This is a genomic window from Streptomyces sp. NPDC015220, from assembly GCF_043079345.1.
Taxonomy (GTDB): Bacteria; Actinomycetota; Actinomycetes; order Streptomycetales; family Streptomycetaceae; genus Streptomyces.
Genome location: NZ_JBIBUK010000007.1, coordinates 1 through 115,343, shown reverse-complemented (window position 1 = coordinate 115,343; position 115,343 = coordinate 1). Strand labels below are relative to the sequence as shown.

Sequence of the window (115,343 nt, the reverse complement as noted above, 5' to 3'; positions counted from 1 at the left end):
CCAGCTGATGTTCGCGATCATCACACCCGCCCTGATCAGCGGCGCGCTGGCCGACCGGGTGAAGTTCACCGCATGGTCGCTGTTCGTGGTCCTGTGGGCCACGATCGTGTACTTCCCGGTCGCCCACTGGGTCTGGGGCACCGGCGGCTGGGCCTACGAACTCGGCGTGATCGACTTCGCCGGCGGCACCGCGGTCCACATCAACGCCGGCGCGGCGGCACTCGGTGTGATCCTCGTCATCGGCAGGCGCGTCGGTTTCAGGAAGGACCCGATGCGCCCGCACAGCCTCCCGCTGGTCATGCTCGGCGCGGGCCTGCTGTGGTTCGGCTGGTTCGGCTTCAACGCCGGCTCCTGGCTCGGCAACGACGACGGCGTCGGCCCGCTGATGTTCGTCAACACCCAGATCGCCACCGCCGCGGCCATGCTCGCCTGGCTCGGCTACGAGAAGATCCGCCACGGCGCGTGCACCACCCTGGGCGCCGCCTCCGGCGCGGTCGCCGGCCTGGTCGCCATCACCCCGTCCGGCGGCGCGGTCTCCCCGCTCGGCGCCATCGCGGTCGGCGCCGTCGCCGGTGTCGTGTGCGCCATGGCGATCGGCCTGAAGTACCGGTTCGGCTACGACGACTCCCTCGACGTCGTCGGCGTCCACATGGTCGGCGGTGTGATCGGCTCCCTGCTGGTCGGCCTCTTCGCCAGCGGCGCCGGCCAGTCCGACGTCAAGGGCCTGTTCTACGGCGGCGGCCTGGACCAGCTCTGGAAGCAGTGCGCCGGTGTCTTCGCCGTCCTCGCCTACTCCCTCATCGCCTCGGCCGTCCTCGCCCTCCTGGTCGACAAGGCGATCGGCATGCGGGTCACCGAGGACGAGGAGATCTCCGGCATCGACCGGGCCGAGCACGCCGAGACCGCCTACGACTTCAGCGGCGCGGGCGGCGGCGTCGTCGGCGCGGCCCCCGCCCTGGCCACCGCCGTCACGCAGAGCAGGAAGGTGGACGCGTGAAGCTCATCACCGCGGTCGTGAAGCCTCACCGGCTGGACGAGATCAAGGAGGCCCTGCAGGCCTTCGGCGTCCACGGCCTCACGGTCACCGAGGCCAGCGGCTACGGCCGCCAGCGCGGACACACCGAGGTCTACCGCGGCGCCGAGTACACCGTCGACCTGGTGCCCAAGATCCGTATCGAGCTGCTGGCCGAGGACGACGACGCCGAACAGCTCATCGAAGTCGTCGTCAAGGCGGCCCGCACCGGCAAGATCGGAGACGGCAAGGTCTGGTCCCTGCCGGTCGACACCGCCGTCCGGGTCCGCACCGGCGAGCGCGGCCCGGACGCGCTCTGAACGGCACGAGGACGGGAGTCACCGGGTGACGGACACGAACGCGCGGAACGAAACCGAGGACTCGGGACCCAGCGGCTACGCGGCGGCCCGGCTGCGCCTCCTCACCGAGGGGACGCGGTCCGGGCCGCCGCGCCGGGCCGCCCTCGCCGAACTCACCGACGGCTGGCTGGCCGGCCTCTTCGACGCGGCGGCGTCCGCCCCCCGGGGCGCGTCCCTGGTCGCCGTCGGCGGCTACGGCCGCGGCGAACTCTCCCCGCGCAGCGATCTCGACCTGCTCCTGCTGCACGACGGCACCGCCCCGGATGCGGTCGCCGCCCTCGCCGACCGGATCTGGTACCCGGTGTGGGACCTCGGGATCGCCCTCGACCACTCGGTGCGCACACCGGCCGAGGCCAGCAGGACGGCGGCGGACGACCTCAAGGTCCAGCTCGGCCTGCTGGACGCCCGGCACCTGGCGGGCGACGCCGGCCTGACCGCCGCACTGCGCACCGCGGTCCTCGCCGACTGGCGCGACCGGGCTCCCAGACGCCTGCCCGAGCTGCGGGAACTGTGCGGCGAACGCGCCGAACGCCAGGGCGAGCTGCGGTTCCTGCTGGAGCCCGACCTGAAGGAGGCCCGCGGCGGACTCCGCGACGCCACCGCCCTGCGGGCCGTCGCCGCGTCCTGGCTGGCCGACGCCCCGCGCGAGGGCCTCGCCGACGCCCGCCGCCGGCTGCTCGACGTACGGGACGCCCTGCACCTGACGACCGGCCGCGCCACCGACCGGCTCGCCCTGCAGGAACAGGACCAGGTGGCCGCCGAACTGGGCGTCCTCGACGCCGACACCCTCCTGCGGCAGGTGTACGAGGCGGCCCGGGTCATCTCCTACGCCGGCGACGTCACCTGGCGCGAAGTGGGACGCGTACTGCGTTCGCGCGCCGTGCGGCCCGGGCTGCGCAGAAGGAGGGAGCGGAGCGACTTCCTGAGGAGGGTGGTGGCGGGGGGCGGCGGGAAGCCCGCCGCGGAGCGGTCCCCGCTGGCCGAGGGAGTGGTCGAGCAGGACGGCGAAGTGGTGCTCGCCCGCACCGCACGCCCCGAACACGACCCCGTCCTCCCGCTGCGCGCCGCGGCCGCCGCCGCCCAGGCCGGTCTGCCGCTCTCCCCGCACGCCGTACGGCGCCTGGCGGCCACCGCGCGCCCCCTGCCCTCGCCCTGGCCCGCCGAGGCCCGCGAACAGCTCGTCACCCTGCTCGGTTCCGGCCGGCCGACCGTCCAGGTCTGGGAGGCCCTGGAGGCGGAAGGACTGGTCACCCGGCTCCTGCCGGACTGGGAGCGGGTGCGCTGCCGCCCGCAGCGCAACGCCGTCCACGTCTGGACCGTCGACCGCCATCTGATCGAGACGGCCGTCCGCGCCTCCGGCTTCACCCGCCGCGTCGGCCGCCCCGACCTCCTCCTGGCCGCCGCGCTGCTGCACGACATCGGCAAGGGCTGGCCCGGCGACCACTCCGTGGCCGGCGAGACCATCGCCAGGGACATGGCGGCGCGCATCGGTTTCGACCGCGCCGACACGGCCGTGCTCGGCACCCTCGTACGCCACCACCTGCTGCTCGTGGAGACCGCCACCCGGCGCGACCTGGACGACCCCGCCACCGTTCGCGCGGTCGCCGGGGCGGTCGGCACGCAGAGCACCCTGGAACTGCTCCACGCCCTGACCGAGGCCGACGCGCTGGCCACCGGACCGGCCGCCTGGTCCTCCTGGCGCGGCACCCTGGTCGCCGACCTGGTCCGGCGGGTCTCCGCGCTCCTGGCCGGGGACGCCCCCGGTGAACCGGAGCCCGCCGCCCCCACCGCCGAACAGGAACGGCTGGCCGTCGAGGCCTTCCGCACCGGAGGGCCGGTCCTGGCGCTGCGCGCCCAGACCGGCCCTCCGGCCGACGGCCCCTCCGACGCCCCGGAGCCGGTCGGCGTGGAACTGGCCATCGCCGTCCCCGACCAGCCAGGGGTGCTCCCCGCGGTGGCCGGGGTCCTCGCCGTGCACCGGCTGACCGTCCGCACCGCCGAGCTGGGCACCCTGGAACTGCCCGACGGCGTCGACGACGGCTGCGTCCTGCTGCTGAACTGGCGGGTCGCCGCCGAGTACGGCTCGCTGCCCCAGGCCGCCCGGCTGCGCGCCGACCTCGTCCGGGCGCTGGACGGCTCCCTGGACATCGCGGGCCGGCTCGCCGAGCGCGACGCCGCCTACCCGCGCCGCCGGGGTGCCGTCGCGCCCCCGCCGCGCGTGACGGTCGCCCCGGCCGCCTCCCGGCACGCCACCGTGATCGAGGTCCGCGCCCAGGACGCCCCGGGGCTGCTGTTCCGGCTCGGGCGAGCCCTGGAGGACGCGAAGGTACGGGTGCGCAGCGCACACGTCAGCACGCTGGGGGCCAACGCGGTGGACGCCTTCTACGTCACCGCTCCCGGAGGTTTCCCGCTGCCCGAGGAGGAGGCCGCGTCCGTGGCGCGGCGGCTGGAGGAGGCGCTGCGGGAGTGACCCCGCGGCCGCGGCGCCCCTTCACGCGGTGTGTCCCCGCCGCGGGGACGGTCCCCGGTGCCTGTCGGAAGTAGGTACGGACGCCACCACCTGCTCCCCGCCGCCGCGGGGACGGCCCGACGGGTGCTCCCGCGGGCGCCGGGTGTGCGTCCGCAGGCCGGCGGGCGCCTCCCCGCTCACTGTCTTCCGTGGGCGGGGACGATTTGCTCGCCGGGCCGGATACTCTGGAGGACAGCTCAAAACGCCCCCGACTCCGAGGACCGACGCCGCCGTGTTCGATACTCTCTCCGATCGCCTCTCAGCGACTTTCAAGAACCTGCGCGGCAAGGGGCGGCTCTCCGAAGCGGACATCGACGCCACGGCGCGCGAGATCCGCATCGCGCTCCTCGAGGCGGACGTGGCCCTTCCGGTCGTCCGCACCTTCATCAAGAACGTCAAGGAGCGTGCGCTCGGCGCCGAGGTCTCCCGGGCGCTCAACCCCGCCCAGCAGGTCCTGAAGATCGTCAACGACGAACTCGTCACCATCCTCGGCGGCGAGACCCGGCGGCTGCGGTTCGCCAAGCAGCCGCCCACCGTGATCATGCTGGCCGGTCTGCAGGGCGCCGGCAAGACCACCCTCGCGGGCAAGCTCGGCCGGTGGCTCAAGGAGCAGGGCCACTCGCCCCTGCTGGTCGCCTGCGACCTCCAGCGCCCGAACGCCGTGAACCAGCTCAGCGTCGTCGCCGAGCGCGCCGGCGTCGCCGTCTACGCGCCCGAGCCGGGCAACGGCGTGGGCGACCCGGTCAAGGTCGCCGAGGACTCCATCGACTTCGCGAAGGCCAAGGTCCACGACATCGTGATCGTGGACACCGCCGGCCGCCTCGGCATCGACGCCGAGATGATGCAGCAGGCCGCGGACATCCGGGACGCGATCAGGCCCGACGAGATCCTGTTCGTCGTCGACGCCATGATCGGTCAGGACGCGGTGAACACCGCGGAGGCCTTCCGCGACGGCGTCGGCTTCGACGGCGTGGTGCTCTCCAAGCTCGACGGCGACGCCCGCGGTGGCGCGGCCCTGTCGATCCGGCAGGTCACCGGCAAGCCGATCATGTTCGCGTCCAACGGGGAGAAGCTCGACGAGTTCGACGCCTTCCACCCGGACCGGATGGCCTCCCGCATCCTCGACATGGGTGACCTGCTCACCCTGATCGAGCAGGCGGAGAAGACGTTCAGCCAGGAAGAGGCCGAGAAGATGGCCTCCAAGCTGGCGTCCAAGAAGGGCCAGGACTTCACCCTCGACGACTTCCTGTCCCAGATGGAACAGGTCCGCAAGATGGGCTCCATCTCCAAGCTGCTCGGGATGCTGCCGGGCATGGGCCAGATCAAGGACCAGATCAACAACATCGACGAGCGCGACGTCGACCGCACCGCCGCGATCATCAAGTCGATGACCCCGGGTGAGCGCCAGGACCCGACGATCATCAACGGCTCCCGCCGCGCCCGTATCGCCAAGGGCTCCGGCGTCGAGGTCAGCGCGGTGAAGAACCTCGTCGAGCGGTTCTTCGAGGCCCGCAAGATGATGTCCCGCATGGCCCAGGGCGGCGGCATGCCCGGCATGCCGGGGATCCCGGGCATGGGAGGCGGCCCCGGCCGGCAGAAGAAGCAGCAGAAGAAGACCAAGGGCAAGCAGCGCTCGGGCAACCCGATGAAGCGCAAGCAGCAGGAGCAGGAGGAGGCCGCGCGCCGCGCCGCCGCGGCCCAGGGCGGCGCCCTGGGGCTGCCGCAGCAGGGTGGACAGGACTTCGAGCTGCCGGACGAGTTCAAGAAGTTCATGGGCTGACCGGCCCGGCCCGCAGGGCGGTCGTCACGACATCGAGGGCGCCTCTCCACACGGAGGGGCGCCCTCAGCGCGTGCCGGGGTCCGGCATCTGCCGTAACGTCCAGATATGAGCAATGCCGCGCCACCACGCAAGGCACCCGACCAGCCGTGGCGCACCGAGGGCACTCCGGACGAGCCGCCCAGGCAGCCCGGCGGCAGGAGGGCGCGCGGCAGATGGTGGGGGCTGCTCGTCACCGCGGTGATCGTCTTCCTGCTCGCCTACGGCGGACTGAGCTACTACAACACCGGCAACGAGCCGACGATCTCGTACACCGAGTTCAGCAGACAGGTCGACGCCGGCAACGTCAGCAAGATCTACTCCAAGGGCGACGCCATCCAGGGCCAGCTGAAGAGCGCCCGGGCCAAGCCCGCCGGCCACGGCACGTACACCAAGTTCCGGACCCAGCGCCCGGCCTTCGCGGACGACAAACTCTGGCAGAGCCTGAGCAGCCACCGGGTCACCGTGACCGCGCAGCCCGTCGTGCAGGAGCGCGGTCTCCTGTCCAACCTGCTGCTGTCGCTGGCGCCGATCGTGGTCCTGGCCGCGCTGTGGGTCTTCTTCGCCCGGCGGATCGGTTCCGGCCTGGGCGGCCCGGGCGGCCTGCTGGGCCGCAAGACACCGCCCCGGCCGGTCGAGCTGCGGCCCGGCACCCAGCGCACCACCTTCGCCGACGTGGCCGGCATCGACGAGGTGAAGGGCGAGCTGGACGACGTCGTCGACTTCCTGAAGCACCCCGACGACTACCGCCGCATGGGCGCCAAGATGCCCCGCGGCGTGCTGCTCACCGGGCCGCCCGGCACCGGCAAGACCCTGCTCGCGCGGGCCGTCGCCGGCGAGGCGGGCGTGCCCTTCTTCTCCGCGTCCGCGTCCGAGTTCATCGAGATGATCGTCGGCGTCGGCGCCTCCCGGGTGCGCGAGCTGTTCGCGGAGGCCCGCAAGGTGGCCCCGTCCATCATCTTCATCGACGAGATCGACACCATCGGCCGGGCCCGGGGCGGCGGCGCGTCGATGGGCGGCCACGACGAGCGCGAGCAGACGCTCAACCAGATCCTGACCGAGATGGACGGCTTCTCCGGCTCCGAGGGCGTGATCGTCCTGGCCGCGACCAACCGCGCCGACGTCCTGGACCCGGCCCTGACCCGCCCGGGCCGCTTCGACCGGCTGGTCCAGGTGGCGCCGCCGGACCGGGGCGGACGCGAGGCGATCCTGAGGATCCACACCCGGGAGATCCCGCTCGCCCCCGACGTGGACCTCACCCGGGTGGCCCGCACGACCCCCGGCATGACCGGCGCCGAACTCGCCAACCTCGCCAACGAGGCCGCGCTGCTCGCCGTCAGGCGGCGCCAGCGGCAGGTGACGCAGACCGACTTCTCCCAGGCCCTGGAGAAGGTGCAGCTCGGCGCGGAACGCGCCCTGGTGATGCCGGAGGAGGAGCGCAGGCGCACCGCCTACCACGAGAGCGGCCACGCGCTGCTCGGCATGCTCCAGCCCGGCGCCGACCCGGTCCGCAAGATCACCATCGTGCCGCGCGGCAGGGCGCTCGGCGTCACCCTGTCCACACCCGAGTCCGACAAGTACGCGTACACCGAGGAGTACCTGCGCGGCCGGATCATCGGCGCGCTCGGCGGCATGGCGGCCGAACACGTGGTCTACGACGTCATCACCACCGGCTCCGAGAGCGACCTCGAACAGGTCACCAACATCGCGCGCGGGATGGTGGCCCGCTGGGGCATGAGCGAGCACCTGGGCCGTCTGTCGGCCCTGCCGAACGACGCCCAGCAGGCCTACGGACTCGCCGCCGCCCCGCAGACCCTCGACGCCATCGACACCGAGATGCGGCGCATCGTCGACGAGTGCTACGAGGAGGCGTGCCGCAAGCTGCGCGACCACCGGGGGCAACTGGACGCGCTGGCCGCGGCGCTGCTGGAGAACGAGACCCTGGAGGAGGCCGACGCCTACCGGGTCGCCGGGATCACGCGGCTGAGGAAGGACCTGGAGACCGAGCCGGGCACGGACGTCCAGGGAACGGCCCCGGGCGTCCGGGGGCCGGGCGCCGACGGTCGCGGGCCGGGCACGGACGGAAACGGGCCGGGCACGGACCGGGGCCCGGGCGGGGCCGGCTAGGGCGTCCGCGCGATCAGGTAGCGGAAGACGTTCGGCATCCACACCGTGCCGTCGGGCCGCTGGTGCGCGTGCAGGGCCTCCGTCAGCTCCTTGTCGACCTGGCTCCGGTCGCCCGCCTCGATCGCCGCGTCGAACAGCCCCGTGGAGAGCATGCCGCGGACCGCGCTGTCCAGGTCGGCGTATCCGAACGGGCAGGCGACCCGCCCGGAGCCGTCCGGCCGCAGGCCGGCCCGCCGGGCCACCTCCTCCAGGCCGTCGCGCGGGGCGGGGCGGGGCCGGTCCGGGCCGGCGGCCACCCGCAGCACGGAGGACGTGGCGCAGCGCTCGGGCGGACCCCAGCCGGTCAGCACCACGGGAGCCCCGCGCCGGGCGAGCGGTACCGCCGCGGACAGCTGTCCGCCCAGCCGCTCACGGTCGCCCGCGAGGCACCCGACCGGCTCGAACGCGGTCACCAGGGTGTACGGGCGGGTCCGGGCGCCGGCCGCGTCCTCGGCGTCGTCGAGCAGGTCCGTGAGCGGTCCGTCGACGACGCGGGCCCGCGCACGCGCGCCCGTGCCCCACGGTCCCTGCCGCATGCGCTGCCGCGCCAGGGCCAGCCGTTCCGGACAGGAGGGCCCGACGCCCGTGACCGCGGCCCCTCTGGCCGCCGCCATGACGAGGGCGAGCCCGGACCCGCAGCCCAGTGCCAGCAGCCGGGTGCCGGAGCCCACGTCCAGCCGCTCGTACACGGCCTCGTAGAGCGGCGCCAGCATCCGCTCCTGGATCTCGGACCAGTCACGCGCGCGTGCACGCCGGTCCACCCGGGGAGCCGGCCCCGCGCAGGACACGTGCTGACGCACGAGCGTAGGTGTCATGGATAAGCGCCCCAATCCGCCGAGAGTTGCCGCCGTACCGGTTCCGTGGCCCCCGTGCCGTGCGCTCGCACTTCCCGTATGCCAGGTAACTCCCCGCTCCCCATCGCGTCCAGGGGTGTGGCGCCCCGCTTGTGGCGTTCCGGGCGCCCGGGACGAGATTTCACACACCGGTAACCGGTGCATCGACGAGTGTTTTCGGCCGCCGGGGCGGGGCGGTTCGCGGCCTGTGGAACGCGCCCGGTAACGTCACCGACATCGAGCACGCTCACCCGGTGACGGTCTCGCGCCCCGGAACGCGGCCGAAACGCCCCTTGCCCGTCCCGGCACCCCGAGAGCACCGGCGTACGCGTCCGGGTCCGCGCACCGGCGCCCCGCGCGACCGCGGGGGCGACCCGGCGGGCCGTCGGCACGGATGACGGCCCAGGACGGTGTACGTACGCGGGACTACGCACCGGCTTGTGACGAGCTGTGAGGCTTCTCCGCAGATCAGCGCACCCGCCCTCGTCAGGACACATCAGCGGCAACTGACGGGTACGTGCAAATTATTTGGGATGCCCCGGAATAGGAACACAGGGGCACCTCCGCTCGTTGTCATTACGTGAGCACGACACAGACACCACCTGTTCTCGCCGCGGAGCTGGCGCAGGCGTGGGCCGACATTCAGCGGTACCACCCCGAGCTGCCGGACCTGGCCGCGCCCGAATCACTGATCGGGGAGTCCTCGTCCGCGTGCGGGCACGAACTCTCCTTCGAGCGACTGCTTCACGAAGCAGTCCACGGCATCGCCGCGGCGCGCGGGGTGCGCGACACCTCCCGCGCCGGCCGGTACCACAACCGCCGGTTCCTCGCCATCGCCGAGGAGCTGGGCCTGGACCACCCCGAGGAGCCGCACCCGAGCAGCGGTTTCTCCCTGGTCACGCTCAGTCCCGAGGCCAAGCGGCGCTACCGCGCCACGATGGAGCGCCTCCAGCGCGCCCTGAAGGCGCACACGGCCGCCACCTCCTCCGACACCGGCCGCACCTTCCGCGGCCCGGCCGCCCGCCACGGTTCCTCCGGCGGCGGGGTCCGGGTCAAGGCGGTGTGCGACTGCGGCCGCAACGTACGGGTCGTCCCCTCCGTCCTGGCCCAGGCGCCGATCGTGTGCGGGGGGTGCGGCAAACCGTTCCGGATCCCGGAGGTGATGGGCGCGGCGGCGGGCTGACGGTGTCCGGCATCTCGTGGGTGCCGGACCCGCGACGACCGCGTGGGACGACGGACGCGGCAGGCGCCGGGTCCCGCTCAGGCGTGCCTGAGCAGGGCCCGCCCACCCTCCGCCGAGTTCACTCCGTAGGGTGTGGCAGAATGGTTGGCTGTACTCGACAGCCGCACAGGACCCCTCTCTCCTCCGGCTGACGCGTCCGTCGGGCACTCGGGTACCGCAACCCCACGCGGCGTCTCCGCCGTGCCCAACCACGTCAATCCAGGAGAATCCACTCCCGTGGCAGTCAAGATCAAGCTGAAGCGTCTGGGCAAGATCCGTTCGCCTCACTACCGCATCGTCGTCGCCGACTCCCGCACCCGCCGTGACGGCCGGGCGATCGAGGAGATCGGTCTGTACCACCCGGTGCAGAACCCCTCGCGCATCGAGGTCGACGCCGAGCGTGCGGCGTACTGGCTCTCCGTCGGCGCCCAGCCGACCGAGCCCGTGCTCGCCATCCTCAAGAAGACCGGCGACTGGCAGAAGTTCAAGGGCGAGCCCGCCCCCGCGCCGCTGCTGCAGCCGGCGGAGAAGGCGGCGCGTCCGTCGTTCGAGGCCCTCGGCGGCGACGACGAGGGCAAGGGTGAGGCGATCACCCAGAAGAAGAAGGCTGAGAAGAAGGACGAGGCCGCTGCCGAGTCCGAGTCGACCGAGGCCTGAGAAGCATGCTCGAAGAGGCGCTTGAGCACCTCGTGAAGGGCATCGTCGACAACCCTGACGATGTGCAGGTCGCCTCGCGCAACCTGCGTCGCGGACGCGTGCTCGAGGTCCGGGTGCACCCCGACGATCTCGGCAAGGTGATCGGTCGCAACGGCCGTACCGCACGCGCCCTGCGCACCGTCGTGGGCGCCATCGGCGGCCGCGGTGTCCGCGTCGACCTCGTCGACGTGGACCACGTCCGCTGACGCTTATCGCAACCGGCTCGGGCCGGGGAGGGCCACTGAGCCGTCCCCGGCCCGTAGTCGTATGACAGGAGATTTGGACACGTGCAGCTGGTAGTCGCACGGATCGGCCGCGCCCACGGCATCAAGGGCGAGGTCACCGTCGAGGTACGTACCGACGAGCCGGAACTCAGGCTCGCGCCCGGCGCCGTACTCGCCACCGATCCCGCCTCCGCGGGCCCGCTCACCATCGAGACGGGCCGCGTCCACAGCGGTCGCCTCCTCCTGCGGTTCGAGGGCGTCGGCGACCGCAACGCGGCCGAGGCCCTCCGCAACACCCTGCTCATCGCCGAAATCGATCCCGACGAGCTGCCCGAGGACGAGGACGAGTACTACGACCACCAGCTGATCGACCTCGACGTGGTCACCGAGGACGGCACGGAGGTCGGGCGGATCACCGAGATCTCGCACCTGCCCACCCAGGACCTGTTCATCGTCGAACGCCCCGACGGCAGCGAGGTGATGATCCCGTTCGTCGAGGAGATCGTCACCGGGATCGACCTGGAGGAGCAGCGGGCCGTCATCGCGCCGCCGCCGGGCCTGATCGACGACCGCGCGGAGATCGCGTCCTCGCGCGAGGCCGGGGCAGAGTCCTGATGCGCCTCGACGTCGTCACGATCTTCCCCGAGTACCTGGAACCGCTGAACGTCTCCCTGGTGGGCAAGGCACGCGCGCGCGGACAGCTCGACGTGCGGGTGCACGACCTGCGTGCCTGGACGTACGACCGGCACAACACCGTCGACGACACGCCCTACGGCGGCGGCCCCGGCATGGTGATGAAGACCGAGCCCTGGGGCGACGCCCTGGACACCGTCCTCGCCGACGGCTACGAGACGGGCTCGCACGCTCCCGCGCTGATCGTCCCCACCCCCAGCGGCCGGCCGTTCACCCAGGAACTCGCCGTCGAACTCTCCGAACGCCCCTGGCTGATCTTCACACCGGCCCGCTACGAGGGCATCGACCGCCGTGTCGTGGACGAGTACGCCACCCGCGTGCCCGTCTACGAGGTCTCCATCGGCGACTACGTCCTCGCCGGCGGCGAGGCGGCCGTCCTGGTCGTGACCGAGGCCGTGGCCAGGCTGCTGCCCGGGGTGCTCGGCAACGCCGAGTCCCACCGGGACGACTCCTTCGCCCCCGGCGCCATGGCCGGCCTGCTGGAGGGCCCCGTCTACACCAAGCCGCCCCGGTGGCGCGAGCGCCCGATCCCCGACGTGCTGCTCAGCGGCCACCACGGGAAGATCGCCCGCTGGCGCCGCGACGAGGCCCTGCGGCGCACCGCGGCCAACCGGCCCGACCTCATCGAACGGTGCGAACCCGAGGCGTTCGACAAGAAGGACCGGGAGACGCTGTCCATCCTGGGCTGGGCCCCGGACCCGGAGGGCGCGCCGTACGGCCGATTTTGGCGCCGGGCCGACGACGTGGAAGAATAGGCCGCTGTTGTGCGCCGTCCGGCCTGGCGCCCCTGCCACAGGGGGACAGGACGCCCGCCCCGATCCGCGCAGCGATCATCCCGAACCTCTAGTTCCCGTTGATGACCTGTGGCATCAGCGAAGAAAGCAGACGAAATGTCTCACCTGCTCGACACTGTCGACGCCGCGTCGCTCCGCGAGGACGTTCCCGCCTTCCGTCCGGGCGACACGGTCAACGTGCACGTCCGCGTCATCGAGGGCAACCGCTCCCGTGTGCAGCAGTTCAAGGGCGTCGTGATCCGCCGCCAGGGTTCCGGCGTGCGCGAGACCTTCACGGTCCGCAAGGTCTCCTTCTCCGTCGGCGTCGAGCGCACCTTCCCGGTGCACACCCCGATCGTGGAGAAGATCGAGCTCGTCACCCGTGGTGACGTGCGCCGCGCCAAGCTGTACTACCTCCGTGAGCTGCGCGGCAAGGCCGCGAAGATCAAGGAGAAGCGCGAGAACTGAGCGCCCTCCGGGAGCGAACCGCAGGAGCGCGCCGGCGGTGAGGGGGCGAACGCGTGAAGGCCCGAGGGGCCGCACGCGATCGCCCTCCCCACCCGCCGGCTTCGGCGTTCTGGCGGTGAGCGACCGGAAAAGCGGGTTCATGGCGGGGCGGGATAGCATTCCGCCCCGATGGACACCGAAGCACAGCCGACGGAGCGCGACCGCTCCTCCCGCCCCCACGGCACCGGATCCGAGGAGACTCCGGACCCGCGGGGGCCGGAGGACCGGTCGCGTTCGTCGTTGACGGCACGGATCGTCGACTGGCTGCCCGGCGGGCGGATCACCCTGACCGCGCTGATCTGCCTGGTCCTGCTGCTCCTCGTCAACACGTTCGTGGCACAGCCGTTCCAGATCCCGAGCGGATCCATGGAGCCGGGACTGAGGATCGGGGACCGCGTCCTCGTGAACAAGCTGGCGTACCGTTTCGGACCGGGGCCGCGACGCGGCGACGTGGTCGTGTTCGACGGCACGGGGTACTTCGGGGACGCCGACTACATCAAACGCGTTGTGGGTGTGGGGGGCGACCACGTGGTCTGCTGTGACAAGGAGGGCAGGATCCAGGTGAACGGCCGGTCGGTCGACGAGTCGTCCTTCCTCCAGCCCGGCGACCGCCCCTCCACGGTGCCCTTCGACGTCGTGGTGCCCGACGGCACCCTGTTCGTCCTCGGCGACCACCGCGGCGACTCCAGCGACTCCCGTGACCACCTGGGCTCACCGGGCGGCGGCATGATCCCGGTCGGCGACGTGATCGGCCGGGCCGACTGGATCGCGTGGCCCTTCGGCCACCGGGCCCGTCTCACCCGCCCGGGCGCCTATGCGGGCGTGCCCGCGGCCGGCCGTTCGGACGGCGCCCATGGGTAACCGGGGCAAACCGCGCGGCGCGTCGCAGCAGGGCGCCGTCGGCGGCCCGCCGCCCATCGGGACGCGGCGTGCCGCCTCCCCGGCCGGCGGGCGCACCCGCGCGGAGCGGCGCAAGCTGCAGCGCAAGGTCAAGCGCAAGCGCCGGAGCTCCGCGGTCCGGGAGATCCCGCTCCTGGTCGGCGTCGCCGTGCTCATCGCCCTGGTGCTGAAGACCTTCCTCGTGCAGGCCTTCGTGATCCCGTCGGGCTCCATGGAGCAGACCATCCGCATCGGCGACCGGGTGCTGGTCGACAAGCTGACCCCGTGGTTCGGCTCCAAGCCGCACCGCGGGGACGTCGTCGTCTTCCACGACCCGGGCGGCTGGCTGGCGGGCGAGCAGACGGAGAAGCAGAACGACCCGGTCGGCGTCAAGCAGATCAAGGAAGGCCTCACCTTCATCGGCCTGCTGCCCTCCGACGACGAGAAGGACCTCATCAAGCGGGTGGTGGGGGTCGGCGGGGACCACGTCAAGTGCTGCGACGCGCAGGGACGGATCACCGTCAACGGCGTTCCCCTGAACGAGGGCGACTACCTCTACCCGGGCAACGATCCGTCCGACATCCCGTTCGACATCACCGTCCCCAAGGGCCGCCTGTGGGTGATGGGCGACCACCGGGGCAACTCCGCGGACTCGCGGTACCACCTGAACACGCCGTACAAGGGGACCGTCTCGCAGGACTCGGTGGTCGGCCGGGCCATGTGGATCGGGTGGCCCGTCGGTCACTGGACCCGACTGGCGGAACCCAAAACCTTCGCCTCGGTGACCGACTCGGCGGCCGGGTCGGACACCGCGGCCCGGTCGTCGCATAGGGTTGCGTCCTACGATCCCAACAGATCGGTTCAACTCCCGAGCCCTGCGGAACTCCCGCTCGTTATGGGAGTGGTGGGCCTGCGCCGTGCACGGCGCAGGCGGCGGCGCGGCGTAAGGAGTTGGCGTGGGGGATGTGGCGGTTGGTGCACGGTCCGGAGGCGACGGCGAGGAGCACCGCGGTCGCCACGGGGACGCGGCGGCCCCCGTCGCGGACAGCGCCGTGACCTCCGGGAATGAGAGTGGAGCGGCCGAGGACGGCATGGTGACGGAGCACAGCCAGACCGACGATCAGGGGACCGGCGGCACCTCCCCGGACCAGCACAAGCCGCGCTCCTTCTGGAAGGAGCTGCCGATCCTGGTCGGCATCGCGCTGGTGCTGGCACTGTTGATCAAGACCTTCCTGGTACAGGCGTTCTCGATTCCCAGCGACTCGATGCAGAACACCCTGCAGCGGGGCGACCGGGTCCTGGTCGACAAGCTGACCCCGTGGTTCGGCTCCGAGCCCGACCGCGGCGAGGTCATCGTCTTCCACGACCCGGACGACTGGCTGGAGGGCGAGCCCACGGCCAGCCCGAACGCCCTGCAGACGGTGCTCAGCTGGATCGGCCTGATGCCGTCGGCGGAGGAGAAGGACCTGATCAAGCGCGTCATCGGCGTCGGTGGCGACACCGTCGAGTGCAGGGGCTCCGGCCCGGTGCTGGTCAACGGCAAGGCGCTGGACGAGCGGTCGTACGTCTACGAGGGCAACACCCCGTGCAGCGTCGACGACCAGGGCGGCCAGTTCAAGGTGAAGGTGCCCGAGGGTTACGTCTGGGTCATGGGCGACCACCGGCAGAACTCCCGCGACTCGCGCTACAACCAGACCGACAAGCACCACGGCATGGTCCCGGTCGACGAGGTCGTGGGCCGCGCCATCGTACGGGCCTGGCCGGTCGGCCGCTGGGGCACCCTGCCGGTTCCGGACACCTTCGACCAGCCCAACCTCGACCAGCAGTCCTCGGCCGCGGGCGCGCTGACGGTCGCGCCGGGCGGCGTGGCCCTCAGCGCGGTCGTGCCGGTGGTGGTGTGGCGCCGCAGGCGCTCCGCGCAGGCCGCGCCCGGCACGGGCACCGCGACCACCGCCGCCGGAAGCCGCTGAGCCCCCGGGGCGGCCCGGGCCGGCTCCGGCCGGACGAATGGGGCGGTAGGGAGCGTTCCGTTCCCGCCGCCCGGCCGCTGTGAAGCCTCGGTGGAGCTGTGGAGCGGGGCGTGGACGAGGGGCTGACCGGTTTCGGTACCGCCGGGTAGGGTGCGGGTCCATGGGTGGCGAGAGCACGACGCGTACGGCCCCGCGCAGCGGCGGCACAGGCAGGGGCCCGGTGGGTGGCGGAACGGGACAGCGGCTGTCCGGAGTGGCCGTGGCGCTGGGTCTGGCGCTGTTCCTCGGCGGGTTCGCGTGGGCGGCGGTCGTCTACCGCCCGTACACCGTGCCCACCAGTTCGATGACGCCCACCATCGGCATGGGCGACCGGGTGCTGGCCCAGCGCGTCGACGGGGGCGAGGTGCGCCGTGGCGACGTCGTCGTCTTCCGTGACAAGAGCTGGGTGGCGGACGCGCCGGTGGTCAAGCGTGTGGTGGCCGTCGGCGGGGACACCGTCTCCTGCTGCACGAAGGGCAGGCTGACCGTCAACGGCAAGGAGATCGACGAGCCGTACCTGAAGGGCGGCCCCGCCGAGATCACGAACTTCCCCACGGTGAAGGTGCCCGAGGGCCGCCTTTTCCTGCTCGGCGACGAACGCCAGGGTTCCCTGGACTCCACCGCCCACCTCACCGACGCCGCCCGGGGCACCGTCTCCCGCAGCGATGTGAGCGCCCGGGTGGACGCCGTGATCTGGCCCGCGAAGGGGATGCTGGAGCGGCCCACCGGCTTTGAGGCGCTCGGCCCGCTCTCCCGGCCCGGTCCGCTGCGCACCATCGTCGTCCTGATCGTCGCCGGCGCGGTTCTCGTCCTCGCCGGCGGCGCCTACGGCCCGATCGCCACGCGGGCGGGCCGGTCCCGCGCCCGCACGCGGACGGAGCCGGCCGGTGTCCGCTGAGGCGACGGCTCCCGGCGGGGACGCGTACACCGGAGGGCTGCGCAAGGTGGCCCGGGTGGTGTTGCTCGACCCCGAGGACCGCATCCTGCTGCTGCACGGCCACGAGCCGGATGATCCGGCCGACGACTGGTGGTTCACCCCCGGCGGCGGCCTGGAGGGCGACGAGACCCGTGAGGAGGCCGCCCGCCGGGAACTCGCGGAGGAGACCGGCATCACCGAGGTCGACCTCGGCCCGGTGCTGTGGCGGCGCAGGTGCTCCTTCCCGTTCGCCGGCCGCCGGTGGGACCAGGACGAGTGGTACTACCTCGCCCGGACGACCCGGACGGCGACCGCGGCCACGGCCCTGACCGAACTGGAGCGGCGCAGCGTCGTGGGCGCACGCTGGTGGACGTGTCAGGAACTGGCCCGGTCCCATGAGACCGTGTATCCGACCAGACTCGCCGAGCTGCTGCGCACACTGCTCGACGAAGGTCCGCCTGCCGCGCCCGTGACCCTCGACACCGAAATCGTCTAGGGGCGTACGGGCCTGGCGCACAATGGGGGGACCGTACGGCTGAAGGGGAACATGCCATGAGCGCCGAGGACCTCGAGAAGTACGAGACCGAGATGGAGCTGAAGCTCTACCGGGAGTACCGCGATGTCGTCGGTCTGTTCAAATACGTGATCGAGACCGAGCGGCGTTTCTACCTCACCAACGACTACGAGATGCAGGTGCACTCGGTCCAGGGCGAGGTGTTCTTCGAGGTGTCGATGGCCGATGCCTGGGTGTGGGACATGTACCGGCCGGCCCGGTTCGTCAAGCAGGTACGTGTGCTCACGTTCAAGGACGTGAACATTGAGGAGTTGAGCAAGAGCGAGCTGGAGCTGCCCGGCGGCTGAGGGCCGCGCTGAGCGGCCCCGCGCCCGAGGAAGGTCACTCGTGTGGGTGGCAAGGTTGTCCACAACCGGTGAGTAGCCCACCAAGATCCACACGGTCGGCACGGATGCGTGACGGTTGGCGCCGGAGGTGGTGCCGACATGAACACCCATCAGGCGCGCAGCGCGCTCGGCAGGTACGGGGAGGGCCTGGCCGCGCGCCGGCTGGCCCAGGCCGGTCTCACGGTCCTGGAGCGCAACTGGCGCGGCGGCAGGGCCGGCGAGATCGACATCGTGGCGCGGGACGGTGACGTCCTGGTCGTCTGCGAGGTCAAGACCCGCAGGGCCACGGGCTTCCAGCACCCGATGGCCGCGATCACCCGGGAGAAGGCCGAACGGCTGCGCGGCCTCGCGCAACGCTGGATCCAGACCCACGGCGGAGCACCCCCGGGAGGCGTCCGCATCGACCTCGTCGGCGTCCTGCTGCCCCGGCGCGGCGCGCCCGTCGTCGAGCATGTTCGGGGGGCCGCCTGATGGGCTTCGCCCGTACGTGCTCCGTGGCCCTCGTCGGCGTGGAGGGCGTGGTGGTGGAGGTGCAGGCCGACCTCGAACCGGGCGTCGCCGCCTTCACCCTGGTGGGGCTCCCGGACAAGAGCCTGACCGAGAGCCGGGACCGGGTCCGGGCCGCCGTGGTCAACTCCGGAGGCGAATGGCCGCAGCGGAAACTCACGGTCGGGCTCAGCCCCGCCTCGGTCCCCAAGGCCGGCAGCGGCTTCGACCTGGCCGTCGCCTGCGCGGTACTCGGCGCGGCCGAGCGGATCGACCCCCGGGTGCTCGCCGACATCGTCATGATCGGCGAACTCGGCCTGGACGGCCGGGTGCGCCCCGTGCGCGGCATCCTCCCGGCGGTGCTGGCCGCCGCCGGGGCCGGCTACGAACAGGTGGTCGTGCCGGAGTGCGCCGCCGCAGAGGCCTCGCTGGTGCCCGGTGTCTCGGTGCTCGGCATCCGCAGCCTGCGGCAGCTGATCGCCGTGCTGACCGACGAACCCGTACCCGAGGAGGAACCGGACGAACAGGGCCGCCCGGACCCGCTCCTGGCCGGACTGCGCGTGCCCGGCGCCGGCCCGGCCACCGGCGTGCACGGCATCGGCGCCGCCCAGCAGGAGCGGTGCCCCGACCTCGCCGACGTGGTCGGCCAGACCTCCGCGCGCACGGCACTGGAGGTCGCCGCGGCCGGCGGCCACCACCTGTTCCTGGAGGGACCGCCCGGCGCGGGCAAGACCATGCTCGCCGAGCGGTTGCCCGCCGTCCTGCCACCGCTCGGCCGCCAGGAGTCGCTGGAGGTCACGGCGGTGCACTCGGTGGCCGGGCTGCTGCCACCGGGCAAGCCGCTGATCGACCTGGCCCCCTACTGCGCCCCGCACCACTCGGCCACCATGCAGGCGCTCGTCGGAGGCGGCCACGGAGTGGCCCGGCCCGGCGCCGTCTCCCTCGCTCATCGTGGCGTGCTCTTCCTGGACGAGACCCCCGAATTCAGCGGCCACGCCCTCGACGCCCTGCGCCAGCCCCTGGAGTCCGGGCACGTGGTGATCGCCCGCAGCGCCGGAGTGGTGCGGTTCCCGGCGAAGTTCCTGATGGTCCTCGCGGCCAACCCGTGCCCCTGCGGCCGTTTCTCGCGACGGGAGAACCTGTGCGAATGCCCGCCCTCGGCGATCCGCCGCTACCAGGCCCGGCTCTCCGGCCCGCTGCTGGACCGGGTGGACCTGCGGGTCGAGGCGGAGCCGGTCACCCGGGGCGAACTGGCGCGGCGCGACGCCCGCGGCGAGTCCACCGCGACCGTGGCCGGACGGGTGCGGGCCGCACGGGCACGTGCCGCCGCGCGCCTCGCGGACACCCCGTGGCGGGCCAACGGCGAGGTGCCCGGACATGAACTGCGCACCCGCTGGCACGCGGCGCCCGGTGCGATGGACGCCGCCGAACGCAGCCTGGAACGGGGCGTGCTCACCGCCCGGGGACTCGATCGTGTGCTCCGGGTCGCCTGGACGGTGGCGGACCTCGCCGGCCACGACCGGCCCCACGCGTGCGACGTCGCCCTCGCCCTCCAACTGCGCACCGGAGTACCGCGCGGCGTGCCCATGACCATCGGGGCACCGGCATGAGCCCCCGGGACACCCGCGATCACGCGGAGGACCCGAACCTCTCCGGCCCCGACGGCTCCCATGGCCCGGACGGCTCCGACGGCGCGAACCGCCCTGGCGGCTCCCGCGGCCCCGGCGGCCCGGACTGCCCCGAAGGCCCGAACCGCCGGGACCGGGCGGTGGACAGCCCGGACGGCCCCGGCTCCGGCCGCTCCGGTCACCCGGATCACCTCGCCTGCCGGGACCACTCGGGTCACCCGGATCCGACGGACCCACCGGACCACTCGGATCATCCGGATCATCCGGATCACCCGGGCGGGGGCGGCGGCTCCGGCCGGCCGGACACCGAACTGCTCGCCCGGGTCTTCCTCAGCCGCGTCGTGGAACCCGGGGACGCGACCGGCGGACGTTGGCTGCGGCTACTGGGGGCCGTGGAGGTGGCCCGGCGGCTGCGGGACGGCGGCCCGAGGCTTCCCGGCGTGTCGCACGAACGGTGGGCCGGACTGTGCGCACGGGCCGCGCGGGCCGACCCCGAGCGGGACCTCGCCGCGGCCCGGGACGCCGGCGTGCGGTTCGTACGTCCGGGCACCGCCGAGTGGCCCGCCCAGCTCGACGACCTGGGGGACGCCCGCCCCACCGGACTGTGGGTGCGCGGCGGGCCCAGCCTGCGGATGTGGGCACTGCGTTCGGTCGCCCTGGTCGGCGCCCGGGCCTGCACCGAGTACGGGGCGCACGTCGCCGCGGACCTCGCCGCCGGCCTCGCCGAACGCGGCTGGGTGGTGGTGTCGGGCGGCGCCTACGGAGTCGACGGCGCGGCCCACCGGGGCACGCTCCACAGCGGCGGCGCCACCGTCGCCGTCCTGGCCTGCGGCGTCGACCGCCCCTATCCGCGCGGCCACACCACGCTGATCAACAGGATCGCCGAGCAGGGCCTGGTGATCGGCGAGCTGCCGCCCGGTGACCATCCGACCCCGAGCAGGTTCATCGTCCGCAACAGGGTCATCGCGGCGCTCACCCGCGGCACGGTGGTCGTGGAGGCCGCCCACCGCAGCGGATCGCTGGTCACCGCACGGGCGGCGCAGCGGCTGGGCCGGCACACCATGGGCGTTCCGGGCCCCGTCACCAGCGCGCTCTCCGCCGGCGTCCACGAACTGCTGCGCGACGGGGCGACACTCGTCACCGACGCCGCGGAGGTCGTCGAACTGGTCGGCGACATGGGCGAGCTGGCACCCGACCGGCACGGCCCCGTGCTCCCGCGCGACCTGCTCGAACCCGACGCCCGGCAGGTTCTGGCGGCGCTGCCGGCGCACGGCACGGTGACCGCGGCCGCCGTCGCCCGGGAGGCCCGGACGACGGCGGACGACGCGATCGCGCGACTGTACGAACTCCGAGCGCTTGGCTACGTCGAGCGACACGGCGAGGGATGGAAGTTGACACGCCAGGCGGTGATCTCCGCCCGAGCGGGCCGCCACGGGTGTTGACCGAGAGTGTTCGGCCGTCCGGGGGAACGCCGACACCCGTGGAAATTCACGCGGTTGAGCGTTCCCCTTGTCACCCTCAGTGACAGGGGTGACCCGGGGGGACGCCGTGCGGAACGTATCTGCGCACGCTCCGCACCCCGCCGTTCGCGCACCGCGACACTCCAGTCACGCTACGCTCACGTGGTTCCGACGCTGATACCCCGACCACCGAACCGCAACCGACCGAGACCGACAGCTCATCCAGACACCCCAGACGCCCGCACTCCACGGCAGAACGGCACAAGGCGACGAATGCCCCAGCACACCTCCGGGTCAGACCGGGCGGCGCTCCCTCCAGCCGCCCGCGACGGTGGCAGCGCGCGGCCGCCCGCTCCCTCGACTCTCGACGAGCTGTGGCGGTCGTACAAGGCGACGGGGGACGACCGGCTGCGGGAGCAGCTCATCCTGCACTACTCGCCGCTGGTGAAGTACGTGGCGGGACGGGTGAGCGTCGGTCTGCCGCCCAACGTGGAACAGGCCGACTTCGTGTCCTCCGGCGTGTTCGGGCTCATCGACGCGATCGAGAAGTTCGACATCGACCGGGAGATCAAGTTCGAGACGTACGCGATCACCCGCATCCGGGGCGCGATGATCGACGAACTGCGCGCGCTGGACTGGATTCCCCGCTCGGTGCGGCAGAAGGCCCGGAACGTCGAGCGGGCCTACGCGACGCTGGAGGCCCGGCTGCGGCGCACCCCGACCGAGACCGAGGTGGCCGCCGAGATGGGCATCGCGGTGGACGAACTCCACGCGGTGTTCAGCCAGTTGTCGCTGGCCAACGTGGTCGCCCTGGAGGAACTGCTGCACGTCGGCGGTGAGGACGGGGACGGGCTGAGCTTCATGGACACCCTGGAGGACACCGCCGCCGACAACCCGGTGGAGGTGGCCGAGGACCGCGAGCTGCGGCGGTTCCTGGCCCGGGCGATCAACACGCTTCCCGAGCGGGAGAAGACCGTGGTCACGCTGTACTACTACGAGGGCCTGACGCTGGCCGAGATCGGCAACGTGCTCGGTGTGACCGAGAGCCGGGTCAGCCAGATCCACACCAAGTCCGTGCTCCAGCTGCGCGCCAAACTGGCGAGCTTCGGGCGCTGATCCGGCCGTGGTCGCTCCCGCCCCGGGTGACGCGTCCGTAAAGTGTTTGACGTGCCAAGGATTCGAGCGGCCTCCGTGGCCGAGCACCGGTCGATGCAGCGAGCCGCCCTGCTGGACGCGGCCCGGACCCTGCTGTCCGAGGGCGGGACGGAAGCCCTGACGTTCCCGGCCCTGGCCGAACGGACGGGGCTGGCGCGGTCGTCGGTGTACGAGTACTTCCGGTCGCGGGCCGCCGTGGTCGAGGAGCTGTGCGCCGTCGACTTCCCGGTCTGGGCGGCGGAGGTCTCGGTGGCGATGGCGGCCGCCGACGGGCCGGAGGCCAAGGTCGAGGCGTACGTCCGCAAACAGCTCGAACTGGTCGGGGACCGGCGGCACCGGGCGGTGGTGGCGATCTCGGCGAGCGAGCTGGACGCGGGGGCGAGGGAGAAGATCCGGGCCGCGCACGGCCAGCTCGTCGCCATGGTCGTCGAATCCCTGACGGAGTTGGGCAACGGCCGGCCCAGGTTGGCGGCGATGCTGCTCCAGGGCGTGGTGGACGCGGCCGTGCGGAGGATCGAGATGGGCGCCGAGGAGCCCTCGGACGTCGCCCGGGAAGCCGTGCGGATGGCGCTCCGCGGAGTCCGCGGCTGAGACCGGCCGAGACCGCCGGGCGGCGGCCGGGACCGGCCGCCGCCCGGCGGATGGTGTTCGCGGTGCGTGCGCCCCGCGTCGCCGGCCCCGTCCGTGGCGCCAGGTCGGGCCACCAGGGCCGGTGCCGTCAGGTCCGTGCAGCCCCGTCCGGGCCGTCAGCTCCGTGCCTCCGGCCGTGCGCCCCTGCCCACGCGCCCCCTCCGGGTCGGCCGCCCGCCTCACCCGGGCTCTACGAGCCGGAGGGCCCGGGGCAAGGGCGCCCCGGGGACCGGCAACAGTCTCGACGGGGCCGGGTTCAGCAGCCGGGGCGGCAGGAGCAGCAGCGGGTCCAGGTAGGTCCCGCCGCGCAGCAGGCCCCAGTGCAGGCATCCGCTCCCGCAGTGGGAGCCGGACGCCTCCACCGTTCCGATCACCTCGCCGGCGGTCACCTCCTCGCCCTGACGCACCGTCGCCCGCACCGGCTCGTAGGTCGTCCGCAGGGGAGGGGCGCCCGTCCCCGCCAGCTCCACGGACACCACGCCCCGCCCCGCCACGAGTCCCGCGAAGGACACCCGGCCCGCCGCCGCCGTCCGTACGGGGGCACCCGGCGGCACCCCCAGGTCCACACCGCGGTGACCGGGCCCGTACGGCGTCGCCGGCGGTTCCCAGCCGCGCAGCACCGGTGGGCGTGTCCCCACCGGCCACACGCGGCCCACGGCCGGCACCGCCCCGTCGGCCGCCTCCCGCCCTGCCGGAGCGCCCGGGGCGCCGGGATCGCCCGGATCGGCCGGAGCCGCCGCCCACGCCGTCCGGGCCACCGGAGCCGCCGGCTGGGCCGGGACGCCGCCGCCCGCCCACGCCACCGGGGCCAGGACGGCCGCAGTAAGGCCCAGCGGCGGCCCGAGCCGCCTGCTCACACATCGTTTCCCGCGCATCCGGAACATGCGTCCACGGTGCCGCGACCCCGCCGTCCGCGGTCCGGTCCTGTGGACAACCCGCCGGTTGTGGAGAGCGGCGTCACCCGGCGCCTTCCGGGTCCCGTACACTTCTCGTGGCGACCCGGGTCACCGGGTCGACTTCGCACGCCCCGACACACAGGCCGGCAACGGTCGGTGTCAGCGCCCCTCGGTCCTTCGTGGCACGGCGCACCGCGGGCGTCAGGCGCGGGAGCCGTCCGGCATCCGCGGCACAACCGAGAAACTCAAGGAGTACGGCCATGGCCGTCGTCACGATGCGGGAGCTGCTGGAGAGCGGCGTCCACTTCGGTCACCAGACCCGTCGTTGGAACCCGAAGATGAAGCGCTTCATCTTCACCGAGCGCAACGGCATCTACATCATCGACCTGCTCCAGTCGCTGTCGTACATCGACCGCGCCTACGAGTTCGTCAAGGAGACCGTGGCCCACGGCGGCACGGTCATGTTCGTCGGCACGAAGAAGCAGGCGCAGGAGGCCATCGCCGAGCAGGCCACCCGCGTCGGCATGCCCTACGTCAACCAGCGCTGGCTGGGCGGCATGCTCACCAACTTCTCGACCGTCTACAAGCGCCTGCAGCGCCTGAAGGAGCTCGAGCAGATCGACTTCGAGGACGTGGCCGCCTCCGGCCTCACCAAGAAGGAGCTGCTGGTCCTCTCCCGCGAGAAGGCCAAGCTGGAGAAGACCCTCGGCGGTATCCGCGAGATGCAGAAGGTGCCCAGCGCCGTCTGGATCGTGGACACCAAGAAGGAGCACATCGCGGTCGGCGAGGCCCGGAAGCTCAACATCCCGGTCGTCGCCATCCTCGACACCAACTGCGACCCCGACGAGGTCGACTACAAGATCCCGGGCAACGACGACGCGATCCGCTCCGTCACCCTGCTCACCCGTGTGATCGCCGACGCCGTCGCCGAGGGCCTCATCTCCCGCTCGCGCGTCGCCACCGGTGACAAGGGCGAGAAGGCCGCCGGCGAGCCGCTCGCCGAGTGGGAGCGCGACCTCCTCGAGGGCGAGAAGAAGGCCGACGAGGCCGCCCCCGCCGAGGCCGAGAAGCCGGCCGAGGCTCCGGCCGCCGAGGCTCCCGCCGCCGAGGCCCCGGCTGCCGAGGCTCCGGCCGCCGAGGGCGAGCAGCAGGCCTGACCCGTCAGCGCCAGCGTTGACGGCGGGAGCGGTGCATGAAGACCGCTCCCGCCGTTCACCCGTAGCTCAGCGGCGCGTCAGCGGGCCCCCGCTTCATGGGCGGTGGGGACCGCAGGCCCCCTGATCTTCGATCTTCCAGACTTCGAGAAAGATTCACAGACTCATGGCGAACTACACCGCCGCCGACGTCAAGAAGCTCCGTGAGCTCACGGGCGCCGGCATGATGGACTGCAAGAAGGCGCTGGACGAGGCCGAGGGCAACGTCGAGAAGGCCGTCGAGGCGCTGCGCATCAAGGGCCAGAAGGGCGTCGCCAAGCGCGAGGGCCGCTCCGCCGAGAACGGCGCCGTGGTGTCGATCCTCGCCGACGACAACTCCTCCGGTGTCCTCGTCGAGCTGAAGTGCGAGACGGACTTCGTCGCCAAGGGCGACAAGTTCCAGGCCGTCGCCAAGGCCATCGCCGAGCACGTCGCCAAGTCCTCCCCGGCCGACCTCGAGGCCCTGCTCGCCTCCGAGATCGAGGCCGGCAAGACCGTCCAGGCGTTCGTGGACGAGGCCAACGCCAACCTCGGCGAGAAGATCGTCCTGGACCGCTTCGCGCAGTTCTCCGACGGTTTCGTGGCCGCGTACATGCACCGCACGATGCCCGACCTGCCCCCGCAGATCGGTGTCCTCGTCGAGCTCGACAAGCCCAACGCCGAGGTCGCCAAGGGCATCGCCCAGCACATCGCCGCGTTCGCGCCGAAGTACCTCTCCAAGGAGGACGTGCCGGCCGACGTCGTCGAGTCCGAGCGTCGCATCGCCGAGGAGACCACCCGCGCCGAGGGCAAGCCCGAGGCCGCGATCGCCAAGATCGTCGAGGGTCGTCTGAACGGGTTCTTCAAGGACGCCACGCTGCTCGGCCAGCCCTACGCGCTGGACAACAAGAAGTCGGTCCAGAAGGTTCTGGACGAGGCCGGTGTCACCCTGAAGCGCTTCACGCGCATCAAGGTCGGCATCTGAGACCGTAGTCCGTACCGCGACGGACGCCCGACCCCGATAGGGTCGACAGCAGTCGTCCACGACGCCCGCGTATGCCGCCGCGCACACGCGTGTGACGGACGACAGCAGATCTGACGAGGAGGCCATTGCCGAGCATGGGATGCGAAACACGCCCCACCGGCAATGGCCTTCTTCGCATGTGCACCACGTAACAGAGGCGGGATCTCAATGACCACCAAGGCCCAGAAGAGCGACGACGGCAAAGTGACCGGCCGGTTTCTGCTGAAGCTGTCCGGAGAGGCATTCTCCGGCGGCGGGGGCCTGGGCGTCGACCCGGACGTGGTGCACGCCATCGCCCGCGAGATCGCGGCCGTCGTGCAGGACGGCGCCCAGATCGCGGTCGTGATCGGCGGCGGCAACTTCTTCCGCGGCGCCGAACTCCAGCAGCGCGGCATGGACCGCGCCCGCTCGGACTACATGGGCATGCTGGGCACCGTGATGAACTGCCTCGCCCTCCAGGACTTCCTGGAGAAGGAAGGCATCGACAGCCGGGTCCAGACCGCCATCACCATGGGCCAGGTCGCCGAGCCGTACATCCCGCTGCGCGCCGTGCGCCACATGGAGAAGGGCCGTGTGGTCATCTTCGGCGCCGGTATGGGCATGCCGTACTTCTCCACCGACACCACCGCCGCCCAGCGCGCCCTGGAGATCGACGCCGAGGCGCTGCTCATGGGCAAGAACGGCGTGGACGGGGTGTACGACTCCGACCCGAAGGCCAACCCGGACGCGGTGAAGTTCGACGCCCTCGGCTACGGCGAGGTCATCACGCGCGACCTGAAGGTCGCCGACGCCACGGCGATCACGCTCTGCCGCGACAACCGGCTCCCCATCGTCGTCTTCGAACTCCTGACGGAGGGCAATATCGCCCGCGCCGTCAAGGGTGAGAAGATCGGCACGCTTGTGGGTGACCAGGCCGACCGGGACTGACCCGGGACCGACCGCCCCGGCCCGGTCCGGGACCGGACGGGACCATCGGTGCCGGACCGGGGCCGGCCGGCCGGGTCACCCGTTCAAGGCACGACACCGTCCGGGACGCGGCACCTGTCCGGGGGACGGGCGGGGCGGACCTGGGCCGGGGGATGGACAATGTCCTGCCGGTCGGGAACCGTGCAGGAAGAAGACGCGACGCAGCCGGCCGTCGGCCCCGACAAGGAACCGCGGCCGGGCCTACTCAAGACACGCAGGAGCAAGTGGTGATCGAAGAGACCCTCCTCGAGGCCGAGGAGAAGATGGAGAAGGCCGTCGTGGTCGCCAAGGAGGACTTCGCCGCGATCCGCACCGGCCGTGCGCACCCGGCGATGTTCAACAAGATCGTGGCCGACTACTACGGCGCGCCGACGCCGATCAACCAGCTGGCTTCGTTCTCCGTGCCGGAGCCGCGGATGGCGGTCGTTACCCCGTTCGACAAGAGCGCGCTGCGCAACATCGAGCAGGCGATCCGGGACTCGGACCTGGGCGTCAACCCGAGCAACGACGGCAACATCATCCGGGTGGTGTTCCCCGAGCTGACCGAGGAGCGCCGCCGCGACTACATCAAGGTGGCCAAGGGCAAGGCCGAGGACGCCAAGGTGTCCATCCGCTCGGTGCGCCGCAAGGCCAAGGACGCCATCGACAAGCTGATCAAGGACGGCGAGGTCGGCGAGGACGAGGGCCGGCGTGCGGAGAAGGAGCTCGACGACACCACCGCGAAGTACGTCGCGCAGGTGGACGAGCTCCTGAAGCACAAGGAGTCGGAGCTGCTCGAGGTCTGATGAACGACTCTTCCTGGGGAGCGCCGCAGCAAGTCGGGTACTGGGGACCCGTGGACGGGCCGTCCGGCCAGGGCCCCGTCCCGGGGGCCGCCCCCGCGGGTCCCGCGTACGATGCGCAGGGCGCCCAGCAGACTCGCCCCATGCCCATCGTGCCCGAGGTGCCCGCACACGGCGGAAACCAGGATGACGACCGGGGGGCCGTCCGGACGGGCGGCCCCTTGTTCCGCGACGAGACCGCACAGCCCCACGGCACACCGCATCCGCAGTCCTACGCACAGCACGCGCAGCCGCACCCGCAGTCGTACGAGGCGCCGCAGCAGTACGACGCGCAGCACGCGCGGCCGCAACCGCCGTCGTACGGCATACCGCCGCAGCCGCAGCAGTACGACGCGCCGCAGCCGCGGCCCTACGACACGCCGCAGACGTCGCCCGCCCACGGTGCGGCGTCGCAGAATCCGGAGCCCATGCCCGACGCCCCGCAGCCGGCGCCCGCCCCGCAGAAGAAGAGCGCGGGCCGGGACCTGGGCGCTGCCATAGGAGTCGGTCTGGGCCTCGGCGTGGTGATCATCGCCTCGCTGTTCATCGTCAAGGCCGTCTTCGTCGGCGTGATCGCGGTCGCCGTCGTGGTCGGTCTGTGGGAGCTGACCGCGCGGCTCCAGGAGCGCAAGGACATCAAGGCGCCGCTCGTTCCGCTGGCGGTCGGCGGCGCCGCGATGGTGGTCGCCGGATATGTCCGGGACGCCGAGGGCGCCTGGGTGGCGATGGCGCTGACCACGCTCGCGGTGCTGGTCTGGCGGATGACACAGCCGCCGGAGGGCTACCTCAAGGACGTCACGGCCGGTGTCTTCGCCGCCTTCTACGTGCCGTTCCTGGCCACGTTCGTGGCGATGATGCTCACCGCGGACGACGGCCCGTTCCGCGTCCTGACCTTCCTGCTGCTGACGGTGGTCAGCGACACGGGCGCGTACGCCGTCGGCTGGCGCTTGGGCAAGCACAAGCTCGCCCCGCGCATCAGCCCGGGCAAGACCCGGGAGGGCCTGTTCGGCGCCATCGCCTTCGCCATGGTGGCCGGTGCGCTGTGCATGCAGTTCCTGATCGACGACGGCGCCTGGTGGCAGGGCCTGGTCCTCGGCCTCGCGGTCGCGGCCAGCGCCACCCTCGGCGACCTCGGCGAGTCCATGATCAAACGGGACCTGGGCATCAAGGACATGGGCACCCTGCTTCCGGGCCACGGCGGCATCATGGACCGCCTGGACTCCCTGCTGCCCACCGCTCCGGTGGTGTGGCTGCTGCTGGTGGTCTTCGTCGGCTCGGCCTGAGTCCCGACCGAACGGCGGCGAGCCCCCCACCCGACGGGTGGCGGGCTCGCCGCCGTTCAGGGCGCCGGGCGTGGCTCCGTCCGGTGGCGCACCGGGTCAGTAGCCGGCGCGGTCGCCGCGCCCGCGCTTGCGGCGCTGGTGGTACGGGGTGGCGCAGACACCGGTGGCCGTGGCGAACACGCCGGCCAGTCCGACGTAGACGCCGGCGAGCGCGAAGGGGACCGTGAGCTGCCAGACGGTGAGGCCGAGGGAGGCCAGGAAGCCGGCGGTCAGCACACAGCAGACGATCTTCAGGGAGAGGAGCTGCCGGCGCCTGCGGCGGTCGGCGAGGAGCTCCAGGAACCTACGGTCGACCGCCGCGTCGCCGTCGCTCCGGGTTGTCGAGGCCATGGGAGCGGCGGCCTGTTCATGGCGTCACCTGGCCAGAGCCGTGCCGTTCGGTCCGTCGGCGACTCTCGCGGCGGAGAGTGGCCGAACTGCCTGGGAAAGGGCTGACGCCGAACAGGGGGCACGGCCTGCTCGCGCCGTGCCTCCGGAGAGCCGGCCGGTGCCGCGCAAGACGTAAGTGGCGGTCTCGACGGACGCTGCGGGACCCGGCAGCCGTGGGCGATCCCCGGCTCGGCGAGGCAGCGGCCGGGCCGTCCGTGGACCGCCCGGGGGTGGCCGGCGACGACGGGCTACGACCGGTGACGACCACCACCCGGGACTTCAGCCGCAGGCCACAAGATTTGATCTGCGACACTGGTAGCACCATGCCCAAGCCCGGAGAACTCACTTTCGTCGCCCCGCGCGGAGCCAAGAAGCCGCCGCGGCACCTTGCCGATCTTTCGCCTGCCGAGCGCAAGGAGGCCGTCGCCGCGATCGGCGAGAAGCCGTTCCGTGCCAAGCAGCTCTCGCAGCACTACTTCGCGCGGTACGCGCACGACCCGGAGCAGTGGACCGACATCCCGGCCGCCTCGCGGACCAAGCTGCGCGAGGCGCTGCTCCCCGATCTGATGACGGTCGTACGGCACCTGTCCACCGACGAGGGCACCACGCGCAAGACGCTGTGGCGGCTGTTCGACGGGACGCTCGTGGAGTCGGTGCTCATGCGCTACCCGGACCGGGTGACCATGTGCATCAGCTCGCAGGCGGGCTGCGGGATGAACTGCCCCTTCTGCGCCACCGGGCAGGCCGGGCTCGACCGGAACCTGTCCACCGCGGAGATCGTGCACCAGATCGTGGACGGCATGCGGGCCCTGCGCGACGGCGAGGTGCCGGGCGGACCGGCGCGGCTGTCCAACATCGTGTTCATGGGCATGGGCGAGCCGCTCGCCAACTACAACCGGGTCGTCGGCGCCATCCGTGCCCTGACCGACCCGGAGCCGGACGGGCTCGGCCTGTCCCAGCGCGGGATCACCGTCTCCACGGTGGGTCTGGTCCCGGCGATCCACCGGTTCGCCGACGAGGGCTTCAAGTGCCGGCTCGCGATCTCCCTGCACGCACCCGACGACGAGCTGCGCGACACCCTCGTCCCGGTCAACACGCGGTGGAAGGTGCGCGAGGTGCTGGACGCCGGGTTCGAGTACACCGCGAGGTCCGGGCGTCGGCTGTCCATCGAGTACGCGCTGATCCGGGACATCAACGACCAGGCCTGGCGCGGCGACCGGCTCGGCCGGCTCCTCAAGGGCAGGCCGGTGCACGTGAACCTCATCCCGCTCAACCCGACCCCCGGCTCCAAGTGGACCGCCTCGCGCCCCGAGGACGAGAAGGCGTTCGTCGAGGCGATCGCCGCGCACGGGGTGCCGGTGACCATCCGGGACACCCGCGGGCAGGAGATCGACGGCGCGTGCGGTCAGCTCGCCGCCACCGAGAGGTAGCCGGACCATCGCCGTCCGGTGGCCGGGCGGTAGTCTGAGCGCGTACACATCTTCATATTCCGACAGGGGAGCGCCACAGCGCTGAGAGTGCGGCACCGGCCGCAGACCCTCTGAACCTCGCCCAGGTCATTCTGGGTAGGAAGTTCGGTCATCACTCGAGCTGTTGCGCCCTGCCCGGGCATCCCGTGGGATCCCGGGCGGGGCCGCGTCTCTTCCTGGCCAACCCCCAGGAGGAAAATCCAGTGCACACCAAGACGTTCGTCGCCGTGGCGGTCGGACTGGGGCTGGTCACGCTGTCCGCGTGCGGGTCTTCGTCGAACGACGGGAGCGGCGCGGACTCCAGGACCGTGACCCTGGTCAGCCACGACTCGTGGGCCGCCTCCAAGAGCGTCATCGCGGACTTCGAGAAGAGCTCCGGCTACAAGGTCAGGTTCCTCAAGGACGGCGACGCGGGCCAGGCCGTCAACAAGGCCATCCTCACCAGGGACAACCCGCAGGGCGACGTCTTCTTCGGCGTCGACAACACACTGCTCTCCCGCGCCCTGGACAACGGCCTGTTCCAGCCGTACCGGCCGAAGGGCTCCGACCTGGTCAAGCCCGAGTACCGGGTGGACCAGGCCAAGCACCGGGTCACGCCGATCGACACCGGCGACGTCTGCGTCAACTACGACAAGAAGTACTTCGCCGACCACGAACTGTCCCCGCCGTCCTCCTTCGACGACCTGGTCAAGCCGCAGTACAAGAACCTCCTCGTCACCGAGAACGCCGCGACCTCCTCGCCCGGCCTCGGCTTCCTGCTCGGAACCGCCGCCCGGTACGGCGACGGTGGCTGGCAGGACTACTGGAAGAAGCTCAAGGCCAACGGCGTCAAGGTCGTCGACGGTTGGGAACAGGCATACGACCAGGAGTTCTCCGGTTCCGCCGGCGGCAGGAAGGCCAAGGGCGACCGGCCGCTGGTCGTCTCCTACGCCTCCTCGCCGCCCGCCGAGGTCATCTACGCCAAGCCGCAGCCGAAGACCGCGCCGACCGGGGTCGCGGCCGGCACCTGCTTCCGGCAGACCGAGTACGCGGGGCTGCTGAGCAACGCGAAGAACGCCAAGGGCGGCAAGGCGTTCCTCGACTTCCTGCTCACCAAGGAGTTCCAGGACGACATGCCGCTGAACATGTTCGTCTACCCCGTGCGCGAAGCGGCCCAGGTCCCGCCGGAGTTCACCAAGTACGGCCCCCAGGCCGAGAACCCGCAGACCATGGCGCCGGAGAAGATCGCCGCCGACCGCGACCAGTGGGTCAAGTCGTGGACCTCACTCGTACTCAAGTAGGCCGGGGCCGCCGTTCGGGGAACGCGGCGCGGCTCGGCCTCATGGCCCTGCCCGTCGCGTTCTTCGCGGTGTTCTTCGCCTACCCGGTGGCCGCGATCGTCCAGCGGGGACTGAAGGCCGACGGCGGCTGGCGGTTCGGGCGGATCGCGGAGGTGCTCGGGCAGTCCGACATCCGGCACGTGCTGTGGTTCACCACCTGGCAGGCGCTCGCCTCCACCGCGCTCACCCTGCTGATCGCGCTGCCCGGCGCCTACGTCCTCGCCCGCTTCGACTTCCCGGGCCGTCAGGTGCTGCGGGCCGTCGTCACCGTCCCGTTCGTGCTGCCCACGGTCGTCGTCGGCACCGCGTTCCTCGCGCTCGTCGGGCACGGCGGCCTCCTCGACGAGCTGTGGGGCGTGCGCCTGGACACCACCGTGTGGGCGATCCTGCTCGCCCACGTCTTCTTCAACTACGCCGTCGTCGTACGGACCGTGGGCGGGCTGTGGTCCCAGCTGGACCCGCGGCAGGAGGAGGCCGCGCGGATGCTCGGCGCCTCACCACTGGCCGCCTGGCGCAGGGTCACCCTGCCCGCGCTGGCCCCCGCGGTCGCCGCGGCCGCGCTCATGGTCTTCCTCTTCACCTTCACCTCCTTCGGCGTGGTGCAGATCCTCGGCGGCCCCACCTTCTCCACCCTGGAGGTGGAGATCTACCGGCAGACCTCCGAGATCTTCGACCTGTCCACCGCCGCGGTCCTGACGATGGTGCAGTTCCTGGCGGTGGGCGCGATCCTCGCCGTGCACGCCTGGACCGTACGGCGCCGGGAGAGCACGCTGAGACTGGTGGACGCCTCGCTGACCGCCCGCCGTCCGCGCGGCGCGGGACAGTGGGCGCTGCTGGCCGGAGTGCTCCTCACCATCGTCCTGCTGCTCCTGCTGCCGCTCGCCGTGCTCGTGCAGCGGTCGTTCACCGCGCCCGGCCTCGGCTACTACCGGGCGCTGACCGACGCCGACGGCGGAACCTTCCTGGTCGCGCCGATCAGCGCCATCGGCACCTCCCTGTCCTACGCGGCCGCGGCCACCGCCATCGCCGTGGTGGTCGGCTCCCTCGCCGCCGCCGCGCTCACCCGCGGGGACGCCGGCCGGCTCGTACGCGGCTTCGACGCCCTGCTGATGCTGCCGCTCGGCGTGTCCGCGGTGACCGTCGGCTTCGGTTTCCTGATCGCCCTGGACGAGCCGCCGCTGGACCTCAGGCAGTCCTGGATCCTCGTCCCGCTCGCCCAGGCCCTGGTCGGCGTCCCCTTCGTCGTACGGACGATGCTGCCGGTGCTGCGGGCGGTGGACGTACGGCTGCGGGAGGCGGCGGCGGTGCTCGGGGCGTCGCCGTGGCGGGTGTGGCGGGAGGTCGACCTGCCGATGGTGCGGCGCGCCCTGCTGGTCGCCGCCGGGTTCGCCTTCGCGGTGTCGCTGGGGGAGTTCGGGGCCACCGTGTTCATCGCGCGGCCCGACAATCCGACGCTGCCGGTCGCCGTGGCGCGGTTGCTGAGCCGGCCCGGCGATCTCAACTACGGCCAGGCGATGGCCCTGTCGACGATTCTGATGGTGGTGTGCGCGGTGGCCCTGCTGGTCCTGGAGCGGCTGCGCACCGACCGGAGCGGGGAGTTCTGATGCTGCTGAGTCTTCGGGACGCGACCGTCCGTCTCGGCGGGCGGTCCGTCCTGGACGCCGTCGGCCTGGCGGTCGCCGAGCACGAGATCGTGTGCGTGCTCGGCCCCAGCGGCAGCGGAAAGTCGACGCTGCTGCGGGCGGTGGCCGGGCTGCAGCCGCTGGACTCCGGGCAGGTGCTGCTCGACGGCCGGGACCAGGCCGCGGTGCCCGTGCACCGGCGCGAGGTCGGGCTGATGTTCCAGGACCACCAGCTCTTCCCCCAGCGTGACGTGGCCGGCAACGTGGGCTTCGGGCTGCGCGTGCGCGGCACGGCGAAGGGCGAACGCGCCGCGCGGGTCGACGAGTTGCTGGAGCTGGTCGGACTCCCCGGGGCCGGCCGGCGGGCGGTGGCAGCCCTCTCCGGCGGCGAGCAGCAGCGGGTGGCCCTCGCCCGCGCGCTCGCTCCGCGGCCGCGGCTGCTGATGCTGGACGAGCCGCTCGGCCAGCTCGACCGCACGCTGCGGGAACGGCTCGTGGTCGAACTGCGCGAACTGTTCGGCCGACTGGGGACCACGGTGCTCGCCGTCACGCACGACCAGGGCGAGGCCTTCGCGCTCGCCGACCGGGTCGTGGTGATGCGGGACGGCCGGATCGCCCAGTCCGGCACCCCGCTCGAGGTGTGGCAGCGGCCCGCCGACGCCTTCGTGGCACGGTTCCTCGGCTTCGAGAACGTCGTCGAGGCGAGCGTCGACGACGGGACCGCGAGCACGCCCTGGGGCAGGGTGCCGGTCCCGCGGGGCACGCCCCGGGGCACCCGCGCCCTCCTGGTCCGGCCCGCCGGCGTGCGGCTCGTCCCCGTCGGCGAGGGCCTGCGCTGCACGGTCGCCGCCCGCACCTTCAAGGGCACCCACGTCGCCGTGCGCCTCCAGCCCGAGGACGCGCCGAGCCTGGAGGCGGCCTGCCCGCTGCGGTCGGCTCCGGCCACCGGCGAGGAGGTCGGGGTCGTGTTCGACGCGGCCGAGGTCGTCGTCCTCGGGGAGGCGTCCGTGCGGGCGGCGGCGGTGTGAAGGGGGCTGCCGGAGCGCCGGCGGAAGGGGCTGGGCCACGGTAGAGGCCGGCCCCGTCCTCCGGGCGAGCGCCGAAGGGGGAGGAGACGATGACCGGAGCTGCACACGGCACCACGGCGGTAGATGCACGCGTTCGTCGAGAACCGCCGGAGCGTCAGCCGTGCGCCGACCGACGAGGCCCCGCCGCCACGCCGGCGGCGCTGCCGGCGGCGGTCCGGTCCGCAGTGCCGGCGTGCGCGAGGGGCCGGAGCGCACGGTGGCCCCCTGGGCGGTGTCGGACCACCGTGCGCTCGCGACCCGGCCGGGGCGTCAGCCGGTGAACGCCCGCACGCTCCGACGCCCCGGGCCCCCGGCGCGGTGACCCCGGGGGCCGTGGCACGGCCCGGGAGGCCGGTGCCGTCAGCCCTGCACCGCCGCCGGGTCCATCCACATGACCTCCCAGGTGTGTCCGTCGAGGTCGTCGAAGGCGCGGCCGTACATGTGGCCGTAGTCCTGGGTCCGGCCGGTCACGGTGCCCCCGGCCGCGACCGCCCGCTCGACGAGTTCGTCGACCTTCTCGCGGCTCTCGGCGCTCAGACAGATCAGCACCTCGCTGCTCTTCCTGGAGTCCGCGATCTCCTTCTCGGTGAAGTCGGCGTAGCGCTGCTTGCCGAGGAGCATGGCGATGATCGTGTCGCTGATCACGACGCAGGCGCAGTCGTCGGTCGAGAACTGCGGGTTGATCGCGTAGCCGAGCTCGGTGAAGAACTTCCTCGACGCGGCCACGTCGTCGGTCGCCAGGTTCACGAAGATCATCTGCTGGTACATGGGGTCCTCTTCCGTCGTCGTGCGTGCCGTGCGTGCCGTTCGGTGGGGTAGACGGCGGGCCCGCGTGGAACTCATCGGTGTCCCGGGATTTTTTCCGGGACCCTCCCGCGTGTACCGCTCAGCGCGCCAGCGGAAGCGCGGCGAGCGCGGCGATCGCGAGGGTCAGCGGGACGAACAGGGCCAGCAGGGCGCCGGCGCGGAGGGCGGCGGCGGAGCGGAGCAGGGTGGCGGGCGCGCCGAGCCGCAGCAGCGCGGCGATGGTGCGGGTCCGGGACTGCCGGGCCTCGACGGCGGCGGTGAGCAGGGTGGCCACCGCGCAGCCGGCCACGAGCAGCGCGCCCAGGACGGTGAGCGGGCCGAGGGCCGGCGCGGCGCCGCCGTACAGCGCGGTCACCGCGTACGCCGCCGACGCCACCGCGCACACGACGCCCAGCGGGCGGCCGACGCGGCCCGCCTCCTCCATCAGGACCCGGCCGGCCAGGAGGCGTACGGCGCCGGGACGCACCGACTGGAGCAGACGCCCGCACAGGTGGGTGAGACCGGGGCCGGCCAGGGCGAGACCGACGGCGGTGAGCAGCCACCCGACGAGCACGGGCACCGAGCCGGCGGTCGGACCGCCGGGGAGGGGGACGCCGGAGGCGCTGCCGGCGGTGCTGCCGGAGTAGGTCTCCACGGTGAGCCCGACGGCGAGTACGGCGATGCCCCAGGGCAGGCCGGAGGGCGGCCGGCGGGGCGGGAGCGGGCGGTGCGGATCGTCCGCCAAGGCGTCCTGCCCAAACGTCTCTTCGCGGGCGGCACAGGCGGTGTCCCGGCCGGCGGAGGCGCCCGGGACGCCGTAGCCGTCGGCCGTCGCCGGGGGCTCGGTCCCCGTGCCCTCCTGCGTCGCGGCGGCTCCCGAGGCCGCGGGCCGGGCGGTGGTCCTCCGCTCCCGGGACTCCCGGGGCCGCAGGGCCGCGGCGACCACCGCGGAGGCGAGCGCGGGGACGATCGTCAGCAGGGTCAGGGCGCCCGGCACGGGCAGCCGTTCGCGCGCGGCGAGCGGGCCGGCCGCCGCGCCGTGGAAGGGCAGTGCAGGGCCCGGGAGGTCGCCGCGCAGCAGGAGGAAGAGCAGCAGCGCCAGCAGTGAGCCGAAGGCGCAGGACAGCGCGGTCGTGGCGGCCGAGACGGCCATCATCCGGGCGGGCCCGAGGCCGAGGGCGGACAGGGCGGAGCGGGGCCGGGTGCCGGGGTCGGTGCGGGCGACGGCGACCGCGAGATGGACCGTGGCGATCAGCGGCACCACGCACCAGGACAGGCCCAGCAGGGCGGCGGACGGGTCGGCCGGGCTCCGCAGGGCGTGACCGAGACTGCACAGCAGCAGGAAGCCCGTGCCCGCCGAGGCCGCCACGACGGTCAGGCGGCGAAGCTGGACGGCCGGGTGGGCGACGCGGATCAGACGGAGAGCGAGCACGCCGCCCGGCCTTCCGTGGTGTCGTCGGCCGGCGGCAGGTGCACGGTCTTCACGCACCGCCCGTCGAGCAGGGGCACCGTGCGGTCGGCGAGGGCGGCGGTCTCCGGTTCGTGGGTGGCCAGCACGACCGTGATGCCGTGCGAGCGGGCCGCCGTGGTGAGCGTGCGCAGCACGTGCGCGCGGTCGGCGCGGTGCAGCGGGGCCGTCGGCTCGTCGGCGAACAGCACCGTCGGCGCGGGGGCGAGCGCGCGGGCGATGCAGACGCGCTGCCGCTCGGCCTGGCGGAGCTGGTGCGGACGCCTGCGGGCCAGGTCGCCGATGTCCAGGCGTTCCAGCCACTCCAGGGCGGTTCCCCTGGCCCGCCGCCGGCCGGTGCCGCGCAGCATCAGGGGCAGGGCGGTGTTCTCCCAGACGTTGAGCTCCGGCACCAGCTCGGGGGCGGGGTCGATCCAGCCGAACCGGTCGCGGCGCAGCCGTTCCCGGGCCAGCGTGCCGAGGGTGTGCACGGGGGAGCTGTTGAACCAGACCTCGCCGCTGCGGACGCGGACCATGCCGGACAGGCACCGTAGCAGCGTGGTCTTGCCGCTGCCGCTCGGCCCGGAGACGGCGAGGATCTCTCCCTGCCCCACACCGAGCGACACGCCGCCGAGCGCGGGCGAGCCGTCCTTGTGGGTGTAGTGCAGGGCGCGTGCCCAGAGTACGTCGTTGTCCGGCGGGGCCACCATGGCGTACACCTCGGTTCGGATCGGAAATGCCGCGCGGGTTGCCGTGCGGGTCCGTGGGATCCCTTCGTACGAATCCCCCGTACGGGGGAACGAAGGCGGAGCCGATCGGTCACTGAACGCTAGGCAGCCGAGGCCGGGAGGCCGGACAGCACACGGCCCCGGGCCGCCGTTTCCCACTCGAACGGACGGCTCCGGGGCCGGTGATGATCATCTGATCGGAGGTACGCGCCTCAGGCGCTCGCTCACCTCGGCGTGCCCGCGGGAGGCACCCGGGGTCACAGCTTGGTCCACGCCTCCGTCAGCGTCGCGCGCAGGATCTGCTCGATCTCGTCGAAGGTCTCCTGGTTGGAGATCAGCGGCGGGGCGAGCTGGACGACCGGGTCGCCGCGGTCGTCGGCACGGCAGTACAGGCCGTTGTCGTACAGCGCCTTGGACAGGAAGCCGTACAGGACGCGCTCGGTCTCCTCCTCGTTGAAGGACTCCTTGGTGTTCTTGTCCTTCACCAGCTCGATGCCGTAGAAGAAGCCGTTGCCGCGGACGTCGCCGACGATCGGCAGGTCGTGCAGCTTCTGCAGGGTGGAGAGGAACGCGGACTCGTTGTCCAGCACGTGCTGGTTCAGGCCCTCGCGCTCGAACAGGTCGAGGTTGGCCAGGCCCACCGCGGCGGAGACCGGATGGCCGCCGAAGGTGTAGCCGTGCAGGAAGGTGTTGTCGCCCTTGTAGAACGGCTCGGCGAGGCGGTCGGAGATGATGCAGGCGCCGATCGGGGAGTAGCCCGAGGTCATGCCCTTGGCGCAGGTGATCATGTCCGGGACGTAGCCGAACTTGTCGCAGGCGAACATCGTGCCGAGGCGGCCGAAGGCGCAGATGACCTCGTCGGAGACGAGCAGTACGTCGTACTGGTCACAGATCTCGCGCACCCGCTGGAAGTAGCCGGGCGGCGGCGGGAAGCAGCCGCCGGCGTTCTGCACCGGCTCGAGGAAGACGGCCGCCACCGTCTCCGGGCCCTCGAAGAGGATCTGCTGCTCGATCTGGTCGGCGGCCCAGCGGCCGAAGGCCTCCGGGTCGTCGCCGAAGATCGGGGCGCGGTAGATGTTGGTGTTCGGGACCTTGTGCGCGCCCGGGACGAGGGGCTCGAACGGCGCCTTCAGGCCGGGCAGACCCGTGATGGACAGGGCGCCCTGCGGGGTGCCGTGGTAGGCGACCGCGCGGGATATGACCTTGTGCTTGGTGGGCTTGCCGACCAGCTTGAAGTACTGCTTGGCGAGCTTCCAGGCGGTTTCCACCGCCTCACCGCCGCCGGTGGTGAAGAAGACCTTGTTCAGGTCGCCCGGCGCGTAGTCGGCGAGCCGCTCCGCCAGCTCCACGGCCTTGGGGTGGGCGTACGACCACACCGGGAAGAACGCCAGTTCCTGGGCCTGCTTGAAGGCGGTCTCGGCGAGCTCGGTGCGGCCGTGGCCCGCCTGGACCACGAACAGACCCGCGAGGCCGTCGAGGTAGCGCTTGCCCTTGTCGTCGTAGATGTAGGTGCCCTCGCCGCGCACGATCGTCGGCACGGGGGAGTTCTCGTACGAGGACATGCGGGTGAAGTGCATCCACAGGTGGTCGTACGCGGTTCGGCTGAGGTCCTTGCTCACGGTTATCGGGTTCCCCACATGTAGGTCTGCTTCTTGAGCTTGAGGTAGACGAAGCTCTCGGTGGAGCGCACGCCGGGCAGGGCCCGGATGCGTTTGTTGATGACGTCCAGCAGGTGGTCGTCGTCCTCGCAGACGATCTCGGCGAGGATGTCGAACGAGCCCGCGGTCATCACCACGTACTCGACTTCCGACATGTCAGTCAGCGCGTCGGCTATGGCCTCGACATCGCCCTCGACGTTGATGCCGACCATCGCCTGCCGGCGGAAGCCCACGGTGAGCGGGTCCGTGACGGCGACGATCTGCATGACGCCCTGGTCCAGCAGCTTCTGGACGCGCTGGCGCACGGCCGCCTCGGAGAGGCCGACGGCCTTGCCGATCGCGGCGTAGGGCCGGCGGCCGTCTTCCTGGAGCTGCTGGATGATGGCGAGGGAGACGGCGTCCAGCTGGGGGGTGCCGTTCCCGTTGCGGGACTCGCGGGACGAGTCCTTCTGGTCTGCGCTTCGACTGGCCACGACCTCACTCTGCACGACGTCTCGACAGTTGCGCAAGGCCGCAGCGATGAAATTCGTTGTTTGAGAGCCTGCTCTCTGCGGATTTCGCAGAAGTGATGCCAGTGGGGGTGTTGAAAACGTGGCATCGCCGACTAGGGTGGGTGTCTCAGCGATTGGACACCTGAACCACACCAGGAGGGCCGGCAGTGAGCACCGAGCTGCGTCGTCTGCGCAACTACATCGACGGTGAGTTCCGGGACGCCGCCGACGGACGGACCACAGAGGTGGTCAACCCCGCGACCGGCGAGGCGTACGCGACCGCGCCGCTGTCCGGCCGGGCGGACGTCGACGCCGCCATGGCGGCCGCCGCCGCGGCCTTCCCCGGCTGGCGCGACACCACCCCGGCAGAGCGCCAGAAGGCCCTGCTGAAGATCGCGGACGCCTTCGAGGAGCGCGCCGAGGAACTGATCGCGGCGGAGGTGGAGAACACGGGCAAGCCGATCGGGCTGACCCGCTCCGAGGAGATCCCGCCGATGGTCGACCAGATCCGCTTCTTCGCGGGTGCCGCGCGGCTGCTCGAGGGCCGCTCGGCCGGCGAGTACATGGAGGGGATGACCTCGATCGTCCGCCGCGAGCCGATCGGCGTCTGCGCCCAGGTCGCGCCGTGGAACTACCCGATGATGATGGCCGTGTGGAAGTTCGCCCCGGCCCTCGCCGCGGGCAACACCGTCGTCCTCAAGCCGTCGGACACCACCCCGGCCTCCACGGTCCTGATCGCCGACATCATCGGCTCGGTCCTGCCCAAGGGCGTCTTCAACGTCGTCTGCGGCGACCGCGACACCGGCCGCCTGATGGTCGAGCACCCGACCCCCGCCATGGCCTCCATCACCGGCTCGGTGCGTGCGGGCATGTCGGTGGCCGAGTCCGCCTCCAAGGACGTCAAGCGCGTCCACCTGGAGCTGGGCGGCAAGGCCCCGGTCGTCGTCTTCGAGGACACCGACATCGACAAGGCCGTCGAGGACATCTCGGTCGCCGGCTTCTTCAACGCCGGCCAGGACTGCACGGCCGCCACCCGCGTCCTCGTCCACGAGTCCATCCACGACGAGTTCGTCGCCGCGCTCGCCAAGGCCGCCGAGGAGGCGAAGACCGGGCAGCCGGACGACGAGGACGTCCTCTTCGGCCCGCTGAACAACCCCAACCAGCTGAAGCAGGTCGCCGGCTTCATCGAGCGGCTGCCCGCCCACGCCAAGGTCGAGGCCGGCGGCCACCAGGTCGGCGACAAGGGCTACTTCTACGCCGCGACCGTCGTCTCGGGCCTCAAGCAGGATGACGAGATCGTCCAGAAGGAGGTCTTCGGCCCGGTCATCACCGTCCAGTCCTTCACGGACGAGGACCAGGCCGTCGAGTGGGCCAACGGCGTCGAGTACGCGCTGGCGTCCTCGGTGTGGACCAAGGACCACGGCCGCGCCATGCGCATGTCCAAGAAGCTCGACTTCGGCTGTGTGTGGATCAACACCCACATCCCGCTGGTCGCCGAGATGCCGCACGGCGGCTTCAAGAAGTCCGGCTACGGCAAGGACCTGTCGGCGTACGGCTTCGAGGACTACACGCGGATCAAGCACGTGATGACGTCGCTGGACGCCTGAGGCGACCGGCGGGCGCACCGCCCGCCTCGCCCGGACCGTGAGCACTCAACCGGTTGAGTGCTCACGGTCGCGACAAGGGGACCCGTGGCCCCGGACGGAGGACGGACCGTCCGGGGCCACGCCCGTTCCACCGGGCCGCCGGGAGCTCTGGGCACTGACGGAAGAGCCCGACCGCTGAGCGCCGGGAGCTCTGCGCCCTCACGGAAGAGCCCGACGGCTGAGCGCCGGGAGCTCTGGGCCCTGACGGAAGAGCCCGACCGCTGAGCGCCGGCCGATCGACAAGGTGTCCGGTAGGCCCGGGGCCGCTCGACGGAGCGTCGATTGTCCCGCCGCCGACCCGGGCGGCATGCTGCGGCAATGCCTCCGACACCCAAGACGCCGGCGATCCCGCACCCGCACTCCCGCCGTTCCCTGCTGCGCGCCCTCGGCTCCACCGCCGTGCTCGGCGCGCTCGCCGGGTGCGGGGTCCCCGCCGCGTACGTCCGGCCCGGTGACCGTTCCGGGCCGGACTCATCCGCCACGGACAAGCGTCTGGCCTGGTCGAACTGGCCGCTCTACATCGACACCGACGACAAGCACCCCAGCCGGCGGCCCACCCTGGAGGCCTTCGAGAAGCGCACCGGGATCTCCGTGGACTACTCCGAGGAGATCAACGACAACGACGAGTTCTTCGGCAAGATCAGCCCCGCCCTGATGAACCACCAGAAGCCGGGCCGCGACCTCATCGTCATCAGCGACTGGATGTGCGCGCGGTTCGTGCGCCTGGGCTGGGTGCAGGAGATGGACCGCGCGCACCAGCCCCACGTGGCGCGGAATCTCGACCCGCTGCTGCGCTCGCCCGCCTTCGACCCGGGGCGCCGGTTCACGGTGCCGTACCAGTCGGGCATCACCGGCATCGCCTACAACCGCCGCCGGCTCGGCCGTGAGATCCATCAGGTCTCCGACCTGTGGGCGGGCGACCTGAAGGGCAGGGTGACGCTGCTCTCCGGGCTGGACGAGGCCTTCGCGCTGCTCATGCAGGCCGACGGTGTCGACATCCGCAGGTGGACGGCGGACGACTTCCACCGGGTGTGCGACCAGGTGGAGCGGCAGGTCCGACGCGGCCAGATCCGCCGCTTCACCGGCAACGACTACACCAAGGACCTGGTCAGCGGCGACGTCCTGGCCTGCCAGGCATACTCAGGCGACGTGATCCAGCTCCAGGCGGACAACCCCGACATCCGCTTCGTGGTGCCCGAGGAGGGCGCCGAGCTGTGGTCCGACTCCCTGATGATCCCCAACCGGGCCGGTCACAAGGCCAACGCCGAGCGGCTGATCGACTACTACTACGAGCCCGAGGCCGCCGCCGAACTGGCCACCTGGGTGAACTACGTCTGCCCGGTCCCGGCGGCCCAGGAGGTGCTGGCGGCCGCCAAGGACGAGGACACCGCGGCCCTGGCCGGCAATCCGCTGATCTTCCCCGACGCCACCATGCGCGAGCGCCTGGCCGTCGCCCGCGACATCACCTCCACCGAGCGGCTGGAGTTCGCCCGACGGTGGAACAGGATCGTGGGCCTGTAGCCCGTGGGACGGCCGCCGGACCGGCGGCGGCGTGCCGCCCCGCCCGGCGCGAGGGGCGGCCGTCGCTCACCGCCCGGGGGGCCGGCGCTCACCGCCCGGCGGTCGGGGGCCCGGCGCGGACGGGGGAGTGGCCGGGCCCCCGCCCGCGCGGAACTCAGGACCCGTTCGCGTTCGACGGTCCGAAGAACTCGATCTCGGCGATGGACACCTGCTTCTTGGCGGAGGTCTGGTAGGCGGACTCGATGACGAACCGCACGGCCGTGACCTCGCCGACCCGGAACGCGCGACGCTGGCCGCCCGCGCCCTGGTCGAGGGTGAGCTCGCGGGTCGTGGTCTTGCCGTCGGCCAGAGTGATGCGGGCCTCGACGCGGTGCGGGAGCGCCGACTGGGAGAGCTGGTCGGGACGCTTCGACACCCCAGGGGTGATGATCAGATCCAGCAGCCTGGTCGGCTCGGAGAACCGCGCCTCGATCCACTGGCCCTGCCCGGACTCGGCCACCCCGGGCCCCCACCAGGTGTTGTTCAGCTTGTCGAAGGCCAGTTCGGGCTTGTGCCCCGGGTAGGAGCGGGACGCGGTGACGCGGTCGGGAGCCACCGGAGCACGCTTGGCGAAGTGGTCGCGGGTCGCCTGGACGCCCTGCGGGATGTGCACCGCCAGCACGATCAGCAGGGTCAGGACGACGAGCGCCCCCACCCAGGTCAGCACGCGGTCGAAGGTCCGGCGCAGCCGGGGGCGGTCACCGGCCCACGGGGTCTCGCGGTTGCCGGAGCCCACCAGCCGTCGCCACCAGGGCAGCCGCCCGGACGCCTGCTCGCTGCGGGTCATCGGCATCGCGCACCGCGCGCAGTAGTGCCGGTCGGGCCGGTTGAGCGTCGAGCACCAGGGGCAGGGCGTCCCGCCGGCGGCGCCGGCCTCCTCGCCCGGAGCCCGTACGACCTGCGGGCGCTGGGGGGCGGGACGGCCCGGCAGCACCGGGGCCACGGAGGGGTCCGCGGTGGGCCGGGCCTGCGGGTCGGCGACCGGGATGAGCAGCTGCCGCGCCCGGTCGGTCATGCCCTCGGCGTCGGCGGGAGCCGTCGCGCCGGGCAGCGGAGCGGTGGGCGCGGTCTCGTCCGCGGCCGGGGCGGCGGTGGCCGGGACCGGGGCGGTGGTCTCCAGGTCCGGGTCGGAGGCCGGGACCGGAGCGCTTCCGGGTGCGCTCTCCGAACCGGGGGCCATGTGGCCGGGGGCCGCGTGGACGGGAGCCGTGGGGGCCGGTGCGGCCGGGGCCGCGCCGGACGCGCCCCCGGCGGGGGACGCACCGTCGCCGGATCGCGGCCCGGACGAACCGGGTGCTCCGGACGCCGTGGCGCCACCGGGCACACCGGTGGGCCCTCCGGTGGCCCCGGCCTCCGGGGCGGGCGCCCCGGACCGCTCCGGTGCGCCCGTCGCCGGCGTACCGGCCGTCGCCGCTCCGGCCGCGGCCGGTGTCCGGGTGGCCGCCCGGTCGGTCCAGCTCAGTACCGCGCCGCAGGCGTCGCAGAACGACTGTCCCGGTTCCGCGCGGGTGCCGCAGTCGGCGCAGTTCTGGGTGGTCGTCATCTCTCGGTGGTCCTTTCGGCGGGTACAGCGGGTTCCGTGGCGGTCACCCGGACCGTGTACGGCATGTGGGCGGGGCGGGCGGCGGCCACCAGGGTGTCCAGGCGGTGCCGGTCCGCGGAGGTGGGGTGGGGCAGCCGCAGATGTACGTGCAGGCGCGGACGGGACTCGCCCGGCACCGGGCCGAGCGGACGGGCGCTCCAGGCGGCGGCGCCGCTCTCGCTGATCTCCGGCTCCACGCCGAAGGCCAGCCGCACCGTCTCCGACAGCCCGCGCCGGGTCCCACGGATGCGGTGCAGGTACGCCGCGGCGGCCACGGCCGCCCGCAGCAGCGGCTCGGGTTCGCTGCCGTCGGTCTCCGCGCCGACCCAGCCGCCCAGCCACCGGGCGAAGTCCGGCGGGGCCAGGGACGGCCGGAAGTACGTGTCCAGGCAGTCCAGGACGCTCAGGATCGGCGCGATCACCTCGTCGAGACCGGCGACGAACCGCTGCGCGAGGTCGTCGTCGGCGAACACCGCCGGCAGCATCATGCCGATCGGCGCAGAGGAGCCGAGGCCGTCGATGGAGCCCCGCATCAGGCACCGTCCCCGATCACGCGCACCCGGTGGTCGAAGGAGAACACCAGGGAGGGCCGGGACAGGTCGATGCGGTCCGTGGCGTCGCCGCGCTTGCCGGTCAGCGGGTCGGCGGGGTGCAGGACCACCTCGTCGACCAGTTCCACGCCCGGCACCCGCTGCAGCACCGCGAAGACCTCGCCGGACTGGACGGGACGGCCGAACGGCCAGCCGGCGCCGTCCGCGCCGCCGGTCAGCGGGTCGAGGTGCCGGTAGAGCGCGTCGTGCACCTGCCGGCGCACCCGGTCGGTGTCCACACCCCGGAAGGCGTGCACCGTGGCCACCACCGTGACGCCCTGGTAGTACGGCGGCCCGACCGCCAGCCTCGTCCCGATCAGACGGCGTTCGTCCAGGTGCCGGGTGATCCGGTCCAGCAGAGCGTCGCCGGGCACCAGTTGCTCGAAACGGAGCCGGCCGCCCGGGTCCGGCACTGCCTGCGGCACCACCAGCACCCGCACCGCGTACGCCCCGTGCTCGCCCTCCTCGCCCTCCAGGCAGGTGATGCGCGCCGTCTCCGGCGCGGCCCGGCGGGCCAGCTCCTCGTAGTCCCGCAGGGTCACCGCCCGTTCCTGGGCGCGCAGGGTGATCGGCGCCCGGACCTTCGCCTCGTCCACCGTCTCCCCGTCCACCCCGCCGCGGGCCGCCTCGCGGTTGACCACCTCCGAGACGTAGGGGATGGAGGTGCGCAGGATCTGCACCGCGCCCCGGGCCACGTTGCCGGCCCGGCCGCCGCCGGTGCGGTAGCGGCGGGCCCGGACCGGCGCGCCCTTGGGGGCGACCGCCCCGAACTGCCGCAACGAGCCGTCGGGTTCGCGCACCGCGGGCCCGAAGGCGATCTCACCGGTCGTGGCGTCGAGGGTGATGTGCCGGTCGTCCGGTCCGGAGGCCGCGAAGTTCGGGACCACCTGCCAGTCCGCCCAGCCGTCGTGCTCGGCGGTCTGCAGCAGCACCGGCGGGTCGTCGCCGACCACGGGCGCGTGCGCCAGGCGCAGCCGCTGCCCGGGCAGCCCGGTGGACTCGCCGAGCGCCTCGTCGTTCACGGTCTCGGCGTGCACGGCGGCGGTGGTGCCGCCGATGGTGAAGGCCTCGGCGGCGCGGACCGTCGGGGAGGTGGTGTAGAACGGCTGGCCGGACAGGGGCTCGGTGACCCGGCAGCGCACCCAGCCCGCCTCCTGCCCGGCGTTGCGGGACAGCACGTGCCCGCCGGGGATGTGCAGGACCACCTCGCCGGGGCGGTTGAGGCCGCCCGTGCCGTCCCGGTCGACCTCGCAGGGCCGCCAGCCGTCCGCCGTCCACGCCTCCCACACCAGGGGCGGCTGTCGCGGGTCCACGCCGACGCCGTCCACCCGGCTGTCCAGGTCCAGGGCGAGCGCACAGTGCGGCACGGCCGCGGACAGGCCGAGCAGCATGCAGTCGCCCGGATCGGGCGACTCCGCGAAGCACAGCAGGTCCTTGCCGTCCTCCGCCAGGTCGTGCGTGCGGTCGACGGCCGCCTGGCCCCGGTGCTGCACCAGCAGATGACGCAACTCGCACGGCACCACGGTCAGATGGCGCTCGGTGGCGAAGACGACGGCCTCCTCGCTCTCGGTGCGCATGGTGGCGACCTCGGTGCCGACCGGCACCGCCACCGGCTCCTCCTGCGGCGCCGACAGCCAGAACGTGACGTCGGTGCGCGCGGCCGACGGCGGGAACAGGGTGATCCCGACCAGGTCCAGGAAGGCCAGGTGGTTCTTCTCGGGCACCCGGTTGAGCCGGTACACGATCTGGTCGGCCATGTGGGCGACCGTCTCGACCAGGGTGACGCCGGGGTCGGAGACGTTGTGGTCGGTCCACTCCGGGGCCCGCTGCTGGATGTAGCGCTTGGCGTCGTCGACGAACTGCTGGAAGCGGCGGTCGTCGAGGTTGGGGGAGGGCAGGGCCATCAGCGGTCGCTTTCCGGAGCCGGGCCGGCCGCACCGGGGCCGTCCGGCTCGTCGTGGGACGGAATGACGTAGAAGGGGAAGACGAGGCTGCGCGGGTTGTTGGTGCCGCGGATCGAGTAGCGCACGTCGATGTAGAGGACGCTCCGGTCGTCGCCCGCCGTCACCTCGACGTCGTCGACCTCGATGCGCGGCTCCCAGCGGTCCAGGCTGGCGTACACCTCGTGCTGGATGCGGCCCGCGGTCTGCTCGTTGACCGGGGCGAAGACCAGGTCGTGGATCGCGCAGCCGAAGTCGGGACGCATCGGGCGCTCGCCCGGCGCTGTGGACAGCACCAGCCGGATCGCCTCCTCGATCTCCCGCTCCCCGCTGACCAGCGCGATCCCGCCGGTCGGTCCGATCCGCAACGGGAACGACCACCCGGACCCGACGAACTGCTCGGCCATCAGAAACCCACCCCGCCTTCCACGGAAACGCTCACGGGATCACCATCGGCACGGGAATGGTGGTGACCCCGAACACGGCGGAACCGACCAGGGTGGTCGGCGACTTGATCGTCGTGTTGACGGCCGACGTGATCTGCACGGTGGCCCCGCCGGTGAGGTTGGCGGCGCCCAGGGCGCTCATGTTCAGGGCGCCCGCCGCGACCACCCCGATCTCGCCCGCGGCCTTCACGTTGACCAGCCCGGCCCCCTCGATGCTGAGCGCGCCGCCGCTCTTGATGGTCAGCCTGCGTCGTGCGCTGAGCGTGAGATCGGTGCCCGCCTCGACCGACACCGCCCGGCTGCCCTTGATCGTGACCTCGCCCTTGCTGTCCACGACGATCTCGGTGTTCGTCCGGTCCAGGCTGATGGTCAGCCGGTTGTCCCCGGACGCCAGCCGGACCCCCTGCTTGCGGCCGCCGGTCTTCTGGCTGAGCAGGTCCAGCCGGTTGCCGTCCCGGTCGGAGAGGGTGTGCCGGCTCGCCTTCTTCCGCACGGCGTCGTGCAGCGGCACGTCGCCGACGGTCGTCGGCCGGTCCTTGCCGTTGTAGAGCCCGCCGATCACGAACGGATGGTCGAGGGCGCCCCGGTCGAAGGCGACCAGCACCTCGTCGTTGACGTCCATCGGGAACACCCCGCCGCCGTCGAGACCGCCCAGTTGCACGGTCCGGGTCCAGTCGCTGACGTAGGTGTCGTCCAGCCACGGGAACTGCAACCGGACCCGCCCCTGCTTGAGCGGGTCGTTCACGTCGGTGACCAGGGCGTTGGCCACACTGGGCAGCCGGAGCGCGCCTTCCGTGCCGCCGGACGCCAGCCCGTACAGCGAGCGCCACTGCCGGCCGCTGACCGTCACCCACGCCTCGTAGTGCTTGCCGTCGCCGAAGACGTGCCGCACGGAGGTGACGGTGTACTTGCCCTCGAAGGGCCGGCCGACGTCGGCCAGCGCCACCGCGACCCCCGGCCGCAGCTTGGGGTTGCCGCGCGCCACGACCTCCAGCTCGGCGAAGGAGGACGTCACGTCGTCGGCGAGGGCGTCGGCCGCGGACTTCACCTCGTTCTGCTTGTCGTACGGCGTGCCCGTCTCCACCAGGGTGGCCGGCTTGAACTTCCCCGCCGCCGCGCCCGGGGTGGTGCCGATGCCGATGCCCGGGTTGTCGGTGGCGGGCGCGGTGGCGGTCAGCTTCTTCTTGGTGGTGACGTCCCAGCCCCGCGCCTCGACCTTGCCGACCTGGTCGGCGGCGGTGACCGCGGCCCGCAGCCGCAGGATGTCGTGCCCGGCCTGGAGCACGAACGGGCTCTTGTCCCCGTCGGTCTCGGGCGAGGGCGCCCCGGAGGACGGCTTCGGGCGGACGAACTGGAACTTCCCGTCCGCGTCCACCGACATCACCATCTCGTTCTCGTCGGCGAGCCGGGCGAGGAAGTCCCAGTCGGAGACGTTGGACTGGCTGATGAACTCGTACACCGTCCGGGTCGACTCGATCCGCCCGACCGGCACCCCGTCCTGGGCGGCCAGCTTCCGGGCGATGTCGGACGCGCTCTGGTTGCGGTAGGCGGCCACCCGGCGCTGACGCAGCAGCCGGTGCCCGAGGTCGTAGCCGCGGACCACGGCGAAGCTGCCCGTGCCGTCGTAGTCGGCCTCCAGGCCGGTGACCTCGCCGGTCAGCAGCGGATCGCCGGCGCCCTGCCCGTCGGACACCGGAGTGAGGATCACCTTCGTGCCGAAGGTGATGCCCAGCCGGCCGAGGATCTTCCGGTACGGGTCGCGGAAGGTGAGCCGGAACGCGGCCGGCACGCCGACGCCCTGGTCGACCCAGCTGTCGACGAGCGCCCGGGCGTACTCGGGCGGCAGCTTGGCGCCGCCGATCCGCACGTCGATGATGTTGGAGAACGCGGACCGCACCATCAGGCGCGCACCTCCTCCGCGGCCGGCAGCACCAGTTCGACGCCGGTCGGCAGGTGCGCCGGGTCGTCGATCCCGTTGGCCTCCGCGATCGAGCGCCAGGCCGCGGCGCTGCCGTACTCACGCCAGGCCAGCGACTGCAACGAGTCGCCGGCCACCACCCGGTGCACGCGCTGCGCGGTGAGCGCGCCCGAGGTCGGGTTCTGCCCCATGGTCGCGCTGGGGATCTCGTGCAGCTGCAGCCGGACGGTGGCGCGGATCGGCACGCCGGTCGTCCCGAAGAGGGTGTAACTGGCCTCCACCGAGCTGACGTAGGCGACGAACCGGGCGGTGGAGAAGGAGCCCCACTGGAGCACCACCCACGGCGGCGATGGCTGCTTGGCGGCGATGCTCCTGGAGGTCACCTCGCAGCACTTGAGCAGCGACTCCACCTTCTTCAGCACGGTGTTGCCGGCCGGCTCGTCGGAGGAGTCGAGGAAGATCTCCACACTCATCTGCCGAGGCTCGGACCCCATGAACTCCGGCAGCGGGCCGTCCCGTTCGATCTGCGCGGGGGTGGACTTCCACTGGGCCCGCCGCGACAGCGAGAGCTGTGACGGGTTGAAGTCGAAGCCGAACGTCCTGATGAGCCCGCCGGGAGTGGTGCTGTCGCCGGCGGGCGGTTCGTGGATCGCGAGTGTGGCGCGCACCAGACTCTTGCCGGCACCGCCCCTGCTGCCCTTCGCCATTGTCCGCGGCCCCCTCTCAGTCCGTGAACCCGTGGTGGGTGATCTCCAGCACCTCGGTCGCCACCGCCGGGCCGGCCGGGTCCAGGGTGGGACCGGTCCAGCTCACCGGCAGCACGTCGATCAGCCCCCAGCGGGCGACCTCCGACCCGTCCGCGCGCAGCGCCGCGATCTGCGCGGTGGGCCGCTTGATGCCCGTCTGCACCGACGAGATCCACTTGGCGACCTTGGCGGTGTCGGGCGTGAGCGGGCGGGTCAGCCGGATGGTGGAGAACGTGACACGCGTGGGCAGTTGCCAGACGAAGCCGTTGTTGCCGCCCTCCTGGCGTTGCTCGACCTCCACCTGGGACGCCAGCCCCTCGCAGCCGTTGAAGTAGCCGAGGCTCTCGCCGTCGATGCTGAGGCTGAACCAGATGGTGGAGCCCGGGTCCTGGCGGGACATCGCAGGTGGGCCTTTCTGTCGTTCCTGGCGGGTGGTTCCTGGGTGCTGCCGGTCGGTGGTGCCGGTCGGTGCTGCCGGTCGGTGGTGCCGGGCCGGCCGGTGGAGTGCCGGCCGGGGGTGCGGTGGCGCGCCGGTCAGTGGCGGGGATCGCGGAGTCTGCCGATCCGTTCGCGGTCCATTCGCAGCTCGGTGCGGATCAGCCGGGTGACGCGGCCGATGATCCGGTGCACGAGCTCGTCGAGCTGGAAGTCGGTGAGTTCCCTGGGGTCGAACGCGCCCGGCGGGATCTCCGCGTGCTCCGACGGCGGAGCGCCGGGGGGCGGGCCGCCGGCACGGGAGGTGTGCGCGGGCGCCGGCGGTGGCGGCGGTGCGGTGGAGGGAGCGGCGGGTACCGCCCTGGCCTGCACGGTGGTCGGGACGGCGGCCGGCGCGGCGGGTGCGACGGGTGTGGCGGGTCCGACGGCGCCCGCGCCCCGGTTTCCCGGCGGCGTCGGCTCGCTGTTCTTCCGGAACCGCTGGACGACGGGCAACGGCGCGGCCGGAGCCGCGGGCGCCGAGGGCGGCGTGAGCGCCGCCGCGGGCGCCGACGCCACGGAGAACGGGGTCGGGGGGCGCGGGGAGTCCGGGTGCCCGTGGTCCGGCCCGGCGGGGGCCGTCGAGGCCGCCCGCTGGAGCGCGACCGGACCGGACGGCGACAACGGCGGTCGCGTCACCGCGGGCGTCGCGGCGAGGGCGTCGGGTGCGGTCGGGGCCGCCGGGGCGAGCAGCGGAGCGAAGCCGGTGGGAGCCGTGGGCAGGGGCGCCCCGAGGGGCGGGCGACGCCGGGCCGGACCGGCGGCCCCGTCGGCGCGCTGGACGACGGGCGGGGGAGTCCCACCGGGGGCGGGAGCGGACGCCGACTCCGGCCCGCTCGACGGACCGCGCCGGACGAACGGGTCACGCGGCGGCGAGGCCGCGGCATCGGCGGACGGGCTCGCTTCGGCCGAGGAAACGCGCTGGACCACCGGGGCGGGCGGAGCCGCCGGACCGAGCCGGGTGCTCGGGACAGGTTGGTGAGTCGGTACCGGTCGGTGCGAGGGGCCGGGCCCGGTCGAGGGAACGGACCGGTGCGCGGTGTTCGGCCGGAGCAGTGGGCCGGAAGGGGCAGGCGGGCCCGCGACGGTGGGTGCGGTCGGCCGGACGGCTGCCGCGGGAAGGACGGCCGGGGCGCTGGGCCCGGCTGATGGCCGCGGGGCGGCCGCGGGGTTCGGCTGGGCCGCCGCCTCCGGGGAGGCGGCGGCGCCGGTTCCGGCTGCCGTGTCGGGACCGGCCGGGGCGGTCGGCCGGGCAGCGGGGCTGGACAGCGGTGTGCGCCCCGGGCGGGACGAAGAGCTGCGCTGGACCGGCGGAGTCGGCGGGGCCGACTGGGCGGGCGGGGCCGGAGGGGCGGGCGGAGCGGACGGGGTCGGCGGGGTCGGCTGAGCGGACGGGGCCGGCTGGGCGGGCGGGTCGAGCGGTACCGAGGCGTGGGGGCGGGCGGGAGCGGTCGGCCGCGTCGAGGAGTGGGGCCGTGCCGTCGGATCGGGGGAGGCGGCGGGGGCCGGTTCGACGCGCGGGGCGGGCCGGGCGGACGCCTGCGGGCCGACCGGAGGGGTCGGCCCGGATCGCGGGGTCGCCGGGACGTCGGGCCGCGCGGAGAGGGGGGCGCCGAGACCGACGCGGGGAGAGCGACGGCCGGTGCTTCGCTGGACGGCCGGTGAGGCGGTCGGCGAGCCGCCGACCGAAGTGGTGGTCGCACGCGGGGAGGACGCGGCGGAACCGGGGGCGGTGGAGCCGGTCTCCGGCCGGTCCGCCTTCTCGCCCGGTACGGGAGCGCCGACGCCCGGCGTGTGCACGGGTCGCGCGGAGCCGGCCGGGCGTGCCCCGCCGGTCGTGGTGGCCGGAGTGGACGGTGCGGTGCTGGGAAGGCCGGCCGCGGAGCGGTCCGGGTCAGCGGGACCCGGAGCGGGGGCCGACGGAGTCGTACGGGCGCCCGCGGCCGATGACCGGCGCTGGACGGCGGGCCGTACCGCCTCGCCGGCGGATCCGCCGGGGGCGGCGCCGGGCGCCGGGGCGGTGCCGGGTCCCGAGGCGGCGCCTGGCCGCGGGGCGGCACTCGGCCTCGGAGCGGCACTCGGCCTCGGGGCGGTGCCCGGCCCAGGCACGCCACCCGGGCCCGAAGCGGTGTCCGGCCTCGGAGCGGCGCTCGGCTCCGAGGCGGCGTCGGAACCCGCGGCAGTGTGACGCTGAAGTGCGGGGGCGACCGGGTTCCCGGGCACGCCGGTGCGCCGCGTCGTCTCCGTCGCGGGGACCGGAGCGGCAGCCGAGCGGCCTACCGTGCTCCGCGTGGGGCCACTCGCGGTCTCACCGGAGGCGGGCGCCGCGGCCGCGGGCGGGTGGGGGGCCTCGGTGGAGCCGGAGCCATGGGACGTGCGGCCGCTCTCCGTGGCCACGGATCTCTGCACCGGCGGCTCGGAACGCACCGACGCCGACGGCGTGGCAGGCGTCGGCCGTGCCGAACCGGTGCCGATTCCGGCACGGGGAGCCGTGTCCGTGGGCGTCGTGGTCCGGGGCGCGCCCCGCGTTCCGGCGCTCGCCCGCTCCGAGGCCGCCGCCGAGCCGTGGCCGCCGGCCACCGGGGCGTCGCCGCCCGGCGGGACCGCGGCGGGGCGCCCGGGCGCGGTGCTCGGGCTGCCCCCCGAGGCCCGCGTGGTGCCCCGGCTGCCTTCCGCGGCCGGGGCCGGCGTCCCGTCCGCGGTACCGCTGCCGGCCGGTGCGGCCTCCGTTCCGGAGGTCCGGCCGGCCGGCGGCACGGTCGTCCGCCGGGACACCGGAAGCGTCCGGTGCCGTGTCGTCGAGGCGTCCCGCCGCGCCTGCGTGAGGGATCCCGGACGGGACGACGAGCCGGCCGGAACCGGGCTCAGCCGCGGTCCGGAGGCGGGAAGCGGCAGTTGAGCCGCAGGAGCGGAGGACGGCTGCGGTGTCACCACGGGGACGGCCGTCGCAGACGTCGCAGACGTCGTGGATGTCGCGGCACCCTCGGCCGCACCGGCCCGTTGCACCGTGGGCGTGGGCGTGGGCGTGGGCGTGGGCGTGGGCGTGACGGCGGACGAGGCCGACGGGCCGGGGACGGTTGGGCCGTTCGCCGTGCCGGCGGCGGTGTACCGGCCCGAGCCGCCCTCCGCGCGGACGACCTGAGCACGCCCCGAACCACCGGGTGCTCCGGTTGCTCCAGGCGCAGCAGGGGCGTGGGACGTCCCAGGCACCCCGGACGCCCCGGGCACGCCGGATACTCCCGGCGCAGTCGGCGCAGTCGGCGCGCCCGGCACTCGCGGGGCGACCCACCGCAGTGGTACCGCGGGCTTCCGTTGCACCGTCGGTCCGGGACCCGCCGACGGCAGGGCCGCCGCGGGTTGCTCCAGGCCCGCGACCGGGCGGGCCGACGACGGGTGCGCCGTGCCGCCGAGGACCGCGCTCGAACGCCCGTCCAGGACGGCGTGGGACGCCGTGCCCATGAACGACGGGTTCTGCCAGGTGGGCAGCCGTCCGCCGAACCCGGAGTCGGCGACCCCGGCCGGGTCCGGCGCCAGTGCCCGCTGGATGGGCGGCAGCGCCGGCCAGGACGCGGGCATCGCCGTACGACCGCGGTCCCAGGACTCCGAGGCACCGCCGGACGGCGTACCCGACGGCACCCCGGCGTCGGCGGCCACGCCCGTGGCCGCCCTGTCGTCCCCGTCTTCCGTCCGCCCGCGGAACCGGTCCAGGAAACCCACCGCTCAGCCCTCCGCCCCGGCGCGCGTCACCAAGGACACGATCTCGCCCGTGTAGCGGCGGCGGTCGTGGTGTTCCAGGTCCAGGATCTCCTCCAGGCTCCAGTGGAAGTGGTAGGCCACGTACGCGATCTCCTCGTGCAGCCGGTCGGTCGCGTACGTCACGATTCCCCCAGGCGGCTCCCGCCGAGTTCCACCTCGAAGGGCTCCGAGCAGTGCGGGCACCGCACGGCGGCGCGGGTGTGGCCCTCGGCGTTGATCTGACGGTAGAAGTCCTGGAGGAACGCCAGGTCGGAGGCGAACATGTTCTCCACGATCCCGTCGTGCACCATGGGCAGCGTGCCGAGGCGGGTGATGACCCGGCCGAGCAGGACGACAGACAGGTACGCCGGATTCTCCTGGACCCGCACGTCCCGCAGGGGGACGAGTTCGTCCCGCGCCGTGGAGAGCCGCATCGTCCCGTCCCGGTGGACGGCGCCCGACTCGTCGACGTAACCGCGGGGCAGCTGGAAGGCGAACTCGGTGCGCAGAGCCTCCTGCTGAACCGGGTGCTGCCCGCCCGGCGGGGGGACGGCGGCCGCGGGAGCCGGCCCCGGGCCCGGGGCCGGTACAGCCCCTTGGCCCGGTCCCGGAACCTCCGTGCCCGTCTCCGTCGCCGCCTGCGCCGCGTCCGGGCCGGCGTAGGAGACGGAGCTGCCGGCCCTGGCAGCCGAACGCCGCATTATTCGATGACCAGTTCTTCGAACGTGATGGTCACGGTCTCGGTGAGGGCGGCCGCCTCGCCCGCCTTCACCGTGCTGGCGTCGATCTTGCTGCACCAGGCGTTGCGCAGGTGGTAGCGCTTCACCGGGTTGTTCTGGAAGTCCATCATGATGATGGAGGCGTTCTTGCGGGCGGTGGTCATCTGCCCGGTGATGGACTGGTTGATCCATTCGGTGAACGAGGCCGACTGGGTCATGCCGCGTACGACCGTGCAGGTGCCGTTCTTCTTCACACCCGGCAGGTTCTTGACCACGTTCTGGCCGTTGGGGGTGTTCTGCTGGTAGGTGATGACGTCCTGCTCGATGCTGAGGCCGCTGACCTCGGCCAGGTACTCGACCATCACGCCGTCGATCTGGAGGCCGAAGTTGTGTGAGGTGAGGGCGTCACCCGGCTGGAGACTCATGAGTTCGCTGTCCTTCTAGGGGTGTTGAAGACGACCGGGGCGGGCGGGAGGTGGGCTACTCCTCCAACTCGCCGTTGCCGCTCGAGAACTGGGCCAGCCGGAAGATCACGAACTCGGCCGGCTTGACCGGCGCGATGCCGATCTCGCAGATCACCCGGCCGACGTCGACCGACTCCGGCGGGTTGGTCTCCTCGTCGCACTTGACGTAGAAGGCCTCCTCCGGGCGCTGCCCGAACAGGGCTCCGCTGCGCCACTCGTTGACCAGGAACGCCGAGATGTTGCGCCGGATACGGGCCCACAGCGCGTGGTCGTTCGGCTCGAACACCACCCACTGGGTGCCGATCAGGATCGACTCCTCCAGGTAGTTGAAGTACCGGCGGACGTTCAGGTAGCGCCACGCCGGGTCGGAGGACAGCGTGCGCGCGCCCCAGATCCGGATGCCCCGCCCCGGGAAGGCGCGGATGCAGTTGACGCCGATCGGGTTGAGCAGGTCCTGCTCCCCGCGGGTGATCTGGATCTCGAGGTCCACCGCGCCGCGTACGACCTCGTTGGCGGGCGCCTTGTGCACGCCGCGCTCGGAGTCGTTGCGGGCCCAGACGCCGGCGACGTGGCCGCTCGGCGGGATCAGCCGGGACTGGCCGCTGCTGGGGTCGAACGCCTTGATCCACGGGTAGTACAGGGCGGCGTACTTGGAGTCGTAGCCGGCCGTCTCCTGCCGCCAGACCCGGATCTGACGGGCGTTCAGGCCGGGCGGCGGGTCGATGACGGCGACCCGGTCGCCCATCAGCTCGCAGTGCGCGATCAGCCCGAGCTGGACGGCCTTGACCGCCTCCAGGTCGATCGCGCCCCGCTGGTAGGCGGCCATCAGGTCGGGCACCGCGACCATGGAGACCTCGTCGACGGCCTCCAGACCGCCGAAACCGGTGCGGTCCGCCGAGTCGCCGAGGTACTGGGCCGGGCCCGGGTGGGACTCCGGTGCCGCGTCGGCGGCCGGGCCGGCGGGGGCCGGCACGGGCGCGGGCGCGGCGAGGGCCACCGTCTGGTTGTCGGGGCGGACCAGCTGCGCGGCCGGCGCGGCCTCGGTCACGGTGATGAGCTTGGAGCGCTCCTTGACCTGCGTGACGACGTAGTTGCGGCCGCCCTTCTTGGCGGTCACGTCGAACGTCTCGACGGCCTTGTCGCCGTCCTTGACGATCAGCCGGAACCGCTCGGCCGGGCCCTCGCCCTCCGGGTCGGCGACCTCGACGCTCAGCGAGCCGCTGTCGCCGGAGGCGATGGCGGTCACGGTGAAGGTGCCGAGTTGCCGCGGCTCGCCGGACGGCAGCGCGGCCGGGGCGGCGGCGGAGCCCACCGCGGCGGGCGCCGCACCGTTGCGGCCGGCCGGGGCGCCGCCGTCCAGGGACGCGCCCTCGGCGGAGCCGCCCACGCGCACGACGTAGGCCGCCGTGCCGCCGTTCTGGAAGAACCCGTAGACCGAGTGGGCGAGGTAGTACCCGTCGGTGAACTCACCGAAGGCCGCGACGTACTGGCTCCAGTTGGTCACCAGAGTCGGCTCGTTGAGCGGGCCGGCCGGGGCGAGCCCCACGAAGGCCGCCACCGAGGTGCCCACACCCTCGATCGGGCGCGAGCCGCTGGCCACCTCCTCGACGTAGACGCCGGGCGACAGGTAGGACGGCATGCTTCGCTCTCCTCGGGGTACGAGTCAGGAACGGGTCCACCCTCACGCGCGAAGCGCGGCGGCCGAAACGTCCTGCGGTGCCGGGGTCGGGGCACTTTCCTTGCCCACAAGGGCAGGGCGCCGGGCCACTCGCGGCCTTGTGCAAGCGCTCTCCGGCGTGCGGCACGGCCCGGTGAGGCGCCGCTCCACCGCCTTCCCCGGCGGCAGGACGCGGACCGCGTTCTCGCGGGTCAGGGCCCCTGAACCGGTCTTGATGATCTTTCGGGCACCTGCTGTGCGCGGGAGACTCCTGACCGGGACACCGCGGATTCGTAACGTCGTCGCGTGAGCCTTTGGACTTCTCTGGAGCCGGCGTCGGCGACTGTCGATCCTGGCGGTAGCGCGCGTGTGCGGTTGCGGTTGCGTAATACCGGTGACGTGGTGGATGAGTACCGGTTCGAGCCGGTGGGTGATGTGGCTCCGTGGACGTCGGTGGAGCCGCGGACTCTGCGGTTGTTCCCGGGGACGACGGGGACGGTGGAGTTGACGTTCGCGCCGCCGCGTACTCCGGATGCGGTGGCGGGTCCGAATCCGTATGCGGTGCGGATCGTGCCGACGGAGCATCCGGAGGCGGTGACGGTTCCGGAGGGGAACCTGACGATCACTCCGTTCACCGAGGTGCGGGCGGAGTTGGTGCCGTCGACGGTGAAGGGGCGTTTCCGGGGGCGGCCGCGTCTGGCGGTGGACAACCTCGGCAACACGAAGGTCACGGCGTCGGTCAGCGGCAGTGACAACGGTGATCAGTTGTCGTACGAGATCCGTCCGGGGAATGTGCAGATCGAGCCGGGGCGGGCCGCTTTCGTGAAGGCGACGTTGCGGCCGCGGAAGATCATCTGGTTCGGGTCGAAGGAGCAGCGGCCGTACACCCTGGCCGTGCAGCGCTCGGGTGTGACTCCGTTGCCGGTGGAGGGCACGTTCGTCCAGCGCGGGTTCCTGCCCCGCTGGCTCGCCACGTTCCTCGGCTTCGCCCTGGCCCTCACCCTCGCGTTCGTCATGTTCTGGATCGCCTACAAGCCCGACGTGCGCAGTCTCGCCGGGGAGCAGGTGGCGGACATCGCCGTCACCGAGCTGCCGACCGCCATGCCGTCGGTCGGCCCGCTGCCGTCCGGAGCGGGGTCCCGGGGCGCCGGGATCGACCTGGCGGACGGCGGGAGCGACGGGGCGGGCGACAACGCCGCCACCGGCGGTGACGCCGCGACCGGCGGTGACGACGGATCGAGCACGGGCGGCGGAGCCACCGGCTCCGGCTCCGGCGGTGAGCCGGCCGCGGGTACCTCCGGCGGGTCTTCGGGGGGCTCCGAGGAGGAGGGGCCGGGCAGTCCGCTGCCCTTCCGGCCGGGCGACGGGCCCAATCTGTTCGTGCAGTTCGCGCAGGTCAGAATGGCCACGTTCCCGGAGACCTCCCCGTGCCGGCTCACCGAGGACCACACCGTGGGGGTCATGGACACCGCGACGGTCAACGCCTTGAAGTGCTGGCAGCAGCAGGTCGACGGCATCTACGACGGCGTCATGGCGCAGACCGACGGGCTCGGCAACCTCGGCCGCTCCACCATGACGGCCCTGCTGATGGCCCATCTGGGCAAGAAGACGGCCGATCTCCAGCCCGGCAACGACAACGCCAACGTGGTCTGGTTCAACAGCGTGCTGCTGTGGGCCACCTACGACCGGTTCACCGACGACGTGGTCTCCACACAGAGCCTGTTCATCCGGTCGAACATGCAGTACCTGCAGGGTGTCAAGCCGCGTGCGCACAGCCCCGTCAACGACGCCCTGAGCGACAGGATCGCGCTCTACCAGCGGGAGATGGGCATCCCGGTCACCGGGAAGGCGGACGACACGACCTTCCGGATGCTGCACGGGGGAAGGGTCGTCAGCCAGGACCAGCCCGGTGAGGTGACCGCGGGCAACTACCCGCCCCTCCCGGCGACGGACCAGTAGGAGTCCACGACGGAGCCGGACGGCCCGGACGGCCCGGACGGCCCGGACAGTGCGGACAGGACGGACGACTCGGACAGTGTGCGCGGCGCGCAGGGCGCGTGGCCCGGGCCGCGACCCCGGTCGCTGTCCGGGCTCCGGGGGTGGGGCCTGCCTCCCCTTCGGGCAGCGATCGTGCCCCCACGCCTGCTGACGGGCGAAGGGGGCCGGCCATAGCGTCGACCCAGTGAGCCTTTGGACTTCTCTGGAGCCGGCGTCGGCGACTGTCGATCCTGGCGGTAGTGCGCGTGTGCGGTTGCGGTTGCGTAATACCGGTGACGTGGTGGATGAGTACCGGTTCGAGCCGGTGGGTGATGTGGCTCCGTGGACGTCGGTGGAGCCGCGGACTCTGCGGTTGTTCCCGGGGACGACGGGGACGGTGGAGTTGACGTTCGCGCCGCCGCGTACTCCGGATGCGGTGGCGGGTCCGAATCCGTATGCGGTGCGGATCGTGCCGACGGAGCATCCGGAGGCGGTGACGGTTCCGGAGGGGAACCTGACGATCACGCCGTTCACGGAGGTGCGGGCGGAGTTGGTGCCGCCGACGGTGAAGGGGCGTTTCCGGGGGCGGCCGCGTCTGGCGGTGGACAACCTCGGCAACACGAAGGTCACGGCGTCGGTCAGCGGCAGTGACAACGGTGATCAGTTGTCGTACGAGATCCGTCCGGGGAATGTGCAGATCGAGCCGGGGCGGGCCGCTTTCGTGAAGGCGACGTTGCGGCCGCGGAAGATCATCTGGTTCGGGTCGAAGGAGCAGCGGCCGTACACGCTGGCCGTGCAGCGTTCGGGTGTGAGCCCGTTGCCGGTGGAGGGCACGTACGTCCAGCGTGGGTTCCTGCCCCGCTGGCTCGCCACGTTCTTCGGTGTCCTCCTGGCGCTGTCGGTGACCTTCGTCATGCTCTGGATCGCCTACAAGCCGAACGTCGCCTCCGGCGCCACCGAGAAGATCGCCGAGGCCGGGAGCACGCTGGCGCCGTCCCCGACACCCGCCCCGGTCCAGCCCGCGCCCGCGTCCCAGCCCGCGCCGGCGCAGACGCCGGAGGCACCGGCCGGCACCGGCGGGGACACCGGCGGCGACGGCGGCGACGGTGACGGCTCGGGAGGAGGCAGCGGCGGTTCGGGCGGCGGCGCGCCGACCAAGGAGCAGCCCAAGCCGGTGGTGCCCGCCCAGAACGTCGTACTGCGCAACACCACCACCAAGAAGTGCGCGGACATCCCGGGCTACGAACAGGGCCAGAAGGACGGCCCCGTGCGCGAGTACACCTGTGACGGGACCGCGCACGACAACCAGCTGTGGGACCTGGAGGTGAGGTACCCGAAGGACGGACCCGGCGGCCGGCCCCTCTTCCAGATCCGCAACGTCAAGGACCAGCTCTGCATGGACCTGCCCTACAACGGCGCCGCCCCCGTCCAGTCCCCGATCACCGAGTTCACCTGCGACGGCACCACCGGCGACAACCAGCTCTGGTGGGTGGACAAGCAGGAGAGCGGCGCCTACTGGATCCGCAACTTCGCCAGCGACAACAAGTGCCTGGACGTCGCGGGCACCAGCGACGGCGGCGACGACACACCGCTCACGCTCTACGACTGCACCAACACCGACGACCAGGAATGGCTGATCATCCCCCAGACGGGCGGCTGACATGAGCGGTCTGTGGACTTCTCTGGAGCCGGCGTCGGCGACTGTCGATCCTGGCGGTAGTGCGCGTGTGCGGTTGCGGTTGCGTAATACCGGTGACGTGGTGGATGAGTACCGGTTCGAGCCGGTGGGTGATGTGGCTCCGTGGACGTCGGTGGAGCCGCGGACTCTGCGGTTGTTCCCGGGGACGACGGGGACGGTGGAGTTGACGTTCGCGCCGCCGCGTACTCCGGATGCGGTGGCGGGTCCGAATCCGTATGCGGTGCGGATCGTGCCGACGGAGCATCCGGAGGCGGTGACGGTTCCGGAGGGGAACCTGACGATCACGCCGTTCACGGAGGTGCGGGCGGAGTTGGTGCCGCCGACGGTGAAGGGGCGTTTTCGGGGGCGGCCGCGTCTGGCGGTGGACAACCTCGGCAACACGAAGGTCACGGCGTCGGTCAGTGGCAGTGACAACGGTGATCAGTTGTCGTACGAGATCCGTCCGGGGAATGTGCAGATCGAGCCGGGGCGGGCCGCTTTCGTGAAGGCGACGTTGCGGCCGCGGAAGATCATCTGGTTCGGGTCGAAGGAGCAGCGGCCGTACACCCTGGCCGTGCAGCGCTCGGGTGTGACTCCGTTGCCGGTGGAGGGCACGTTCGTCCAGCGCGGGTTCCTGCCCCGCTGGCTCGCCACGTTCCTCGGCTTCGCCCTGGCCCTCACCCTCGCGTTCGTCATGTTCTGGATCGCCTACAAGCCGAACGTCACCACCGGCGCCACCGAGAAGATCGCCCAGGCCGGGAGCACGCTCGCCCCCGCACCGGAGCAGAGCCGGCCACTGGAGCACGTCTCCCCGCCGGCGCCCGAGGCGGCCGATCCGCCGCGGGCCGGCGGGGGAGAGACCGAGCAGCCGAGCGGGTCGGACGGCTCCGGAAGCTCGCACGCGCCGGACTCCTCCGGCTCGTCGGGCGGGTCCGGCTCCTCCGGCGGGTCGGGTGGCTCGGGCGCCGACAAGCAGGACGGCGGCTCGAACACCCAGCCGAAGAAGCCCGTGGAGGCCGAGGGCCAGCTGATCATCGGGCAGGGGTCGAACCGCTGCGTCGACGTCACCGACTCGCAGGACGGCAAGGGCCGGGACGGCACCCGCCTCCAGCTCTGGGGCTGCGCGCGGACCCCCAACCAGAAGTGGAACTTCCTCGGCGACGGGACCGTCCGCTCGCTCGGCATGTGCATGGACGTGGCCTGGGGCTCCAGGGACGACGGAGCGGCGATCCAACTGGCCCGGTGCAGCGGCAACCCGGCCCAGCAGTTCGTGCTGAGCACCGAGGGCGACCTGGTGAACCCCCAGGCGAACAAGTGCGTGGACGCGGTCGACAACGGCACCGGCGACGGAACGAAGCTGCAGCTGTGGTCGTGCTCGGGAACACCCAACCAGAAGTGGCGGGTCCAGGACTGACCTCCCGGCCCGGGACGGACCTCCTGGCCCGGGACCGACCTCTCGGCCCGGGGCCGGACTGCCGGCCCCCGACCGGCCTCCCGGCCCGGGACTCGCGTCCCGGGCCGTGGCGGTGACCGGCTCCGCTACCAGGAGCCGTCGCCCGGGAGCAGCCGGCCCGCCTTGCGGTACTCGCGGCGGGCCCCCTCCAGCAGATCGGCGGCGGTGACCGGGCCGCCGTGGCCGGTGGCGAGGTACGCGGCGGTCACCACGGCGCTGCGGATCGAACCGCCGGCCAGCTCGAAGTCCTTCGCCACGACACCGAGTTCGACGTTCTCCTCGCAGGGCACGTGGGACAGGCTGTGCCGCCACAGGGCCAGGCGCTGCTGGACGTCGGGGAACGGGAAGTCGACGACCAGGTCGAGACGCCGGGTGAAGGCCTCGTCGATGTTGGCGCGCAGATTCGTGGTGAGCAGGGCGATGCCGTCGAAGGACTCCAGGCGCTGGAGCAGATAGGCGCTCTCCATGTTGGCGTACCGGTCGTGCGAGTCCTTCACCTCCGAGCGCTTGCCGAACACGGCGTCGGCCTCGTCGAAGAGGAGCACGGCGTCGGTGCGGTCGGCTTCGGTGAAGATCCGCTCCAGGTTCTTCTCGGTCTCGCCGACGTACTTGTCGACCACGGACGAGAGCTGGACGACGTAGAGGTCGAGGCCCAGTTCCGCCGCGACGACCTCCGCCGAGAGCGTCTTGCCGGTGCCGGACTCGCCGGCGAACAGGCCGAGGACGCCGCGTCCCCGGCCGCCGCCGGCGCTGAGCCGCCAGTCGCCGAGGACCCGGTCGCGGTGGCGGGCGCGCAGGGCCAGCTCGCGCAGTTGGGTCAGGGGCGCCTCGGGCAGGACCAGGTCGGTCCAGTCGACGGCGGGGCGGATCCGGCGGGCGTGCCGTTCCAGGCCCGAGGCGGACTGCCGGCGGGCGGCGGCGCGCAGATGGGCCGGGGAGAGCGGGGCGCCTTCGAAGCCGGCCAGGTCCTGGGCGGCGCGGGCGGCGCGGACCGCCCGGTCGTCGGCCAGGTGGTACGGCGCGACGGTGGCGGCCAGGTCGAAGCCGGGCTCCGCACCGAGGACGGTGGCCCAGGCGAGCACGGCCCCGGCGGCGCGCCGGGGCACCTCCAGCACGAGCGGGTCGGGAGCGCCGTGGTCGCACCACTGGGGGTCGTACGGGCGCGGACCGGTGATCAGCACGGGCAGGCCCGCCGCGGCCAGTTCCCGGACCAGCCGGTCCGGCTGCTCCGGCAGTCCGGACACGACGACCGCGCCGCCGCTCAGCCGTGCCTCGCGCAGCAGGTCGGGCACCTGGTCCTCGGGACCGGCGAAGTGCAGGGCGGCCAGCCCCGCGGTGCGCAGTGCGGTGGCGGCGCAGGTCAGGGCGTCGCCCTCGCGGCTCTCGCGGAGGTAGGCGGTGAGCGGGGGAGCGGCGGCGAGCCGGTCGGCCAGCCGGTCGGCGAAGCGGGTGAACTCCTCGTCCGCGCCGGGTTCCAGCACCGGCGCGGGCAACGGGCGCAGGTGCCCGGCGAGCGCGGGATCGGGGGTGTCGTCACCGATCAGGTGGGCCACGAGCCGGTCGGGCGCCCGCAGCGAACGGCTGAGGAAGGGGCGTTCGTGCTCCTCCACGACGAGCAGCCCCAGCGCGCACAGCGGGGCCGTGGGATGCAGCCGGGCCCGTGCGGTCGTCGAGTGGACGGGGATGCCGCACAGGTCCAGGGCGAGGGCGACGGTGGCCCGCCGCCTGCTGACGTCGTCGTTCAGGTAGCCGTACAGCGGTTCGAAGGTGCGGTCCAGATCGGGGGCGAGGGCGATGACCAGGAGGGCCGCGTCCAGCTCGGTCAGGCCGAGTCGCGCGCACAGTCCGGCCAGGCGGTCCCCGGGCGGGGCGGCGGGGCCGGGAAGGGTGCCGGGCGGGTCGCAGAGCACGGCCCAGGGCAGGGCGCCGGGCCCGGCCTCCGGATCGGGTACCGGCACGGCCCCGGGCATCGGATCCGCCGGGCGCAGCAACCGCCTTACGGCCTCCTCCGACAGGTACAGGCCGCGCAGCGGGTCCGCGGCCGTGGGGTCGCCGGCGGAGCGGTGCTCGACCAGCGGCGCGACCCGCTCGCGCAGCGCGGCCAGGCGGGCGAGCAGCGCGTCGGCGGGGTCGTAGGGCGGCGCGCCGTGGGCGGCGGGGCGCGGCACGGACGCGCGGGGCCCGGGGGCCGGCGCGACGGTGTCGCGGTCGCCGGGCGGGCCGGGTGTGGCGGACGGTCCCGTCGGGTCGGCCGTGAAGTCCCGCGGGTCCGGGTCCGGGTCCGGGTTCGGGGCGGTGGCGCCGTGCGCCGGGCCGCTCGGCGCGGTCACGTGGTGCCGTCCGTCCCGCGGGCGCGCCGGGCCGCCGTCCGGGCGTCCCGGGCCGCCGCCACCTGCCGGGGCCGGTGGGCGCGCTCCTCCGGCTCGGCCGGGGTGCCGTCCAGGGTGCGCATCCGGACCAGCGCGCCCTCGGTGACCGGCGGGCCGGCGTCGTACTCGGGGTAGGCCGGGAAGGGCACCGTGACCACCAGGTCCAGGGACGGCTTGAGTTCGCCGCCGAGCGCGGACCAGATCTCCGCCAGGGACCGGGACTCCGTCTGGAGACCGGCCACCGACAGCGGCACGACCATGCCCAACGCCGCGAGCGGCTCGGGAAGTTCGGAGGGCGGTATCAGCTCGCGCGGCAGCAGGGTGGCCAGCGCGGCGGACAGCAGCCGGTGTTCGTCCTGCGGCTGCCTGGTCCAGGCCGTGATCAGGTAGGACAGCCGGAACCAGCGCGGCGGCAGGCGCCGCTTGACGACCACGTCCCGTTCGTCGACCACGGGGAGGTGGCCGCGCTGGCGGCGGCTCGCGTCCTCCCGGATGTCGTACAGATAGGCGTTGATCGTGGGGGCGTTGCGGCGGGCGGCCCAGTCCCGGGTGGGTGCGTCGAAGGCGACGTCGATGCCGGAACCGGCCAGCGCACCACCGCCGAGCAGGGTTTTGAGGACCTCGTCCACTTCGTGGATCACCGTCGTGCTCCCGCCCTGCCGTGCTCTGCTCGCCGCTCAACTCAAGACCGTCGGACGGCCCTTCCCGGTACGCCGTCCTGGCCGGCCCGGCCGCCACCGCGGCCCGTCCCCGCCCGGGGCGCCGCACCGGCCCCCTCACAGGGACCGTCCGTCGCCCGTCACGGTCGTACGGTCGGACCTCCGCCGCCGTCCCGACCGATCCTGCCCCGCGCCCGGCCCGTCCCCGAGGCGCGGCGGGGACGGCCGCGGTGCACACCGCGCTGCCCGACGGGCCGGTGTCCGCTGCCCGTTCGGTCAGATGTAGCCTTCCCGCAGGGCATGTGCCACGGCGTGCGCGCGGTTACGCAGGTGCAGACGGGTGGTCAGCCCGTGGATGACGTTCTTGACGGTGCGTTCGGAGTAGGACAACTTGCCGGCGATCTCCCCGGTGTCGAGCCCCTCGGCGACCAGTCGCAGTACGTCCACCTCGCGCGCGGTCAGGCCCGAGGAGGGCACACCCGTGCGGCCGGCCGCGTTGCGGTGCAGCGTTCCCACCTGGTCGATGAGCCTGCCGAGCAGATCGGCGGGCAGGTCGCCGTCGCCGCGGGCGGCCGCGAGCACGGCCTGCACCAGGCGGTGCGCGGTGGCCTCGTGGCGCCACACGATGGCACCCACCCCGCACTCGATCACGTCGAGCAGTCCGGCCTCCCGCAGGGAACTCACGACGAGCACCGCTCGGGCGCCCTCGCCGCGCACCAGCCGGCGCAGCCGGGCCAGCGCGGCCTCGTCGAGTGCGTCGTCGACCAGCAGCGCCACCGTGCCGGGGCCCGCGCCGGCCTCCTCCCGCAGGTCGACCTCGGGGTACCGGCGCAGCTGGCTCAGCACCCCTTCGCGCAGGATCGGGTCCGTGGCGTGCACCGCCACCGGCACCCGGTCGGCGGGACCGGCCGTACCGGACTGCGTGATCCGCGATGAGCTGAGCAACCGTCTCCCCCAAGTCCACTTGCCCGTCGCCTCGGTGGGGCCGGTGGCGGGCTTACGCCCCTCACCCTTCCGGGACGGGAGGGACCCGCACAATCGTGGAGCACCACGAGAGGCACCACGAGAACAGGCGTAGGGACACCACGAGGGTGACCGTCGGTCCGGTTCCATCGGCCCGGCAGTCCGCCCCAGTGGCCCTTGTCACGTCACCGAGCAGCAGCGACGGACGTCCTCGAAGGCGGAGGACGTCACGGCCGACCGAGGAGGCAAGGGTGCCCGGACCGCAGCGGAGACAGCCGAGCGGACCACCGCGACAGTCCGCGCGGGCGGCAGTGTGCGACCCGGTGTGCGAGCCGGAGAGTGGGCAGGTGGGTGGGCAGGTGGGTTACGGCAGGCAGTGCGAACCGCCGCGGGAGCACCGGGAGGCCGTCGCGCTGCTCGCGGCCGGCGCCGCACGCGCCCGGGCCGGCGTCGGCGGCCTCGTGGTGCTGCGCGGGGCGACCGGTACCGGCCGGACCGCCGTCCTGGAGGCCGCCGGGCGGACCGCCGCCGAACACGGCATGCGGGTGCTGCGCGCCCGCTGCTCGCCCCGCGCCGCCCGCGTCCCCTTCGCCGTGGTGCGGCAACTCCTCGAAAGCGGAGGGGGGTTATACCGGCCCGGCGAGGAGCGGGAGCTGGCCGAGACGCTGTGGCGTACGTTGCGGGCGTACGCCGCCGAGGCCCCGCTGCTGGTGGCCGTGGACGACGTCCACCTCGCCGACGCCCCCTCGCACCGCTGGCTGGTGGAGACCGCCCGGCACGTGGACCGGCTCCCTCTGCCGGTCCTGCTGGCCGTCACCGAACGCAGCCAGTACGACGTGGACCCGCCCCGCCCGGGCTTCACGCACACCCTGTCGCACGCGCTCGTGCACACCCGCACCCTCGCCCCCCTCACCCCGGACTCGGCGGCCGGACTGGTGCGTGCCCGGTTCCCGGCCGCGCCGCCGGCCTGGACCGACGCATGCGTGCGGGCCGGCGCGGGCAGCCCGCTGCTCCTGCGTGCCCTCCTGGACGACCTCGGCGCCCCGGGCGGGCACCCCCGTGTGCCCGAGACGACGGCCGCGCTCTACCCGGGCGCCTACCCGGCGGCCGTGTCGTGGTGGCTGGACAGCGCCGGCCCCGCCACGGCGGAGGTCGCCCGGTCACTCGCCGTCCTGGACGAGGGATGGGACCGCGTGGGGCCGGGGGCCCGGACCGTGACAGCGCTCGCGGACCACACGGGGCGCGGGCCGGGTGACGGTTCCTTCGCCGCCGGCCGGCCCGCCGGGGCGTGGGGGCCGCCCGGCGGTGCTCTCACGGAGGGAGGAGGCAGCCCGCTGTGGGCGGTGGCCGGTGACGGGTTCGCCGTCGGCTGGGACGGCCCGGGGCACGGGCCGACGTCCGGTGACCCCGCCACCGGGTGGGAGCACACCGCTGGGGACCCGGACCGGTTCGGCGGTGCCGCCGCCGGCGGGCGGGCGCGCACCTGGCCCGGCGCGGCCCGCGGTACCTCCGCCGGGGGACCGGAGCACGGCGGGCGACGGCCGGCCGCCGACCCCGTCGGCGGACTGGCCGCGCTGCTCGCCGGACTGGCCGGGGCCGATCCGGCCAGGGTGGCCGGCTGGCTCACCGCCATGGCCGGACTGGGACTGCTGCGGCACGACCCGGACGGCCGCCCCCGCTACGCCCATCCCCTGCTGCGGGACGCGGTGCTCACCGGCGTGTCCGAGGCCCGGCGGCGCGCGGTGCACCGGACGGCCGCCGAGGCGACGCTGCACCGCGGCGCCCCCGCCGGGGCGGTGGCCCGGCAGCTCCTGCTGACCGGCCCGGTCGGCGCTCCCTGGGCACCGGAGGTGCTCCTGGAAGCCGCGCACCAGGCCCTGCGCGAGGAACGCCCCGACGACGCCGTGGCCTTCCTGCGCAGGACCCTGGACGAACACCTGCCCGACGAACGACGGCAACGGCTGCTGACCGAACTGGGGTCCCTGGAGTGCGCCGGCGGGGACCCCGCCGCCGGGATACCCCGGTTCACCGAGGCGCTGCGACTGCCCGGCACCCCGCAGGACCGGGTGCGGGCGGCCGTCGCGCTGGGCACCGCGCTGGCCGGCCGCGGCCGGGCCCGCACCGCCGTCGAGGTGCTGCGCTCGGTGGACGGACAGCTCACCGGGCACCCCGAGCTGGTGGGCGCCCTGCGCAGCGCCTCCGCGCTGTTGTCCGACCGCGACCAGACGGTGCGGCGCGACGTCTACCGGCTGCTGCGCGACACCGCCGACCGCTCGCCCGAGCTGGTCGGCCCGTCCGCCCGGGCACTGCTGGTGCGGTACGCGGCCACCGCCGGGCTCACCTCGGCAGGGGACGCCATGCGGCAGGTACGCGAGCTGCTCGCCGAGCCGGCCGACCCGCTGACCGAGCCGTTCCTGCTGGGCACCGCCGCCGCGATCGCCCAGTGGGCCGACGAACTCGACGAGGCGGAGCGGCTGGTGGACCGCGGCCTGGCCGGTCAGCGGCCCGGGCTGCTGCACCCCATGCACGAGGCGCTGCTCAACACACGGGCCGACATCGCGGCGGCGCGCGGCCTGTTCGGGGTGCTGCCGGCCGAACCGCCCGTCGCCTTCGCCGCGGGACCCGCCAACACCCACGCCCACACCCTGCTCGCGCTCGTGGAACAGAACCGCACGGCGGAGGCGCGACGGCTCGCGGACGACTTCGACCTGACGGCGGCACCCGACTCCTGGGAGCTGAACCGGTTCCTGTACGCGCGGGGGGTGCAGCGCGCCGCCTCGGGGGACCACGCGGGGGCACTGCACGAGTTCCTGGAGTGCGGGCGGCGCCAGGCGGCCCGCGAGGTGATCAGCCCGGTCGTCACCCCTTGGCGCACGGCCGCCGCCGAGTGCCGGCTCGCGCTCGGCAGCCCGCGCGAGGCGCTGGCGCTGGCCGAGGAGGAGCTGCGGCTGGCCCGGATCTGGGGCACGCCCCGCACGGTGGGCCGCGCCCTGCGGGTGCTGGGTGCCGCCACGGGCGGGCGGCGCGGCCTGGAGCTGGCCGCCGACGCCGTACGGCTGCTGCGCGACGCGCCGCCGGGCGCCGAACCGGAGCTGGTGGCCGCGCTGCTCGCCCAGGGCCGGCAGCTGACCGCCGCCGGGGAGCGTGCGCGGGCCCGCCAGTGCCTGCGGGAGGCGGCCGAACGCGCCGAACGCCTGGGCGCGCTGCGGCTGCGGACCCTTGCGGAGGAGGCGTTGCGCGAGGGCGGCGCGCGCCGGACCGCCGGCGCCCGCACCGGCTCCGGTTCCCTCACGGGCAGCGAGCTGCGCATCGCCCGGCTGGCGGCCGAGGGCCGTACGAACACGGAGATCGCGGAGCTGCTGCACCTGGCCCGCCGCACCGTGGAGACCCATCTCACCAGCACCTACCGGAAGCTGGGCATCCGGCGACGCGGCGAACTGCGCGACGCGCTGGTGCCGTGACCGGAAGGGTTCGCCGCGAGCCGTGGACCCTCCCGGTCGCGGTACCGGGCGCGGTCCCAGGGCCGGCTCGGTCCGTCGGCGTCGGCCGTGGGCGGTCCACTGTCGTCCGTGGGCCGTCCGTGGGCCGTCCGTGTGGGGCCTGGTCCGCCTCCGTCGGCTTCGGGCCGTCCGCTTCGGCTTCGGTCCGTCCGCTGTCGGCTTCGGTCCGTCCGCTGTCGGCCCTGGGCCGTCTTCCTCTTCGTCGGCCGGTCGCCGCAGGCCCCGGCCCGACTCCCCCGGCCGGTCGGGCCGTTCGCCGGCCGCTGCCGCCGGGCGGGCGAGGGCATCCGGCGGGCGCGTCCGGACCAGGGGGGCCGGTAACTCGACGACCCCCGCTTTTGAACACGTTCAATAACGGCGTACGCTCCTGCCCATGAGCGACAGAGCCGCCCTGCTCAAGGGCATCCGCGTCTGGCTGGTTCTCTTCGTCGTCTGCCTGGTGCTCAGCGGGGCCACCGCCTTCCCGCTGGTCCACGAACTGCGCTGGGCCGAGAGTCTGTTGCGGTACCTGTCCGTGCCCGAGCACCTTCCCGCGCTCATGGACTGGATCGAACGGGTCCGCCGCGGGCTCGACACCGCCGACGCCGAGTACCCGTTCCTGCTGTACGGCACGGACTGGTTGGCCTTCGCCCATCTCGTCATCGCGGTCGCGTTCTACGGTCCGTACCGCGACCCGGTCCGCAACATCTGGGTCGTGGAGTTCGGGATGATCGCCTGTGTGGGCATCGTCCCGCTCGCCCTGATCTGCGGGCCGGTCCGCGGCATCCCCCTCTGGTGGTCGGTGATCGACATGTCGTTCGGGGTGTTCGGGATCGTGCCGCTGTACGTCGTGCGACAGCGGATCAAACGGCTGGCGGCGCTGACCGAGGCCACCGCCGATGTCGCCGGCCGTGCGGACACCACGCGGGCCACGGCTACTTGAGGGCCGCCAGTGCGATCCGCTCGGCCACCGGGTTCATCTCCTCGCCCTTGGCGTCGGTGGAGCCGACCGAGTAGACGAGGGTGCGGCCGAGGTCCCGGGTGGCGGCGATCACCGAGCTGTAGCCGTAGCGGGCACCGGTCTTCAGCCAGTACACCCGGCCTGCGTACTCGAAGCGCTGGAGGCCCGCGCTGTAGGTGGCGCCCTTGATGTGCTTCGGGACGGTGAACATCTCGCGCAACTGCGGCCGCGGCACGAGGCGGCCCCGGAACAGCGCCTGCAGCAGCCGCTCCAGGTCGGCAGAGGTGGAGATCATGTCGCCGGCCGCCCACCGGTCCGCCTGGTTCCAGTCGGTGACGTCCACGAACTCCACCGTCCCGTCGGCCTTCCGCACCGCCTGGTACCCGTGGTTGTGCGGGCCGGTGATGCGGGGGTCGGTGCCGGGGAAGTACGTGTCCCGCATTCCGGCGGGGCGCAGCACCAGCCGGGTGGCCTCACAGGCGTACGACCGTCCCGTCACCTTCTCGACGAGCAGCCCGAGGATCGTGTAGTTGATGTTCAGGTAGTCCTGCCGGCTGCCCGGCGCGAACTCCGGTCCCTTCGCCACCGCCGACGCCACCACCTGCCGCGGCGTCAGCGTGTCGAAGCGGTGCGCGTACTGGTCCTCGAAGGAGTCGCCGAAGCCGTCGCCGGACTGGATGCCGCTGGTGTGGTTGAGCAACTGCCGTACGGTGATGGGCCGGAACCGCTTCGTGAGCAGGCCCGGCAGGTAGTGCTGGACCGGTGTGTCCAGATCGATCCTGCCCTGCGCGGCGAGCCGCAGCACGACCGCCGCGGTCACCACCTTCGTGGTCGAACCGGCCCGGAAGCGGGCGTCCGGGTCGGCCGCCCGCCCGCTCTCCAGATCGTGCACGCCCGCGCTGCCACGCCAGGCGCCGTCGGTGCCGCCGACCCGGACCAGGGCGACGGTGGCGTCCTGGTCCGGCAGCCCGGCGAGCGCGGCGGAGAGGGCCTCGGCGTCGGGGCCGGACGCGGCCGGCGCGGCCGTGGAGGACGGGGCGGCCGGTGCGGTGAACGCCTCCGCCGCCGTCAACGGCCCGCAGGCAAGGGCGAGGACGAGGCATCCGGCGGTGAGGACGGTGGTACGGGCACGCATCTGCTGCTCCTGGGGATCCATGAGTCCGAAAGGCTCTTGGCGAGCATCCTCAGGGCGTGCGGATCCCGGCGGATCGTCGGTGAGGAGGGCGCCCACCCCCGATATCCCCCGGAGCAAGTGCCATGCGGGACACGTCGGTTGTCGGGGCAGGCCCCCTAGGGGTGGGGCAGGCGCCCGGCACCGGCCGGGACGGAGGCGTTCCGGTCGGTGCCGGCCGACCCGGGCGTGCCGAGTGCCCGTGCCGGACGGAGCGCGTCACCGGCCGCGCAGCGCGCAGAGCACGTCGACCCGGTTCGTCGTGATCGAGTCGACGCCGAGGGCGAGCAGCCGGCGCAGTGAGCGGCGGGTGTCCGGGGTCCAGACGGACAGCAGCAGGCCGTCGTGGTGGACCCGGGCCGCGAGGTCCCGGTCCACCAGGCCGAAACGGTAGTTCAGCCACCGGGGCCGCACCGCGTCCAGCAGCCCCGCGCGCGGCGGCGCGAGCGAGGTCCAGGTCAGGGCGATCTCGGCGGACGGGTCGGCCGCGCGCACCGCGAGCATCGCCGCGGCGCCCGCGCAGTAGTACACACGGTCCTGTGCGCCGCACTCGCGGATCACCCCGACGATCCGCCGCACCGCCCGCGGATCGCCCGCGCCGGGCAGGTCGACCATCACGCGGCTGCCCTCCGTCGCGGCGAGCGCGTCCACGAGCGTGGGCACCCGGCCGTCCGTCAGCCCGCGCACCTCCTCGGCCGACAGCGAGCGCAGCGGCCGGTCGTGCGCCCACAACCGCTTCAGCGACTCGTCGTGCAGCAGCACGGGAACGCCGTCCCGGGTCAGCCGTACGTCGATCTCCACCGCGTCCGCGCCCCGCTCCAGCGCGGAGCGCAGCGATGCGACGGTGTTCTCGCGGAAGCGGTAGGGGTCGCCGCGGTGGGCCACGGCGGTCACGGTCTGCATGGCCCCCATTGTGTCCCGGCTCAGGAGGTGAGCCACCGCTCGGTGTAGGCGTCGATCTCGTCGGCGATGCGCGCCTTGCCGGCCTCGTCGAGGAAGGAGGCGCGGACCGCGTTCTTCGCCAGCTCGGCGGTGCCCCGCTCGTCGAGGCCGAGGAGGCGGGCGGCCACGGCGTACTCGCTGTTGAGGTCGGTGCCGAACATCGGCGGGTCGTCGGAGTTGACGGTGACGAGGACACCGGCCTCGACGAACTCCTTGATGGGGTGCTCGTCGAGGGCGCGGACGGCGCGGGTGGCGATGTTGGAGGTCGGGCAGACCTCCAGCGGGATGCGGTGCTCGGCCAGGTGCGCGAGCAGCTTGGGGTCCTGGGCGGAGCTGGTGCCGTGGCCGATCCGCTCGGCGCGCAGCTCGGTCAGGGCGTCCCACACCGTCTCGGGGCCGGTGGTCTCACCGGCGTGCGGAACGGAGTGCAGCCCGGCGGCGATCGCCCGGTCGAAGTACGGCTTGAACTGGGGCCGCGGCACCCCGATCTCGGGCCCGCCGAGCCCGAACGACACCAGCCCCTCGGGCCGCAGCCGGTCGTCGGTGGCGAGCCGGACGGTCTCCTCGGCCGACAGGAGACCGGCCTCGCCGGGTATGTCGAAGCACCAGCGCAGCACGGTCCCGAAGTCGGCCTCGGCCGCCTTGCGGGCGTCCTCGATCGCGTCCATGAAGGCGCGCTCGTCGATGCCGCGCCGGGTGGAGGAGAACGGGGTGACGGTCAGCTCCGCGTAGCGCACCTGCTGGCGGGCCATGTCCCGGGCGACCTCGTACGTCAGCAGCCGGACGTCCTCCGGGGTGCGGATCAGGTCGACCACGGAGAGGTACACCTCGATGAAGTGGGCGAAGTCCGTGAACGTGAAGTAGTCGACCAGGGCCTCGGGGTCGGTGGGCACCTTGGAGTCGGGGTGGCGTGCGGCCAGTTCGGAGACGATCCGCGGGGAGGCCGAGCCGACGTGGTGCACGTGCAGTTCGGCCTTGGGCAGTCCGGCGATGAAGGCGTGCGGGTCGCGAGGCGCGCGCTGGTCGGTCAAGGGGTCCCTCCCCGGCGATGGCACCGCGGCCCGGCGGGCGCGGTGCGGGTGATCGGCTGATCGATGAGCACGACCATGGTAGGCGCCCGGGTCGCCGCGGGAGGGCGCCCCTGGCACGTGTGGGGAGGGCGCGGCACCGGCCGGGCCGCCCGGCCGTCGGGGGAGGGCCGACCAGGCTTTAGCATGGCGGGACGTTCGATCGAGGGGGACACGACAACATGACGGACGGAACGCGGGCGGGCGGCGACGCCGGAGCCGGCGACAACCCGTGGGCGCCGCCCGAGGGCGACTCCGCGGCACGGAAGCGGCCGGAGGGCCCGCCGGCGTTTCCGCCGCCCGCGGCGCGGCACCCGCAACAGCCGCAGGACCGGCCGCCCGTGCCGCCGACGCCTCCGTCGTCGGTGCACGACCAGGCCACCATGGCCTCGATGCCGTCCGGTGACTTCCCGCCACCCGTGCCCGGTACCCGGGCGGACGCCCCGGCCGGTGAGTCCGCCGTGCCCCCGCCGCCCATCGCCCCCACCGGCCCCGGCGCTCCCGCGGCCCCCGGCGGCTACGGCTACCCCGGCCACACCGGCCCCTACGGATATCCCGGCCAGCCCGGCTACCCCGCGCAGCCCGGCTACCCGGCCTACGGCTGGCCCGGTGTGCCGGTGGCCCCGAAGAACGGCCTGGGCACCGCGGCCATGGTGCTCGGCATCCTCTCCTGCTGCCTGTTCTGCCTGTACGGCGTGGTCTCGCTCGTCCTCGGCATCCTCGCCGTGGTCTTCGGCATCAAGGGCCGCCGCAAGGCGGAGCGGGGGGAGGCCGACAACCACGGCCAGGCCCAGGCCGGTTTCGTCACGGGCATCGTCGGTATCGTCCTCGGCGTCGCCGTGATCATCATCTGGATCGTCGTGATCACGACCGCCGTCCACGAGGCACGGAACTCGGACGAGTACCCGTACGACGCCCTGCGCCCCACCGCGACGGTCCTCGCCCACCGCTGAGACGAGGCCCCGAGAACGCCCCGCCGGCGGCACCGCTCCGGACCTCGCGGGTCCGGCACCGGACTCGCACCGCACCGGGGCCGAACCGCGCCGGCGCGGCCCCGGCACCGGGCCCGCGTCCGTCCTGGACCGGTCCCGTACCCGTCGGCCGCGTCCGTCCTGAACCGGTCCCGTGCCCGTCGCCCGCGTCCGCTCCGAAACTGCCCCCGCTCACGCGGTCCTGGGTGTCGGACGTGGCCATTACGATGCCTTGACATCAACGGAGGGGAGAACCACACCATGTCCGACACCCAGCCCGCGCCCGAAGGATTCGGGCCACCGCCCCAGCCACCGCAGCCCCCGCAGCAGCCGGCGCCGGGGTACGGACAGCCGCAGTCCGCTCCGGGTTACGGCTATCCGCAGCAGCCGGGCTCCGGCTACCAGCAGCCGGGTGCGGGCTACCAGCAGCCGGACGCCGGTTACCAGCAGCCGGGCTACCCGACCGCGCCGCCCCTGGGCTACCCGCAGACCCCCGGCTACGGCATGGGCATGCAGCCCAGCAACGGCATGGGCACCACGGGACTGGTCCTCGGCATCATCGGTGTCGTCTGCAGCCTGACCTTCTTCCTGTGGTTCTTCGGCATCATCCTGGGCATCCTCGGCATCATCTTCGGCGCCATCGGACGAGGGAAGGCCAACCGGGGGGAGGCCACCAACAAGGGTGCCGCGACGGGCGGTCTGGTCTGCGGCATCATCGCCACCGTGGTGCTGCCGCTGCTGGGCGTCCTGATCTTCGCGAGCATCATGAGCAGCGCGAGCACTTTCTGACGCCGTCCGCCGCACCGCAGGGGCCGACGCCGAGCGGCCCCTGCCGCATCCATCAGTCCCCGGCCCGGGGAGCCCGCCCCGGGCCGCGGAATCCCCCGGGCCGTGGGACCACCCGCACCGAGGAATCCAGCCGGACCTGAGTCTGGGCGGTCACGGATCCGCCGTCCAGTCCACGGCCCCGGCGCCCGCGGCCGGTCGATCCGGCCCCCGGCCCCCGGCCCACGGATTCCGCCCGGCCCAGTCCACGGCCCCGGCATCCGCGGCCGGTCGATCCGGCCCCCGGCCCACCGGCATCCCGTCCCCGCTCCACGCGCTCGCGCGTGCGTCTCCCGCCAGGGGTGACCCGTGCCGGGTCAGGGGCGTCTCGCCGCCCCGGAGGGGTCCGCCCGCTCCGGCCGCACCCCGTCCCGCAGCCGCTCCCGCGCCTCCATCAGCGCGAAGCCCAGCAGGTTCGGGCCCCGCCAGCGCTCCGGGTCCGCCGCCGCCTCGTCGTCCGCCGCCAGGCCGATGCCCCAGACGCGGTCCACCGGACTGGCCTCCACCAGCAGGCGCTCGCCCGTGTTCGACAGGAACTCCCGCAACTCGGGATGGGCGGCGAACTTGTGGACGCTGCCCTCCACCACGATCCGGAAGCGCTCCCGCGCCCACACGTCCTCGTCGAAACCGCGCACCAGCCGCCCCGCCTTCTTCGCCTGGGACGGGTGCCCAGCGGTCACGGCCCGCCGTTCCGCCTCCGCGTCCCCGAACAGCCGGGCCTTGCCGGCCATCATCCAGTGCTCGGCGGTCGCGTACGTGACGCCGTCCACCGTGAACGGCGACGGCCACCACTGGCTCAGGCAGCTCGCGCCGACCCGGCCGTCCGGCCGCGGCCGGTGTCCCCAGAAGTACAGGTACCTGACCCTCGTCCCCGCGCGGACCTCTCTGATCAGGGCTTCCCAGGATTCGATCTTCCCCATGCACGCGAGTGTGGCAGGCACCACTGACACTCCGTCCTGCCTTTTCCGTGGCGACTCGACACCTGGTCGACAGATTCCGTCGCGTAACCAAAAGGCAACAACGGAATCACTTGTTGGCGTCCATTGGCTCTGTCAGGATCGGCACTCAAATCGAGCTGGAGCTACGCCACCCGCCCCCGTGGACAGCGGGGCGACGGCGGAGGAGAGCGACATGCACAACCCGGGCACCGCCACCCCGGAACGATTCCCCGCGCAGGACCGTTTCGCCGAAGGCGCGCAGTACATCGCAGGACGTCTGACCAAGGGCACGTCCGGCCGCACCCACACCGTGATCGACCCGGCCACCGGCGAGGAGGTCCTCACCTACGAACTGGCCGGAACCGAGGACGTGGACGCCGCGGTCGCCGCCGCGCGCGAGGCGTTCCCCGGCTGGGCGGGCGCGACGCCCGGCGAACGCTCGGACGCGCTGCACCGCTTCGCCGCCGTGCTCGCCGAGCGCGCCGAGGACTTCGCCCGCGCCGAGTCGCTGCAGTGCGGCAAGCCGCTGAAGCTGACCCGTGAGTTCGACGTGCCGGGCACGGTCGACAACACCGCCTTCTTCGCGGGCGCCGCCCGGCACCTCCAGGGCCAGTCCGCCGGCGAGTACTCCGGCGACCACACCTCCTACGTGCGCCGCGAGCCGATCGGCGTCGTCGGTTCCATCGCGCCGTGGAACTACCCGCTGCAGATGGCCGCCTGGAAGATCCTCCCGGCGATCGCGGCGGGCAACACCATCGTGCTGAAGCCGGCCGAGCTGACCCCGTTGACCTCGCTGATGTTCGCGCAGGCCGCCACCGAGGCGGGCCTCCCCGACGGCGTGATCAACATCGTCACCGGCACCGGCCGGGAGGCCGGCGAGCACCTGGTCGGCCACCCCGACGTGGCCATGACCTCCTTCACCGGCTCCACGGCCGTCGGCAAGCGGGTCGCCGAGGTCGCCACCGCCACCGTCAAGCGCCTGCACCTGGAGCTCGGCGGCAAGGCGCCGTTCGTGGTCTTCGACGACGCCGACCTGGCGGCCGCCGTCAACGGCGCGGTCGCCGGCGCGCTCATCAACACCGGCCAGGACTGCACGGCCGCCACGCGCGCCTATGTGCAGCGCCCCCTCTACGAGGAGTTCGTCGAGCGGACCGCCGCCCTGATGGAGACCGTCCGGCTCGGCGACCCGTTCGCCCCCGGCACCGACCTCGGCCCGCTGATCTCGCACGCGCAGCGGGACCGCGTCGCCGGCTTCGTCGACCGGGCGCGCGCCTACGCGCGCGTGGTCACCGGCGGCCAGGCCCCCGGGGGCGAGCTGGCGGACGGCGCCTACTACCGCCCCACCCTGATCGCGGACGCCGGGCAGGACAGCGAGGTCGTCCAGTCGGAGATCTTCGGCCCGGTGCTGGTCGTGCTGCCCTTCGACGCCGACGACGAGGGGATCCGGCTGGCCAACGACACCCCCTACGGCCTGGCCGCCTCCGCCTGGAGCCGTGACGTCTACCGGGCGAACCGCGCCACCCGCGAGATCAAGGCGGGCTGCGTGTGGGTGAACGACCACATCCCGATCATCAGCGAGATGCCGCACGGCGGTCACCGGCAGTCCGGCTTCGGCAAGGACATGTCCGTGTACTCCTTCGAGGAGTACACACAGGTCAAGCACGTCATGTTCGACAACACCGCGGTGGCCCGGAAGGACTGGCACCGCACCGTCTTCGGGGACCGATAGCAGATCCCGGCCGGTGACCAGGCCGACCCCTCCCGAAAGGGCACCACGCGCATGGAGCAGTACGAGCCCGACCGCCCCTCCCCGGACCAGCCGGCCGCGCCGCGGCGCGCCCCGCGGGGCGGCAGCGCCGCCCTCACCCGCCGTTCGCTGCTGCGCGCCGGCACGGGCGGCGCGCTCGCCGTCGGCGGACTCGGGGCGCTGAGCGCCTGCGGGATCCCCGCGGCCGGCAAGACGCAGGGCGGCACCGCGACCGAGGACCACTCGGCCCGGGAGAAGACCGTCGCCTTCTCCAACTGGCCCGAGTACATCGACGTCGACAAGAGCGGCAAGCACCATCCGACGCTCGACGCCTTCGCCCGGCGCACCGGCATCCGGGTCAAGTACACCGAGGACATCAACGACAACAACGAGTTCTTCGGCAAGATCAAGCCGCAGCTCGCGGCCGGCCAGGACACCGGCCGGGACATCATCGTCCTCACCGACTGGCTCGCCGCGCGGGTGATCCGGCTGGGCTGGGTGCAGAAACTGGACCCGGCCAACCTGCCCCACGCGTTCGCCAACCTGGCCGGGCAGTTCCGCAGCCCGGACTGGGACCCCGGGCACGCCTACTCCTATCCCTGGCAGGGCGTCTCCACCGTCATCGCCTTCAACAGGAAGGCACTTGACGGCATCGAGGTGAAGTCGGTCTCCGATCTGCTCGACAACCCCAGGCTCAAGGGGCGGGTCGGCTTCCTGTCCGAGATGCGCGACAGCGTCGGCATGACCCTGCTCGACATGGGCAGGGACCCGGCCAAGGTCACCGCCGACGACTACGACGCGGCGCTCGCCCGTCTGCAGAGGGCCGTCGACAAGGGGCAGATACGCCGCTTCACCGGCAACGACTACACCTCCGACCTCAGCAAGGGCGACCTGGCGGCGTGCGTCGCCTGGGGCGGCGACGTCGTCCAGCTCAAGGCGGACAACCCGGACATCGGCTATGTCATCCCGGACAGCGGCTACATGACGTCGACCGACGTGATGATGGTCCCCAACAAGGCGCGGCACAAGGCGAACGCCGAGCGGCTCATCGACGCCTACTACCAGCCGGAGCAGGCCGCCGCGCTCGCCGCCTACGTCAACTACGTGTCTCCCGTCGACGGCGTGAAGCCCTACCTTGCGAAGATCGACGAGTCGGCGGCCGAGAACCCGCTGATCGTCCCCACCAAGGAGACGGCGGCCAGAACCCATTCCTTCCGCGCCCTCGGCGAGAAGGAAGAGGCGGCCTACGAAGAGAAGTTCGCGAAGCTCACAGGGGCGTGACGACCATGAAGACGACGACAGACAACAGCGGCGACGTCCGCCTCTCGCAGATCAGCAAGAGCTACGGCGCCTTCACCGCCGTGCACCCGCTGGACCTGACCGTGCCCCAGGGCTCCTTCTTCGCCCTGCTCGGCGCCTCCGGCTGCGGCAAGACCACCACCCTGCGCATGATCGCCGGCCTGGAGGAGCCCACCGGGGGCACCGTCCACCTCGGCGACCAGGACGTGACCCACCTGCCGCCGTACAAGCGCCCGGTGAACACCGTCTTCCAGTCCTACGCCCTCTTCCCGCACCTCGACATCTTCGAGAACGTCGCCTTCGGTCTGCGCCGGCGCGGCATCAAGAGCGTGAAGAAGCAGGTCGAGGAGATGCTCGACCTGGTGCAGCTCGGCGAGCAGGCGCGCAAGAAGCCGCACCAGCTCTCCGGCGGCCAGCAGCAGCGCGTCGCCGTGGCCCGCGCGCTGATCAACCACCCCAAGGTGCTGCTGCTCGACGAACCGCTCGGCGCCCTCGACCTGAAGCTGCGCCGCCAGATGCAGCTCGAGCTCAAGCGCATCCAGACCGAGGTCGGCATCACCTTCGTGCACGTCACCCACGACCAGGAGGAGGCCATGACCATGGCCGACACGGTCGCCGTGATGAACGCGGGCCGGGTCGAGCAGCTCGGCTCGCCCGCCGACCTCTACGAGAACCCGCGGACCACGTTCGTCGCCAACTTCCTCGGCACCTCCAACTTCGTCGAGGCCGAGGTCGACGCGAGGAGCGGTGACGAGGTGGTCGTGAAGGCGGGCGGCGGCAAACTCCGTCTGCCGGCCGCGCGATGTTCCGCCCCGGCGACGGCCGGCGGCAAGGTGCTGGTGGGCGTCCGCCCGGAGAAGATATCCCTCAGCCACGCCGACGACGCCGGCACGATCCCCGAGGGCCGCAACCGCATCACCGGCCGGATCGCCGAGTCCAGCTTCATCGGCGTCTCCACCCAGTACGTCGTCGACAGCCCGGTCTGCTCCGACTTCGAGGTCTACGTGCAGAACGTCGACCGCGACCCCCGCCTGGTCCCCGGCGCCGAGGTCGTCCTGCACTGGAGCACGGCGCACACCTTCGGCCTGGACGCCGCCCAGTCCCCGCTCGCCGGGACGACGGGCGTCGCCGGAGCCGACAGCGTCGAGGAGGAGGCCGCCTGATGGCCGCACTCACCGAGGCGCCGCCCCCGCTCGCGCCCACCGCCACCGAGGCCAGGGCCCCGCGCAGGCGCGGCCGCCTCACGCCGTACTGGCTGCTGCTGCCCGGCATCCTCTGGCTGGTCGTCTTCTTCGCCCTGCCGATGATCTACCAGGCGTCCACGTCGGTGCAGACCGGCTCCCTGGAGCAGGGCTACAAGGTCACCTGGCACTTCGCGACCTACTGGGACGCGCTGTCGGAGTACTGGCCGCAGTTCGTCCGCTCGGTCCTGTACGCGGCCTCCGCGACCGTCCTGTGCCTGCTGCTCGGCTACCCGCTCGCGTACCTGATCGCCTTCCGCGCCGGCCGCTGGCGCAACCTGATCATGATCCTGGTGATCGCGCCGTTCTTCACCAGCTTCCTGATCCGCACCCTGGCCTGGAAGACGATCCTCGCGGACGGCGGCCCGGTCGTCGGCGCCCTCAACACGCTGCACGTCCTGGACGTCACCAACTGGCTCGGCTGGACCGCGGGCGACCGGGTCCTCGCCACCCCGCTCGCGGTGGTGTGCGGTCTGACGTACAACTTCCTGCCGTTCATGATCCTGCCGCTCTACACCTCGCTGGAGCGCATCGACGGGCGGCTGCACGAGGCGGCCGGCGACCTGTACGCCAGGCCCGTCACCACCTTCCGCAAGGTCACCTTCCCGCTGTCGATGCCGGGCGTGGTCTCCGGCACCCTGCTGACCTTCATCCCGGCGGCCGGCGACTACGTCAACGCCGACCTGCTCGGTTCCACGGACACCCGCATGGTCGGCAACGTCATCCAGTCGCAGTTCCTTCGGGTCCTCGACTATCCGACGGCCGCGGCCCTCTCCTTCATCCTCATGGCCGCGATCCTCGTCATGGTCACCGTCTACATCCGCCGGTCCGGGACGGAGGACCTGGTCTAAATGCCCTTCGCCAACTGGCTCAAGCGCCGTCTCGTCGTCATCGCCGGACTGTTCACGCTCGGTTATCTGCTGCTGCCGAACATCATCGTCACCGTGTTCTCCTTCAACAGACCGAAGGGCCGCTTCAACTACGAGTGGCAGCGTTTCTCCACCGACGCCTGGAAGGACCCGTGCGGCGTCGCCGGAATGTGCGGCTCGCTCTCCCTCAGCCTTCAGATAGCCGTGTGGGCGACCCTCGGCGCCACCGTCCTCGGCACGATGATCGCGTTCGCACTGGTCCGCTACCGCTTCCGCGCCCGCGGCGCCGTGAGCTCGCTGATCTTCCTGCCGATGGCGATGCCCGAGGTTGTCATGGCCGCCTCGCTGCTCACCCTGTTCCTCAACATGGGTGCTCAGCTGGGCTTCTGGACCATCCTGATCGCCCACATCATGTTCTGCCTCAGCTTCGTCGTCACCGCCGTCAAGGCGCGTGTGATGTCGATGGACCCGAGGCTGGAGCAGGCCGCGCAGGACCTCTACGCCGGCCCGCTGCAGACGTTCCTCAGGGTCACCCTGCCGATCGCGGCACCCGGAATCGCCGCGGGCGCGCTGCTCGCCTTCGCGCTCTCCTTCGACGATTTCATCATCACCAATTTCAACGCGGGCTCCACCGTCACCTTCCCCATGTTCGTCTGGGGCTCGGCGCAGCGTGGCACACCCGTTCAGATCAATGTCATCGGCACCGCGATGTTCGCGGTCGCCGTACTGTTCGTGCTGACTTCCATGGTCATCGGAAATCGCCGCAACAAGCAGAAGGCATGACTGCCAAAACCCTGTAGGGAGTTGAAATCATGGCCCCTGGTGCCATGACCCGTTGGACCAAGTCGCTTTCCGAAGCCCAGCCGGTCGCGTACTGGCTCGACGACCCCGGCAGGCCCCGCCCCGAGCCGGCCCTGACCGGCGCCGAAACCTGTGACCTGCTGGTCGTCGGCGGCGGCTACAGCGGGCTGTGGACCGCGCTGATCGCCAAGGAGCGCGACCCGGGGACGGACGTGGTGCTGCTGGAGGGCCGCGAGGCGGGCTGGGCCGCCTCCGGCCGCAACGGGGGCTTCTGCGCCGCCTCCCTGACCCATGGCCTGGCCAACGGCCTCACCCGCTGGCCCGACGAGATCCACAAGCTGGAGGAGCTGGGCGCCCGCAACCTCGACGCCATCGAGGAGACGGTCGCCCGCCACTCGATCGACTGCGAGTTCGAACGCACCGGTGAGATCGACGTCGCCACCGAGCCGTACCAGGCGTGGGAACTGAGGGACTGGCACGCGGAGCTGGAGCACAAGGGCCTGGCCGAGGGCATCGAGTTCCTGGACCGGGACGCCGTGCGCGAACAGGTCGCCTCACCCACCTTCGAGGCCGGCCTCTGGGACCGCCGGGGCGTCGCCATGATCCACCCGGCCAAGCTCGCCTGGGGCCTGAAGCAGGCGTGCCTGCGTCTGGGCGTACGCGTCTACGAGCACACCCCCGCGCTCACCCTGAAGCCGTACGGCGCCGGGATGGCGGTGCGCACCCCGTACGGACGGGTCCGGGCCCGCCAGGTCGCCCTGGGCACCAACATCTTCCCGAACCTGGTCAAGCGGGTCCGCTCCTACACGGTCCCGGTCTACGACTACGCCATGATGACCGAGCCGCTGACGGCGGAGCAGCTGGCCTCCATCGGGTGGAAGAACCGCCAGGGCCTCGGGGACTCGGCGAACCAGTTCCACTACTTCCGGCTCTCCGCCGACAACCGGATCCTGTGGGGCGGCTACGACGCGGTCTACCCCTACGGCGGCCGGGTGCGCGCCGAGTACGACGACCGCCCGGAGACCTACGCCAAGCTCGCCGGGCACTTCTTCACCTGCTTCCCGCAGCTGGAGGGCGTCCGCTTCACGCACACCTGGGGCGGCGCGATCGACACCTGCTCGCGCTTCTCGGCGTTCTTCGGCACCGCCCACCAGGGCAAGGTGGCGTACGCGGCCGGGTACACGGGCCTGGGCGTCGGCGCGACCCGCTTCGGCGCCGAGGTGATGCTGGACCTGCTGTCCGGCGAGCGCACCGAGCGCACCGAGCTGGAGATGGTCCGCCGCAAGCCGCTGCCCTTCCCGCCCGAGCCGCTGGCCTGGACCGGCATCGCGCTCACCAAGTGGTCGCTGGCGCGCGCCGACGCGCACGGCGGCCGGCGCAACCTGTGGCTGCGGACGATGGACAAGCTGGGCCTGGGCTTCGACAGCTGAACCGGACGGCGTGAACGGACCTCCCCGCCGGCCCGGCGCGACCGGCGTCCGTGCCGGGCGGGGAGGTCCCCCCATGTCCGGGTGAAGCGGGCGGGCGCTGCCACAGGTCTTGACAACCGAATTGGTCTGGACCAAATTGTGCCGCGCCCCACCCTCCAATTCCCCCCTGCCCGGAGGCACTTGTGGTTCGCGACAGACACAGACCAGCTCGGCGCCGACTGCTCGCCGCGTTCACGGCCACGCTCCTGGCCGCACCCGGCATCACCGCGCTCTCCTCGGCCGCCCAGGCGGCCGACGCGGAACTCGCGCGCAACGGCGGCTTCGAGTCCGGCCTCGACGGCTGGACCTGCACGGCCACCGGAAAGACCGTGACCAGCCCCGTCCACGCCGGCACGGCCGCGCTGCAGGCCACCCCGGCCGGCAGCGACAACGCCCAGTGCGCGCAGACGGTGTCCGTCCAGCCCAACTCGCAGTACACGCTCTCGGGCTACGTCCGCGGCTCCTACGTCTACCTCGGCGCCAGCGGCACCGGCACCACCGACGTCTACAACTGGACCCAGTCCGCCGCCGACTGGCAGCAGCTCTCCACCACCTTCCGCACCGGCGCGAGCACCACCAAGGTCACCATCTACACCCACGGCTGGTACGGCACGGGCGCCTACTACGCCGACGACATCTCGCTCGTCGGCCCGGGCGGCGGCACCACCCAGCAGCCGCCCGCCGCGCCCGCCGGTCTGAAGACCGGCACGGTCACCGCCACCAGCGTGGCCCTGTCCTGGTCGCCCGTGGCGGACGCGACGGGCTACGCGGTCTACCGCGACGGCGCGAAGGTCCAGACGGTGACGGGCACCTCGGCGACGATCAACGGCCTGACCGCCGCCACGGCCTACAGCTTCCAGGTCACGGCGGTGAACGACGCGGGCGAGTCCGCGAAGTCGGCGGCGGTGACGGCGACGACCTCCCCGAACCCGGGCGGCCCCGGCGGGGGCGGCGATTCCGGCCTGCCGGCCCACGCGCTGGTCGGCTACCTGCACGCCAGCTTCGCCAACGGCTCCGGCTACACCCGCATGGCCGACGTCCCCGACAGCTGGGACATCATCGACCTGGCCTTCGGCGAGCCGACCTCGGTGACCTCCGGCGACATCCGCTTCAACCGCTGCCCGGTCACCGAGTGCCCGAGCGTGGAGAGCGACGCCGACTTCAAGGCCGCCATCAAGGCCAAGCAGGCGGCCGGCAAGAAGGTCCTGATCTCCATCGGCGGCCAGAACGGCCAGGTGCAGCTCACCACGACGGCGGCGCGGGACACCTTCGTCTCCTCGGTCTCCAAGATCATCGACGAGTACGGCCTCGACGGCCTGGACGTCGACTTCGAGGGCCACTCCCTGTCCCTGAACACGGGCGACACGGACTTCAAGAACCCGACGACCCCGGTGGTCGTCAACCTGATCTCGGCCCTGAAGACCCTGAAGGCCAAGTACGGCTCCAAGTTCGTGCTGACCATGGCCCCGGAGACCTTCTTCGTGCAGATGGGCTACCAGTACTACGGCACGGGCAAGTGGGGCGGCCAGGACCCGCGGTGCGGCGCGTACCTCCCGGTGATCTACGCCCTGCGCGACGACCTGACCATGCTCCACGTCCAGGACTACAACTCGGGCTCGATCATGGGGCTGGACAACCAGTACCACTCCATGGGCGGCGCGGACTTCCACATCGCCATGACGGACATGCTCCTGACGGGCTTCCCGGTGGCCGGCGACGCGAACAACATGTTCCCGCCGCTCCGTCCCGACCAGGTCGGCATCGGCATGCCGGCCTCCACCCAGGCGGGCAACGGCTACGTCGCCCCCGCCGAGGTCAACAAGGCCCTGGACTGCCTGACCAAGAAGACCAACTGCGGCTCCTACACCACCCACGGCACCTGGCCCGCCCTGCGCGGCCTGATGACCTGGTCGGTCAACTGGGACCGCTACAACGGCTACGCCTTCCAGAAGAACTTCGACGCCTACTTCGGCTGAGCCGCCGGATCACCAGCCACAGGGCGGAGAGCAGCACGGCTCCCAGACACCAGCCGGCCACCACGTCCAGTGGCCAGTGGTAGCCGCGCCGCACCAGCCCGTAGGACACCGCGAGCACGAGCGCGGCGCAGAGCCCGAGGGCGACGCGCCGCGCTCGTGCCGTACGCAGCCACGGAAGGAGGACGAGCGCCGCACCCCCGTAGGCGACGACGGCGGTGGCGGTGTGCCCCGACGGGTAGTACCCGGCACCGGGCGGCACGGCGGAGGTCCCGTGCCGCCCGGTCCAGTCCTTGAGCGGCACGACGACGGCCGGCAGCAGCGCCATGAGCACGGCCGCGGCGAGGGGAGCCGCCCACCAGCGCCCCGCCCCCGCCCTGAGGCCCCGCCAGGCGACGTACCCCAGCACGAGGATCAGCGCCGGCACGGCGATCTGCACGTTCCCGAGGTCGGACAGCAGCTCGGAGGCTCGGTCGGGCTCGATCAGCGCACGACTGGCCCGCCGGTCCGCGGCGAGCAGCGGCCCCTTGCCGACGACCTGCCAGGTGATCAGCGCGAAGAGGGCGGCCGGGACCGCGACGAGGGCGAGGCGCGGCACCGGGCCCCGGGCCGGCCGCCCCGCGTCGGGGCGTGGTCCGTCCGTCCTCGCGGGCGCCTGCCCGATGTCCTGGTCGCGGGGGATCGACACGCACCCAGCTTCGCAGGTCCGCCCGGCCCGGGCCGCACGTCGCCGTCCGTCCGCCCGCCGGACCGGGCGGGCGGACGGGCGGCGACGTGCGGCACAAGCGGGCCGCGGCCGCCTCGCCCGGGCGTTCGCCCATGCGGGTCTGCGTCCGGGCGGGCGCGCGTCCGCCGTCCGGTTCCGCGGCCGCGCGCGGACATGACGAAGGGCCGGCGCAAAGGGGGGGTCTGCGTCGGCCCTTCGGAGGTGGCCGTTCCGAGTTTCCGTGACCGGCCTGATCGGAACGGAACGTCGCGCGCCCCGGGGGGTTTGGGGCGGCGACTGTCCGATCGGTGAGGAGATCCGGAGCCCGGGGGCCCCGGTTGTGCGCGAGGCACGACCAGGCCGAAGCTGGGGAGGCCGCGACCCGGTCTCGCCCACAGTCCCCTGTGGGCGGGTGTATCTCTCATCTGGTGAGAACCTACGGCAGGTCAGGGGCGGAGAACAGCGGGAACGGCGACCCGCCATCCTCCTCGCACACCTTCTTCACACCGTCTGCCGCCGGTCCGCCCGTCGGGCGGGCCGGGCGCTCAGATGCGCGCGAGCGCCTGCTCGATGATGTCCAGGCCCTCGTTCAGCAGGTCGTCCCCGATGACCAGCGGGGGCAGGAAGCGCAGGACGTTGCCGTAGGTGCCACAGGTCAGGACCAGCAGGCCCTCGGCGTGGCAGGCCTTGGCCAGCGCGCCGGCCGCCTCCGGGTTCGGCTCCTTGGTGCCGCGGTCCTTGACCAGCTCGATCGCGATCATCGCGCCGCGGCCCCGGACCTCGCCGATGGCGTCGAACTTCTCGGCCATGGCGCCCAGGCGGGCCTTCATGATCGCCTCGATGTTCTTCGCCTTGGCGTTGAGGTCGAGCTCCTTCATGGTCTCGATCGCGCCCAGCGCGCCCGCGCAGGCGACCGGGTTTCCACCGTAGGTGCCGCCCAGGCCGCCCGCGTGCGCGGCGTCCATGATCTCGGCGCGGCCGGTCACGGCGGCCAGCGGCAGACCGCCGGCGATGCCCTTCGCGGTGGTGATCAGGTCGGGGACGATGCCCTCGTCCTCGCACGCGAACCACTGGCCGGTGCGGCAGAAGCCGGACTGGATCTCGTCGGCGACGAAGACGATGCCGTTGTCGGCGGCGAACTGGCGGATCGCGGGCAGGAAGCCCTTGGCCGGCTCGATGAAGCCGCCCTCGCCCAGCACCGGCTCGATGATGATCGCGGCGACGTTGTCCGCGCCGACCTGCTTGCTGATCTGGTCGATGGCCTGCTTGGCGGCCTCCGGCCCGGCGTTCTCCGGGCCGGTCGGCCAGCGGTAGCCGTAGGCGACCGGGACGCGGTAGACCTCGGGGGCGAACGGGCCGAAGCCGTGCTTGTACGGCATGTTCTTCGCCGTCAGCGCCATGGTCAGGTTCGTACGGCCGTGGTAGCCGTGGTCGAAGACCACGACCGCCTGGCGCTTGGTGTAGGCGCGCGCGATCTTGACGGCGTTCTCCACCGCCTCGGCGCCGCTGTTGAACAGGGCCGACTTCTTCGCGTGGTCACCCGGCGTGAGCTCGGCCAGCGCCTCGGCGACGGCCACGTAGCCCTCGTACGGCGTGACCATGAAACAGGTGTGGGTGAAGTCGGCGAGCTGCGCGGAGGCGCGGCGTACGACCGCCTCGGCGGACGCGCCGACGCTGGTCACGGCGATGCCGGAACCGAAGTCGATGATCCGGTTGCCGTCGACGTCCTCGATGATGCCGCCGCCCGCGCGGGTGACGAAGACCGGCAGCGTGGAGCCCACGCCCTGCGCGACCACGGCCGTACGGCGGGCCTGCAGCTCCTGCGACTTCGGGCCGGGGATGGCGGTGACGACGCGGCGCTCCTGCTCAAGTGCGGTCATGGGGGGCTCCCTGATGAGATCTTGCGTGGTGCGTACGGCCCGGACGCAGGGGGTGTGCACCGGATGCGTACGAGGGCGTTTTCCGGACGCTTTCCTCTTTTCTCGCAGGTTAGGGCGGCGGAAGAGGGCTGGGCATGCTCCATGTGGGCGTTGTCGGCGCTCGCGGTTGTCCGCGATGGACATAGAGGAGAGGGGCGTGAGCGCGGGGCGGAACGGGCGAAGCGGCGACGCCCCGGCGGGTGCCTTGGCGCGCGATCCGTGAACTCCCCTTGCCGGGGCGTTAGATTGACTCGCTGATGGTGGACGGAACGGCGGACCGCGCGGCTGGTCAGGGGGCACGGGAGATGGACGACGGGACGCAGGACGCCCGGGGCACGCATCCGAAGCACGCGCATCCCGTGCCGCGCCCGGCGGCGCCCCGGGACGCCGCCGGCGTGCCGTCGCACCCCGGCGCCGTGCCGCCCCGGCCCGAGCGTCCTCCGACGGCGCCGGACGCGTACGGGCGGCAGCCGCTCCCGGCGCGGCCGGCCGCCCCCCGCTCCGCCGTCGCGGACTGGCTCGACACGCCGCGCCCGGCCGCCGCGCCCGGCATCTGGCGCTTCGGGCACCGCCCGCCCAAGGGCGCGGACGGCCCGGACCGGCTGCCCTCGATCACCGTCGTCGGGCTGCTGATCCCGCTGGTCGTGGCCCTGCTCGTGTGGTCCCTGTGGCGGCAGGGCGCGCTGCCGTACGAATCGGCCCCGCTGCGGCTGTTCACCCCCTCCGACTGGTGGTGGGGCGGCACCGTCTCGCCCAAGGGGATGGAGGGCCGCGAGGCCCGGGTGGTCTACGACGGCCTCTTCTTCGCCGTGCTCGTCTACGCCGTCGGGCGGCTGGGCAGCTGGCCCGAGGTCGTCCGCCACTTCGTGGCCCGCCGTCCGCAGCCCGGCCGTGCCGGGTTCGCCGCCGTGGGCGCCCTCGGCGCCCTCAGCCTGGTCTTCCCGGGCGCCTTCCCGCTGGTGGGCTGGGACCCGCTGCCCGTCGTCGACCCGGTCTTCTCGCTGGTCGTGCTGATCTCCGGCGGCTACGACCTGTTCACCTCCCAGCTCTTCACCGACACGCTGTACGCGCTGATCACCGCGCTGGTGGTGTGGCCGTTCGCCCGCGTCGGCGGCTGGTGGGGATACGCCAGGGAGATCGCCGCGCGCCGCCGCGCCGCCACCGACCCCGCCGTGCCGCCGCCCGCCGACCTGCCCCGCTCCCAGTGGCCCGAACTGCGGCACGCCGGGCAGTACCAGGCCGCCGACCTGCTGACCGCCGAGGTGGGCGGCGGCCGGATGACCGACGTGGACTGCGCCCGGGTGGAGCGGGCCTGGACCGAGGCCCGCTCCACCGCGAGCCTGGCCGCCTTCACCGACACCGTGCTGCGGCACGGCGCCGCCGCCTGGCTGCACCCGTCCGGCGCCCGCGACCTGCCGGGCCGCACCGCCCGGCACGACCTGCTCCAGGCGCAGGTGCGGCTCGGACGCTGGGTGGCCGGGGAACGGGCGCCGCGCGCCTACCACGACGCGGGCGCGGCCGTCGGGCCGGAGACGCTGGGCACCTCGCTGCTCCTGGTCGGCCCGCCCGGTTCGGGCAAGACCCGGCACGTCACCGAGCCCGTCACCGAGGCGCTCGCGTTGCAGGCGCTCACCGGCGGGTGCGCGGTGGTAGCCGTATCCGCCGCCGGGGCGCCGCTCGGCCGGGACTCGGCCTACGACGTGGTGGTCCGGATCGGCGACCCGGCCTCCGTCCACGACCTCGATCCGTACGCGGAGTCCGACGATCCCGACGAGGCGGCCGCCTTCCTCGCCGAGGCGCTGGTCGGCGACCTCGACGGCGTGGGCGGCCAGAGCGCGGCCACCGCGCTCGCCCAGCTCCTCGGCCCCTACCGGGCGGTGCACGGGCGCTTCCCGTCGCTGCCCGTGCTGCGCGAACTGCTGGAGGGCGACCCGGGGTCACTGGCCGCCCTGCGCGCCGGACTCGCCGCCGACGAGCACGCCGCGATGCGCCGCGAGCTCGACGCCCGGATGCGGCAGGCCGGGAGCGCCGCCGACGCGGGCCGGGCGCTCGCCGACCGGCTCGCACTCCTCGACCGGCCGGTCTTCGCCGAGTTCTTCGGCGCGGGCGGCGGCGGCCGGCCGTTCTCGTTGCGAGCGGTCGCCCACCACCCGCTGCGGGTCCGCGTCGACCTGCCCGAGCGCGGGCACGAGGAGGCGTCCCGGCTGATCACCCGGTTGGTCCTGGCCCAGTTCCACACCGTCGTACGGGACACCCGGCGCTCCCACTCCGCCTTCCTGGTCCTCGACGACGCCACCGGCGCCGTCACCCCGGAGTCGGTGCGCCGCGTCCAGCGGCTGCGCGCCCAGAACGCCGGGGTCGTCCTCGCGCTGCGCACGATCGCCGACGTGCCCGAGGCGCTGCACGGCCCGCTGCTGGGCGCCGTCGGCTGCCGGATGGCGCTGGCCGGGGTGACCACCTGGGACGGCAGCCGGTTCGCGCACGCGTGGGGCACCGAGTGGGTGGAGACCAAGGAGGTCGCCAAGCACACCGTCTTCGCCGACCAGCCGATGACCCGCGCCATCCACGCCCTGCGCAAACTGGTCACCGGGAAGGCCGTGACCACGGACGCCGTGACCACCAAGCAGGTCGAGCGGGAGCGCTGGTCCGCCTCCCAGCTGGCCCACGAGGTCCCGCCGGGACACGCGGTGCTGTCGCTGACCAGCGTGCGGGGCGAACACGCGCCGCCGCTGCTGGTGGACCTGCGGGGCTGAACCGGACGGCCGGGCGGGCCCGGCCGGCCAGGGACATCCGGTGGGTCAGGGGCGTCCGGCCGACGCGATCCGGCCGACGCGATCCGGTCGGCCGTCCGGCCCGTCGTTCGACCGGAACCCGGTCGTCCGGCCGGAGTCTGCTGTCCGGCCGGAGTCTGCTGTCCGGCCTGAGTCCGCTGTTCGGCCGGGATCAGCCGTTCGGCCGGAACCCGGTCGTCCGGCCCGGGTCCGGTCGCCCGGCCCGCTCCGGTCCCGGGCCGAACCCGGTGGTCCGGTCCACGCTGGTCCGCGCGCCGCGTCCGTACGTCCGGCCCGCACCTCGCCGCCCGGAGGGGGCCGGACCGCCCCGACCCGATCCGGACAACCGGACGGGCCGGCTCCCGATGACCGTACGGTGAGGCAGAATCGGCATAGGGCCTTCATACGTGACGGCCAAAACAACACAATGATCACGCGGTCTCCGCGTCATCCGGTCCCGCCGTCCCGCACTCTCCGCAGACCCTGAAGGCCTCATGCCCCCGACGCTCGCCTCGCTCGTCCACCACTCCGCGCTCAAACTGACCGTGCGCGCGGGCGCGGACCGCCTGGACGTACCCGTCCGCTGGGCGCACGTCAGCGAGCTCGCCGACCCCGTGCCGTACATGGAGGGCGGCGAGCTGCTGCTGATCACCGCGCTCAAACTGGACGCGGAGGACCCGGAGGCCATGCGCCGCTACGTGAAGCGGCTGGCCGGAGCAGGGGTGGTGGGGCTCGGCTTCGCCGTCGGGGTCAACTACGACGAGATTCCCGAGGCGCTCGTGGACGCGGCCGAGGCCGAGCGCCTGCCGCTGCTGGAGGTGCCCCGGCGCACCCCGTTCCTGGCCATCAGCAAGGCGGTGTCGGCGGCCATCGCCGCCGACCAGTACCGGGCGGTCACGGCGGGCTTCGCCGCCCAGCGGGAACTGACCAGGCAGGCCCTGAACGCCGGGCCGGAGGGACTGCTCGCCGCGCTCGCCGCCCAGGTCGACGGCTGGGCGGCCCTCTACGACGCCTCGGGCGCCGTCGTGGCCACCGCGCCCGAGTGGGCGGTCCGCAGGGCCGCCCGGCTCACCGCCGACGTCGAACGGCTGCGCGACCGGCCCGCACCCGCCTCCGCCGTGGTCGGCGGCCCGGAGACCGAGGACCGCGTCGAACTGCACTCCATCGGCACCGGACGGCGCCCGCGCGCCGCCCTCGCCGTCGGCACCGCCGCGCCGCTCGGGACCGCCGAGCGGTACGCCGTCCACTCCGCCATAGCCCTGCTGACCCTCACCACCGAACGCTCACGCTCGCTGCACGCCGCCGAGCAGCGGATCGGCGCGGCCGTGCTGCGCATGCTGCTCGCCGGACAGCCCGACCACGCCCGGGCCGTCGCCGGGGATCTGTACGGCGGCCTGCTGGACGCGCCCTTCCGGGTGATCGTCGCCGAGTCGGCCTCGGCGTCGGCCGCGCGGGCGCACGCCGACGGGCACGCGCGGGTGCAGGCCGCCAGGCCCGCCTCGGCCGCGGCGCCCGCCGCGCCCGGCACCGGGGGCGACCCGCTCGCCGGCCTGGCCGAGGTCGCGGAGGCGGCGGCCGCCCGCTCCGGCGAGGCGGTGCTGGTCGTGCCCGACGGGGAGCGGCTGGTGGTGCTCGCCGGGGACGGCAGCGCGGCCGTCGCCGCGTGCGCGGAGTACGCCGCCGCGCTGGAGGCGGCGCGGGCCGCCGTGTCCGAACGGACCGCCGGCGAGGAGGACGAGCTGGTCGTGGGGCTGTCGGCACCGGCCGGGCCGATCGCCGCGGCCGCCGCCTACAAGCAGGCCGAGCAGGCGCTGTCGGTGGCGCGGCGGCGCGGGCGGGTGCTCGTCGAGCACGAGCAGCTGGCGTCGGGGTCCGTGCTGCCGTTGCTGGCGGACGACGCGGTGCGGGCGTTCGCGGACGGGCTCCTGCGGGCGCTGTACGAGCACGACGCGACCGGCCGCGGCGACCTGGTGGCCTCGCTGCGGGCCTGGCTCTCCCGGCACGGCCAGTGGGACGCGGCCGCAGCCGACCTGGGCGTGCACCGGCACACACTGCGCTACCGGATGCGCCGGGTCGAGGAGATCCTCGGGCGCTCGCTGGACGATCCGGACGTACGGATGGAGCTGTGGCTGGCGCTGAAGGCCACCTCCACCGAGTAGCCGCGGACCCCGGCCCGCGGCCACGGCGGCGTCGCCCGGCCCGACGGGAGTGAGCCCGGCCGGGCAAGAGCGGGCGCGGGTCCGGCCTGGCGAGCGGGCGCGGGCCGGCAAGGGCGGCGGGCGCGGACCGGCGAGGACAGTCCCGGTCCCGGCCCGGTATGAACGGGCGCCGGCCCGGCCCGTCGCGGCGGGGCGCGCGCCCGGTCCGCCGCGAGCGGGCGTACGCCAAACCGGCGCACCCCCGCCCCCCACTGCTCCACCCCGGACAAGCGCTCCCGGGTCGCCCCCGCCCTACCGTTGACGACGCAAGCAGACACCTCCGACGCGGAAGGGCCGGGACTCGTACATGACTTCCACCACCGCCTTCTGGCTCGCCGGCCGCCAGGCCACCGGCGAGGACACCTTCGACGTCTCCTCCCCGTGGGACGGCCGGCTGGTCGGCACGGTCAGCGTGCCGTCCGACGCCCAGGTCGAGGAGGCCGTGGCCGCCGCGCACGCCGTGCTGGACGAGTTCGCCGCCACCCCGGCCCACGTCCGGGCCGCCGCCCTGGACCACGTCGGCAAGCGCCTGGTCGAGCGCACCGAGGAGATCGCGCAGCTGATCTCCGCCGAGAACGGCAAGCCGATCAAGTGGGCGCGCGGCGAGGTAGGGCGCGCGGTGTCGGTGTTCCGGTTCGCCGCGGAGGAGGCCCGCCGGTTCAACGGCGGCGAGGCCCAGCGCCTCGACACCGACGGCGGCGGCCAGGGCCGTCTCGCCCTGACCCGCCGTTTCCCGAAGGGCGTCGTCCTCGGCATCGCGCCGTTCAACTTCCCGCTGAACCTGTGCGCGCACAAGGTCGCCCCGGCCATCGCCGCCGGTGTCCCGATCATCCTCAAGCCGGCCCCGGCCACCCCGCTGTCCGGTCTGATCCTCGGTGAGCTGCTGGCCGAGACCGACCTGCCGGCCGGTTCCTGGAGCATCCTGCCGGTCGCCAACGAGAAGATGCCGGCCCTGGTCCAGGACGAGCGGCTGCCGGTCATCTCCTTCACCGGTTCGGAGAAGGTCGGCTACGCGATCATGGACTCCGTGCCGCGCAAGCACTGCACCCTGGAGCTGGGCGGCAACGGCGCGGCCGTCGTCCTCGCCGACTGGGCGAGCGAGGCGGACCTGGACTGGGCCGCGAACCGCATCGCCACCTTCTCCAACTACCAGGGCGGCCAGTCCTGCATCTCCGTGCAGCGCGTGATCGCCGACGCCTCGGTGTACGAGCGGCTGCTGCCGCGCGTCGTCGCCGCGGTCGAGGCCCAGGTCACCGGTGACCCGTCCGACGCCAGGACCGACGTCGGCCCGCTGGTCAGCGAGGACGCCGCCAAGCGCGTGGAGTCCTGGGTGCGGGAGGCCGTCGACGCCGGCGCCACCCTGCTCACCGGCGGCAAGCGGGACGGCGCCTCCTACGCGCCGACCGTCCTCGCCGACGTGCCGGCGGACGTGACGATCTCCTGCGAGGAGGTCTTCGGGCCGGTGCTGACCGTGCAGAAGGTGGACGGCGAGGCGGCCGCGTTCGCCGCGGTCAACGACTCCAAGTACGGCCTCCAGGCGGGCGTGTTCACCCACGACCTGCAGACCGCCTTCCGTGCCCACCGCGAGCTGGAGGTCGGTGGCGTGGTCGTCGGCGACGTCCCGTCCTACCGCGCCGACCAGATGCCGTACGGCGGCGTCAAGCAGTCCGGCGTGGGCCGCGAGGGTGTGCGGTTCGCGATGGACGACTACACCTACGAGCGGGTCCTGGTGCTGACCGGTCTGGCGCTGTGACACCCGGCGGCCGGCCGGCCCGGTGAGGGCCGGCCGGCCGATCAGGGCGACGGCCGGAGTCCGCTGTGCGGGGACTCCGGCCGTCGCCGTCCGCCGGCCTGCTCCGGACCCTCAACCGGAGAAGCCGACGTGCGCGATCCGCAGCGGGCCGCGCAGCCTGAGGTGGAGGTCGTGCACACCGGCGGCGGCGAGCGCGGCGCCGCAGGCGGTGTAGTCGTACGGCCCCGACGTGGGCGTGGCCAGGGCGATCACCGCCAGTGCCGGGCCGCCGTCCAGGGACACCTCGACGACGCCCTCGCCCGCCAGTTCGGCGCTCACCTCCGTGACGCCATTGCCGAAGTCGCAGTGGCGGTAGACCAGTTCGGCCGTCCGGCCCGGCAGCGGCGCCACCGCGTCGCCCGACACCTTCGTCCGGTCCACGATCTCCGCGCCCGACTGCTCGTCGAAGTCGGCCGGCTCCAGGCCGCGTTCGCGCACCCGGCGGGGAGCCGCCGGCTCGCCGTCGAGGGTGATGGCCGTGCGTACCCGGATGTCCTCGCTGGAGGCGCCGACCAGGAGTTCGTACGGTCCCGGCTCCAGGCGCATGCGCCCCTGGGCCACGTCCCAGAACTCGAAGGCGGACAGCGGGACTTCGAAGTCCAACCGGGCCGAGCCGCCCGGGGCGAGGGTGACGCGGCGGTGGGCGGCCAGCTCGCGGCGCGGCCGGGGGACCGACGGCTGCACGGCCCGCAGGTAGAGCTGGGCCACCTCGTCGGCGGTGACGTCCCCGGTGTTGGTGACCGTGCAGGAGACCCGCACCGCCCCACCGTCCGCGCGGGCGGTCGGGTCGCCGTAGGCGAACGAGGCGTACGACAGCCCGTGCCCGAAGGGGAAGAGCGGGCCGCCCTCGAAGTAGAGGTAGGTCTGGCGGCTGCCGATGACGTCGTAGTCGAGCAGACCGGGCAGGTCCGAGTCGTCCGCGTACCAGGTCTGCGGGAGGCGGCCGGCGGGGGAGACGTCACCGGCCAGCACCCGGGCCAGCGCGGTGCCGGCCGCCTGGCCGCCGTGCGCCGTCCACAGCACGGCCCGCAGCGGCTCGGGGTCCACCGCGTACGGGTACGCCGACACCAGCACCAGTACGGTGTCCGGGTTGGCGGCGCGGGCGGCGCGCAGCAGCCGCTCCTGGTGCCCGGGCAGCCGCAGGGTCGTACGGTCCTCGGTCTCGCGGCCGTTGATGTGCGGGTCGTTGCCGGCCACCACCAGCACCACGTCGGCCCCGGCGGCCGCACGGGTCACCGCGTCCTCGCCGCGCTCGGTCACCACCAGCTCGAAGACCTCGGCGGCTTCCTCGTCCCGCGCGGCGACCTTCACGCCGTCGGCGGCGACACAGACGTGACGACCGGTTCCGACGTGCCGCAGGAGGTGACGCCCACCGTGGGGTTCCCCGTGCGGTTCCAGGCGGAACGTCTCCTGCACCACCCAGCCGCCGGGCTGGTCGGCGGCGGCCCGGAGGTAGCCGTCCTCGGCCACCGAGAGGTAGCGGCCGTCGGGCGCGCGCAGCGTCAGGACGCCCCCGCCCCAGTCGGCCAGGGCGAGTTCGGTGCCGACGGGGCCGGTGGTCAGCGGCGGCAGGTCGGTGCGGCCGGTCAGCAGCGCGGGATCCAGCGCGCCCTGGGCGCCGCGCACCCGGTCCTCGGCGCCGTCGGCGGCCGGGACGTGTAGGAAGGCGCCGGAGCGGGTGCGCAGCCTGACCCGGTCCACGCCCTCCGCGAAGTCGACGCGGTCGGCGCCGAACCGCTCGTACAGGCCCCCCAACGGGGTGGACCTGCGCAGCAGCGTGCCGCTGTACCAGTCGGTCTTGCACTCGTCGGCGAGCAGGCCGACCACGGCGATCCGGGGGCCGGGGGCGTCCGGGTCGCCAGGGGTCCCCGGCGCGAGGGGCAGCAGGCCGTCGTTCTTCAGCAGCACGACCGCCTGCTCGGCGGCCTCCTGGGCGAGCGCGCGGTGTTCCGGTGTGTCGAACTCGCCGGGCGCGGCCGCGTACGGGTCCAGGTCCGGGTCGAACTCGCCGAGCCGGAACCGCACCGAGAGCTGGCGGCGTACGGCGGCGTCCACGTCGGCCTCGGTCAGCAGGTTCCGCGCCAGCGCGCCCCGCACCCGCTCGGTGATCACCGACGAGTCCGTGCCGTGGTCGGTGAAGCTGTCCACGCCGGCCAGCAGCGCGGCGGCGGTGGCCTCCTCGTGCGTGTCGAAGTAGTGCTCGGAGTTCACCAGGTTGGAGGGCGCGTCGGCGTCCGAGCAGACCAGCAGGTCCTCGTCGGTCCAGGTGCGCAGGTGCTCGCGCAGCAGCGGTGAGACGTGGTTGGGGCGGCCGTTGACCAGGTTGTAGGCGGGCATCACGCCGGCCACCGCGCCCGCCCGGACCGCCCGGCCGAAGGCGCGCAGGTCGTACTCGTGGAGGACCCGCGGGCGCACCGAGGACGAGCAGGTGTCCCGTCCGGTCTCGTTGTTGTGCGCCAGCCAGTGCTTGAGGACCGGCGCGGTGCGCCAGTACGTCGGGTCGTCACCGCGCAGTCCCCGGGTGTAGGCGACGGCGATCGCCGAGGTCAGCGCCGGGTCCTCGGAGTAGCCCTCCTCGTTGCGTCCCCACAGCGGGTGGCGCAGCGGGTTGACGACCGGCGCCCAGACGTTGAGGCCGACGCGGTCGTCCCGGGCGCGCATCGCCCGGACCTCCTCGGAGACCGCCTCGCCGACCCGGCGCACCAGTTCGTCGTTCCAGGTGGCGCCCAGCCCGACGGCCTGCGGGAACACCGTCGCCGGGCCCATCCAGGCCACACCGTGCAGTGCCTCCTGCCCGGTGCGGAACGGGCCGACGCCGAGCCGCGGGACGGCGGGCACGTACTGGTGCAGGAAGGAGACCTTCTCGTCGAGGGTCAGCCGCGCCAGCAGATCGTCGATGCGCTTCGTGAACGGCAGTCGCGGATCACGGAAGGGCGGCGTGTGAGGCGTTCGTACGGTCACGTGAGGGTCCCTTGGCGATGGAGCGGATGGCCTCTTTCGAAGCGCTTCGATGCTCAGTCGACCCGGGGTCGGGTGTCAAGACATCCCCGGGCGGCAACTCCGCATCGTGGGCCGCATATCGAGGGACATCCGAACTCGGTTCGGACCGCGAGGATTCGGAGGAATCTTGGAACCGGCCCTTGTGCGCCCCCAGGTGTTCACTTAACCTCGCAGCAACATCGAAGCGCTTCGACTCACGGGATCCGTCCTCCCTGCGGCGGGTCGTTCCTCACGGAGACCGCTTCCGCTCAGCCAGCTCCACTCGAGACATCGAGACATCGAGACACCGCAGCCGACGGCTCCACCGCCGGGTGTTTTGGTGCGCCACGAAGGGTTGACGCAATGACGCCGAACGCCGTCCCCGCCCCAGCCGGCGGCCCCAGCCGGAGAAGCTTCCTCGCCTCCACGGCGGTCGTCACCGCAGCGGTGGCCGGGGGGATGCCGCTGCTCGCCGCGTGCGGCGGTGGCCAGGAAGGCCGTAAGGAGGGCACCACGTCCGGCAGGGCGGCGCAGAAGATCCTCCCGTCCTACGTGGCCTCCAGCGTGGTGGCCCCGGACATCCCCTCGAAGAACGGCTCGGCGGCCGGCTTCACCAAGGCGATCGCCATGGACCGGCTGAAGGCGTCCGTGCCGGACAAGGCCGGCAGCGGCGGCCGGCTGAAGATCATGGCCCCGCTGTGGGGCACCCCTCCGCCCGGCGGCAACCCCTACTACAAGGCCATGAACGAGGCCATCGGCGTCCAGGTCACCTGGCAGAACCAGGACGGCAACACCTACGACGAGAAGCTCGGCGCCGTCCTCGCCTCCAGCGACATCCCGGACGTGGTGGTCGTCCCCGGCTGGAACCTGATGGGCAAGATCCCCAGCGCCGTCAACGCCAAGTTCGCCGATCTCGGCCCCTACCTGTCCGGCGACAAGGTCAAGGCCTACCCGAACCTCGCCGCCGTGCCCACCGACGCCTGGCAGCGCTCCATCTTCGGCGGCCTGCTCCGCGGGATCCCGATGCCCGCCTCCTACGTCACCAACATCGCGCCCTTCTACCGCAAGGACGTCTTCGACCAGAAGGGCTGGCAACCGCCCAGGAGCACGGACGAGTTCCTCGCCTGGGCGAAGGAGGCCACCGACGCCAAGGGCGGGGTGTGGGCCTGCGCCGACATGAAGTGGACCGCGTTCAACGCCTTCGGCGTCCTCAACGGCAGCGACAAGGCGCTGTGGTGGAACATGAAGGACGGCAAGCTGGTCAACCGGGTGGAGACCGAGGAGTACCTGGAAGCCGTCGAGTGGGCCCGCAAGCTGTTCGCCGCGGGCGTGGTCCACCCCGACGACATGGCCGGCAAGACCACCAACCCCGCCAGCACCCGGTTCACCGCCGGCAAGCTCCTCGTCTACAACCAGGACGTGTCCGACTGGTTCGGCAAGACCTCCGAACAGCGCACGCAGAACGCGAAGTTCGAGATGGCCGCCATGGACGTCTTCAGTCACGACGGCGGCGACCCGCTGCTGTGGGCGGTCCAGCCCGCCAACATCTTCGCCTTCGTCAGCAAGAAGGCGTCCGAGCAGCGGATCAAGGACTTCCTCGCCGTCGCCGACTTCTGCGCCTCGCCCTACGGCACCAAGGAGTGGCTGCTCACCAACTACGGTGTCGAGGGCGCCGACTACACCCTGAAGGACGGCGTGCCCACCAAGACCACCAAGGGCGTCAACGAGGTCCTCGGCGCCTTCGACTACACCGGCGACCCGGCCCCCTTCGTGGCCCACCCCGACTTCCCCGAGGTCACCCGGGGCATGGTCGAGTGGCAGCAGCGCATGGGCGCCTTCACCAAGAAGTCCTCCTTCTACGGGCTCACCATCACCGAGCCGAGCCGCTGGTCCAACCTGGCCGACGACTTCGAGCAGCTCGAGGACGACGTCATCCGCGGCCGCAAGAAGGTCGGCGACGTGCAGCAGGCCGTGTCCGACTGGAGGAAGCGGGGCGGCGACGACCTGCGCGACTGGTACAGGAAGCTGCTCGACGAGAACGGCTCGGCCAAGTGATCCCGGGCGTCCACCGGACGCGGGGCTGAGGCAAGGAGAACAGCCGTGTCACACAGCACGGTGCCTCGCGGCAGGGCCGAGGCGAAGACGGCGGAGCGGGATCCGGCGGCGTCCGACGACGCCGCAGGACCCGGCGGAGGGAAGGGCGGACACCCGGGCAGGCTCGGGCTGCGCATCCGGTTCCGACGCGACCGCACGCTGATCCTGATGACGCTGCCGGCGGTCCTGCTCCTCCTGGTCTTCAACTACGTACCGATCCTCGGCAACGTGGTCGCCTTCCAGGACTACGACCCCTACCTCAGCGACAACGGCTTCGTGGCCATGCTGCAGAGCCCCTGGGTCGGACTCGACCAGTTCCAGCGGGTCTTCACCGACTCGGAGTTCTGGCACGCGGTGCAGAACACCTTCGTGCTGTTCCTCCTCCAGCTGGTGCTGTTCTTCCCGGTCCCGATCCTGCTCGCGCTGCTGATCAACAGCGTGGTCCGGCCCCGGGTCCGGGCGGTCGCCCAGGCCATCATGTACCTGCCGCACTTCTTCTCCTGGGTACTGGTCGTCACCGTCTTCCAGCAGATCTTCGGCGGCGCCGGCATCATCGCGCAGACCCTGCGCGAGCACGGGCACAGCGGCTTCGACATCATGACCGACCCGGGGATCTTCAAGTACCTGGTGACCGCCCAGATGGTCTGGAAGGACGCGGGCTGGGGCATCATCGTCTTCCTCGCCGCGCTCGCCGCCGTCCCCGGCGACCTCTACGAGGCCGCCGCCATGGACGGCGCCGGACGCCGGCGCCGCATGTGGCACATCACGCTGCCCGCGCTGCGCCCGGTGATCGCGCTGCTGCTGGTGCTGCGCGTCGGTGACGCGCTGACCGTCGGCTTCGAGCAACTGCTGCTCCAGCGGCAGGCGGTGGGGCCGGACGCCTCCGAGGTGCTCGACACCTTCGTGTGGTGGAACGGCATCCGCAACCAGGACTTCGGCTACGCCGCCGCCGCGGGTCTCGTCAAGGGCGTCGTCGGACTGACCCTCGTCCTGGTGGCGAACAAGGTCGCCCACCTCATGGGCGAGCAGGGGGTGTACAAGAAGTGACCGCCGTCGTCGACACTGCGCCGCGCAGCGAGAAGAGCGGGAGGGGGCCCGGCCGCTGGGCGGCGCCACCGCGCCCCGTCTGGGAGGAGAGACCCAGCAGGGCAGGGCTCGGCGCCAAGGGCCTCGTCCTCGCCCTGGCCTCCCTGGCGGTCCTCTTCCCGCTGTGGATCGTCGTCGTCACGAGCCTGTCCTCGAAGAGGACGATCGACGAGACCGGCGGCCTGGTGGTGATCCCCAAGGACCTCACCTTCGTCGCCTACTCCGAACTGCTCGGCGGCGGCCAGGTGCAGCGGGCCGCGCTCGTCAGCATCGGTGTGACCGTCGTCGGCACGCTCTTCAGCATGACCGTGTCCGTGCTGTGCGCCTACGGCCTGTCCCGGACCGGCTCGCTGGGCCACCGCTGGATCCTGATGACCCTGCTCGCCACGATGTTCTTCGGCGCCGGCCTGATCCCCACCTACCTGCTCGTGCAGGCCCTCGGCCTGACCGACACCTACCTGGCCCTGATCCTGCCGAGCGCGGTCAGCGTCTTCAACATCCTGGTGCTGCGCGGGTTCTTCATGGGCATCTCGCCGGAGCTCATCGACAGCGCCCGCATCGACGGCGCCGGCGACTGGCGCATCCTGTGGAAGATCGTCCTGCCGCTGTCCCGCGCGGTCCTCGCCGTGATCACGCTCTTCTACGCGGTGGGCTACTGGAGCGCCTGGTTCAACGCGTCGATCTACCTGACCGACCAGGACATGATGCCGTTGCAGAACGTCATGATCCAGCTTGTGCAAAAGCAGCAGCGGCCGGTGGGCCTGTCCACCCAGATCAACACCGGCCAGCTGTCGCCCCTGGCGATCCAGATGGCCGTCATGGTGATGGCCCTGCTGCCGGTCGCCGTGCTGTCGCCCTTCGTCCAGAAGCACTTTCGCAAGGGCATGCTGACCGGCGCGGTCAAGGGCTGAGCCCCCCGCGCGCCCCCGCACGAGCGGGTCCGCCGGCGCCGGGTCCGCCGGCGCCGGGTGCGCGGCTTCGCCGTGATCGCCCGCGCACCCGCGGCACGACAGCGCCCCGGCCCCGCACCGGTCGCCCTCCCACCCCTCTCACGCGGAACGAGGTATGTCATGCAGACGCCCCGCCCCGGCGCGGCGGACGGGCCGCTCCCGCCGGGACCGTCCCTCGCCGACGTCACCCGCGGCCGCGTCCTCTTCGGCGGCGACTACAACCCCGAGCAGTGGCCCGAGGACACCTGGCACGAGGACGTCCGCCTCATGAGGGACGCCGGGGTCAACTCCGTCACCCTCGGCGTCTTCTCCTGGTCCACCCTCGAACCTCGCCCGGGGGCACGGGAGTTCGGCCGGCTCGACAAGCTGATGGACCTGATGCACGAGCACGGCGTCGGCGTCGTCCTCGCCACCCCCACCTCCTCGCCGCCGCCCTGGCTGGGCCGCCTGCACCCCGACACCCTGCCCCGCGACGCCGACGGCCGCACCGAGTGGTGGGGCGGCCGGCAGCACTTCTCCCACTCCAGCGCGACCTACCGCCGCTACGCCGCCGCCATCACCGAGGACCTGGCCGCCCGCTACGCCGGCCACCCCGCCCTCACCATGTGGCACATCAACAACGAGTACTGCACCTACGACTACGGCGACGAGGCCGCCGCCGCCTTCCGCCGCTGGCTGCGCGCCAGGTACCGCACCCTCGACGCCCTCAACACCGCCTGGGGCACCGCTTTCTGGAGCCAGGGCTACGACAGCTGGGACGGCGTCCTGCCCCCGCGGCACGCCCACTACCTGAAGAACCCCACCCAGGTGCTGGACTTCCACCGCTTCACCTCCGACATGCTGCTGGAGTGCTACCTCGCCGAGCGCGACATCGTCCGCCGGCACACCCCGCACCTGCCGGTCACCACCAACTTCATGCCGCTCTGGTCCGGCCAGGACGGCTGGCGCTGGGCCGAGGAGGAGGACATCGTCTCCGTCGACCTCTACCCCGACCCGCGCGACCCGCTCGGCGCCCAGCACGGCGCGCTCGTCCAGGACCTCACCCGCTCCCAGGCCCGCGGCCCCTGGATGCTCATGGAGCAGGCGGCCGGCCCGGTCAACTGGCGCCGCGTCAACCACCCCAAGCCGCCCGGCCTCAACCGCCTGTGGTCACTCCAGGCCGTGGCCCGCGGCGCGGACGCCGTCTGCTACTTCCAGTGGCGCCAGTCCCGGCAGGGCGCCGAGAAGTTCCACTCGGCGATGGTCGGCCACGCGGGCGAGGAGGGCCGCGCCTTCAAGGAGGTCAAGCGGCTCGGCGCCGAACTCGGCAGGCTGGCCGGCGCGGTACCGGGCACCCGGGTCACCGCCGACGTCGCGATCCTGCTCGACTGGAACTCCTGGTGGGCCGGCTCCCAAGAGGCCCGGCCGTCGGCCCTGGTCGACCTCCCCGCCGTCCTGCACGCCTGGCACCGCGCGCTCTGGGAGGCCCACCTCACCACCGACTTCGCCCACCCCGAACACGACCTGTCGGCGTACCGGGTCGTCGTAGCCCCCCAGCTCTACCTGCTCACCGACGACGCGATCGACAACCTGCTGGCGTACGTCGAGGGCGGCGGCACGCTCGTGGCCGGCTTCCTCACCGGCGTCGCCGACCAGGACGACCGGGTCCGCCCGGGCGGCATGGACGCCCGGCTGCGCGAGCTGTTCGGCATCCGCGTCCTGCACGAGTGGTGGCCGCTGGAGGAGGGAGAGGGCGTCGAGTGCGCGGGCGGTCTGCGCGGGACGCTGTGGTCGGAGGAGATCGAGGCCGCCGACACCGTGGCCGAGACCGTCCCGTACGAGGGCGGCGAACTGGACGGGCTGCCCGCCGTGCTGCGCCGGGGCCGCGCCTGGTACGTCTCCACCCTCCCCGAGCCCGCCGCGCTGCGCGCGCTGCTCACCCGCGTCACCGACGGCGCGGGGGCGCGCCCGGTGCTGGACGGGCTGCCCGCCGGCGTCGAAGCGGTCCGGCGCGGCGGTCTGCTGTTCCTGCTCAACCACGGGCGCGAACCGGTGGCCGTGGATGTGCCCGGCGCCCACCGCGACCTGCTCACCGGCGCGGCCGTCACCGACCGGATCACGCTCGGACGCCATGGAGCGGCGGTGCTGGGACCGTGACCGAAGAACGCCCGGCCCTCGCGCACGGCACCTGGGAACCGCTCCCGGCCGACCGCTGGGAGGACGCCTTCCTCAGCGGCAACGGCCGGCACGGAGCCCTGGTCTTCGGCGATCCGGACAGCGACCGGGTCGTCGTCACCCACCACACCCTGGTCCGCCCCAACGGCGGCGAGCACGCCCGGCCGCCGCGGCTGGCCGACCGACTCGGCACGCTCCAGACCCGGTTGCTGGCCGGGGACCACACGGCCGCCGAGTCCTTCACCGACGGCCGGCCCCTGCGGTGGGTGCAGCCCTTCCACCCCGCCTTCCAGATCCGGCTGGACCGCCCCCACGGCACCCGGCGCGTCCCCCAGGCCCTCGACCACGCCCGGACGCAGGGCGCCCCCGCCCGCCGCTTCGTCGACTTCACCACCGGCGAGGCGACGGCCGTGTGCGCCGACTGGAGCAGCCGCGTCTTCGTCTCCCGCCCGGACGACGTCGTCGTCCAGCAGGTCACCGCGCCCGGCCTCACCCTCGACATCCGCCTGGACCACCGGCTGCCCGGCGCGCCCCTCGCCCTGGGCGTCGGGCACGGCGCGCTGCTCACCCCCGAGGGCGCCGTGCTCAGCCTGCGCGCCCGCTATCCCGGCAGCGACCGCGCCTACACCGGGGTGACCCTGATCGCCGTCACCGGCGGCAGCACGGAACTCGCCCCGCCCGGCGGCGTGCACATCACCGGCGCCGAGTCGGTGCTCCTGCTCACCCGGGTCCGCCGGCACACCGGGGAACTCGACGTGACCGCCGAGACCCGCGCCCTGCGCGCCCTGCTCACCGAGCGACCCGGCGCCTCCGCCCCCGGCCCGGCCGCCCCCCGCCACGACGCCGCCCCCGGCCCGGCCACCGCCCCGCCCCGCGGCCTCGCCCCCGACCGGCCCTACGACAGCCTCCTCGCCCGCCACCTGACCGAGCACCGCACCGCCTACCAGCGCGTCACCCTCGATCTGCGCGCCGACCCCGCCGAACGCGCGCTGCCCGGCTCGGAGCTGCTCAAACGGCCCCGCAGCGCGGCCCTGCTGGAACGGCTCTTCGCGGCCGGCCGCTACCACCTGCTCTCCGCCAGCGGAATCCTGCCGCCCCGCCTGACCGGCCTGTGGACCGGCGACTGGAACACCGCCTGGTCCGGGGCGTTCACCACCGACGCCAACCTCAATCTCCAGACCGCCTCCGCCGCGGCGGCCGCCCTCCCGGAGGTCACGGAGGCACTCGCCCGCCTCGTCCACCGGCAGCTCCCCGACTGGCGGGAGAACGCCCGCGCGATCTTCGGCGCCCGGGGCGTGGTCGCGCCCGCGCACACCGACGGCGAGTCCGGTCACATCTACCACTTCAGCCGCGAGTACCCCCTGCACCTGTGGACCGCCGGCGCCGACTGGCTGCTCAAACCACTGGTCGACCATGACGACACACGCGGCGAACGCGACCCCCGCACCACCGCCCTGCTCGCCGAGACCGCCCGGTTCTACGAGGACTTCCTCACCCGCACGGACAGTGCCGGGAACCTCGTCGTGGTCCCGTCCTACTCGCCCGAGAACCGGCCCGCGGGCGGGAGCTGGGGCGCGGTGAACGCCGCCATGGACCTCTCCGCCGCCCGGCACGCCCTGCTCACGGCGGCCGCCTACCACCCCGGCACGGCGGACGCCGCCCGCTGGCAGGCCCTCGCCGACCGCCTGCCGCCGCACCGGGTCAACGCCGACGGCGCACTCGCCGAGTGGGCCCGGCCCGGCCTGGAGGACACCTACGACCACCGGCACCTCAGCCACCTGTACGGCGTCTGGCCGCTCGACGAGATCACCCCGCACGACACACCCGAGCTGGCCGCGGCCGCCCACCGCGCCCTGCGACTGCGCGGCGCGGAGAACGACTCCGCGCACGGGCACCTCCACCACGCCCTGATCGCGGCCCGGCTCGGGGACGCCGACCGCGTCGCCCGCGCCCTCGCCGCCGTCCTGGACGGCGACTTCTTCCACGCCTCCCTGATGAGCGCCCACTACCCGGGCCGCGACGTCTACAACGCGGACGCCGCGCACACCCTGCCCGGGGTGCTCATCGAAACGCTTCTGCACTCCACCCCCGACCGGCTGGTCCTGTTCCCCGCGCTCCCGGCCGCCTGCCCCGAGGGGGAACTGAGCGGAGTGCGCACCCGGTTCGGCGCCGCACTCGACCTCACCTGGTCCGGCGACACGGCCACCGCGGTGCTGCGCCCCACCCGCACCCACCGGATCGAACTGCTGACCCCCTCCGGCGCCCGGCCGCTCGAACTGGTCGCCGGAGAGGACCGTGTCCTCGAGCTGCGGACGCGGTGATCCCTCCCCGCGATCTCCCCCCACCCATGGAAAGGGACACCATGGCAACACGCACCCCGAGCCGCCTGTGCACGGCGCTGATCGCCCCCGCCCTGGCGCTCGCCGCCACCGTCGGTCTCGCTTCCGCGCCCGCCCAGGCCGCGGTCTGGAACTCCTGCGACCAGTGGGGCAGCACCACTCTGAACGGCTACACGCTCTACAACGACATCTGGGGCTCCGGCGCCGGCACACAGTGCATCTGGGCCAACTCCGGCACCAACTGGGGCGTGTGGGCGAACCACCCCGACACCGGCGGCATCAAGGCGTACCCCAACAGCAAGAGGGTGATCAACAAGCCGATCACCTCCCTCTCCTCGCTGACCAGCAATTACAGCGTCAGCGTCCCGTCCTCGGGGGCGTACGACACCTCGTACGACATCTGGGACACCGGCCACAAGTACGAGGTCATGCTCTGGGTCAACAAGACCGGGGCCGTCGGCCCGCTCGGCAGCCCACAGGGCAGCGTCACGGCCGGCGGTTCGACCTGGACCGTCCACAAGGGCGACAACGGCTCGAACGAGGTGTTCTCGTTCGTGCGCACCTCCAACTCCACCTCCGGCACCGTGAACATCCTGCCGATCCTGAAGTGGATCAAGGACACCAAGGGCTGGTTCGGCAACGTGACCGTCGGAGAGGTGCAGTTCGGCTTCGAGATCACGTCGTCCTCGGCCGGCCTCGACTTCCGCACCGACAACCTGACGGTCAGCAGCGGCTGACGTCCGGACGTCGGCGAACCGCACGGCGTCCGCACGACGGCCCGACGCCAAGCGCATGACCGCATGACCGTGCGGCCGGTCCCCGTACCGCGGGACCGGCCGCACGTCCGTGTCCGGACCGAGGCACCCGGTGATCGGGAGCCGGGCCCCGTCCCGCGGGAACAGCGGGATGCGGTCCAGCGGGGATCAGGGCGTGGACGGGGCCGGTCCGGAGCTCGCGCGGACGGTCAACTCCGGTGCGATGAGCACCACGTCGTCCGAACCGCGGCCGTCGAGCTTGGCCACCAGGTGCTCCACCGCGCGCCGGCCCATCTCCTGGGCGGGAACGGCGACCGAGGTCAGCCGCACCGAGGCCTGTACGGCGACCTGCTCGGGGCAGATCGCGGTCACCGAGACGTCCTCGGGCACGGCCCGGCCCCGCTGGCGCAGCAGGGCGAGCAGCGGCTCCACCGCCGCCTCGTTCTGCACGACGAAGCCCGTGGTGCCGGGCCGCTCGTCGAAGATCCGGGCCAGGGTCGCCGCCATCGCGTCGTAGCCGCCCTCACAGGGGCGGTGCAGCACCTTCAGGCCCAGTTCCCGAGCCCGGGAGCGCAGTCCGTCCAGGGTGCGTTCGGCGAAGCCGGTGTGCCGCTCGTAGACGGCGGGCGCCTCGCCGACGACGGCGACGTCCCGGTGCCCCAGCCTCGCCAGGTGCTCCAGGCACAGCGCGCCCGTCGCGCCCCAGTCCAGGTCGACGCAGGTCAGGCCGGTGGTGTCGGCGGGCAGGCCGATCAGCACGGAGGGCTGGTCGGTGTCCCGCAGCAGCGGCAGCCGGTCGTCGTCCAGCTCGACGTCCATCAGGATCATGGCGTCGGCGAGTCCGCTGCCGGTGACCCGGCGCACGGCGTCGGGACCCTCCTCACCGGTCAGCAGCAGCACGTCGTACCCGTGCGTGCGTGCGGTGGTCGCGACGGCGATGGCGATCTCCATCATCACCGGCACGTACATGTCCGTGCGCAGCGGGACCATCAGGGCGATGATGTTCGACCTGCTGCTCGCCAGCGCGCGGGCGCCCGCGTTCGGGTGGTAGCCGAGCTCCCGGATGCTCTCCTCGACCCGCTCCCGGGTACTCGCGGAGATGGACCGCTTGCCGCTGAGGACATAGCTCACCGTGCTCGCCGAGACTCCGGCGTGCTGGGCGACCTCGGCGAGGGTGACCATCCAGCTCTCCAAGCTTGTGAAGCGCTTCGACAGTGCGCGTTACCGACATGGGTGGTGTGAGGGTGGTTCGACAGTAGCCCCAGGGAGAGGACGTGTCCATAGGCAGTCGAAGCGCTTCGACAGCTTACCGTCCCGCGCGGGTGGAGGTACCCGCACCGTCCTCCCCGAAGGGGCCCCGGCGCAACTCCGCCGCCGGACCGGCCGTGCGCGGGCGTCCGGAGGCGCGCACCCGCGCACGGGGGCACGCGTGCCCGCCGCGAGGGCCGGGCGCACGACTGGCCCGCTCGCTCGGCTCGCGTGATCCTGGGTGCACCCGCGCCGCAGCGGGCCGGTACGGACGGTGCGGTGTGACCGTCCGTGCGCGCGGGGTGGTGAGCCCGCCCGTAAACGGGTACATACGAACCAGTAGCACCGGTCGGTAACGTACGCCCCCAAGATCCCTATTCGCGGCGAGGTGAGCCTCATGTCCGCACCACCCACCAAGAAACCAACCGTCACCGAGCGCGAGGCCCGCCAGGTGGCGGAGGCCGCGCGGGAGCAGGACTGGCGCAAGCCCAGCTTCGCCAAGGAGCTGTTCCTGGGCCGCTTCCGCCTCGACCTGATCCACCCGCACCCGCTCCCGGCCGACGACGACGTCCAGCGCGGCGAGGAGTTCCTGGCCAAGCTGCGCGACTTCTGTGAGACGAAGGTCGACGCGGCCCGGATCGAACGCGACGCGCGGATCCCGGACGACGTCATCACCGGGCTCAAGGAGCTCGGCGCCCTCGGCATGAAGATCGACACCAAGTACGGCGGTCTCGGCCTCACCCAGGTGTACTACAACAAGGCCCTCGCCCTGGCCGGCTCCGCGAGCCCCGCGATCGGCGCGCTGCTCTCCGCGCATCAGTCGATCGGCGTACCGCAGCCGCTGAAGATGTTCGGCACCCAGGATCAGAAGGACATCTTCCTGCCGCGCTGCGCGCGCACCGACATCTCCGCCTTCCTGCTGACCGAGCCGGACGTCGGCTCGGACCCGGCGCGCCTGGCGACCTCCGCCGTACCGGACGGCGACGACTACGTCCTGGACGGCGTCAAGCTCTGGACGACCAACGGGGTGGTGGCGGACCTCCTCGTCGTCATGGCGCGGGTGCCGAAGTCCGAGGGGCACCGGGGCGGCATCACCGCCTTCGTCGTCGAGGCCGCCTCCGAGGGCGTCACCGTGGAGAACCGCAACGCCTTCATGGGCCTGCGCGGAATCGAGAACGGCGTCACCCGCTTCCACCGGGTGCGGGTCCCGGCCGCCAACCGCATCGGCGAGGAGGGCCAGGGCCTGAAGATCGCCCTCACCACCCTCAACACCGGCCGGCTCTCCCTGCCCGCGATGTGCGCCGGCGCGGGGAAGTGGTGCCTGAAGATCGCCCGCGAGTGGTCCGCGGCCCGCGAGCAGTGGGGCAAGCCGGTCGCGCTGCACGAGGCTGTCGGCTCGAAGATCTCCTTCATCGCCGCCACCACCTTCGCCCTGGAGGCCGTGCTCGAACTGTCCTCCCAGATGGCGGACGAGAACCGCAACGACATCCGCATCGAGGCCGCCCTCGCCAAGCTCTACGGCTCGGAGATGGCCTGGAAGATGGCCGACGAGCTGGTCCAGATCCGCGGCGGTCGCGGCTTCGAGACCGCCGCCTCCCTGGCCGCCCGCGGCGAGCGCGCCGTCCCCGCCGAGCAGATGCTGCGCGACCTGCGCATCAACCGCATCTTCGAGGGCTCCACCGAGATCATGCACCTGCTGATCGCGCGCGAGGCCGTGGACGCCCACCTCTCGGTCGCCGGCGACCTCATCGACCCCGACAAGACCCTCCAGGACAAGGCGAGGGCGGGCGCGAACGCGGGCGTCTTCTACGCCAAGTGGCTGCCGAAGCTGGTCGCGGGCCCCGGGCAGCTCCCCCGTTCGTACGCGGAGTTCCGCCCCGCCGGACACGTGGACCTCTCGGGACACCTGCGCTACGTCGAACGCCACGCCCGCAGGCTCGCCCGCTCCACCTTCTACGCCATGTCCCGCTGGCAGGGCCGGATGGAGACCAAGCAGGGCTTCCTCGGCCGGGTCGTCGACATCGGCGCCGAGCTGTTCGCGATGAGCGCGGCCTGCGTCCGGGCCGAACTCCTGCGCTCCCGCGGCGACCACGGCCGCGAGGCCTACCAGCTCGCCGACGCCTTCTGCCGCCAGTCCCGCATCCGTGTGGCCGAGCTCTTCGACCGGCTGTGGACCAACACCGACGACCTGGACCGCACGGTCGTCAAGGGCGTCCTCGGCGGTGTCTACGAGTGGCTGGAGCAGGGTGTCGTCGACCCCTCGGACGACGGCCCGTGGATCGCCGAGACGCCCCCCGGCCCGAGCGGACGGCGGAACGTGCACCGGCCGATCCGATGACGGCGGCGCCCGGTCACGGACCGCCCGGCGGCGCTCGCCGCCGCGTCCCCGGAGCGGCGACGGAGTCGACGGCCCCGGTGCCGTCGCGGTAGCGGGGCCCGCCGGGACCCCCGCGGCCCGGCGGAGCCGGCGGGGGCCCAGCCGGGCCGACGGCGCCCGCCGGGCGGCCCGGGTCCTTCACGGCGGGCCTCTGCCGCGCCCTCCACGGCACCGGCCGAGTGTCCGCTCGGCCGGTGCCGTCATGGCCGGAGGTACCGTCCATGACGGCACAGGCGTCCAGCCGGCGACGGGACGGCCGTCCATGCGACATAGGGGATATGTCCGACGATCGGTCGGACCGACTGCCGCCCGTGTCGACGATGCCCTGTCCGCCCGGGCATCCGCTGCGGCCACAATGGGGGGATGAGCGACAGTCCAGCCCCTCTCGCCGACCCGCACCTCGTCTTCGACCCCGTCACCGGGGACGGTCCCAAGGACGTGGTGGTCCTCGGGTCCACCGGATCCATCGGCACCCAGGCCATCGACCTCGTGCTGCGCAACCCGGACCGCTTCCGGGTCACCGCGCTCTCCGCCAACGGCGGACGGGTCGGCCTCCTCGCCGAGCAGGCGTTCCGGCTCCGGGTCCGGACCGTCGCCGTGGCCCGCGAGGACGTCGTGCCGGCCCTGCGCGAGGCGCTGAGCGCGCAGTACGGGAGCGGCGAGCGGCTGCCGGAGATCCTCGCCGGGCCCGACGCGGCCGCGCAGCTCGCCGCCTCCGACTGTCACACCGTCCTCAACGGCATCACCGGTTCCATCGGTCTGGCCCCGACCCTCGCCGCACTGGAGGCGGGCCGCACCCTCGCGCTCGCCAACAAGGAGTCGCTCATCGTCGGCGGCCCGCTGGTCAAGGCGGTCGCCAAGCCCGGCCAGATCATCCCGGTCGACTCCGAGCACGCCGCCCTCTTCCAGGCCCTCGCCGCCGGCACCCGCGCCGATGTGCGCAAGCTCGTCGTCACCGCCTCCGGCGGGCCCTTCCGCGGCCGTACCAAGGACGAGCTCGCCGGCGTCACCGTCGAGGACGCCCTCGCCCACCCCACCTGGGCGATGGGGCCGGTGATCACGGTGAACTCCGCCACACTCGTCAACAAGGGCCTGGAGGTCATCGAGGCGCACCTGCTGTACGACATCTCCTTCGACCGCATCGAGGTCGTCGTGCACCCGCAGTCATACGTCCATTCGATGGTCGAGTTCACCGACGGATCCACACTCGCCCAGGCGACGCCCCCCGACATGGGCGGGCCCATCGCCATCGGCCTGGGCTGGCCCGAACGGGTCCCCGACGCCGCGCCCGCCTTCGACTGGAGCACCGCGTCGACCTGGGAGTTCTTCCCCCTCGACAACGACGCCTTCCCCTCCGTCGGACTCGCCCGGCACGTGGGCCGGCTCGCGGGCACCGCTCCGGCCGTGTTCAATGCGGCCAACGAGGAGTGCGTCGACGCGTTCCTGCGCGGCGCGCTGCCCTTCAACGGGATCATGGAGACCGTGACACAAGTGGTCGAGGAACACGGCACACCCCCGGCGGGAACTTCCCTCACCGTGCCGGACGTCCTCGAAGCGGAGGCCTGGGCCCGCGCCCGGGCCCGGGAACTGACAGCGCAGACGGCGACCGCGGAGGCGCGTGCATGACGTCCCTGATGATGATCCTCGGCATAGTCGTCTTCGTGATCGGCCTGCTGGTCTCCATCGCGTGGCACGAGCTGGGGCATCTGTCCACCGCCAAGCTCTTCGGCATCCGCGTGCCGCAGTACATGGTCGGCTTCGGCCCGACGATCTTCTCGCGCCGGAAGGGCGAGACGGAGTACGGCATCAAGGCCATTCCGTTCGGCGGCTACATCCGCATGATCGGGATGTTCCCGCCGGGCGACGACGGCCGGATCACCGCCCGCTCCACCTCGCCCTGGCGCGGCATGATCGAGGACGCCCGCTCGGCCGCCTTCGAGGAGCTCCAGCCCGGCGACGAGAAGCGCCTGTTCTACACGCGTGCCCCGTGGAAGCGGGTCATCGTGATGTTCGCGGGCCCCTTCATGAACCTGATCCTCGCGGTCGCGCTGTTCCTCACCGTCCTGATGGGCTTCGGCGTCTCCCAGCAGACGACCGTCGTCAGCGAGGTCCAGAAGTGCGTCATCGCGCAGAGCGAGCAGCGCGACACCTGCCGCAAGGGCGACCCCGCCGCACCCGGCGCCGCCGCCGGCCTCCGGGCGGGCGACAAGATCGTCGCGTTCGACGGGATCCGCACCGGCACCTGGGACAAGCTCTCCGACCTGATCCGCGCCAACCCCGGCAAGAACGTGACGATCGTCGTCGAGCGCAAGGGCCAGGAGAAGACCCTGCACGCGAAGATCGCCACGAACCAGGTCGTCAAGAAGGACTCCAGCGGCCGGATCGTCGAGGGCCAGTACGTCGACGCGGGCTTCCTCGGCTTCGGCGCCGCCACCGGCATCGCCCGCCAGGACTTCGGCCAGTCCGTGACCTGGATGGGAGACCGCCTCGGCGAGGCCGTCGACTCCATCGCGAGCCTGCCCGCCAAGATCCCAGCCCTGTGGGACGCGGCCTTCGACGGCGCTCCCCGCCAGCCCGACTCCCCGATGGGCGTGGTGGGCGCGGCCCGTGTCGGCGGCGAGATCTTCACCCTGGACATCCCGCCCACCCAGCAACTGGCCATGGCCCTGATGCTGGTCGCCGGCTTCAACCTCTCCCTGTTCCTGTTCAACATGCTCCCGCTGCTGCCGCTGGACGGCGGCCACATCGCGGGCGCCCTGTGGGAGTCCCTGCGCCGCCAGGTGGCCAGGGTGCTGCGCCGCCCGGACCCGGGCCCGTTCGACGTGGCGAAGCTGATGCCGGTGGCCTATGTGGTGGCGAGCGTCTTCATCTGCTTCACCGTCCTCGTCCTCATCGCCGACGTCGTCAACCCCGTCAAGATCTCCTAGTGCCGCAACAGGCAACGTTCGCCCCGTCGCGACGCCCGGCACGCCTGCCCCGAGCTCTTCGAGCAGGGGGCACCCCCAGAGAGCACGCACCGGGCGCCGCTCCTTGACGGGCAAACGTTGCCTGCCGCGGCACTGGGCACGAGTTGTTCACGGCGGCCGGACGGATCTCTCCGTCCGGCCGCCTACCAATGAGTGGTTTGCCGGGTGGGATGTGCTGGGGCAGGCGCACGTACCGTAATCTCGGACCCTGGAGCCCGCTGCTGAACGGGACCGGACCTTGATCCACGACTTGGGGTTGCACAGCAGATGACTGCGATTTCTCTCGGCATGCCGTCCGTTCCGACCAAGCTCGCCGAGCGCCGCAGGAGCCGGCAGATCCAGGTCGGGCCGGTGGCGGTGGGCGGGGACGCGCCGGTGTCGGTGCAGTCGATGACCACGACCCGTACGTCGGACGTGGGCGCCACGCTCCAGCAGATCGCGGAGCTGACGGCGTCCGGGTGCCAGATCGTCCGGGTGGCGTGCCCCACGCAGGACGACGCGGACGCGCTGGCGACGATCGCCCGCAAGTCGCAGATCCCGGTGATCGCGGACATCCATTTCCAGCCGAAGTACGTGTTCGCCGCGATCGAGGCGGGCTGTGCGGCGGTGCGGGTGAACCCGGGCAACA

General features: G+C 72.9%; 92 protein-coding genes and 1 riboswitch (1 of these 93 running past the window's edge). Of the genes, 61 read left to right on the top strand and 31 right to left on the bottom strand.

All coding sequences use genetic code 11. The annotated features are described in order from the left end of the window. The 5 genes from ACF061_RS17310 to ftsH all read left to right on the top strand — a co-directional run. A protein-coding gene (locus ACF061_RS17310) for an ammonium transporter (protein ID WP_392267714.1) crosses the window boundary here: on the top strand, window positions 1-997 show its 3' portion. It extends 344 nt beyond the left edge of the window; 997 of the gene's 1,341 nt are visible here — the last part of the coding sequence; its start codon lies off the left edge, out of view; its stop codon occupies window positions 995-997. Next, on the top strand, window positions 994-1,332 hold the full coding sequence (locus ACF061_RS17305; RefSeq protein ID WP_392267713.1) for a P-II family nitrogen regulator: 339 nt from the start codon (window positions 994-996) through the stop codon (window positions 1,330-1,332). Before ACF061_RS17310 ends, ACF061_RS17305 begins: the two co-directional genes overlap by 4 nt. Window positions 1,333-1,357: 25 nt before the next feature. Beyond that, window positions 1,358-3,841 carry a [protein-PII] uridylyltransferase gene (locus tag ACF061_RS17300; RefSeq protein ID WP_392267712.1) on the top strand — a complete coding sequence of 828 codons (2,484 nt, stop codon included), beginning with the start codon at window positions 1,358-1,360 and terminating at the stop codon, window positions 3,839-3,841. Window positions 3,842-4,112: 271 nt separating this feature from the next. Further along, a complete protein-coding gene (gene ffh, locus ACF061_RS17295; protein ID WP_392267711.1) occupies window positions 4,113-5,660 on the top strand; it encodes a signal recognition particle protein in 1,548 nt (515 codons plus the stop codon). 106 nt (window positions 5,661-5,766) lie between these two features. After that, window positions 5,767-7,824, top strand: coding sequence for an ATP-dependent zinc metalloprotease FtsH (gene ftsH, locus ACF061_RS17290; protein ID WP_392267710.1), 2,058 nt, complete (start codon window positions 5,767-5,769; stop codon window positions 7,822-7,824). Here the strand turns inward: ftsH and ACF061_RS17285 are convergent. Then, window positions 7,821-8,678 carry an SAM-dependent methyltransferase gene (locus ACF061_RS17285; protein WP_392267709.1) on the bottom strand — a complete coding sequence of 286 codons (858 nt, stop codon included), beginning with the start codon at window positions 8,676-8,678 and terminating at the stop codon, window positions 7,821-7,823. The genes ftsH and ACF061_RS17285 overlap by 4 nt on opposite strands. A 598-nt stretch (window positions 8,679-9,276) precedes the next feature. Between ACF061_RS17285 and ACF061_RS17280 the strand changes: the two genes are divergently transcribed. The 17 genes from ACF061_RS17280 (at window position 9,277) to ACF061_RS17200 (ending at window position 22,835) form a co-directional block, all read left to right on the top strand. Continuing rightward, the gene (locus ACF061_RS17280) at window positions 9,277-9,879 is read left to right on the top strand and encodes a hypothetical protein (protein ID WP_392267708.1); all 603 of its coding nucleotides are present in this window, start codon (window positions 9,277-9,279) and stop codon (window positions 9,877-9,879) included. A 276-nt stretch (window positions 9,880-10,155) separates the two neighbouring features. Next, entirely contained in the window at window positions 10,156-10,575 is a 420-nt protein-coding gene (gene rpsP / locus ACF061_RS17275) for a 30S ribosomal protein S16 (protein ID WP_392267707.1), read from the top strand. A gap of 5 nt (window positions 10,576-10,580) precedes the next feature. Continuing rightward, complete coding sequence (locus ACF061_RS17270) at window positions 10,581-10,820, top strand: RNA-binding protein (RefSeq protein WP_003973401.1); 240 nt, start codon at window positions 10,581-10,583, stop codon at window positions 10,818-10,820. An 81-nt stretch (window positions 10,821-10,901) separates the two neighbouring features. Beyond that, window positions 10,902-11,453, top strand: coding sequence for a ribosome maturation factor RimM (gene rimM / locus ACF061_RS17265; RefSeq protein ID WP_392267706.1), 552 nt, complete (start codon window positions 10,902-10,904; stop codon window positions 11,451-11,453). Then, window positions 11,453-12,286 (top strand): tRNA (guanosine(37)-N1)-methyltransferase TrmD, encoded by an 834-nt coding sequence (trmD, locus tag ACF061_RS17260; RefSeq protein ID WP_392267705.1) that lies wholly within the window; start codon window positions 11,453-11,455, stop codon window positions 12,284-12,286. Before rimM ends, trmD begins: the two co-directional genes overlap by 1 nt. 135 nt (window positions 12,287-12,421) lie before the next feature. Beyond that, window positions 12,422-12,772, top strand: coding sequence for a 50S ribosomal protein L19 (gene rplS / locus ACF061_RS17255; RefSeq protein ID WP_361387094.1), 351 nt, complete (start codon window positions 12,422-12,424; stop codon window positions 12,770-12,772). 168 nt (window positions 12,773-12,940) lie between these two features. Further along, window positions 12,941-13,672: a signal peptidase I gene (gene lepB / locus ACF061_RS17250; protein WP_392267704.1), complete on the top strand. Its 732-nt coding sequence runs from the start codon at window positions 12,941-12,943 to the stop codon at window positions 13,670-13,672. Further along, window positions 13,665-14,759: a signal peptidase I gene (gene lepB / locus ACF061_RS17245; protein ID WP_392267703.1), complete on the top strand. Its 1,095-nt coding sequence runs from the start codon at window positions 13,665-13,667 to the stop codon at window positions 14,757-14,759. Before lepB (ACF061_RS17250) ends, lepB (ACF061_RS17245) begins: the two co-directional genes overlap by 8 nt. Then, window positions 14,647-15,660: a signal peptidase I gene (gene lepB / locus ACF061_RS17240; RefSeq protein WP_392267702.1), complete on the top strand. Its 1,014-nt coding sequence runs from the start codon at window positions 14,647-14,649 to the stop codon at window positions 15,658-15,660. The genes lepB (ACF061_RS17245) and lepB (ACF061_RS17240) overlap by 113 nt, the downstream gene beginning before the upstream one ends. A gap of 160 nt (window positions 15,661-15,820) precedes the next feature. Then, window positions 15,821-16,597, top strand: a complete 777-nt coding sequence (lepB, locus tag ACF061_RS17235; RefSeq protein WP_392267701.1) for a signal peptidase I — start codon at window positions 15,821-15,823, stop codon at window positions 16,595-16,597. After that, complete coding sequence (locus ACF061_RS17230; RefSeq protein WP_392267700.1) at window positions 16,587-17,111, top strand: NUDIX hydrolase; 525 nt, start codon at window positions 16,587-16,589, stop codon at window positions 17,109-17,111. The genes lepB (ACF061_RS17235) and ACF061_RS17230 overlap by 11 nt, the downstream gene beginning before the upstream one ends. A 56-nt stretch (window positions 17,112-17,167) precedes the next feature. Then, window positions 17,168-17,476 (top strand): DUF2469 domain-containing protein, encoded by a 309-nt coding sequence (locus tag ACF061_RS17225; RefSeq protein ID WP_009190879.1) that lies wholly within the window; start codon window positions 17,168-17,170, stop codon window positions 17,474-17,476. A 108-nt stretch (window positions 17,477-17,584) separates the two neighbouring features. Beyond that, complete coding sequence (locus tag ACF061_RS17220; RefSeq protein WP_392267699.1) at window positions 17,585-17,986, top strand: YraN family protein; 402 nt, start codon at window positions 17,585-17,587, stop codon at window positions 17,984-17,986. Further along, a complete protein-coding gene (locus ACF061_RS17215) occupies window positions 17,986-19,611 on the top strand; it encodes a YifB family Mg chelatase-like AAA ATPase (RefSeq protein WP_392267698.1) in 1,626 nt (541 codons plus the stop codon). Before ACF061_RS17220 ends, ACF061_RS17215 begins: the two co-directional genes overlap by 1 nt. A 329-nt stretch (window positions 19,612-19,940) precedes the next feature. Beyond that, window positions 19,941-21,071, top strand: coding sequence for a DNA-processing protein DprA (dprA, locus tag ACF061_RS17210; protein WP_392267878.1), 1,131 nt, complete (start codon window positions 19,941-19,943; stop codon window positions 21,069-21,071). A gap of 291 nt (window positions 21,072-21,362) precedes the next feature. Then, window positions 21,363-22,205: an RNA polymerase sigma factor WhiG gene (whiG, locus tag ACF061_RS17205; protein ID WP_392267697.1), complete on the top strand. Its 843-nt coding sequence runs from the start codon at window positions 21,363-21,365 to the stop codon at window positions 22,203-22,205. Between the two features lie 75 nt (window positions 22,206-22,280). Then, a complete protein-coding gene (locus ACF061_RS17200) occupies window positions 22,281-22,835 on the top strand; it encodes a TetR/AcrR family transcriptional regulator (protein WP_392267877.1) in 555 nt (184 codons plus the stop codon). Window positions 22,836-23,053: 218 nt separating this feature from the next. Here ACF061_RS17200 and ACF061_RS17195 read toward each other — a convergent pair whose 3' ends face one another. After that, complete coding sequence (locus ACF061_RS17195) at window positions 23,054-23,749, bottom strand: murein hydrolase activator EnvC family protein (RefSeq protein ID WP_392267876.1); 696 nt, start codon at window positions 23,747-23,749, stop codon at window positions 23,054-23,056. Between the two features lie 281 nt (window positions 23,750-24,030). Here ACF061_RS17195 and rpsB point away from each other — a divergent pair, with 281 nt between their 5' ends. From rpsB to ACF061_RS17170, 5 genes are all read left to right on the top strand, one after another. Then, window positions 24,031-24,927, top strand: a complete 897-nt coding sequence (rpsB, locus tag ACF061_RS17190) for a 30S ribosomal protein S2 (RefSeq protein WP_392267696.1) — start codon at window positions 24,031-24,033, stop codon at window positions 24,925-24,927. Between the two features lie 163 nt (window positions 24,928-25,090). After that, on the top strand, window positions 25,091-25,927 hold the full coding sequence (gene tsf / locus ACF061_RS17185) for a translation elongation factor Ts (protein WP_392267695.1): 837 nt from the start codon (window positions 25,091-25,093) through the stop codon (window positions 25,925-25,927). 207 nt (window positions 25,928-26,134) lie between these two features. After that, the gene (gene pyrH / locus ACF061_RS17180; RefSeq protein WP_392267694.1) at window positions 26,135-26,893 is read left to right on the top strand and encodes a UMP kinase; all 759 of its coding nucleotides are present in this window, start codon (window positions 26,135-26,137) and stop codon (window positions 26,891-26,893) included. A 266-nt stretch (window positions 26,894-27,159) separates the two neighbouring features. Next, complete coding sequence (gene frr, locus ACF061_RS17175; protein WP_392267693.1) at window positions 27,160-27,717, top strand: ribosome recycling factor; 558 nt, start codon at window positions 27,160-27,162, stop codon at window positions 27,715-27,717. After that, window positions 27,717-29,036 carry a phosphatidate cytidylyltransferase gene (locus ACF061_RS17170; RefSeq protein WP_392267692.1) on the top strand — a complete coding sequence of 440 codons (1,320 nt, stop codon included), beginning with the start codon at window positions 27,717-27,719 and terminating at the stop codon, window positions 29,034-29,036. Before frr ends, ACF061_RS17170 begins: the two co-directional genes overlap by 1 nt. Window positions 29,037-29,132: 96 nt before the next feature. On the opposite strand, the gene ACF061_RS17165 is transcribed toward ACF061_RS17170, so the two are convergent. Next, window positions 29,133-29,426, bottom strand: coding sequence for a hypothetical protein (locus ACF061_RS17165; protein WP_392267691.1), 294 nt, complete (start codon window positions 29,424-29,426; stop codon window positions 29,133-29,135). A gap of 362 nt (window positions 29,427-29,788) precedes the next feature. On the opposite strand from ACF061_RS17165, the gene rlmN reads away from it, so the two are divergent. The 4 genes from rlmN to ACF061_RS17145 all read left to right on the top strand — a co-directional run bounded on the left by rlmN (window position 29,789) and on the right by ACF061_RS17145 (window position 34,903). Continuing rightward, window positions 29,789-30,895: a 23S rRNA (adenine(2503)-C(2))-methyltransferase RlmN gene (gene rlmN, locus ACF061_RS17160; RefSeq protein WP_392267690.1), complete on the top strand. Its 1,107-nt coding sequence runs from the start codon at window positions 29,789-29,791 to the stop codon at window positions 30,893-30,895. A gap of 54 nt (window positions 30,896-30,949) precedes the next feature. Next, window positions 30,950-31,055, top strand: a riboswitch (TPP riboswitch). Between the two features lie 82 nt (window positions 31,056-31,137). Continuing rightward, window positions 31,138-32,214, top strand: coding sequence for a thiamine ABC transporter substrate binding subunit (locus ACF061_RS17155; protein ID WP_392267689.1), 1,077 nt, complete (start codon window positions 31,138-31,140; stop codon window positions 32,212-32,214). Window positions 32,215-32,255: 41 nt separating this feature from the next. Further along, window positions 32,256-33,857 carry an ABC transporter permease gene (locus tag ACF061_RS17150; RefSeq protein ID WP_392267688.1) on the top strand — a complete coding sequence of 534 codons (1,602 nt, stop codon included), beginning with the start codon at window positions 32,256-32,258 and terminating at the stop codon, window positions 33,855-33,857. Continuing rightward, entirely contained in the window at window positions 33,857-34,903 is a 1,047-nt protein-coding gene (locus ACF061_RS17145; protein WP_392267687.1) for an ABC transporter ATP-binding protein, read from the top strand. Before ACF061_RS17150 ends, ACF061_RS17145 begins: the two co-directional genes overlap by 1 nt. Window positions 34,904-35,302: 399 nt before the next feature. On the opposite strand, the gene ACF061_RS17140 is transcribed toward ACF061_RS17145, so the two are convergent. The 5 genes from ACF061_RS17140 to ACF061_RS17120 all read right to left on the bottom strand — a co-directional run bounded on the left by ACF061_RS17140 (window position 35,303) and on the right by ACF061_RS17120 (window position 40,049). Continuing rightward, window positions 35,303-35,710 (bottom strand): VOC family protein, encoded by a 408-nt coding sequence (locus tag ACF061_RS17140; RefSeq protein ID WP_392267686.1) that lies wholly within the window; start codon window positions 35,708-35,710, stop codon window positions 35,303-35,305. 118 nt (window positions 35,711-35,828) lie between these two features. Continuing rightward, entirely contained in the window at window positions 35,829-37,160 is a 1,332-nt protein-coding gene (locus ACF061_RS17135) for a hypothetical protein (RefSeq protein WP_392267685.1), read from the bottom strand. Continuing rightward, complete coding sequence (locus tag ACF061_RS17130) at window positions 37,142-37,885, bottom strand: ABC transporter ATP-binding protein (RefSeq protein ID WP_392267684.1); 744 nt, start codon at window positions 37,883-37,885, stop codon at window positions 37,142-37,144. Before ACF061_RS17130 ends, ACF061_RS17135 begins: the two co-directional genes overlap by 19 nt. A gap of 275 nt (window positions 37,886-38,160) precedes the next feature. After that, window positions 38,161-39,540 (bottom strand): aspartate aminotransferase family protein, encoded by a 1,380-nt coding sequence (locus ACF061_RS17125; protein WP_392267683.1) that lies wholly within the window; start codon window positions 39,538-39,540, stop codon window positions 38,161-38,163. Further along, a complete protein-coding gene (locus ACF061_RS17120) occupies window positions 39,525-40,049 on the bottom strand; it encodes an Lrp/AsnC family transcriptional regulator (RefSeq protein ID WP_392267682.1) in 525 nt (174 codons plus the stop codon). Before ACF061_RS17120 ends, ACF061_RS17125 begins: the two co-directional genes overlap by 16 nt. Before the next feature lie 170 nt (window positions 40,050-40,219). On the opposite strand from ACF061_RS17120, the gene ACF061_RS17115 reads away from it, so the two are divergent. Both ACF061_RS17115 and ACF061_RS17110 read left to right on the top strand, forming a co-directional pair. Continuing rightward, on the top strand, window positions 40,220-41,659 hold the full coding sequence (locus ACF061_RS17115) for a gamma-aminobutyraldehyde dehydrogenase (RefSeq protein WP_392267681.1): 1,440 nt from the start codon (window positions 40,220-40,222) through the stop codon (window positions 41,657-41,659). Window positions 41,660-42,016: 357 nt separating this feature from the next. Beyond that, a complete protein-coding gene (locus ACF061_RS17110; RefSeq protein WP_392267680.1) occupies window positions 42,017-43,219 on the top strand; it encodes a spermidine/putrescine ABC transporter substrate-binding protein in 1,203 nt (400 codons plus the stop codon). Between the two features lie 154 nt (window positions 43,220-43,373). Here ACF061_RS17110 and ACF061_RS17105 read toward each other — a convergent pair whose 3' ends face one another. The 8 genes from ACF061_RS17105 to ACF061_RS17070 all read right to left on the bottom strand — a co-directional run bounded on the left by ACF061_RS17105 (window position 43,374) and on the right by ACF061_RS17070 (window position 51,473). Continuing rightward, the gene (locus ACF061_RS17105) at window positions 43,374-44,801 is read right to left on the bottom strand and encodes an NADase-type glycan-binding domain-containing protein (protein WP_392267679.1); all 1,428 of its coding nucleotides are present in this window, start codon (window positions 44,799-44,801) and stop codon (window positions 43,374-43,376) included. Then, the gene (locus ACF061_RS17100) at window positions 44,798-45,373 is read right to left on the bottom strand and encodes a phage tail protein (protein ID WP_392267678.1); all 576 of its coding nucleotides are present in this window, start codon (window positions 45,371-45,373) and stop codon (window positions 44,798-44,800) included. The genes ACF061_RS17105 and ACF061_RS17100 overlap by 4 nt, the downstream gene beginning before the upstream one ends. Then, window positions 45,373-47,334 carry a putative baseplate assembly protein gene (locus ACF061_RS17095; protein ID WP_392267677.1) on the bottom strand — a complete coding sequence of 654 codons (1,962 nt, stop codon included), beginning with the start codon at window positions 47,332-47,334 and terminating at the stop codon, window positions 45,373-45,375. The genes ACF061_RS17100 and ACF061_RS17095 overlap by 1 nt, the downstream gene beginning before the upstream one ends. Continuing rightward, on the bottom strand, window positions 47,334-47,777 hold the full coding sequence (locus ACF061_RS17090) for a GPW/gp25 family protein (RefSeq protein WP_392267676.1): 444 nt from the start codon (window positions 47,775-47,777) through the stop codon (window positions 47,334-47,336). The genes ACF061_RS17095 and ACF061_RS17090 overlap by 1 nt, the downstream gene beginning before the upstream one ends. Window positions 47,778-47,808: 31 nt before the next feature. Continuing rightward, window positions 47,809-49,716, bottom strand: coding sequence for a VgrG-related protein (locus ACF061_RS17085; RefSeq protein ID WP_392267675.1), 1,908 nt, complete (start codon window positions 49,714-49,716; stop codon window positions 47,809-47,811). After that, a complete protein-coding gene (locus ACF061_RS17080) occupies window positions 49,716-50,441 on the bottom strand; it encodes a peptidase M23 (protein WP_392267674.1) in 726 nt (241 codons plus the stop codon). The genes ACF061_RS17085 and ACF061_RS17080 overlap by 1 nt, the downstream gene beginning before the upstream one ends. Before the next feature lie 16 nt (window positions 50,442-50,457). Beyond that, window positions 50,458-50,880, bottom strand: a complete 423-nt coding sequence (locus ACF061_RS17075) for a phage tail protein (protein WP_392267673.1) — start codon at window positions 50,878-50,880, stop codon at window positions 50,458-50,460. Window positions 50,881-51,014: 134 nt separating this feature from the next. Further along, window positions 51,015-51,473 carry an extensin gene (locus tag ACF061_RS17070; protein ID WP_392267672.1) on the bottom strand — a complete coding sequence of 153 codons (459 nt, stop codon included), beginning with the start codon at window positions 51,471-51,473 and terminating at the stop codon, window positions 51,015-51,017. 1,771 nt (window positions 51,474-53,244) lie between these two features. Here ACF061_RS17070 and ACF061_RS17065 point away from each other — a divergent pair. Beyond that, a complete protein-coding gene (locus ACF061_RS17065) occupies window positions 53,245-53,853 on the top strand; it encodes a hypothetical protein (RefSeq protein ID WP_392267671.1) in 609 nt (202 codons plus the stop codon). An 821-nt stretch (window positions 53,854-54,674) separates the two neighbouring features. Here the strand turns inward: ACF061_RS17065 and ACF061_RS17060 are convergent. The 4 genes from ACF061_RS17060 to ACF061_RS17045 are packed head-to-tail and all read right to left on the bottom strand — an operon-like array spanning window position 54,675 to window position 57,511. Continuing rightward, on the bottom strand, window positions 54,675-54,833 hold the full coding sequence (locus ACF061_RS17060) for a DUF6760 family protein (protein WP_392267670.1): 159 nt from the start codon (window positions 54,831-54,833) through the stop codon (window positions 54,675-54,677). Further along, window positions 54,830-55,390: a hypothetical protein gene (locus tag ACF061_RS17055; RefSeq protein ID WP_392267669.1), complete on the bottom strand. Its 561-nt coding sequence runs from the start codon at window positions 55,388-55,390 to the stop codon at window positions 54,830-54,832. Before ACF061_RS17055 ends, ACF061_RS17060 begins: the two co-directional genes overlap by 4 nt. Beyond that, entirely contained in the window at window positions 55,390-55,833 is a 444-nt protein-coding gene (locus ACF061_RS17050) for a phage tail protein (RefSeq protein ID WP_392267668.1), read from the bottom strand. Before ACF061_RS17050 ends, ACF061_RS17055 begins: the two co-directional genes overlap by 1 nt. A gap of 55 nt (window positions 55,834-55,888) precedes the next feature. Further along, on the bottom strand, window positions 55,889-57,511 hold the full coding sequence (locus ACF061_RS17045) for a phage tail sheath family protein (protein ID WP_392267667.1): 1,623 nt from the start codon (window positions 57,509-57,511) through the stop codon (window positions 55,889-55,891). 324 nt (window positions 57,512-57,835) lie between these two features. Here ACF061_RS17045 and ACF061_RS17040 point away from each other — a divergent pair, with 324 nt between their 5' ends. The 3 genes from ACF061_RS17040 to ACF061_RS17030 all read left to right on the top strand — a co-directional run bounded on the left by ACF061_RS17040 (window position 57,836) and on the right by ACF061_RS17030 (window position 62,598). Beyond that, window positions 57,836-59,488: a peptidoglycan-binding protein gene (locus ACF061_RS17040; protein ID WP_392267666.1), complete on the top strand. Its 1,653-nt coding sequence runs from the start codon at window positions 57,836-57,838 to the stop codon at window positions 59,486-59,488. Between the two features lie 223 nt (window positions 59,489-59,711). Further along, window positions 59,712-61,166 (top strand): RICIN domain-containing protein, encoded by a 1,455-nt coding sequence (locus ACF061_RS17035; RefSeq protein WP_392267665.1) that lies wholly within the window; start codon window positions 59,712-59,714, stop codon window positions 61,164-61,166. A 1-nt stretch (window position 61,167) separates the two neighbouring features. Then, complete coding sequence (locus tag ACF061_RS17030) at window positions 61,168-62,598, top strand: ricin-type beta-trefoil lectin domain protein (RefSeq protein ID WP_392267664.1); 1,431 nt, start codon at window positions 61,168-61,170, stop codon at window positions 62,596-62,598. 125 nt (window positions 62,599-62,723) lie between these two features. Here ACF061_RS17030 and ACF061_RS17025 read toward each other — a convergent pair whose 3' ends face one another. The 3 genes from ACF061_RS17025 to ACF061_RS17015 all read right to left on the bottom strand — a co-directional run bounded on the left by ACF061_RS17025 (window position 62,724) and on the right by ACF061_RS17015 (window position 66,610). Continuing rightward, window positions 62,724-64,805, bottom strand: a complete 2,082-nt coding sequence (locus ACF061_RS17025; protein WP_392267875.1) for an ATP-binding protein — start codon at window positions 64,803-64,805, stop codon at window positions 62,724-62,726. Between the two features lie 158 nt (window positions 64,806-64,963). After that, window positions 64,964-65,647, bottom strand: a complete 684-nt coding sequence (locus tag ACF061_RS17020) for a DUF4255 domain-containing protein (RefSeq protein ID WP_392267663.1) — start codon at window positions 65,645-65,647, stop codon at window positions 64,964-64,966. Window positions 65,648-65,941: 294 nt separating this feature from the next. Further along, window positions 65,942-66,610 (bottom strand): LuxR C-terminal-related transcriptional regulator, encoded by a 669-nt coding sequence (locus ACF061_RS17015; protein WP_392267662.1) that lies wholly within the window; start codon window positions 66,608-66,610, stop codon window positions 65,942-65,944. A gap of 365 nt (window positions 66,611-66,975) precedes the next feature. Between ACF061_RS17015 and ACF061_RS17010 the strand changes: the two genes are divergently transcribed. Both ACF061_RS17010 and ACF061_RS17005 read left to right on the top strand, forming a co-directional pair. Next, window positions 66,976-70,089: an AAA family ATPase gene (locus tag ACF061_RS17010; RefSeq protein ID WP_392267661.1), complete on the top strand. Its 3,114-nt coding sequence runs from the start codon at window positions 66,976-66,978 to the stop codon at window positions 70,087-70,089. Between the two features lie 412 nt (window positions 70,090-70,501). Next, entirely contained in the window at window positions 70,502-71,050 is a 549-nt protein-coding gene (locus ACF061_RS17005; protein ID WP_392267660.1) for a hypothetical protein, read from the top strand. On the opposite strand, the gene ACF061_RS17000 is transcribed toward ACF061_RS17005, so the two are convergent. From ACF061_RS17000 to ACF061_RS16990, 3 genes are all read right to left on the bottom strand, one after another. Then, window positions 71,043-72,203 (bottom strand): serine hydrolase domain-containing protein, encoded by a 1,161-nt coding sequence (locus tag ACF061_RS17000; protein WP_392267659.1) that lies wholly within the window; start codon window positions 72,201-72,203, stop codon window positions 71,043-71,045. The genes ACF061_RS17005 and ACF061_RS17000 overlap by 8 nt on opposite strands. Before the next feature lie 255 nt (window positions 72,204-72,458). Beyond that, window positions 72,459-73,142: a glycerophosphodiester phosphodiesterase gene (locus tag ACF061_RS16995; RefSeq protein WP_392267658.1), complete on the bottom strand. Its 684-nt coding sequence runs from the start codon at window positions 73,140-73,142 to the stop codon at window positions 72,459-72,461. Between the two features lie 20 nt (window positions 73,143-73,162). Next, entirely contained in the window at window positions 73,163-74,212 is a 1,050-nt protein-coding gene (locus ACF061_RS16990) for an adenosine deaminase (RefSeq protein ID WP_392267657.1), read from the bottom strand. A 218-nt stretch (window positions 74,213-74,430) separates the two neighbouring features. Here ACF061_RS16990 and ACF061_RS16985 point away from each other — a divergent pair, with 218 nt between their 5' ends. Both ACF061_RS16985 and ACF061_RS16980 read left to right on the top strand, forming a co-directional pair. Then, complete coding sequence (locus ACF061_RS16985; RefSeq protein WP_392267656.1) at window positions 74,431-75,201, top strand: DUF4190 domain-containing protein; 771 nt, start codon at window positions 74,431-74,433, stop codon at window positions 75,199-75,201. Between the two features lie 279 nt (window positions 75,202-75,480). Continuing rightward, entirely contained in the window at window positions 75,481-76,008 is a 528-nt protein-coding gene (locus ACF061_RS16980; RefSeq protein ID WP_392267655.1) for a DUF4190 domain-containing protein, read from the top strand. Window positions 76,009-76,361: 353 nt separating this feature from the next. Here ACF061_RS16980 and ACF061_RS16975 read toward each other — a convergent pair whose 3' ends face one another. Further along, window positions 76,362-76,964, bottom strand: a complete 603-nt coding sequence (locus ACF061_RS16975) for an NADAR family protein (protein WP_392267654.1) — start codon at window positions 76,962-76,964, stop codon at window positions 76,362-76,364. Window positions 76,965-77,175: 211 nt separating this feature from the next. Between ACF061_RS16975 and ACF061_RS16970 the strand changes: the two genes are divergently transcribed. The 7 genes from ACF061_RS16970 (at window position 77,176) to ACF061_RS16940 (ending at window position 86,384) form a co-directional block, all read left to right on the top strand. Beyond that, the gene (locus ACF061_RS16970) at window positions 77,176-78,711 is read left to right on the top strand and encodes a gamma-aminobutyraldehyde dehydrogenase (RefSeq protein ID WP_392267653.1); all 1,536 of its coding nucleotides are present in this window, start codon (window positions 77,176-77,178) and stop codon (window positions 78,709-78,711) included. A 51-nt stretch (window positions 78,712-78,762) separates the two neighbouring features. Continuing rightward, on the top strand, window positions 78,763-80,010 hold the full coding sequence (locus ACF061_RS16965; RefSeq protein WP_392267652.1) for a spermidine/putrescine ABC transporter substrate-binding protein: 1,248 nt from the start codon (window positions 78,763-78,765) through the stop codon (window positions 80,008-80,010). Further along, a complete protein-coding gene (locus ACF061_RS16960) occupies window positions 80,007-81,191 on the top strand; it encodes an ABC transporter ATP-binding protein (protein WP_392267651.1) in 1,185 nt (394 codons plus the stop codon). The genes ACF061_RS16965 and ACF061_RS16960 overlap by 4 nt, the downstream gene beginning before the upstream one ends. Further along, entirely contained in the window at window positions 81,191-82,120 is a 930-nt protein-coding gene (locus ACF061_RS16955; protein ID WP_392267650.1) for an ABC transporter permease, read from the top strand. Before ACF061_RS16960 ends, ACF061_RS16955 begins: the two co-directional genes overlap by 1 nt. Further along, window positions 82,121-82,921, top strand: coding sequence for an ABC transporter permease (locus ACF061_RS16950; RefSeq protein WP_392267649.1), 801 nt, complete (start codon window positions 82,121-82,123; stop codon window positions 82,919-82,921). Between the two features lie 29 nt (window positions 82,922-82,950). Beyond that, entirely contained in the window at window positions 82,951-84,369 is a 1,419-nt protein-coding gene (locus ACF061_RS16945) for an NAD(P)/FAD-dependent oxidoreductase (RefSeq protein WP_392267648.1), read from the top strand. Between the two features lie 182 nt (window positions 84,370-84,551). Then, on the top strand, window positions 84,552-86,384 hold the full coding sequence (locus ACF061_RS16940) for a chitinase (protein WP_392267647.1): 1,833 nt from the start codon (window positions 84,552-84,554) through the stop codon (window positions 86,382-86,384). Here the strand turns inward: ACF061_RS16940 and ACF061_RS16935 are convergent. Both ACF061_RS16935 and gabT read right to left on the bottom strand, forming a co-directional pair. Then, window positions 86,323-87,069: a phosphatase PAP2 family protein gene (locus tag ACF061_RS16935; protein WP_392267646.1), complete on the bottom strand. Its 747-nt coding sequence runs from the start codon at window positions 87,067-87,069 to the stop codon at window positions 86,323-86,325. The two genes, ACF061_RS16940 and ACF061_RS16935, sit on opposite strands and share 62 nt — an antisense overlap. A gap of 563 nt (window positions 87,070-87,632) precedes the next feature. After that, the gene (gabT, locus tag ACF061_RS16930) at window positions 87,633-88,967 is read right to left on the bottom strand and encodes a 4-aminobutyrate--2-oxoglutarate transaminase (RefSeq protein WP_392267645.1); all 1,335 of its coding nucleotides are present in this window, start codon (window positions 88,965-88,967) and stop codon (window positions 87,633-87,635) included. 296 nt (window positions 88,968-89,263) lie between these two features. On the opposite strand from gabT, the gene ACF061_RS16925 reads away from it, so the two are divergent. The 3 genes from ACF061_RS16925 to ACF061_RS16915 all read left to right on the top strand — a co-directional run bounded on the left by ACF061_RS16925 (window position 89,264) and on the right by ACF061_RS16915 (window position 95,728). Beyond that, entirely contained in the window at window positions 89,264-91,759 is a 2,496-nt protein-coding gene (locus ACF061_RS16925; protein WP_392267644.1) for an ATP/GTP-binding protein, read from the top strand. Window positions 91,760-92,271: 512 nt separating this feature from the next. Then, on the top strand, window positions 92,272-93,936 hold the full coding sequence (locus tag ACF061_RS16920; protein WP_392267643.1) for a PucR family transcriptional regulator: 1,665 nt from the start codon (window positions 92,272-92,274) through the stop codon (window positions 93,934-93,936). Between the two features lie 346 nt (window positions 93,937-94,282). Beyond that, a complete protein-coding gene (locus tag ACF061_RS16915; RefSeq protein ID WP_392267642.1) occupies window positions 94,283-95,728 on the top strand; it encodes an aldehyde dehydrogenase family protein in 1,446 nt (481 codons plus the stop codon). A 111-nt stretch (window positions 95,729-95,839) separates the two neighbouring features. Here ACF061_RS16915 and ACF061_RS16910 read toward each other — a convergent pair whose 3' ends face one another. Beyond that, window positions 95,840-98,728, bottom strand: a complete 2,889-nt coding sequence (locus tag ACF061_RS16910) for a glycoside hydrolase family 3 C-terminal domain-containing protein (protein WP_392267641.1) — start codon at window positions 98,726-98,728, stop codon at window positions 95,840-95,842. Between the two features lie 381 nt (window positions 98,729-99,109). Between ACF061_RS16910 and ACF061_RS16905 the strand changes: the two genes are divergently transcribed. The 6 genes from ACF061_RS16905 (at window position 99,110) to ACF061_RS16880 (ending at window position 108,106) form a co-directional block, all read left to right on the top strand. Then, window positions 99,110-100,801, top strand: a complete 1,692-nt coding sequence (locus ACF061_RS16905; RefSeq protein WP_392267640.1) for an extracellular solute-binding protein — start codon at window positions 99,110-99,112, stop codon at window positions 100,799-100,801. A 45-nt stretch (window positions 100,802-100,846) separates the two neighbouring features. Then, entirely contained in the window at window positions 100,847-101,887 is a 1,041-nt protein-coding gene (locus tag ACF061_RS16900; RefSeq protein WP_392267639.1) for an ABC transporter permease, read from the top strand. Then, the gene (locus ACF061_RS16895; RefSeq protein WP_392267638.1) at window positions 101,884-102,837 is read left to right on the top strand and encodes a carbohydrate ABC transporter permease; all 954 of its coding nucleotides are present in this window, start codon (window positions 101,884-101,886) and stop codon (window positions 102,835-102,837) included. The genes ACF061_RS16900 and ACF061_RS16895 overlap by 4 nt, the downstream gene beginning before the upstream one ends. Before the next feature lie 159 nt (window positions 102,838-102,996). Continuing rightward, window positions 102,997-105,012 (top strand): beta-galactosidase, encoded by a 2,016-nt coding sequence (locus ACF061_RS16890; RefSeq protein ID WP_392267637.1) that lies wholly within the window; start codon window positions 102,997-102,999, stop codon window positions 105,010-105,012. Next, window positions 105,009-107,351 (top strand): glycoside hydrolase N-terminal domain-containing protein, encoded by a 2,343-nt coding sequence (locus ACF061_RS16885; protein WP_392267636.1) that lies wholly within the window; start codon window positions 105,009-105,011, stop codon window positions 107,349-107,351. The genes ACF061_RS16890 and ACF061_RS16885 overlap by 4 nt, the downstream gene beginning before the upstream one ends. Before the next feature lie 41 nt (window positions 107,352-107,392). Next, window positions 107,393-108,106: a hypothetical protein gene (locus ACF061_RS16880; protein WP_392267635.1), complete on the top strand. Its 714-nt coding sequence runs from the start codon at window positions 107,393-107,395 to the stop codon at window positions 108,104-108,106. Between the two features lie 186 nt (window positions 108,107-108,292). Here ACF061_RS16880 and ACF061_RS16875 read toward each other — a convergent pair whose 3' ends face one another. Next, the gene (locus ACF061_RS16875; protein ID WP_392267634.1) at window positions 108,293-109,306 is read right to left on the bottom strand and encodes a LacI family DNA-binding transcriptional regulator; all 1,014 of its coding nucleotides are present in this window, start codon (window positions 109,304-109,306) and stop codon (window positions 108,293-108,295) included. A 463-nt stretch (window positions 109,307-109,769) separates the two neighbouring features. On the opposite strand from ACF061_RS16875, the gene ACF061_RS16870 reads away from it, so the two are divergent. The 4 genes from ACF061_RS16870 to ACF061_RS16855 all read left to right on the top strand — a co-directional run. Further along, window positions 109,770-111,710 (top strand): acyl-CoA dehydrogenase family protein, encoded by a 1,941-nt coding sequence (locus tag ACF061_RS16870; protein WP_392267633.1) that lies wholly within the window; start codon window positions 109,770-109,772, stop codon window positions 111,708-111,710. Window positions 111,711-112,112: 402 nt separating this feature from the next. Beyond that, on the top strand, window positions 112,113-113,375 hold the full coding sequence (gene dxr, locus ACF061_RS16865) for a 1-deoxy-D-xylulose-5-phosphate reductoisomerase (RefSeq protein WP_392267632.1): 1,263 nt from the start codon (window positions 112,113-112,115) through the stop codon (window positions 113,373-113,375). Window positions 113,376-113,383: 8 nt separating this feature from the next. Further along, on the top strand, window positions 113,384-114,676 hold the full coding sequence (locus ACF061_RS16860) for a M50 family metallopeptidase (RefSeq protein ID WP_392267874.1): 1,293 nt from the start codon (window positions 113,384-113,386) through the stop codon (window positions 114,674-114,676). Window positions 114,677-114,982: 306 nt separating this feature from the next. Beyond that, window positions 114,983-115,343, top strand: a 361-nt coding sequence (locus tag ACF061_RS16855) for a flavodoxin-dependent (E)-4-hydroxy-3-methylbut-2-enyl-diphosphate synthase (protein WP_392267631.1), incomplete at its 3' end; no start/stop codon positions are given.

What these genes read in the sequence shown, in the direction of transcription:
- ACF061_RS17085 (WP_392267675.1), bottom strand. Translation starts at nt 49,716, where the DNA reads ATGGTGCGGTCCGCGTTCTCCAACATCATCGACGTGCGGATCGGCGGC.
- ACF061_RS16965 (WP_392267652.1), top strand. Translation starts at nt 78,763, where the DNA reads ATGGAGCAGTACGAGCCCGACCGCCCCTCCCCGGACCAGCCGGCCGCG.
- ACF061_RS16905 (WP_392267640.1), top strand. Translation starts at nt 99,110, where the DNA reads ATGACGCCGAACGCCGTCCCCGCCCCAGCCGGCGGCCCCAGCCGGAGA.
- whiG (WP_392267697.1), top strand. Translation starts at nt 21,363, where the DNA reads ATGCCCCAGCACACCTCCGGGTCAGACCGGGCGGCGCTCCCTCCAGCC.
- ACF061_RS17045 (WP_392267667.1), bottom strand. Translation starts at nt 57,511, where the DNA reads ATGCCGTCCTACCTGTCGCCCGGCGTCTACGTCGAGGAGGTGGCCAGC.
- ACF061_RS17105 (WP_392267679.1), bottom strand. Translation starts at nt 44,801, where the DNA reads ATGACGACCACCCAGAACTGCGCCGACTGCGGCACCCGCGCGGAACCG.
- ACF061_RS17170 (WP_392267692.1), top strand. Translation starts at nt 27,717, where the DNA reads ATGAACGACTCTTCCTGGGGAGCGCCGCAGCAAGTCGGGTACTGGGGA.
- ACF061_RS16880 (WP_392267635.1), top strand. Translation starts at nt 107,393, where the DNA reads ATGGCAACACGCACCCCGAGCCGCCTGTGCACGGCGCTGATCGCCCCC.
- rplS (WP_361387094.1), top strand. Translation starts at nt 12,422, where the DNA reads ATGTCTCACCTGCTCGACACTGTCGACGCCGCGTCGCTCCGCGAGGAC.
- ACF061_RS16870 (WP_392267633.1), top strand. Translation starts at nt 109,770, where the DNA reads ATGTCCGCACCACCCACCAAGAAACCAACCGTCACCGAGCGCGAGGCC.
- ACF061_RS17000 (WP_392267659.1), bottom strand. Translation starts at nt 72,203, where the DNA reads ATGCGTGCCCGTACCACCGTCCTCACCGCCGGATGCCTCGTCCTCGCC.
- ACF061_RS17285 (WP_392267709.1), bottom strand. Translation starts at nt 8,678, where the DNA reads ATGACACCTACGCTCGTGCGTCAGCACGTGTCCTGCGCGGGGCCGGCT.
- ACF061_RS17195 (WP_392267876.1), bottom strand. Translation starts at nt 23,749, where the DNA reads ATGCGCGGGAAACGATGTGTGAGCAGGCGGCTCGGGCCGCCGCTGGGC.
- ACF061_RS16920 (WP_392267643.1), top strand. Translation starts at nt 92,272, where the DNA reads ATGCCCCCGACGCTCGCCTCGCTCGTCCACCACTCCGCGCTCAAACTG.
- ACF061_RS17100 (WP_392267678.1), bottom strand. Translation starts at nt 45,373, where the DNA reads ATGCGGGGCTCCATCGACGGCCTCGGCTCCTCTGCGCCGATCGGCATG.
- tsf (WP_392267695.1), top strand. Translation starts at nt 25,091, where the DNA reads ATGGCGAACTACACCGCCGCCGACGTCAAGAAGCTCCGTGAGCTCACG.
- gabT (WP_392267645.1), bottom strand. Translation starts at nt 88,967, where the DNA reads ATGACCGCACTTGAGCAGGAGCGCCGCGTCGTCACCGCCATCCCCGGC.
- ACF061_RS17215 (WP_392267698.1), top strand. Translation starts at nt 17,986, where the DNA reads ATGGGCTTCGCCCGTACGTGCTCCGTGGCCCTCGTCGGCGTGGAGGGC.
- ACF061_RS17145 (WP_392267687.1), top strand. Translation starts at nt 33,857, where the DNA reads ATGCTGCTGAGTCTTCGGGACGCGACCGTCCGTCTCGGCGGGCGGTCC.
- ACF061_RS16945 (WP_392267648.1), top strand. Translation starts at nt 82,951, where the DNA reads ATGGCCCCTGGTGCCATGACCCGTTGGACCAAGTCGCTTTCCGAAGCC.
- ACF061_RS17270 (WP_003973401.1), top strand. Translation starts at nt 10,581, where the DNA reads ATGCTCGAAGAGGCGCTTGAGCACCTCGTGAAGGGCATCGTCGACAAC.
- ACF061_RS16985 (WP_392267656.1), top strand. Translation starts at nt 74,431, where the DNA reads ATGACGGACGGAACGCGGGCGGGCGGCGACGCCGGAGCCGGCGACAAC.
- ACF061_RS17055 (WP_392267669.1), bottom strand. Translation starts at nt 55,390, where the DNA reads ATGCGGCGTTCGGCTGCCAGGGCCGGCAGCTCCGTCTCCTACGCCGGC.
- ACF061_RS17165 (WP_392267691.1), bottom strand. Translation starts at nt 29,426, where the DNA reads ATGGCCTCGACAACCCGGAGCGACGGCGACGCGGCGGTCGACCGTAGG.
- ACF061_RS17140 (WP_392267686.1), bottom strand. Translation starts at nt 35,710, where the DNA reads ATGTACCAGCAGATGATCTTCGTGAACCTGGCGACCGACGACGTGGCC.
- ACF061_RS17225 (WP_009190879.1), top strand. Translation starts at nt 17,168, where the DNA reads ATGAGCGCCGAGGACCTCGAGAAGTACGAGACCGAGATGGAGCTGAAG.
- trmD (WP_392267705.1), top strand. Translation starts at nt 11,453, where the DNA reads ATGCGCCTCGACGTCGTCACGATCTTCCCCGAGTACCTGGAACCGCTG.
- ACF061_RS16925 (WP_392267644.1), top strand. Translation starts at nt 89,264, where the DNA reads ATGGTGGACGGAACGGCGGACCGCGCGGCTGGTCAGGGGGCACGGGAG.
- ACF061_RS17150 (WP_392267688.1), top strand. Translation starts at nt 32,256, where the DNA reads ATGGCCCTGCCCGTCGCGTTCTTCGCGGTGTTCTTCGCCTACCCGGTG.
- ACF061_RS16915 (WP_392267642.1), top strand. Translation starts at nt 94,283, where the DNA reads ATGACTTCCACCACCGCCTTCTGGCTCGCCGGCCGCCAGGCCACCGGC.
- ACF061_RS16970 (WP_392267653.1), top strand. Translation starts at nt 77,176, where the DNA reads ATGCACAACCCGGGCACCGCCACCCCGGAACGATTCCCCGCGCAGGAC.
- ACF061_RS16980 (WP_392267655.1), top strand. Translation starts at nt 75,481, where the DNA reads ATGTCCGACACCCAGCCCGCGCCCGAAGGATTCGGGCCACCGCCCCAG.
- ACF061_RS16860 (WP_392267874.1), top strand. Translation starts at nt 113,384, where the DNA reads ATGATGATCCTCGGCATAGTCGTCTTCGTGATCGGCCTGCTGGTCTCC.
- ACF061_RS16995 (WP_392267658.1), bottom strand. Translation starts at nt 73,142, where the DNA reads ATGCAGACCGTGACCGCCGTGGCCCACCGCGGCGACCCCTACCGCTTC.
- dxr (WP_392267632.1), top strand. Translation starts at nt 112,113, where the DNA reads ATGAGCGACAGTCCAGCCCCTCTCGCCGACCCGCACCTCGTCTTCGAC.
- pyrH (WP_392267694.1), top strand. Translation starts at nt 26,135, where the DNA reads ATGACCACCAAGGCCCAGAAGAGCGACGACGGCAAAGTGACCGGCCGG.
- ACF061_RS16875 (WP_392267634.1), bottom strand. Translation starts at nt 109,306, where the DNA reads ATGGTCACCCTCGCCGAGGTCGCCCAGCACGCCGGAGTCTCGGCGAGC.
- ACF061_RS16950 (WP_392267649.1), top strand. Translation starts at nt 82,121, where the DNA reads ATGCCCTTCGCCAACTGGCTCAAGCGCCGTCTCGTCGTCATCGCCGGA.
- lepB (WP_392267703.1), top strand. Translation starts at nt 13,665, where the DNA reads ATGGGTAACCGGGGCAAACCGCGCGGCGCGTCGCAGCAGGGCGCCGTC.
- lepB (WP_392267704.1), top strand. Translation starts at nt 12,941, where the DNA reads ATGGACACCGAAGCACAGCCGACGGAGCGCGACCGCTCCTCCCGCCCC.
- ACF061_RS16955 (WP_392267650.1), top strand. Translation starts at nt 81,191, where the DNA reads ATGGCCGCACTCACCGAGGCGCCGCCCCCGCTCGCGCCCACCGCCACC.
- ACF061_RS17130 (WP_392267684.1), bottom strand. Translation starts at nt 37,885, where the DNA reads ATGGTGGCCCCGCCGGACAACGACGTACTCTGGGCACGCGCCCTGCAC.
- ACF061_RS16975 (WP_392267654.1), bottom strand. Translation starts at nt 76,964, where the DNA reads ATGGGGAAGATCGAATCCTGGGAAGCCCTGATCAGAGAGGTCCGCGCG.
- rlmN (WP_392267690.1), top strand. Translation starts at nt 29,789, where the DNA reads ATGCCCAAGCCCGGAGAACTCACTTTCGTCGCCCCGCGCGGAGCCAAG.
- ACF061_RS17095 (WP_392267677.1), bottom strand. Translation starts at nt 47,334, where the DNA reads ATGGCCCTGCCCTCCCCCAACCTCGACGACCGCCGCTTCCAGCAGTTC.
- lepB (WP_392267701.1), top strand. Translation starts at nt 15,821, where the DNA reads ATGGGTGGCGAGAGCACGACGCGTACGGCCCCGCGCAGCGGCGGCACA.
- rpsB (WP_392267696.1), top strand. Translation starts at nt 24,031, where the DNA reads ATGGCCGTCGTCACGATGCGGGAGCTGCTGGAGAGCGGCGTCCACTTC.
- ACF061_RS17110 (WP_392267680.1), top strand. Translation starts at nt 42,017, where the DNA reads ATGCCTCCGACACCCAAGACGCCGGCGATCCCGCACCCGCACTCCCGC.
- ACF061_RS17080 (WP_392267674.1), bottom strand. Translation starts at nt 50,441, where the DNA reads ATGGCGAAGGGCAGCAGGGGCGGTGCCGGCAAGAGTCTGGTGCGCGCC.
- ACF061_RS17050 (WP_392267668.1), bottom strand. Translation starts at nt 55,833, where the DNA reads ATGAGTCTCCAGCCGGGTGACGCCCTCACCTCACACAACTTCGGCCTC.
- ftsH (WP_392267710.1), top strand. Translation starts at nt 5,767, where the DNA reads ATGAGCAATGCCGCGCCACCACGCAAGGCACCCGACCAGCCGTGGCGC.
- ACF061_RS17090 (WP_392267676.1), bottom strand. Translation starts at nt 47,777, where the DNA reads ATGGCCGAGCAGTTCGTCGGGTCCGGGTGGTCGTTCCCGTTGCGGATC.
- ACF061_RS17005 (WP_392267660.1), top strand. Translation starts at nt 70,502, where the DNA reads ATGAGCGACAGAGCCGCCCTGCTCAAGGGCATCCGCGTCTGGCTGGTT.
- ACF061_RS17030 (WP_392267664.1), top strand. Translation starts at nt 61,168, where the DNA reads ATGAGCGGTCTGTGGACTTCTCTGGAGCCGGCGTCGGCGACTGTCGAT.
- ACF061_RS17075 (WP_392267673.1), bottom strand. Translation starts at nt 50,880, where the DNA reads ATGTCCCGCCAGGACCCGGGCTCCACCATCTGGTTCAGCCTCAGCATC.
- ACF061_RS16890 (WP_392267637.1), top strand. Translation starts at nt 102,997, where the DNA reads ATGCAGACGCCCCGCCCCGGCGCGGCGGACGGGCCGCTCCCGCCGGGA.